Raw genomic sequence first — 115,343 nt, 5'->3', positions numbered from 1 at the left:
CCGTTACCAGAAAGGCTGCGGCAGGCGTGGACCACGCGGTGATGATCGGCGCACGACTCAGCCAGCTCAGCAGCAGCCCGCTGACCCCAACGCCAATCGACAGCGACCACACCCAGGACGCGGTCAGCTCGGGGCTGAGCCCGGCCACCTTGGCCGCCTGGAATACCAGGATGAAGGTGCCACCGTAGTTGACGATGACCGAGACCAGCCCGGCAACGATGGGATGGATCAGGTCAGCCGGGCGCGTGGCCCGGAAGGAAGCAGCGGCAGACGGCATGGTGAAGGTCGGACTCCTGGTGGACGCCGGTGGATGCCGGCGCGGCGGGTCCGTTTTTATAGGCCTAGAATGGCCTGATTGATCCCGCCACTTTATGCACATAGGCCAGACCAATTGTTCAGGCACGCACAACTTGAATCGGTGAAGGCCTGGGTCGTCGACCCGGCACAGCGGAGCCTGCCACTGCATGTCCGCATCCAGCGCGCGGTACGCCAGCTGATCCTCGACGGCGCCCTGGATGCGAGCAGACCGTTGCCGGCTTCGCGCGCCCTTGCTGCCTCGCTGGGCGTATCGCGCGACACGGTGGAAGCGGCTTATGGCCAGTTGCATGCCGAGGGTTTCATTGAACGCCGGGTTGGCAGCGGCAGCTTCGTCGCAGAGGGTGCGCGCCGCCTGGGTGGGCGCGGCACCGCACACCGCAGCAGCTCCATGCAACAACCATTGCGGCTGAGCCAGCGCGGCGCTGCCATGTACCGCAATGGCGGGGTGCGTGAGTTCCTTGCGCCGCGCGCATTCGTTCCCGGCGTGCCGGAAACCCGCAACTTCCCCTTGGCGATCTGGGAGCGACTACAACGCCAGGTGCTGAAGGAATGGGGCAGCGCTGCCCTGTTGCATAGCCCGCCACAAGGCATGGCGCCGCTGCGCAAGGCAATCGCCGACTACGTCAACCTGGAACGCGGCGCCCACGCCAGCCCGGAGCGGGTGCTGGTGGTGACCAGCTCACAGCAGGCATTGACCCTGTGTGCCAGCGTGCTGCTCGATCCCGGCGAGCAGATCTTCATCGAGGACCCCGCCTATCACGGTGCGCGCAAGGCGTTTGATGCTGCCGGGCTGGACTGCGCGCCCATACCCGTGGATGCCGATGGCATGCGTGTGGACCTGCTGCGCGACGCGCGACAGCGCGCGCGGGCGGTGTTCCTGACACCCTCGCACCAGTTCCCCAGCGGCGCGACGCTGGCGCTGGAACGACGCCTGCAGATCATCGAATGGGCCAGGCAACAGCAGGCCTGGATCATCGAAGACGACTACGACAGCGAGTTCCATTACGCAGGCAGACCAATGGCCTGCGTGCAGGGATTGGATGCGCACCAGCGCACCATCTATATCGGCACCTTCACCAAGTCGCTGTTCCCCGGCCTGCGCATCGGCTTCATGGTATTGCCGACCGAGCTGGTTGCGCCGATGACCATCGCGCGCACCTTGCTGGATGGGCATAGCGCACCAATTCCGCAGCTGACACTGGCGCGTTTCATGGAAGGCGGGCATTTCGGTGCACATGTGCGGGCCATGCGCGCGATTTATTGCGAACGCCGTGATGTGCTGGCGAAGCTGGTGGGCCGACATCTGAAGGATTTCGTGGAGCCGCGCGTACCCGATGGCGGCATGCAGATGCCCTGCGTCTTCATCCGCGATATACCCGAGCAGCAGGCCATCGATGCAGCGCGCCGCGCCGGGATCGATCTGCTTGGGCTGAGCGGACTGCACGCCTGCAGCGAACAAGCGACCGCAGGCTTCCTGATGGGATTCGCCGCGCATACGCCCGATGAACTCGAGGTGGCAGTCAAGAAGCTTGTACAGGTGTTGCGTGTAGTTGCCCGTTGAAAGCCTGAATCTGGGTCATCGAGCGCAGCCATGCTGCGCGGGGGCTTTGCCGGGAAAGCCTCAGCCGAGCATGGCTCGGCTCTACCGGGATCGCGTGGCGGGCCTGCTCGCTGCCATCAACGCAGGGCGTTGCGGACACGCTCGCTGAAGCCGGCAATCTCCGGCGTCGCCGGATCGATTTCACGCGCCTGCAGCAGTGCCTGTTGTGCAAAGGCGGTATCACCGCCTCCCAAGCGTTCGCTGCCCACCGCAATCCAGCGCTGCGCCAGACGACGCCGTGCCGGTGCCAATGCCGGATCGGTCGGGGCAAGTGCCTGCCAGGCATCCAGGCAGGTACGCGCAGCGCGCAGCCGATTGCCGCGCAGGTTGTCGTCCAGGCAGGTGCGCGCGGCCGGAAGTATCCTTGCCGCCGCGCGTTTGACCCGCGGGTCCTGCGGCGCCAGCGCCTGTGCCGCCTTGAAGCGGTCATAGGCGCTGCTGCCGGGCGGCAACAACCATTGCTGGCGGGCCTCGGCGTCGTCCAATTGTTTGAGCAGCGCCTTCAAGCGGCGCTCGCGCTCGGCGGCGCTGACCGGCACGTCCATCGATTGCCGGGCCTGTCGGGTGCGCTGCAATACCTGCTCGGCGGCACCCAGTTCGGCGCTGTCGGGCGCCAACTCGCGCGCATGCTGGAGGGCGCGCTCGGCCGACTCAAACTGGAAGTCCGCGGCCAAACGCAGCGCTTCCTGCACCTGCGCATGGGCAATGCGCTGCAGACCTTGCCGCGCGGCGGGGTCCTCGCCGGCCGCCAGCACTTGTTGGAAAGCGTCGGCTGCACGCTGCAGGCGACCGCGCGCCAGGTCACGCTCGCCCTGCTGGCGTCGTTGCTCCAACGCAGCATTCATCACTGCCTTGACCGCCGGCAGGTTGGCGTGGCCGGCGTCATAGCGCTCCACCCGCTGCAGCAAGGCCGCCGCTGCGGCCAGATCACCGCGATCAGCCGCCCGTGTAGCCTGGGTCAACAGATCGGACAGCACCTCATCACGCCCTTCCAGCGCCTGCATCTTGTCCGGCTGCAACGCCAGCACGCGCTGGTACAGCGGCAAGGCCGCGTCCGCCGCATCATCCAGGCGGCCCTGCGCCTGCGCGGCCTCGGCCTGCTGCAACAGCTGCTCGATGCCGTCATGCCCGCGCACCGCCTGCTGCAGCTTGGCGGCGAGCAGATCAATCTCGGCCGAAGGTGCCTGCAGTTGCCGCGCCAACGCCAGGCTGGCCGCAGCAGCCTCGCGATCCCCAGCCGCCAACTGTGCGCGCGCCTGTGCAAGCGCTGCCTGCGCGGTCTGCACCAGCGCGTTGCGCACGTCGCTGCGGTCCGGGTCCAGCGCGGCGGCAGCTTCAAACAGCTCACGTGCCCCGCGGCCGTCGGCTGCGCTCAAACGCCCCTCGCCCAGCGCCTGGCGACCGTCATCGAGCAGTTGCTGGATTTTGGTTTCCGGCCACAGCCAGTCGGCCAGCGGCTGCCGGAACAATGCCAACAGCAGCGCCAAGATGGCTACACCGATGGCTATCGAACGCCAGGCACGCGGGCTGTTCCAACCACGCGCCACCCACCAGCGCCCGTACAGCCGCAGCTTGTCGCCGAATGTCTCCAGTCCCTGTTGGCCGCGCTGACGCCAGTTCTCCATGCGCCAAGCTTACCTATCCCAGCCTTCGCGCATCGTCTACGCCAGGCAAGGCGTCGAGTTTTCCAAGCAGGGTGGACAGCTGGCCGTAGTCGTTTACCTTCAAGCGCAGGCGCAATTGAATGCGTCCGCTCTCGCGCAGGTTGTCGCTGTTGATCTCCAGCACATAGGCATCCTCCTGCGCGATCAGGTTGGTGATGTCCTTCAACAGCCAGCGGCGATCGACCGCGCGCACCATCACATCCACCTCATAGCCGGTGCCGGTACGCCCCCATTCCACCGGCAACACCCGTTCCGGATGCGCGGCCGACAAGCGTGCCAGCGACGCACAATCCATGCGGTGCACGGTGACGCCACGGGTGCGGGTGAGATAGCCGGTGATGGGCTCGCCCGCCACCGGCTGGCAGCAACGCGCCAACTGCACCAGCAGATTGCCGACGCCCTGCACGGTGAAATCGGACTTGCCGATGTTGCCGCGACGCGCGGTAGGCCTTGGCAGTACCGGCGCCGCTGGCTGCGAGGCAGCCTTTTCGGCCTCCAGCAGCGCGCGGCTGACCTGGTTGGGGCCGGTATCGCCCAGCGCAACCTGGATATACAGATCGTCGACACTGTCAGCGTGGAACTTGCGTGCCGCCACCATCAGGTCCGAATGCTGCAGGCCCAGTCGCTTCAGTTCGCGATCCAACAGCTCGCGGCCGGCCTGCACGTTGCGGGCGCGGTCAAGTTTGTGGAACCAGTTGCGTACCTTTTCGCGCGAACGCCCGCTGGCCAGGAAGCCATTGGACACCAGCAGCCAGTCGCGGCGTGGGTCAGCCTCCTTGCCGGTAAGTATCTCGACGCGGTCACCGCTGCGCAGGCGGTAGGTCAGCGGCACGATGCGGCCGTTGATCTTGGCCCCCCGGCAACGATGCCCGACCATGGTGTGCACGTGGTAGGCGAAATCCAGCGGAGTGGCGCCAGCCGGCAGGTCCATCACCTCGCCCTTGGGGCTCAGCGCATAGACCCTGTCCTCGATCAGCTCGGCATCCAGCGCGCCGGCCAGATCATCCGCGCTGCCCGGCTCCTGTGCCTGCTCCAGCAGTTGCCGCATCCAGGTGATCTTGCGGTCGAAGGCTTTCTCCGCGCCCTTGCCGCCTTCCTTGTACTTCCAGTGTGCGGCAACGCCCAGCTCGGCCTGCGCATGCATCTCGTGGGTGCGGATCTGCACTTCGATGGTGCGCCCTTCCGGGCCGATCACCGCCGTGTGCAGGGAGCGATAATCATTGGCCTTGGGGCGAGCAATGTAATCGTCGAATTCGCTGGGAATGGGCGTCCACAGTGCATGTACCACGCCCAGCGTGGCGTAGCAGGCACCGACGTCATCGACCATTACCCGCACCGCGCGCAGGTCGTACAGCTGCTCGAAAGCCAGCTGCTTTTTCTGCATTTTTCGCCAGATGCTGTAGATGTGCTTGGGCCGGCCGCTGACTTCAGCACGGATGCCCTGCTCGGCCAGTGCAGCCGACAGTTTCTTCTTCACCGCCTCCACATAGCGCTCACGGGCGATGCGGGTCTCGTCCACCTCGCGGGCGATATGGCGGTAGGTTTCCGGCTCGAGGAAGCGGAATGCCAGATCCTCCAGCTCCCACTTCAACTGCCAGATACCCAACCGGTTGGCCAGCGGTGCGTGGATGTCGCGGGTCAGCTGGGCCAGCGCGCGGCGCTCTTCGGCTGGCAGCTTGTCGGCCGCACGCATGCAGGCCAGCTGCCGCGACAGCAGGATGGGCACCACCCGCAGGTCATGGATGATCGACAACAGCAGCCGGCGCAGGCCTTCGCTGTTGCGGCCGGCTTCGCGCCCGGCATGCAGGGCCCAGACCTGGTCGGCAGCCTCCTGGCCGTCCAGCAACCCGCTCACCGCCGCGGCGACTGGCCCCAGCGGCAGCTCCGCCGCGCGCGCGCGCAGCCCAGGCAGATCAAACAGCAGGGCGGCAACGATCACACTTTCATCGGCGGACAGCAGCGCCAGCGAATCCAGGGTATCGGCAAGTACCGGCCAGGACAGGCGCGGCGACACATCCATGTCCGCTTGCTGCCAGCAGGCCAGCAAGGCCTGACGCAGCGGCTCGGACAGGGCACGGGTTGAGGCGCGCTGCAGCAGCGCTTCCAGACCGGGGGTGGGGGAACTGTTCACAGCATTCAATTACGGGCGGATGCCCCTACACTAGCGCCCACCCTCTCTGGGAACAATGTTCATGAAGCTGCCCCGCCTTGCCGTCCTGCTTGCCGCTACCGCTTTGTCGTCGTACCCATACACCAATGCACACGCCCAGCGCGTGGTGCAGGGGGATCTGCAGCAGCAGATGTCCGCTGCCGAATTCAATGCAGCCGGTTTGAACAAACTCAGTCCTGAAGAGCTGGTCACGCTCAACAACTGGCTGCAGGGCAAGGTGGCCCAGGCTGCCAATGTCGCCGTGGAACAGGCGCGCGAAGAAGGCCGCCAGGAAGTAATCGTCAAGAGCCGCGGCTTTTTTTCCTTCGGCTCCAACGAACCGATCGAAGCCAGCCTGGCAGGCGAGTTCCGTGGTTTCGGCAAGGGCCGCCAGTACACCCTGGACAACGGGCAGGTCTGGGAACAGACCGATGACACCAACGTCAGCGGTGTACGCAAGCAAGGCCCAACGGTGCGCATCACCCCCGGGGTGATGAACGTGTGGTATCTACAGATCGACGGCCTCAATACCCGCGCCAAGGTCCGCCGTACCAAGTAAACGCTCCTGCCCCGCCCCGGCCGCATCTGCCTGGGCAGGCATTTCCCATGTTCTTCCACCCTGTGAGCCTGCCTTCGCCATGCGTGTACTCGTTCTGACCCTGCTGTTGCTGCTACTGCCCGCCAGCGCGGCGGCACAGGTATACAAATGCAAAGGCAAGTCCGGCGAAACCGTGTATTCCGAGCATCCCTGCGATGCCCGCGCCGAACCGATGAAGCTGCGTGACACACCGGTTTCCGCCCCGGCACCGCAACAACCGGAAGCCAGCGAAGGCAGCAGCGGCAACGAGGGCGAGGCGCCCCCGCCGCCAATCGACGGCAGGGAGCTGGCAGAAGCGCGCGAGGCCGAGCGCAGCTGCATCAGCACAGCCACCGCATCCATCTATGGCTCGTCCAATGATCGTGTCGGCACCCTGCAGCAGCAGATGGGCATGCTCAACGAGCAGCTCGCTGCGGCCGAGGATGCACAACGCAGCAAGGCGTTGCGGGAACGGATGGCAACCTTCCGTCAGGCCATCAGCCGCGAACATGCCAGCGCCCACACGCAGATGAACACCGCCCGTCGCGCCTGCGTCCAGCAGCACCGTCCGGGAGCGGCAGCCGCGCGCTGAACGCAGCCCTGCGCTCAGCTGCGCAGCGCCGCTACCCGCTGCGCAAGCTTCTTGGCCGAGATGCCGGAACGGAAGCCCAGCTCCTGGGCGAACAGCGACACCCGCAGTTCCTCGATATCCCAACGCAGGGCTGCCCACTGCGGGCGCTGCGCCAGACCCTGCACACGCGCTTCCTGCAAGGCATCGACGAAGGGTTTGAGTTCCAGCATGCGCGCCTGGTCACGTGGCGGGTCACGCTTGGCGCGCTCGGCACGCAGGATCATCGCCTTCAGGTAACGCGGGAACTGCGCCAGCGCATCAGCGGGCGTCTCGCGCAGGAAGCCTGCATGCACCAGCCCGGCCAATTGCGCCTGCATGTCGTCCAGGTTGCCGCGTGCCCAGCCCATCAGCGGCGACTCCAGCTGCGGCTTCAACTCACCGGTCAGACCGAGGATGCTTTCGGCCAGCTTCAGCCGCTCCATCGCCTCGCCGAACAGACGCTTGCCGGCATCGGCACAGCGCTGCTGGAAGGCCTCGGGTGTGCGTATCACTTCCAATCCATCGGCCAACACCGCGTTCACCGCTGCATCGACCAGATCGCCACGCAGCCGTTCCTGTGACTCGATGGACGCATACAACAGGCCAGTCTTGGGCGACACCGGCAGCTGCTTGCGTGCCTGCTTGAGTTTGTCGGCCAAGGCGATCTCCAGCAGGCGGCGGACGCCTTGCGGATGTGCAAGCGCGGCTTCACTCTTGTCGGCGAAGATGCGCAGCGCAGCGGCATCGCCGGTATCGACCAGCGCCGGATAGGCCGGCACCCCGGCTTCACCCGGAACCTGCTCGGGAATAGCGGTCGCTGGAAACTCGCGCAGCCCCTCGGCAGCCAGGGCCGCGCCTGCACGTGCGGCAAACGCGCTGCCGGCGCGCTCGCCGAAACGGGCGCGCAGCGCATCGAGGTCACGCGACATGGCGAGTAGTTTCATACCGTCGTTTTCGCCGGAAGCAGCACCTTTCCCGCGTGTTGCGTTGCCAGATGTCACTTCAAACAACCGCAGATTCATACGCAGATGCGGATCCAGTGATTCCACATCAAAGTCCGTCGCAGCGACCATCGCCCCGGTAGCCTTGGACAGGAAGCGCGCCAACTCGCCACGGATGTCGTCCGCCGACGGCTGCGCCCAGGCTTCCGCAAACGCACGGCCAAAATCCGGCGCCGGCACATAGTTGCGGCGCATGGCCTTGGGCAAGCTGCGGATCAAGGCCGAGGCCTTGTCCGCGACGAAGCCGGGGGCAAGCCACGACAGCCGCGCCGGGTCCAGTGCATTGAGCAGGTGCAGCGGTACGTCGAGGGTGACGCCATCCTCCTCGCTGCCCGGCTCGAAGCGGTAATGCATCGCCAGCCGTGCATCGCCAAGCGGAAAGTACTTCGGGTAACGGTCCTGCTCACTGCCCTCGCCCGGCAACAGATCGGTCAGCGACCAGTGCAGGCTGCGGCGCTGCTCCGGTGGCAGGGCCTTGTACCAACCATCGAGCAGATTGGCCGAATGGATATGCGATGGCACCCGATCCAGATACCAGCGCGCCTGCCAATCCTCGTCGGCAACGATGCCGGCGCGGCGCAGCTTGGCTTCCTCTTCGCGCGCCTGCTCCAACAGCTTCATGTTGTCGGCGACAAAACCGGCGCGGGCATTGATCTCGCCGGTTACCAGCGCCTGCCGCACGAAGATGTCGTGGGCTTCGCCTGGGTTGATCCTGCCGTAATGCACCGGCTTTTTCGGTGCCAGCACCAGGCCGAACAGGCTGATCTGTTCCGAGGCCAGCACCTGGCCCTGGGCACGCGACCAATGCGGGTCGAAGTGCTTCCGCGCCAGCAGATGCGGCAACTCGGCAATCACCCAATCCGGCTCGATGGAAGCATTGGTCATGCCCCACACCCGCGCCGTATCCAACAGCGTGGCACTGAGCACCCACGGCGGTGGCCGCTTGGCCAGGGCAGACCCGGGGAACAGATGGAAACGACGCTGACGTGGCGCCTGGAAGTCGCCCTTGTCGGTGCGATGGCCAATCTGGGTCGGCAGGCCAGCCAGCACCGCACGGTGCAGCGTTTGGTAAGCAGCGATACGTACCTTGTCGGGGATGGAGTCAAAACCGGGGGCAGCGTCGGGTTTCCCCCGACTTTTCCCCGTGGCGGAAGCAACACTTGGGAAACCCGACGCTGACCCCGGTTTTGCTCCCTCACGCGCCAGACGTGCAGCCTTATGCTGCTCGCCCCGCGTCGCCTTGCGCTTCGCCTCTGCATCACCACCAGCGGGTATGGCCGGCGGCGCCGACAACAGCGCCTTGCCGAAAATCTCGTCCGCGCCCATCGCCCAGCCCAGCTCCTCGCACAACAGGCGCAGCTGGCGGTGGAGTTCACGCCATTCGCGCATGCGCAGGAAGCCGAGGAAATGACGCCCGCACCAGTCGCGCAACTTGGACTGGGTGAGGTCTTCGTGGGCATCGCGATAGGCATTCCACAGCCGCAGGATGCCGATGAATTCGGAGCGCGCGTCGGCAAACAAGGCATGTGCATTGTCGGCCGCCTCGCGTGCTTCCGGCGGCCGCTCACGTGGGTCCTGGATACCGAGGAAGGAAGCGATCACCAGCATCTCACGCAGGCAACCGCCCTTGTGCGCGGCCACCAACATGCGTGCCAGTTTCACATCCACCGGCAAGCGCGCCATCTGCCGCCCGATATCGGTGAGCTTGCGCGCCTCGTCGATGGCGCCAAGCTCGACCAGTTGTTGCCAACCGTCGGCCACCGCGCGCTCGTCCGGCGCTTCAAGGAAGGGGAATTCGTCGATCTTGCCCAGGCCGAGCTGCAACATGCGCAGGATCACACCGGACAACGAGGAACGGCGGATCTCAGGGTCGGTGAACTCCGATCGGCTCAGGAAATCAGCCTCCGAATACAGCCGGTAACACACGCCCTCGGAGATACGACCGCAGCGGCCCTTGCGCTGGTTGGCGCTGGCCTGCGATACCGCCTCGATATGCAGGCGATCAAGCTTCTGCCGTGGGCTATACCGTTTGACACGGGCAAAGCCAGGATCAACCACGTAGCGGATGCGCGGCACCGTCAACGAGGTTTCGGCGACGTTGGTGGTCAATACCACACGGCGCTTCGGGCCGGGATTGAATACCCGGTCCTGGTCCTTGGCCGAAAGCCGCGCGTACAACGGCAGCACTTCGGTTTCGCGGTATTTGCGACGTTCCAGGGCCTGGTGGGTATCGCGGATCTCGCGCTCGCCCGGCAGGAAGATCAGTACATCGCCGCGCGCATCGCTGCGGGTGATTTCATCGACGGCAGCCACAATGGCCGAGACCGGATCCATCGCTGAATCGCTGTCCGCCTCGGCGCGCTTGCCACGCGCTGGCGCCACAGCACTGTCAACGCTCTGCCCCATATCCTCCAATGGCCGATAGCGCACCTCCACCGGATAGGTGCGGCCTTCGACATTGACCACCGGCGCATTGTCGAAGTGGCGCGAGAAACGCTCGGTATCGATGGTGGCCGAGGTCACGATCAGCTTCAGGTCCGGGCGCTTGCGCAGCAGCTGCTTCAGGTAGCCCAGCAGGAAGTCGATGTTGAGGCTGCGTTCGTGCGCCTCGTCGATGATCAGGGTGTCGTAGCGCGACAGCCAGCGGTCCGAGGCGATCTCGGCCAGCAGGATGCCGTCGGTCATGAACTTGATGCGGCTGTCTTCACCAACCTTGTCGGTGAAGCGCACCTGGTAACCGACTACCGTGCCCAGCTCGGTCTGCAGTTCCTCGGCCACGCGCGCGGCCACCGCGCGGGCGGCGATACGGCGCGGCTGGGTGCAGCCGATCATGCCGGCCTCGCCACGACCTGCCGCCAGGCACAATTTTGGCAGCTGGGTGGTCTTGCCAGAGCCGGTTTCGCCAGCGATGACCACCACCTGGTGGGCCCGGATCAGGCTACTGATCTGCTCGGCCTCACGTGCGATTGGCAGGGCCTCGTCCATGGTGATGGCGATCGGCCGCGCGGCGCGCTGCTGGCGCTGCGTGTGCGAGCGCTGCAGCTGCTGCTGGAAAGCCTGCTCGGCCGCCATGTCCGTGGGTTTGCCCTGCCAACGCGAGAGCAGCCCCAACAGGCGCCCACGGTCACGGCTCATCGCCCCGTCAATGGCGGGGCGGGCGGCGCGCAGGCGCGCGGACAGGTCTTTTTCGATAGTGCTCATCAATCGTTCAACGTGAAAACTTGAAATACAGGTATGGTGCCCAGAGCGCTATTGTGAAGCCATTCAACCCGCCAAGGAGAAAAGCGTCATGGCCAAGGCCAAGAACAGCAGCAAACCAGAAGCCGGCAAGAAGAAGCAGGCCGCAGCAGCAGCCGTCACCAAGACGGAAATCGGCAAGAAAAAGCTGGCAGCCGCCGCGCCCTCGGCACCGGCTGTAGATATCGGGATCAAGGACGCGGATCGCAAGAAGGTCGCCGACGGCCTTTCACACTTCCTTGCCGATTCCTACACGCTGTACCTGAAGACCCACAATTTCCATTGGAACGTCACCGGGTCGATGTTCAACTCGCTGCACAACATGTTCATGGACCAGTACACCGAGCAGTGGAACGCCCTGGACGAGATCGCCGAGCGCATCCGCGCGCTGGGCTTCAATGCGCCGGGTTCTTACCGCGAATTCGCCGCACTGACCTCGATTGCCGAAGAGCCGGGCCTGAATGACAGCGCCGATTGGCGCGAGATGGTACGTCAGCTGGTGGTCGGCAATGAAGCGGTCTGCCGTACCGCGCGCAAGGTACTGGACCAGGCCGATGACGCCGACGACGCCCCCAGCGAGGACCTGCTGACCCAGCGCCTGCAGATCCACGAGAAGTATGCGTGGATGCTGCGATCCCTATTGCAGTAAAGGGTTCGGCGCAGTACCTGTAGTGCCGGGCCATGCTCGGCAGGGGCTTTATCGGTAAGGCCTCAGCCGAGCTCGGCCCGGAACCACAGGGTTTTATCGGCAATGCCCCTGCCGAGCATGGCTCGGCCCTACAGGGGCTTTGTCGAAGGCCTCTGCCGAGCATGGCTCGGCACTACAGGCAGGTCGCTTACTGCCTGACGCGCTGTATCGGTCATTCGGCGCGGGCCGCCAGCGGGTAAACTAGCGCAATGCCCCAGAGTCCCGCGCAACAGCTGCTCTCCAGCGTTTTCGGTTACGACAGTTTCCGCGGCGATCAGCAGGCCATCGTCGAGCACGTCGCCAATGGCAACGATGCCTTGGTATTGATGCCGACCGGTGGCGGCAAATCCCTGTGCTATCAGATCCCGGCGCTGCTGCGTGAGGGCTGCGGCATCGTCATCTCGCCGCTGATCGCCTTGATGCAGGACCAGGTGGAGGCGCTGCACCAGGTCGGCGTCCGTGCCGAGTTCCTCAACTCCACCCTCGATGCCGAAACAGCCGCGCGGGTCGAGCGCGAGCTGCTGGCTGGCGAGCTGAAGCTGCTCTACGTCGCCCCCGAGCGCCTGCTGACCGGGCGCTTCCTGTCGCTGCTGAGCCGCGCACACATCTCGCTGTTCGCCATCGATGAAGCCCATTGCGTATCGCAATGGGGCCATGATTTCCGCCCCGAATACCGGCAGCTGACGGTTCTGCATGAGCGCTGGCCGCAGGTGCCGCGGATCGCCCTGACCGCCACCGCCGACCCGCCGACCCAACGGGAGATCGCCGAGCGCCTGGACCTGTCCACCGCCCAGCATTTCGTCAGCTCCTTCGACCGCCCGAACATCCGCTACACCGTCGTGCAGAAGGACAACGCCAAGCGCCAGTTGCTGGGCTTCCTGCGCAACCATCGCGATGAAGCCGGCATCGTCTATTGCATGTCGCGGCGCAAGGTCGAGGAGACCGCGCAGTTCCTGTGTGGCGAAGGCATGCAGGCGCTGCCCTATCACGCTGGCATGCCGCCGGAGGTGCGCGCCGCCAACCAACGCCGCTTCCTGCGCGAGGATGGCATCGTGATGTGCGCCACCATCGCCTTCGGCATGGGCATCGACAAGCCCGACGTGCGCTTTGTCGCGCATACCGACCTGCCCAAATCGATGGAAGGCTATTACCAGGAAACTGGCCGTGCAGGTCGTGACGGCGAAGCCGCCGAAGCCTGGCTGTGTTACGGCCTGGGCGACGTGGTGCTGCTCAAGCAGATGATCGAGCAGTCCGAGGCCGGCGAGGAGCGCAAGCAGCTGGAGCGCGCCAAGCTCGACCACCTGCTCGGCTACTGCGAATCCATGCAATGCCGTCGTCAGGTGCTGCTGGCCGGCTTCGGCGAAACCTATCCCAAGCCCTGCGGCAACTGCGACAACTGCCTCACCCCGCCCGCCGCCTGGGATGCGACCATTCCGGCGCAGAAGGCGCTGAGCTGCGTCTACCGCAGCGGCCAGCGTTTTGGCGTCGGCCACTTGATCGACATCCTGCGTGGCAGCGACAACGAGCGCATCCGCCAGCTCGGCCACGAAAAACTCAGCACCTACGCCATCGGCAATGATCTGGACGCGCGCGCCTGGCGCGGCGTGTTCCGCCAGCTGGTCGCCGCCAGCCTGCTGGAAGTGGACCCGGAAAGCCACGGCGGCCTGCGCCTGACCGATGCCAGCCGCGATGTACTCACCGGCCGCCGGCAGATGATGATGCGCCGCGACGCTGCACCAACCCGCGAGCGCGAGCGCGGCGGCCCGCGCACCGGTTTGCCAGTGCAAGCCGGCGATCTGTCACTGTTCCAGGCCTTGCGTGGGCTGCGCGCGGAATTGGCGCGCGAGCAGAACGTGCCGGCATTCGTGATCTTCCACGACAGCACCCTGCGCAACATCGCCGAACAGCGCCCAACCAGCGTCGAAGCACTCGGCAAGGTGGGCGGTATTGGCGGCAGCAAGCTGGCCCGTTATGGCCAGCGACTGGTCGAGATCGTGCGCGAGCAGGGCTGACCGCCCTGCCCGCAGTGAGCATCACCAACGGGCGCTGATGCGGAAATCAGCACGAACGCTGTCCTGGTCCTTCAGCACCTTGTCCAGCGGATGGCCCAGATCCAGGCTGTAGCTGTAGCGTTTGAACAACTGCCCGTTCAAGCCCAGGCCCACGCTGCTCATGCTTGCCGAGGTTGGGAAATCGCCGCGCACCTCGCCGTGGTCGAAGAACACATACACGTCGTGTGCCTGACGATAGGGCCGGTGCAGTTCAACGCTGCCGTAGTAGCCCTTCACACCCGACAACGCACCGCGCACGTAACCACGTACGCTGCCGATGCCACCCACCTGGAACAGGTTGCCGGACGGCAGGAAGTCGCCACTGGTGAACTGCCAACCCAACTGCGCCCGGTACAGGAAGCCGGTGGCGCCAATGCGCTGGGTCCAGCCGGTGTTGCCGTTGGCCGTGGTGAAGCTGCTGCCCTTGCCCAGGGTTTCATCGGCCTTGATGCGCGACACGCCCTGGTAGAAGCTCCAGTCGTAGCCGTCATTGCGGTAGCCCGTGCTCAGGCCCACGGTGACGATGGTCGAGTTGCTTTCCGAAACCTGCTGGCCAGCGATATCCGAGGTAGAGTTGCTGCGCGACAGGCTGGCCATCGTGGACAGCAGCCAATGCTGGTTGGCGATCCACGGCTGGGTGTAGTCCAAACCGTAGTTGGTGGACTCACCGGTGATGTCCAGATCGCGGTAGGCACCGTCGATTATGTTGATCTGGTTGCGCGAAACGCTCACACCAACGCGGCCGTTGCGCTTGTTGACGATGCCCGAGTAGGAAACGCGCCCTTCAAGGCCGCCGCGCGAATATGCCACCGAGCCCGCCAGCAGGTCGTTGACACCGGCCAGCCCCCAGAATTGCCCCTGCACACCAAAGCGCTCGCGCCCGGTGCTTTCCACACCGGAGTTGTCAACGAAAGCGCCCCAAGTGCGACGATCCGGCGACTGAGCCATCAGCATGATGTCAGTCTGTCCTGCCGCCTCACCTGGCCGCAGCAAGGCACGCACCTGTACGTCACTGGTACGGTTCAGGTACACCAGATCATCGCGCAGCTGATCTGTCTGCACGATTTCTCCCGCCTGCTGATGCACACGCCGCAGCACGAAGCGCTCGGGAACCTTGCCTTCCCCTGTCACCTGCAATTTGCCCAGCCTACCCTCCATAAGCGTCACCACCACCGTGCCTCCGGCCAGATCCTGCTGCCGCAGCAAGGCCTTGGCCGTAGTGATGCCCTTGGCCTGATAGGCCGCGTTGATCTCTTCCACCAGCGCATCAAGGTCGGCCATGCCCACCTGACGGCCCACGTAGCGACTACGCACATCCGCCAGTGCGGCCGGGTCCAACAGCTCTGAAGTGGGCTCGAAGCGCACTTCGTGAAGCGTGAAGCGCACGCCGTCAGCACGCACTGTGGCAGCCGAGGCTTCCAACGGTGTTTCCTGCAATGGATCCACCACCGGCTTGCTCGGCTGCAACGGCTGGCGCTGCTCGTAGTAGCCATCAATACGCTGGGTGGTCTGGCCACCATCCGTCGTGGTCGACTGCGCGGCAGCCATGCAAGGCAGCAACGCGCTGCCGACCAGAAGCAGACCTCGATACATCATCTTATTCCCGTGTTTCATTAATTGGGTGCCCCAAGGTTGACCGCGCCGGCTTCGGACTTCACCAGGTCACCGCTCAGATCCAGCTCCAGGCGCAGTTCCGGCGACTGGTCTTCATAAGCCGGATCAAGCTGCAACAGGCGGCCCATGTAACGCACTGCGGCCTCGCCCAGATAGTTCATATCGCTAAGGGCATGCTGGTTGTTGTAGTTCGGGCTGGTGATGCGGTAGCCATCGTTGAAGCGCACCGCATAGGCATCGGTATTGATGTACACGCCATCTGCCGACAAGCGGAAGCTGCGGCCAGGCTGGGTCAGCTGTACGTCAGACGGGCGCAGCTGTGGGCTGGCGTTGTCCATCAACACATGCATCTGCGGCGTTTGCAGCTTCATGATGTGTTCGACGTAGCCACTACCGATATCGACCTTGCCTGCACTGGAAGCCAGTTCGGCATCCACTGCGCGGAGCTGGTCGATCAACCAGGCATCACGCGGATCCACTTCCAAGGTGATCTTGCGTGCCACACCGTTGTGATAACCGGTGAGCGTGGTGGTCAGCGGCCCAGTGCCCGTTGATGCCTGCGCTACGTTGGCATCAATCGTATCGGCAGCCAGGTTCAGACGGGTATCGATCATGCCTTGCGACAACACCAGGTGATCGCGCGCAGCCAGGCTGGCCGAAGCCGCTGTCAACGAACCACCGCTGAGCGAGCCACCCTTTGCATCCATGCTGGCTGTGGTACCGGCAGCGATGCGATCGAAGTGGATGCTGCCACCGGAAATAATGGACTGCATACCACCACTGCGGGCGTCGCCAATTGTCACATCGCCGCCGGCCACCAGTGCTGCGCCCTGCCCTGCCTGATAGCTGCCCCAGGTCTGCGTGGTGCCGCTGTTGCCGACGATATCTTTACCCGCGATTGCCTTGTCGATGTCGATTGCTTCCGCTGCGTTGACCTGCAACGTGCCGCCAGCGACAGCACTTTCGCCGATGACCTCGCTGCCACGCGAGGTGAGGCTCAGGTCGTTGTCCGCCTGCACGGCACTGAACGTCAGTGCGCCATCCGATGCGAGGCTGACATTACAACCGGCCAGCAGCGAGCCAATCGCGATCATGCCACCGGCGTCACCAGTGAAGTTGCAACCTGCGGTGATCTCCCTCGCCTTCAGGTCGGTGTCGGCCTGCCACATACCATCGGTACCGATGTGCGCAGTACCGACGTCAATCGCCTTGCCGGCGCGCAGGTTCATCGCGGTACCGGTGGAAGCCGTACCCAAGGTGATGTTGTTACCCGCCGTGGCCGACAGATCACCTTGACCGTCGAAGGTGGTCACCGTGGTGCTGCCACCACTGCTCAGGGTGCTGTTGCCGGTCACGGTCAGGGTGGTGGCGGTCAGGTCGGTGCCGGCATTCACTGCCAGCGCCTGACCCACCACTGCCGTGCCCAGCACCACGTTCGACCGGCCGTCCACCGTGGCATTGCCGTTGACGTTGGCATTGGCGATGGACAGCGTGTCCACCGCATCTACCACCAGATCGCCGCCTGCGTTGAGCTGCTGCACATCCAGCGTGCTGCCCGAGGACAGCGTCAGGGTGCTGCCACTGGTTAGCGTACGTGCGGCCAGCGCCGCACCCGAGGTCACGTCCAGCGTGCCCTGTGCCGACAAGCTGCCGATGCTACTGCCATCAGTACTGGTCAGCGTGGCGTTGCCGCCTACGGTGCCTTGGTTCAGTGCCAGCGCAGCACCCGCCGTCAGATCGGCGTTGCCGGTCACCTCCATCGTGGTGACGGTCATGTCGTTGCCGCTGCCCAGCACGGCATTGCCGCCCACATCCAGCGCATCCAGCGTCATCGTCGTGCCAGCGCTTGCAGCGGCATCGCCGATCACCGCCAGCGAACCGAGCGTACTGCTGCCGATACTGGCCAGCATGGCGTTGCCGCCCACGCTGCCGTCATCCAGTCGCAGATTGCCGCCGGCCGTGGCCGACAGATCAGCTTCACCGTCGAAGGTGGTCACCGTGGTGTTGCCACCACTGCTCAGGGTGCTGTTGCCGGTCACGGTCAGGGTGGTGGCGGTCAGGTCGGTGCCGGCATTTACTGCCAGCGCCTTGCCAATAGCCGCCGTGCCCAGCACCACGTTCGACCGGCCGTCCACCGTGGCATTGCCGTTGACGTTGGCATTGGCGATGGACAGCGTGTCCGCCGCATCTACCACCAGCTCACCGTCTGCGATGAGCTGCTGCACATCCAGCGTGCTGCCCGAGGACAGCACCATGCTGCTGCCACTGCTGAGCGTGCCTGCGGCCAGCGCCGCACCCGACGTCACGTCCAGCGTGCCCTGTGCCGACAGGCTGCCGATGCTGCTGCCATCAGTGCTGGCCAGCGTGGCGTTGCCGCCTACGCTGCCGTCATCCAGTCGCAGATTGCCGCCGGCCGTGGCCGACAGATCACCTTGACCATCGAAGGTGGTCACTGTGGTGTTGCCAGCACTGATCAATGTGCTGTTGCCGGTCACGGTCAGGGTGATGGCAGTCAGGTCGGTGCCGGCATTCACTGCCAGCGCCTGACCCACCACTGCCGTGCCCAGCACCACGTTCGACCGGCCGTCCACCGTGGCATTGCCACTGACGTTGGCATTGGCGATGGACAGCGTGTCCACCGCATCTGCCACCAGGTCGCCGCCCGCGGTGAGCTGCTGCACATCCAGCGTGCTGCCCGAGGACAGCACCATGCTGCTGCCACTGCTGACCGTGCCTGCGGCCAGCGCCGCACCCGAGGTCACGTCCAGCGTGCCCTGTGCCGACAGGCTGCCGATGCTGCTGCCATCGGTGCTGACCAGCGTGGCGTTGCCACCTACGGTGCCCTGGCTCAGTGCCAGCGCAGCACCCGCCGTCAGATCGGCATTGCCGGTCACCTCCATCGTGGTGACGGTCATGTCGTTGCCACTGCGCAGCACGGCATTGCCGCCCACCTCCAGCGCATCCAGCGTCATCGTCGTGCCAGCGCTTGCTGCGGCATCGCCGATCACCGCCAGCGAACCGAGCGTACTGCTGCCGGTACTGGCCAGCGTGGCGTTGCCACCTACGGTGCCCTGACTCAGTGCCAGCGCAGCACCCGCCGTCAGATCGGCATTGCCGGCCACCTCCATCGTGGTGACGGTCATGTCGTTGCCGCTGCCCAGCACGGCATTGCCGCCCACCTCCAGCGCATCCAGCGTCATCGTCGTGCCAGCGCTTGCTGCGGCATCGCCGATCACCGCCAGCGAACCGAGCGTGCTGCTGCCGGTACTGGCCAGCGTGGCGTTGCCGCCTACGGTGCCGTCATCCAGTCGCAGATTGCCGCCGGCCGTGGCCGACAGATCACCCTGACCATCGAAGGTGGTCACTGTGGTGTTGCCAGCACTGATCAATGTGCTGTTGCCGGTCACGGTCAGGGTGGTGGCGGTCAGGTCGGTGCCGGCATTTACTGCCAGCGCCTCGCCGATAGCCGCCGTGCCCAGCACCACGTCCGACTGGCCGTCCACCGTGGCATTGCCGTTGACGTTGGCATTGGCGATGGACAGCGTGTCCACCGCATCTACCACCAGGTCGCCGCCCGCGTTGAGCTGCTGCACATCCAGCGTGCTGCCCGAGGACAGCACCATGCTGCTGCCACTGCTGAGCGTACGTGCGGCCAGCGCCGCACCCGACGTCACGTCCAGCGTGCCCTGTGCCGACAGGCTGCCGATGCTGCTGCCATCAGTACTGGTCAGCGTGGCGTTGCCGCCTACGGTGCCGTCGTCCAGTCGCAGATTGCCGCCCGCTGTGGCCGACAGATCAGCTTCACCGTCGAAGGTGGTCACCGTGGTGTTGCCAGCACTGATCAATGTGCTGTTGCCGGTCACGGTCAGGGTGGTGGCGGTCAGGTCGGTGCCGGCATTTACTGCCAGCGCCTCGCCGATAGCCGCCGTGCCCAGCACCACGTCCGACTGGCCGTCCACCGTGGCATTGCCGTTGACGTTGGCATTGGCGATGGACAGCGTGTCCACCGCATCTACCACCAGGTCGCCGCCCGCGTTGAGCTGCTGCACATCCAGCGTGCTGCCTGAGGACAGCGTCAGGGTGCTGCCACTGCTGAGCGTACGTGCGGCCAGCGCCGCACCCGAGGTCACGTCCAGCGTGCCCTGTGCCGACAGACTGCCGATGCTACTGCCATCGGTACTGGCCAGCGTGGCGTTGCCGCCTACGGTGCCTTGGCTCAGTGCCAGCGCAGCACCCGCCGTCAGATCGGCATTGCCGGTCACCTCCATCGTGGTGACGGTCATGTCGTTGCCGCTGCCCAGCACGGCATTGCCGCCCACCTCCAGCGCATCCAGCGTCATCGTCGTGCCAGCGCTTGCTGCGGCATTGCCGATCACCGCCAGCGAACCGAGCGTGCTACTGCCGGTACTGGCCAGCGTGGCGTTGCCGCCTACGGTGCCCTCATCCAGTCGCAGATTGCCGCCGGCTGTGGCCGACAGATCAGCTTCACCGTCGAAGGTAGTCACCGTGGTGTTGCCACCAGTGATCAGGGTGCTGTTGCCGGTCACGGTCAGGGTGGTGGCGGTCAGGTCGGTGCCGGCATTTACTGCCAGCGCCTTGCCAATAGCCGCCGAGCCCAGCAGCACATCCGACTGGCTGTCCACCGTGGCATTGCCACTGACGCTGGCATTGGCGATGGACAGCGTGTCCACCGCATCTACCACCAGGTCGCCGCCCGCGTTGAGCTGCTGCACATCCAGCGTGCTGCCCGAGGACAGCGTCAGGGTGCTGCCACTGCTGAGCGTACCTGCGGCCAGCGCCGCACCCGAGGTCACGTCCAGCGTGCCCTGTGCCGACAGGCTGCCGATGCTGCTGCCATCAGTACTGGTCAGCGTAGCGTTGCCACCTACGGTGCCCTGGCTCAGTGCCAGCGCAGCACCCGCCGTCAGATCGGCGTTGCCGGTCACCTCCATCGTGGTGACGGTCATGTCGTTGCCGCTGGTGACGACTGCATTGTTGGCTGCGGTCAACTGGTTGAGAACCACTTGACCCACTCCGCTCACATTGACATTCGCAGCCTGGACCACACCACTGCCAGTGATGTCGGTGCCGCTGATCACCACGTCCTGTGCGGCGATGGCGTTGCCTAGCAACAGGCTGTCAGCTGCCTGCAACCTGATGCCGCCGGTCGCCGCATTGACCGCCGTCACCGTGCCGCCGTCCGGCAGCAACAGGTGGATATCACCGGTATGCGCGAGCGCCTCCAGCGTGCCGCCGGAGCTGCTCAGTGCCCGCGTATCCGTGCCGATTCCGGTACCCGCTGTGAGCGCCACGTTCACTGCCTTGCCTGCCAGCAGGTTGAGGACAGCATCGCCATTGCCGGTAATGCTACCGCCGGCGTCCAGCACCAACGTACCGCCTGCAGCACTGCCTGGAACGGCCAGGTGCCCAAGCACCATGTCACCGGTAACGGTGGCATTCAATGCCTGCTGCGCCTCGATGGCCGAACCGGCCCCCATTGCCATGCCAGCAGCATCCACCAACACCGAATCCGAACTCACCAGACCGCCATCGGTGATGCTGACCGTACCCAAGCGTGCGTACAGATTGGCTGCGCCCACCACATCAACATCCGTCAACGCCAAGCCGCGCCCGCTGGTGACAATCAGATCACCAGCGGAAGTGAGTCTGTCCGCAGCGAAGTCGTCCATGGACAGCAGGGTCATGTCATCGCCCGAGTCCGCGCCGCCAATCGACAGGCCGCCGCCAGCGCTGGCCGTCAGGCGGTTGCCTGCCGACAACACCGCTGCCGTCAGTTTCGATGCGGTGCTGATGAGCATGTCGCGGCCGCTGGTGAGCGTACCGATCGTCAGCGGGCTGTCCGGGCTGCCGATGGTGATATCGCCACCGGCCGAGCCATTCAACCGACCCGACGCACCGATGCGCATGTTCAGCGCTCCACCGGCCGGGCCACCGACGTCATCAAGGACGCTGAAGCTCAGGCTGTTGGCTTCCAACGAGATGCCCGGCAGCACACTGCGCAGGCTGCCATTGGGTACATCCAGCACCATGGTGCTGCCTGCGTACAGGTGGCCGAAGCGCAGGTCACCGGCCGTCTGGCGCAGCCCCATCTTGCCGCCGGCCGAAGCGGAGCTCACCTCGCCATCCACCTTCACGTCGAGCAGGTTCTGGCCGGTGCCACCGATGTTGCTGCCGATGTCACCGCTCACGGAAAGTACCAGGTCACCGCGCGTACTGATGGCCGGCCCGACCAGGCCAGCGGCCTCGCTCAGATTTCCATTCACAGCCAGCCGCAGGTTACCCAGGTTGTCGGCGCTGTTGCCAATGGTGATGCCTGCCACGCTGAGATCCTGCGTGGATTGCAGGTAGCTCGACCCATTGGCATTGATCGTCAGGTTGCCGGTCGCCGCCAAGTAGAGCGGCGACGTACGGCGGATCCGCACGGTATGGATGTCCGACGCGGTGTATTCGCCCGGCGCTGCGTTCTTCAGCAGATCGAACGGCACCACGTTACCGCTTGCATCCAACAGCTCCACGTCGCCCGGGGCACCGGCCAACAGCAGGGCCCGCACCGCCTCAAGGTTGTTGCCGATACTGCCATCCAGGAACGCAGCGAACGGCACGTCCAGATCCGGCGCAAGACGGCCCACACCATCACGTGCGATGAGGGAAACATTCACACCAGATACGGTGGGTACTACCTTGCCAACCGACGGACGCGAGGGCTCAAGCGTTGCGGCATTGAACGTGTAGCCCAGCTCGTTGTTGTTCCACACCGCGTTGGCACCGAAGTTGGCTGCCAGCGCCGAGGCCGGATCGAGCTTGAACGAATAGTGGTTCACCGCGCTGCCAAACTCCGGCCGCGCATTCCAACCGGTGCCATAGGCTTGATCGAACCGCGCCGAGATATCCGCGTACAGCTCGGTCAGGTAAGCACCCACATCCGCGCCGCGGCCGGCAGCGATTGCCTGTGCGGCAAATGCCTGCTCGGCAGCGCTATCCGGGACATAGCTCCCACTCACTACCTTGCCGTAACTGATCAGGGCCCAGTACTTGGTGTAGTCACTGGAAATCTGCTGCTCATATGCCGCGATGGATTCCGCAACGCCGGAGCCATCCAGCTTCAGACGCTTCTGGATCGCTTCCAGCTCTTCACCGCTCAGCCCTTCAAATGCCAAGCGGCCACTGGCGTCGACAATCGCACCATTGGGCGCCGACAGCCACACATTGCCGCTAGTCGAGTGTGCGCCGCTGATGGAGAAGTCGCCTGCATCATCACGCAGCACCACGTCGCCCTGCGCCTTGGCGTACACCAGCCCACCAGTGACGCTGTTGTTGCTACCCCGCGTTTCAACGGCATTGAGCACCAGCGGCGCCGCGCTGGTACCAATGCTGCCGTTGGTCGAGGTGCTTTCCAGCCAGATGTTGCGCCCGCCGATGGACGGGGCGTTGCCCAGCGCACCGGTGATGCTGCCGCCGGCCAGCAGCACTACGTCCGCACGCCCCGCAAGGTCGCCACCTGCCGAAATGTGTGCATTCACGTCCGAGTGCACATCCAGGCCAATTCCGCCCCTGTTGGTCAAGGCGCGCAGATTGCCACCGCCAGTCATGACGATATCGATCAGACCGCTGTCGCCGATCTGGCTGCCGAATGCCGATGGCACACGGCCGATGCTGTCTGTTGCTTTGAGCACCAGATCCTTGGAATAGAGCGTGGCCGTTGGGTCGATCTGAGTGATGCTGCCGTTGCGCGCAACCAGGTTGGTCGTACCCGCCTTGTTGTTGATGGTGCCGCCCAGCAGCAGGCTGTCGGCCACACTCACATCAACCTTGCCGCTGCTACCGGTGACGAAGTTGATGGCAATGGGATTGTCGGCACGCACGGTGCCGGTGACCCATACCTTGCCGAAGGTGGGAAATTCGTAGCCGTACCAGGTTTCGTAGCCGTTCTTGTCCTTGCCCTTGATACGGCCAGGATCGACATGCCAGCCGTTGGCAGGTGTTGGGAAGTCAAAGTTGCACTTGCCCTTCTCCACGAAATCACAGCCATAGCCGACCGTCGTCCTTCTCTTTCGGAGCACATCGCCATCCACCTTCCAGGTGAAATCCGTGCCCGTGGCAAGGCTGCCGTTACGGTACTCGCCGTTACTGGTCCAACGCTCGCTGGTCGGAACGCGGATATTCGGATCGTTGGACGACACATAGTCCCAATCACCGGCGATACCGGTACTGAGGTCGACATTGCGCCCGATGTAAGCCGTGCGCGTCCACTGGTATATCTGGTCTTTCTTCGGGCTGTAGGTGCTCGTGTTGCCAATCGTACTGCCGGCATTGAGCGCCGTTTCGTACGTCCAGGCAGTGCAATTGCTGAAGCACTTGCTGTTGTCCACGGCCACCTTGGTGCCATCCGGCCGGGAAACATACCAGGCCACGTATCCATCGGTGCCATTACCGGCGCGCTTGTTCTTGTCGGTTATCTCAACAAAACCATCCTCACCACTGGCCACATTCATGGAGCCAAGCTCCACGTCCACGCCTCCATACAGCGACTGCACCGACACGTTGCCGAAGCCGCTGGTTACCTGGATGGAACCACGGTTGGTGGTACTGACGATCTTTCCGTTCAGGTACACCTTGCCACCGCCTGACGCGTTGACATCATCAACCACGAAGCGACGCGAGCCCGGGTCGTAGAACACCTTGATCAGGTTGGACGCAGCGGACGTCGTTTCAAGATAGCTCGCATCAACCTCCACCCGCCGGCCTTCCGCATTGGCACGGGCAATCAGATCACCCAGTCTGGCGTCATTTTGAATGATGACCGACCAGTCCACGCCAGCACCTGCCTCAATACGGCCGTTGACGTCGATATAGTTGGCGTTGATGCGCACTTCGCGTGCTTTGATGTAGTTGTCCGGGTCCGCCACCGCCGCATCAATGCGGCTCTGGATCTCCGCATAGCTTGCCGAGCCGCCAAGGGTCAGCTTCGGCACCTTCGACACCCACTGCGTGTTGCCCGGGTTGTACGGGAACTTGATGTAGCCGTTGTCGCTGTCGCCAGACTGGTTGTCACCGCATCCCCGTACGTGCGGCAAGCAGGCGCCGAACATGATCACCGCAGTGCCGCCGTGGTCCCGGTCCCACGGAGCTTGCTTGAGCAGCCATTCGTTCAACTGTTCCGTACTGCCCGCGCTGCTGCCATATTCGGCGTTGGCCAGATAGGCCGCCAGCTCATTACCGGAGTAGTCCGAATAGCTGCTCGTACCGGTGGGGATCGGAAACCAAATTCCGCCAATGTTTAGGTACCGATAATCCGGCGCCCACTTCTTCAGCATGTATCCCTGCCACAGCGTCTCCGATGAGAAGTTCGCCATGTTTGCTTTGGGGTTGTTGAAGACATAGTTGCCCTGTGCAGCGTCAATCGTCACCTTGGCTGCGTAGATCGAATCGGAACTGAAAATGGACCCGGTTTTGCTGACCAGCTTGACATCCGCACCCAGCGCATCAATCCGGCCCATCTGGAATATGGACGAACCAAAGGCCATGCGGGAGTCGGTGGTGATGTTGATATGCGGGTTGACGCCAGCCGATGCGCTGCCCTGGGCGCCGGCAAAGCCGGTCTGCGTGCCGGTGAAGTGCACCTTGCCCCCCGCGTAATCCGGAATGGTGATCTTGCTGGTAACCAGGTGGAGGTCGCCGGTGTTGGTGATGTCGATGGACGGCGCCGTCCTGGCCGTCACCTTGCCACTGCCGGTGATGCTGCTGCCATTGAGGAACACGTCGCCACCGGCGACCTTCAGGTCGTCAAGCACCACGACCCGGTCGGAATCGCTCAGCTCAGCGCCCAGGCTCTCATCACCGGTGAGCTCGCGCAGTTCGCCCAGCGTCATGCAGCCATAGCTCACACCATTGACGCCGGTGCAGGTCAAGCTGCCATCTGCATCCTTGCCGAACACCAAATTGCTGAAATTGACGTTCACGTCATCCGCGGCACCGGCCAACGCCGTACCGTTGATCACCACGCTACCGGTCCATGCTCCGCTGGTGTCGGCGTCATTCACAGTGATCGGAATGAAGCCAAGCTGGTAGCCGGTGGCGCGGCCGCTGGCACGGCGTGCAATCTCGGCTCCGTAGGCGCCGATGTACACATCGCCCAATGCCTTCACCTCCGCGCCGGAGGCCAGCGTCGCCGTGTTCGCCACATCTGCGTTCACCCGCGACTTGGCAACCGGCACCGCAACCAGGCCACGTACATAGCCTTCGGCCACGGAGTTGAGCACCAATGCGCTTTCTTCCAGCGTCGCGCCTGCACGGCCTGCGGTGAGGAAGGTGCTCTTGCCGGAGCTGAGCTTGGCGCCCGAACCGATGCTGACATTCTCCCTCACGTCTGCATCGATGCTGGAGCTGGCGTTGCCTACTGCCGCCAGGCCCCAGGTATTGACGATCGCATCGTTGTACAGGTTGCCGTGCACATACGAGCCGACACTTACGTTGTCGGCGGCACTGATGACGGCGTTGGCACCGATGGAGCTGTTGTTGGTGAAGTTGGCATCCATCTTGGCTGACACAGTTGCAGCGCGGATCAAGCCACCGGTTGACAGCTCGGCCTTGTCACTTGCCAGCGCATCGGTTGCGGACAACACCCGCACATTGCCGTTGGACCCACCTCCGGCGCTCGTGCCGGAAATGAGGTTCACCCTGTCGCCAATCCACGCATTGCTGGCGCTGTTGAGCACCGTAGTAACACCACCGGCATCCATACCCAACGCGCCACCGGAGGCCGCGTTGATGGCCGCGCCATCCAGCAGGCTGGCGAAACTGTTGCGGGCCACCACATCGGTGCTGGTCATCGACTGCAGTTTGGAGTCAGCGCCGATGCTGGCATTCACCACACTGCTGTCGACCCGGTTATCCGCAACCGCGCCGCTGGCATTGACCAGGCCCGCACTGCGCGCATCGGACTGCGCCCCGTATTTACTCGTATGCGCCGCATTGACGGACAGCGAATTGGCAACCAGCTTCTTGCTCGTGCCAACCGAGCTGCCGATCAGCGCATCCACCTTCGATTTTCCAAAAGTGAGGGACTTGGAGCCGGCACCGGAGAGCAGACCACCGCTGCCCGCCACCGAATGGGCGAGGTTGGCATCCTCACCCACCGCCGATACCACCACGTCGCCCATCGGCACGTATGCATCTGCCTTGGTTCCGGCATGCGCGCCATTGATGCCGTTGCCCAAGGTAGCTGCGGTCGTGGTGTCCGAGGTGGCTTCCGAAAGCGCCAGGCCAACGGCCAAGCCGCCCACTGCCACGCCGGTAGCGTAGGCATTCTGCGAGGTAACGTGGTTGGCCAGTACCTTGAGGTCACCGCCCCCAACCACCGCGTTGTTGCCAATTCCTGCGGTCACCCTGCCGGTGTTCTTGGCTTGTGCGCTGGCCGCCGTGGCCGCGCCGTAGATGCCACCCGAGCCAGCCTTCGCCTCAGCATGCGCGGTGTCCTTGCCCTGCGCCACCGTGCGGTTGGCGCTGACCAGCACATCACCACTGCCGTTCAACTTGGCACCGGTGCCGATACGCGCACTCACATTGGTGTTGGCTTCCGCATTGGCTACCACCGCGCCCACGGCCACACCGCCTGAAACGGTGGCGCCGGTGCCCGTGGCTACGACCGACGAGGTGGACGATGCATTCACCTGGATACCAGTGGCTTTGCCGGTGACATCCTGGGCGACGGTACGCGCGTCCACGTTGTTGCCGAACTCCGCCACAACCACGCTCGAATCGTCGGCATCCACCACCACCGCCTGCAACGCGACGCCGAAACCAGCCACCGAGCCAAGCCCGGTGGCGACCGCGCCACCGCCGTGCAGGGCGTTGACCGTGATCGAATTGAAGTTGTTGAAAACCGTATTGGAGGCAACCTGTGCCGATACGATGGCATCACGGTTGGCCTTCGCCACCACCGCCCCTACTGCAGCCAAGCCACCCACGCCCGCACCGGTGGCATCGGCCTTGATGGTGTGCGTATCTTCGGCGGAAACAGAAATCCCACCCTTGCCGCTGACCTTCGAAGTCAAATTGCCGGCAAGCGATGCATTCGTCCCTTGACCGAGGTCCGCGATGGAAACTGCGGCACCAATGCCAACCGCGCCACCCGCACCGGCATAGGTGTCCACCACCACGCTGTTGGCGGCCGCGCCGAACGCACCCGAAGTTGCCTTCACGCTGATGTCATTGGCCTTGACGGTATTGGCCGCCAGCGTGGCCTCGGTAATGCCGGCCATGCCGGTGTAGGCCACCGCACCACCCACGCCCACACCCACACCCATGCCGGCAGCACCGGCACGGTTCACCGACACAAGTCGCGTATCGGCGGTCACGTCGATGGCATTGGACTGGATGTTGCCGCCGGTGATCTTCGCACTGACGGTATCGGCCTTGCTGCCGAACGCCGCCAGGCTGCGCTGGGTTGAACTATTGAGGTCTGCCGTCGTAGTGGGATCGAGTACGTCCTTCAGTGATGCATCGCCGGAGACGTCTCCACTCAACTTGCTCTTGCCACTTTCCCCCTGCAGCGCGGTGAACGTGCCGGACATGGAATCGGTCAGGTCCGAGCCAAGCGTGCCCTTGCCCGACAGCAGGATGCCTACCGCACCACCAATGCCCGCCGAACCACCGATACCGGCGGTAGCCGTGGTCATGGCGATATCGCGCTCGGAAAGCGCGTTCACGCCCACCTTGCCACTGCTGGCCAACTGACTGTCGGCAACACTGGCACTCACCTGGCTGCCCAGCAACGCCAGGTTGACGCCTGCACCCACACCTACACCCACGCCACCGACAGCGCCTGCACCGGCCAGCGCGTCCAGCTCCAGCGCTTCCTTGGCATTGACCGTCATGTTCCTGCCGGCCATGTCCGCGCCAACCACGGCTGCCGAGGTATTGCTGGTGATCTGGTGAAGCTGGGCCATACCGGCCACGCCCACACCACCGGCGCCTGCCGCGCTTACCACCAGGCCACTGGCCTTGCTGGCAGAGGCCGCATCCACGGTGATGTCATCTTCGCTGCGCACCTTGGTACTGCGCCCGATCGAACCGACACGCGCCTGTGTGTTGGTATCGACGATGTTGACCACTGCACCCAACGAGGCGGCAGCCCCACCTGCGCCTGCCAGTGCCTCAGCGCGCAAGGTCGCCTCGGCATCATTGTTGGCACGCACATTCACCGCACTGGCCGTGGTGCTTCCGCCCTCGATAACCGCGCCGGTGTTCGCGCCGAACACGTTGACCAGCACAGCGCCCGATGCCGCCGCCGCACCACCTGCCGCAAAGCCGGTGGTATCCAGCGTGACAGCCTGCTGTGCATCGGCAATGACATCCACTCGCTTCACTGCAAGCACGTTGGAGTCGCGGATGGTGGCGTTGGTCTGGGTCTTGAACACATTGGTGTTGACCGCCGCGCTACCACCCACGCCGGTCGCAAGGCCGGCACCCACGGTGATCGCGTTGACATCCACCTTGCTGCGGGCCTCCACGCCCACGCGCTGACTGGCATCACCAAACAGGTGGATATTGGCCACCGGATCGCTGGCCGAATCCTCTGAGCTCCCTGCACCAGTGCCCGCACCACCACCGCCCGCTGTTCCTTCTGCGACTCGATAGGACAGGTCATGGATATTGACGTCAGCGTTCGCGATCTCGGCATTGGTTTGCGAACCGAGCACGTTGGTGGCGCTCATCACGCCACCGGCGGCACTGACGATGTTGACGGCGACCGCAGCACTCACCCCCAGCGTACTGACAGCCTGGTCCGTATCCGCCTTCACGATCACACCGCCGCCGTTCTGGCCCAGCCCCAGTGCCGTGACCTTCGTGCGATCAGCACCGGCTGCAATGGCCGCCGAGCGGATCGCCGCTTCGGTCGTGCCCTGCATCATGTTGACGACCACGCCGATACCCACACCGGCGGTAGCACCGCCTGCCAGCGCACCGGCGAGCACGTCGATCTGCTGCCGCTGGCGCGCACTCACCTCGATGCTGCGCTCGGCGATCACGTCAGCTCCACCATCGACGATGGCCGAGACGGTGCCGCCCATTTTGTTGACGGCGACCGAGCCGGCGCCGCCTACCGAGCCGCCAACACCAACACCTGCAGCAATCGCGCGGATGCGGTTGCCTGTACCGCCGGCAGCGTCACCGGTGACTTCCAGGCTGCGCACATCCAGGTCCAGCAACTTGCCCGAAACCAGCGCCGACGTACTGCCGCCGATATCGTTGTAAGCCACGGCTGCGCCCACGCCGGCGGTGCCGCCCACCGCCGCGCCACCGGCAAGCGAGTCGATGGCGCGTTGGTCATCCGCGCGCACGATCACATCCGCCGCCGAGTTGTTGACCTTTGTATCCACCAGCGACGCCAAGGTGTCGGAGCGGATGATGTTGCCGGTCACACTGCCCGCCACACCTGCAGCACCACCACCCGCTCCGGCCACCGCCGCCGTACGGATCACGCTGCTGTTGTTGGCCAGAATGGCCAGGCGCTTGGCATCGTCCAACGACGCATCACTTACGGTAGCCGAGGTCTTTCCGCCCACGTCATTGATGCTGCTGGCCACGCCAACGCCCACCGAGGAACCCACTGCCAGTGCGCCGCCCAAGGAGTACGAAGCGCCACGCGTATCGGCACTCACCTCCACCTTGCCATCCACACCATTGCCATGGCTGTCGATGTGGTTGAGCGAAGCGGTGGTGGTGTTGCGGATGATGTTGGTCGCGTTGCTTGCCGCAATGGAGGCGGTACCGCCCAACGCACCGCCAATGGCCAGCGTCTTGGTAACGGCATCGGCATCGGCGCTGACCGCCAGCCGGTTGGAAACCGCCAACGCTGCGTTCTCGACCGCAGCCGTGGTGGTATCGGCAATGGTGGCCACGTTGATGGCCGCACCTACCGCCGCCGGCCCGCCGCTACCCGCTATCGCGCCAGAAAGGGTATAGATGCGCGAGTCGTTGTCTGCATCCAACTGCAGCTCCGCTGCCTGTGCCGTACCGCCCTTGATGGACGCCTCGGCGGTATTGCCGATTTCACTCCAGCCCACCGAGCCCTGCACCGAGACATTGCCGGCAAACCCTGCGGCAACCGCGCCGGACAGAATCTTGGCGTTATTGGCCGCAGCCAGCGTGACATCCTGCGTGGCCACCAGTGCCGCATCCTGCGAGGTGGCTTTGGTTTCGTTGCCGATATCGTTGATGGTCAGCGCAGCACCGATGCCAACCTTGGGCCCCAGCGTGGCTGCACCCGCGAACGAGCCGATGAAGGAATCATCACTGGCATCGAGGCGGATGTTCTGTGCGTCAAGCGTTGCGCTGGTGACGCCGGAGGTGTCGTGCCCCACCTGCACCGTGGTCTTGTTTGCGATGGCGTTGTAGGACACGCTGCCCACGCCAGCCACCTTGCCGGTACTGGCACCTATGCCTGCGCTGACCGCAATGATCTGTGCCTTGTCACTGGCCATCAGGCTGACGCCGTCTGCGCCTGCCGCCTTGATCGAGGCGTTGTCCACGCTGACGCCGTGGGTGTTCTTGATGGTGTTATACGCAAAGGCCACGCCGACGTTGTTGTCGCTGACCTGCATCATGCCGGCCACGGCAATGATCGAGCTCTTGGCCGTGCCGTCGCGCCCAATCGTGTCCACCTGCGTATCGCTGGAACTTTCGGTATCGGCATTGGCCTTTACGTCGCTTTCAGCAACCTGGTTACCGCAATAGTCCATGCCGCCGCCGGAGCTGACGCCACCGGCCTTGCAGTCGCCGCCGACACCGCTGACGTCGCTGTCATGGGCTGTGCCTGCGTAAACGTCAAGATTCCCGGCAATATCCACCGTCGCTCCGCCGTCGATACGCGCGGTGGTGGTGTTGGAAACCTGGTTGATCAACACCGAACCGGCAAGACCAATGCCGTTGCTGGCGGTCGATACCCCACCGGCGGCGGCGGCTGCGATGATGCGCGAGGCATCTGCCGCACGCACGCTGACGTTGTCCACCTGGCTGATGGTCCCACCGGTGATAGCCGCCGACGTTGCATCCTTGACCTCTGCATAGGTCACTGCAGCACCAACGCCCGCACGCCCGCCCACATAAAGGGCACCGCCACCGTTGGCAATCTTTGATTCGTTCACCGCCTTCAAGGAAACATCCGCACCGGCGCCCTGCTTGCCGGCAATGCTTCCGCCTTGGAGTACGGCCTCGGTCGTGTTCTCCGACATGCCAACCGTAGCCGAAACGGCAACGGCCGCCGCCTTGGTCTGGTCGCTGGAGGCATTGACTCCCACACCCAAGCCCACATTGACCTGTTCACTCTCATTGCGTGCGGTCACCACCACATCGTTGGCGTTCTCGACAGTGGAGTTGGTGATCCCCGCCCTCGTGGTGTTCTTGATGTCGCCATACGCCACGCCACCGGCGATGGAAGCACTGGACTGCTGCTGGCCCACCACTACCGACAATGCGCCGCTGATGCTTACCAGCAAGGTCTTGTTGAGGGCGAGCACATCCAGCTTCACGCCAGCGCCGGCGTTGTCCTTGATGTTTGCATTGCTGATATCGGCAACGGTCTTCTGGCGCGCACGGTTCACCGTTGCGCTGCCGGAGACAGCAACGCCGAACTTGGGCTGCTCCTCACCGCCAGCCTGGCCACCCTGTTCCGGCTTACCCGAGCCCAGTAGCGATTTGGCTTTGCCGAAGTACGCGGCCAGGCCACTGTCGCCTTCCATGCCGGCCTTGCCGGCCATCGTCTCCAGGCCTGTCACCTTGCTCGATGCCCGCGACTTGAGCCCATCAATGAAGCCCGGATTCTCAGCGCTGCGCTTCTTCGCTGCCTCTTCGCTGTCGCCTTGGTCGTACTTGTTGTCCTTGCTACTGACCACGCTGCCAGCTGCGGCAACGGCACCGGCCAGACCTTCGCTGCTGGCCTTCACCGACAACTCGCCGGTGTTCACCTCGCCCTGTGCACCGCCACTGGTGCCGGTGCTGAAGCCGGCGGGAATCGTACCGATGAATGCGTTGGTATCGGTATTCATATCCTGGTAGGCCACACTCAGGCCCACCGAGATGCTGTTGCTCATGGCCACCGCACCGGCCACCGACCACACGAACAGGTCTTCATCGGCGCCGATACCAACCGAGTTCGCCGTCAATTGCGCCTTGTCGCTCACGCCCGCCAAAGTGTGACTGTCCAGGTCCAGCGCGGACGCCGTACCACTGAGATTGAAACTCCCTCCGTTGCCGCTCTGCAGCGCCAGCGACACCACGGTTTCCTTGTTGGCGGCATTCACCGCAATGTCGCCACCGCCGGCATTGATCTGCACCCCATCGTTGACGATGGCAGCCGCCGTGTTCTCGTAGTCCATATAGCCAACGCTGCCACCCACCGCAGCACCGCCATCCCCAACGTTGCTGCTCTTGATGTTCTTCAGTGCCAGGTCACCGGCCGCGTGCAGCGCGGTTACATCAGTGGTGGCGGAGATATCGGTTGCTGCATCGAAACTTCGCGAACGCGCCCGCTCCGCGTCGGTCTTGTTCTCGCGGTGGTCAAGCCCGTCCAACGCTGCGGTCCACGCCGCGCCGCTGGCATCGCGCGTGGTCAGCTGGGCGCCCGAGGCGACATCGGTGCGGGCACTGTTGCTGGCCTTGAAATAGCTGACCGCACCGCCCAGCGCGAACTTATCAGCCGAGCCACGGGCCGCCGCGTAAGAGGTAAACAGATCCGACGGGTCGGTGATCAGATCCTTGGCGTTGGAAATGGCTTTCTTGAATTCATCGAAGCTGCTGAACATATCGGCCATGCCGGTGAGCTTGCTGAAGTCACGCGGCAGGCTCACATCCGAGGCAAGGCCAATGTGCTGACCGGAAAGCTGCGCACCACTGCCGATGAGCGTCTTCGCATCATGGTCCAGATCCGCAATGGTCACCGCACCGCTCAGGCCAAACTTGGATCCTTCAGCATCCTTGCCCTTGCCTGCGACATTGCTGATGGCATGGTTGCCGATCTGCGCAGCCACCACCTGGCTGTCCACCACCACGTTACCGGCACTGTTCACCACCACGTTGTCGCCAATGCTGGCCGTGGCCGAATGGCTACCACTGACGAAACTGATTGCACCGCCAAGGCGGAACGCCGCCGGCTTGGAGGGCTGTGTGGTGCCACCGCCGGTGCCGCCACCACTATCACCCGACAACGCGCCAAGCGCCGCGGAGAACCCGGAGCCGACCAGCGACTGGGCCATGCCCATGAATCCTTCACCGGCGTCCTCGCTGGCGCCGCCAATGGTCTTTACCTCCTCCTCGAACGGCAGCGGCGGGAGCTTGGGCGAGCCAACCAACGTATCCGTCCGGTTGAGCGAGGTGATGGTGGCGGCCTGCACCGTCACATCACCACTGCTGCCACTGGCGTTGTTGGTGGTTACATCGCGCTCCAGTTTTGCCTCGGCAGCGATGTCCTGCAGGCTGATCGCACCTGCAAGGCCCACGGCGTTGCTTCCATCACCGCGCGAAGTGGCCTTTGTTTCCAGCGACGCCTGATTCACCGCAGACACATTCACCGCGCCAGCGGTGATTACCGAACTGGCGGTAGTTCCCTCGATAACCGCGCGCGTGTTGACGTTGACGTTGCTGATTGCAGCGGTGAACCCGACCGTGGTGTTGTTGACCGCGATCGACTCAGCAGCAATTTTCACTGCCGTTTCTGCATCCGCCTTGACCGAAAGATCGCCACCGGCGCTCACTGCGGCACCCGAGCGGATAAGCGCCTCGGTGGTTGCGTTTATCTGCCCATAGGCCGCGCCAAGGCTGAACAACTGCCGCTTCTGCACCGGCTTGTTGGTAATGGGGTCCTTGATCTCCTGGCCGTTGGCATCAAGTGCCGGGTCGTTGGTTTCATGAACCTCCCCCGCCGCAGAGTTATCAATGATCTGGCGCGTGCTTGCATGCAGGTCGATGGCGTTGCTGGCCTTCAGCTCAGCGGTATTCTTCACTTCCACGCGCGAGGTGGTCGTGGCGTGCAACACCGAAATCTGCTCGCCCAGCACCTTGTCGACACCGAAGTTGAGCAGCGCATCGCCCAGCCCAATCAACGTATCCGTGTTCTTCACGCTGCCGACAAGATCCGCTTCCAACTCGGCCAGCGTGGCCTTGTCCTTGTCGTAGCTCGAATCCACCACAGCCAACGCGGTCAACTCGATATCATCGGCCTGCAACTTGCTGGGCCCACAGCCCGCCTTGACGTCGCAGCCAACCGTCACTGTTGCTTCGGCACTGCGGACACCAAGGCCGGTATCGGAGATCGCCGCGGCACGCAGCTGGATCTTGCCATTGCCATCATCCACCAGCACGATCTTGCTATCGTCACCGCCGGTATTTACTGCGGCGTCATCACGCTGCAGGTTGAACGCGCCATTCAAGGTCTCGTCGGCTGGCACTGCGACCAGGATGGTACCGGTCACATCGATCGCACGGGCCTGCACGCGCACACCGTTGCGGGCATTGACCGTACCCGCGACGCTGACCGCGCCATCAGTACTGATCTGTTCCGGAGTCAAGGTGCCCGCCATCAGGCGGTTCAAGGCACCGCCGCCGGCCAGGATGTCGCCCATGACACTCGCCCTTGGCGTGGCCACGGTCAACGAGCCGACGTTCAACACACCACTATTGCCGACCACCATGCCCATCGGGTCGACGAAGAACACGCGGCCTCCAACCTTGTTGGTGCTTTCCAACACGCTGTTCAAGGTGCCATCGATGTAGATCTTCGAATCCCAGACCAGGTTGACCAGGTTGTTCACCTGCTTGGACGCATCAACACCTGGCAGCACCAGGTTCACCACGTCGTTCTGGGCGACATTGAAATCCCTGAACGAGTTGAAGGCCACCCCGTTCTTTACCGTCGCCGTTGTCACCGTGATGGTGTTGCCGGAACTGCTTACCGTCGTGTCGGTTTTTTTGCCAGCGTCATCGTGTACGGTGATGACGGAATTCGCCGCCATGGTCGAGCCGCCGGGCATCGCCAGCCCCAGCACCGAGCTGATCGCCACCGCCAGGCCTGCCGGACGCAAGCGACTTTCCGTTGCCGACGTGGTCTTCAGGGTCGATGTGGGCTTGGACGGTACGTCAATACGATTCATGGCAGCTCCAGGGTGCGCCGCTGCCAGGCGGCAGCACTCAGATAGGCGGATGCGCGACCGCTGATGCGGCCGCGCATGGATCAACAGTTCGGGGTAACGCCAGTGTCAGTGCGTGGCTGCAGGCGGCGCCTGCTTGTCCAGCGCCCGGCTGAGCAGCTCGACATTGCCCAGCGACAGCAGGTGGGCATAGATCCAGCCCAGGTCACCGGACTTGGCCAGGTCCTGCAGCGCCTTGCCCTTGAGCTCGCGCAGCTTCTGCTCGTCGACCACGAAGAAGCCATCCAGCGAGAAGGTTTCACCGGCCGCCGTCTGCACGTTTACCTGCTTGGACACCAGCAAATCGTGCGCGACCAAAGCAGCTGTCAGGCTGCGGGTGCGGGCCAGGTGCCCCTGGTACTCCTGCAGGAACTCCAGCGCGTTGGACAACAAGGCACTGTCATTGCCCTCCTCGTCGAACAACGCCGCCCCCTCCTCGCCACCTTCGCGCAGGCCCTCGAATGCGGCATCAAGGCATACGGCAAATTCACTTCCCTGTGCTTCGTTCTCGGCCAGCACGAACGGATAGCGACGCAGGAACGCCGGCACATAAGCCCCTTCGGCCCAACGTCCTTCTATGTCCACCATCAGGTTGTGGCCGCTGCGCAGGCCCAGCAGTGCGGCAGGCACCACGCTGTCAGCGCTGTTGCCGGCAAATACGATCGGGTAGTCGCGTACGGCGCGGGCGAACTCCACGCAGGCCAGCGGCACGGAATTGAGGCCGGAGGCAAATCGGAAATCCCCGTCGTTGGCAACCACACGGTGGTTGCGGTGTGCAACGCGGTTCAACTGAACCGGACGGTCATAGATCAGCAGCTGCTTCATGGCGTTCCCCTGTAATGGAAAAAGTAACCCTCATAAGAAGAAACCGGGAAAAGCGCCCGCAACCAATCACGGATCCAAAAAAAGTGAGGAATCCGTCACTAGTGCCAATTTATCTTTGTATAGATTCCGTAAATCATGGCCCCGCCCGCCGGAATCCGTTCCGTGCCCCAGCCCGTCCATGACGGCCACAGGGGGTATACACCCCCGTACCCATCTCACCCCGGGCCAGCAGAAAGTGGTTTTCGGCGCGCACAACCACGGTGACGTCGACGCCCTTGCGTCAATCGAATCTGACCTACCCGGTTTCGGCTGCGCTGCCCGGGCAATACCGGCGCATCGGCGTGCAGCTCACCCCTTGCCGCTGGGGCGGGCTTCCGGTCTGCACATGGCGCGCAGACAACCCTATCCACGAGGAGTCGATCACCTCACCCCAAGCATGACGATTGCGCACGCGAAGGTGGTAGGCCCACCCAACGACGTGGCCAACGGTTAACGCTGGCTTAGATTCTGTTCGGCCAGCAGGAGCAGCCCATCCAGTTTGCGCCGATCCGGTGAGCCGGCAACCTGCAGGCGCCCTATAAGCAGCAACACGCCCTGCAGCTCTTCCTTGGCCAGGCGCGCATGCCCCAACTGCAGCAGGGATTCGGCCAGAGCCAGACTCGTCTCGACAACAGCAGCGCTGTCTTTGCCCTGCTTGCTGCCTGCAAACTCCACCGCAGCCCTGCGCAGAGCCAGCGCTTGCTCGCCCTCACCCTGCCGCACCGCCAGATCGGCGCGGATACCCAGCCACCGTAGCTGCAGTTCTTCCGCTACCGGTGAGCTCATTCGCTCCAGCAATTGCCGCGCCTGGGCCAACTGCCCACTGCGCACATGCCAGTCGATCCGGTTCAGATGGGCCTGCACGCGGCCGGGCGCATCGGCCGGCAAACTCTGGCTCAACCCCTTGTCGGCATGCATCAGCATCACGCCCGCCTCGCCCATCCGACCGTCGCGCATCAACAGACGCCCCAATTCGCTTTCTGCGCGAAGGCTGGTAGGCGAGTCTTCACCCAGTTTCTGTTTGCGGATCATCCAGGCCTGTCGATACAGCGCTTCGCCCGCCGTCAGTTCGCCGCGCAGCACCTTCAACGAACCGTAATTGAACAGACCCATCGAATACTCGACCGAGTCCTGCCCATCCAGACGTGCGCTCAAGGCATTCCGTTTCTGGTAATGCTGCTCAGCGGCCGCGTAATCGCCGGAATCCCGATACAGGTCAGCCAAGCCGTCGTACTGCATGCGGACAAAGCTGCTCTCTGCGCCGTACAACTCCAGCGCGTACTGCATCCCAGATTGCAGCAGCGGCAGCGCCTGTTCGTACTTGCCCTGTTCGCGCAGTATCTGCGCCAGCCGTGTTTCGGCAGCCAACGCCAGGCTGGTCCTGCGGCCATGCAGATTGTCCAGCATCCGCCGGAACTCGTGTTCTGCCGATGACTGCCGTCCCCAGCGCAGGTACATCAGGCCTTTGTTGTACAGCAACTCGCTGGTCTCGGCACCGACGTCCATGTCCTCCACATCCTGATACAGCGACGTTGCACTGTTGAAGGCCGCTTCGGCCAGATCAAAATGCTGCTGATTCAACAGCGCGAGTCCCTTTGCGCTGTACAGACGTGCCTGCACCACCGCAGGAGCCTTGCTTCCAATCAGATCCAGGCCCTGCACCGCCATCTGCAGACCGCGCTCACCATCGCCATCCAGCGTCTTCTGCACGGAAAGATCCGCCAGCACATTAGCCGCATCCAATGGACGCGCCACACGCGGATCCATGAAACCGGCGTAGGCTTGCTGCAACAGCGTGTCGGCCTGATGCGAAGCACCTGCGTTCTGATAGGCAACGCCCAGCACTGCGCGCATCCGTGCCAACTGTGCCGGGGCATCAGCCAGATCACGCGCGACCTGCAGCGTGGCCTTGTCCAGCAATTGCCGCGAACTCAACTCCTCGGCACCGCGCTCGGTGCGTAGAAACGGATCAGCGGTTTCAAACATGCCAACCATGAAGTTGCTGATCTGTTGCGCCACGGCCGCTTCTTCCTGCGCCTGCCGCCGGGTCTCCCACAGACCGTACACGAACACCGCAAGCAGCACACTCACACCGACACCGATCGCCGTACCCTGCCAGTTCCGGCGCAGCGCTTTGCCAAGGTGGTACAAGCGGCCACCGTTGCGCGCAAGTACCGGCTGCATCTCCAGATAGCGGCGCAGGTCAGCCATCAAGGCTTCAACCGAGCGATAGCGCAGTGCGATGTCACTGGCACAGGCACGCGCGACGATGGCATCCAGATCGCCACGCAGGCGTCGACGCCAGGGCAGATCAGCCGGTGTATTCGCACTGGGAGCGATCAATGCCTCGCCGGTATTCTGCGCCTCCCGCATCGATGGTTGCGTGGACAGCAACTCCAGCAACATCACACCAAGACTGTAGACATCGCTGGCTGCACCGACGGTATGTCCATCGATCAACTCCGGGCTGGCATAGCCCGGGGTGCAGTACCCGGAGTCGCGTTTGTCGCGCGCCTCGTTGAGCAGACGCGCCAGACCAAAATCCAACAGCACCGGCTGGCCATTGGCCTGCACCAGCACGTTGGGAGGTTTGAGATCGCAATGCAGCACCAGCTGTTCGTGTGCGGACTGCACGATGCTGCAGATCTCCAGAAACAGCGTAAGCCGTTGCTGCAGGCCCAAGGACTGCTCGGAACACCAACAATCCAGCGGCACGCCGTCGATGTACTCCATCACCAGATAGGGATGCCCATCCGGTGTCGTACCGCCATCGTAAAGACGCGCCACGTTGGACAACTGCAGGCCTGCCAGCACCTGCCGTTCGGCGCCAAGCAGCTCCACCTCGGTGGCGCCCGGCATGCCATGCAACAGCTTGATGGCAACCGTACGCTGGTAGAGACCATCGGCACGTTCGGCCTTGAACACGGTACCCATGCCGCCATGTGCGATGCGCTCGGTCAACCGCCATGGACCAAGCCTCTCCCCCACCCCCAATTCTGGCGCCAACGCGCGCGCCAATGCAGTGTCCAGACGATTGCTGACCCGGCTAAGACCTACAGTCTGCGAGCGCAGCAGCTGCAGCACTTCCTCGCGCACCGCAGGGTCGTCGCTACCATCGCCGAGTGCTTGCTGCCATTGCTCGCGCGGCAGCTCGCAGATGGCATCAAACAGTTCGCGAACCTGCCGCCAACGCTCGTTCGCCATTACCGCGCCCCCGTCATCGCTGCTCAGCGCAGCTGCCGGTTCAACCAGGCCCGCGCAAAGCGCAGGTCGCGGTCAACCGTGGGCGCGGACACATCCAGCACCAGTGCTATCTCATCGCGGCTCATGCCGCCGAAGTAGGTCAACTCGATGGTGCTCGCCGCGCGCGGCTCAAGTTCGGCCAGTTGATTCAACGCCTGATGCAAAGCCAGCACGTCGTAGCCGATGGCCGCATCATCCGGCACCTGGTCAGCGTGGGACAGCGTCAACTGCTCGGCATTGCCACCACGCTTGTCTGCTGCCCGCGCACGCAGATGATCGACCAGTACCGAGCGCATCTTCAGCGCGGCGATGGCGACGAAGTGGGCGCGGTCCTTGTAGTCTGCGTCGGTGCCGAGCAGGCGCATCAGCGATTCGTTGACCAGCGCAGCTGGCTGCAAGGTGCCGCCAGTCTGCTGCGACAAGCGGTTGCGGGCAATCAGCATCAAATCGGAGTACAAGGCTTCGAACAGATGCTCGCGCGCATCCATGTCGCCTTGTTGCCATCGGTGCAGTAATAGCGTGATCTGCTTGCTCAACCCTGTCCCCAGTGCATGGACGCCCACCAGGGCAACCAACGATCCATCCTGCATATTAGGACCAGACCCCGCGACTTCCAACCACAGCGGCTTGCACTGCTCGTTCGTGTTGCATGCCGGGCGCCTCGCACCTCCCCCATATCAGCCCGCAAACGGCGAACACGGTCACAAGCCACACAGGCTGCCGGGACGTTCGCCCGCCTTTCTTCGCTGATCCATTTCGGCAGCGACGAAGCCTCACACCCGATTCCGCAAACCTGACTGAGCGTTGACAAAGCCTCAGCGGAGACGGAATCTGCGTCACTTCGCGCCTATCAAGCGCTCAATCGGCAGGTTCTATGCAGCAGGGTGTGATGCAGGGCGTGTGGGGACGAGGCGTATTGATCTGCGCACTGTTGGCGGCAGGGACTCAGGCAGAAGCCGGGCAGGCACAGCCCTTTGCTCCGGGCGCACACAAGGGGCCCCGACATGGAACTCAGAACGAAGTCGCGGTCCTCGGTACTGCGCATCTGGCAGGTTTGCCGAAAACCTTTGATCCATCGACGCTCACCCCGCTGATCGAACGCCTGGCGGCGTGGCAACCGCAGGCAATCGCCGTCGAGACAGTCTCGGGACAGCAGTGCGACATGTTGCGCCGCTACCCTGCCCGCTACGCATTGACGGTGAACGATTACTGCCCCGACCTGTCAGCGGCGGCAAAGGCGACCGGACTGGACGTGGCAGCAGCGACTGCGGCCGCCGAAGCAATGCTGGTGAACTGGCCAGCGCAACCAACTGCCGCCCAGCGTCGCGAACTGGCGGCCACGTTCCTGGCCGCCGGAGAGCACGATTCCGCGCTTGTCCAATGGCTGCACCTGCCTGCGCCAGAGCGGCGTGCAGAGGGCAGCTTGAACCAAGAGCTGGTGGAGGCGCTGGAAGCACTGCGCGACAGTCGCAATGAGAACACGCTGATTGCTGCACAGCTGGCGGTGCGACTGGGCCATCAACGGCTCTGGCCGATGGACGATCACAGTGCCGACCGCTATGGCCCGGACCCCAAGGCCTACGTGAAGGCCATCCGCAAGGCGTGGGACAACCCTGCCAGCAAGCAACGTGCAGCGCAGCACAGCGACCTGGAAACCCAACTCGACACGCCGCAGAACGCACTGGCGATGTATCGGCGTGACAACGGCCCGGACGTCGCCCCCGCTGCCTTCGAAAGCGACTACGGTGCGGCGCTGGAAGAACCCTCCCCGCAGGGTTACGGGCGCATGTATGTCACGTCCTGGGAAACCCGCAACCTGCGCATGGCCGCCAACATCCGCGACCTGATGGGGCCAAGCCCGGGAATGCGCACCCTGGTGCTGGTTGGCGCCTCGCACAAGGCGTATCTGGATGCGTACCTCGAGCAGATGCACGATGTACGCATCATCGATGTCCAGCAGACCCTGCTGAAGTAGCGCACAAAGGACGCGGTTCTAGCCGCGGCCGTGCTGACGCCACCGTAGCCCGGCAAACGCAGCGCCCCCCGGGCTTCTCATCGACAGCCTCCAAGATCACAGGCTTCCCATCTCCCAGGTGCGCTGCGCTTGCCCGGGCTACGCTCGAACTGCCAGTCCTGGCCGATTGCAGAGCGGTCGACATTCCTGGAGCAACAAAAAAGGCTTCGGATCGCTCCGAAGCCTTGGCAATGCTGGTGGGCCGTGAAGGATTCGAACCTTCGACCAAAAGATTAAAAGTCTTCTGCTCTACCGACTGAGCTAACGGCCCAAACAAAGACCCGGCCGCAGCCGGGGCGCGTATTCTAACGCAATAAACGCAAAAACAACATCATGCGTAATGGGTTGGATCCGTCATGCCGGCGGCAGTGAAGCCATCGGCGCGCAACTGGCAGGCATCGCAGTGGCCGCAGGCCTTGCCGTCCATGTCGGCCTGGTAGCAGGACACAGTCAGACCGAAGTCCACGCCCAGGCGCTGCCCTTCCAATGCGATCTGCGCCTTGCTCAGGTACTGCAATGGCGCGTGCACGCGGATGCCTGCACCTTCCACACCCGCCTTGGTGGCCAGATTGGCCAATGCCTGGAAGGCGGCGATGAATTCCGGGCGGCAATCCGGGTAACCGGAGTAGTCCACCGCATTGACGCCGCAGAAGATATCGTTGGCACCCAGCACTTCGGCCCAGCCCAGCGCCAGTGAAAGCATGATGGTGTTGCGGGCCGGCACATAGGTGACCGGAATGCCACCACCTTCGCCTGCCTCGGGCACGTTGATGTCATCGGTCAGGGCCGAGCCGCCGATGCTGCGCAGATCGACCGCGACCACTTTGTGCCCGGCCACGCCCAAGGCGGCGGCCACGCGTGCGGCGGCTTCCAGTTCAGAGGTGTGGCGTTGGCCGTAGCGCACGCTCATGGCGTGTACTTCGAAGCCCTGTTCCTGGGCGATGGCGACGACGGCGGCTGAGTCCATGCCGCCGGAAAGAAGCACGACTGCTTTCTTCTTCATGGTGTTGATCCGGTTGGGGGAGGAAAGCCAGCACGCTGTCCCGCGCCGGGGTAAACAATTGACGGGGGCAACGCCGGCTCAATAGCCCGGGGCGTCGTCCCACAACAACTTGTGCAACTGCATCTGGAAGCGCACCGGCAGACGATCAGCGACGATCCAGTCGGCCAGTTCGCGCGGACTGACCTGCGACTTGCTCGGTGAGAACAACACCATGCAGCGCTCCGGCAGGCGGTGCTCGCTGAGCATGGATTTGGCCCACTCGTAGTCGCCACGGCTGCAGATCACGAACTTGAGCTGGTCACGGGCGGTAAGCAGCGGAATGTTCTCCAGCCGGTTGCGCGCCATTTCCGCCGAATCCGGCGTCTTCAGGTCGACAACGCGTGATACGCGAGGATCAACCTCGGCGATGTCCAGTGCGCCGGAGGTCTCCAGCGACACGTCCAAACCGGCTTCGCAGAGCTTGTGCAGCAGGATCAGGCAGCGTTTCTGCGCCAGCGGCTCACCACCGGTTACACAGACATGGCGTACGCCCTGTTTGAGCACTTCGGCGACGATATCGTCGATGTCCCACCAGTCGCCACCGTGGAACGCATAGGCGGTATCGCAGTACTGGCAACGCAGCGGGCAGCCGGTCAGGCGCACGAATACGGTCGGCCAGCCGACGCTATCGGCCTCGCCTTGCAGGGACAGGAAAATTTCGGTGATCTTCAGCCGCGGCAACGGCGACTGCACGATCTCGCTGGGAACAGCGGCGCTCGGAGAGTTCATAGTCATCAGCCGCACCATCGGTGCGGCACCACATCAACGCAGTTGCTGGCCGAGCCGGATCGACTGCAGTCGGTCCTGGGCGGTACGGGCCGCATCACTGCCGGGAAAACGGGAAATTACCTGCTCCAGGGTTTGCTGCGCCTGGGCGTTGTTGCCTTCACCAAACTGCGACAGGCCAAGCTTCAGCAAACCGCCGGCAGCCTTGTCGTGGGTGGGATAGCGGGCAACCAGATCGCTGAACTGTGCCTCAGCCATCTTGAAATTACGCGTTGCGTAAAAGCTCTCACCCAGCCAATACAAGGCATTGGGGGTGTAGGCAGCATTCGGGTACAACTCAAGGAAGCTCTGGAACAACTGCGCCGAGTCGGCATAGTTGCCAGCCTTCAACGCATCGAACGCGACATTGTAGGCAGCGCGCTCATCACCGGCCGAGGCCAGCGTACCGGCGTCGCCACGTACCGTCGGCGGACGTTCGGCAGCAGCCGCTGTCGGCTTTGTGGCCGCAGCGGCGGGCGTCACCGCGCCAGTCGCAGGAGCTACCGGAGCGCCAGCACCGCCTTCAAGGCGATTGAGGCGACCGTCCAGGTCCAGATACTGATCGCGATTGCGCTGCTTCAGCTGTTCGTTCTCGTGCTGAAGCTGCTCGATCGTGCCCTGCAGCGCCTGCATTTCAGTGCGCAGCTGCTGCAGCTGATTGAGCATGTCGGTATTGGCCTGGCTGTTGTTGACCTGCGTTTCCAACACGCCAACACGGTCCGCCAGACTTGCGCGCTGTGCATACGCGGGCGCGGCAGCCACCAGGGCTGCCGCGACCACGAGCATCAGTTTGAGACTGATGCGCATCGATTACTGCGCGGTGTAGACGATTTCGACGCGACGGTTCTGCGACCAGCAGGACTCGTTCGAATCGGTGCAGACCGGACGCTCTTCGCCGTAGGACACGACGGTCAGCTGCGAAGCCGAACCACCGTTGGCCTGCAGAGCCGAGTTCACGCCGTTACCACGACGCTCGCCCAGGGCCTGGTTGTAAGCGCGGCTGCCGCGTTCGTCGGTGTTGCCCTGCAGGGTGATGCGCGAGGACGGACGGTCACGCAGGTACTTGGCGTGGCAAGCCATGATGGCCTGGAATTCCGGCTTGACCGAATCCTGGTCCAGATCGAAGTAGACAACGCGCTGACGCAGGCAGGCGTCGGTATCCAGATCGCCCGGGCCGTACAGGCCAGAGGTCGACGGACCGGTCGGCTGGGTGGTCGAACCGGTATCAACCGGCGGCTGTGCCGGCTGTTCCTTGACCTTCTTCGTGCAACCGGCCAGTGCAACTACCGACAGCAGCGAGACGAGCAAAACACGAGTTGACTTGTTCATGGCTATACCTAGTGGCTCCTGGCCAAAGTTGGGATTAATGCCTGCAGAGATTAACATTTTATCAACGCGCAGTGCGGTACGGGCCCCAAGCCGGTTCGCGCACATCGCCATCAGCCAGCACCAGACGCTGACGCACGCGTCCATCGGCCGACACTTCATACAACACCCCACGCCCACCTTCACGAGCGGCGTACAGAATCATGCTCGCATTGGGCGCAAAACTCGGCGATTCGTCCAGCGAACCCGGCGACAGCGTGCTCCAGCGCGCCGAACCCAGACTGCTGTCCATCATCGCGATCTTGTAGCTGCTGCCAGCCCCTTGGGCAACGGCGATCTTCTTGCCGTCGAAGGATACGCTGGCCTTGGCGTTGTAGTTGCCCTGGAAGGTCACCCGGCTGGCGCTGCCGCCGCTGGACGGGACCTGGTAGATCTGCGGGCGACCGCCGCGATCCGAGGTGAAGTAGACCGAGCTGCCGTCGGCGGCCCAGGTCGGCTCGGTGTCGATGCCGAAGTGATTGGTCAGCTGGGTCAGCTGTTTGCTGCCCAGGTCCATCACGTAAATCTCCGGGTTGCCGCTGCGCGACAAGGCCAGCGCCAGACGACGGCCATCCGGCGAGAACGACGGCGCGCTGTTGATGCCGCGGAAGCTGGTCAGCAGCTCACGACCACCGGTGGCGATGTCCTGCACATAGATGGACGAGTTGCCGCGCTCGAAGCTGACATAGGCGAGCTTGCGGCCGTCCGGGCTCCAGCTCGGCGACAGCAGCGGCTCAGCCGAGCGCACGATGGTCTGCGGGCTGTAGCCATCGGAATCGGCCACCATCAGCGCATAGCGCATATTGGCGCCGCTGCCGCTGGCGGTGATGTAGGCGATGCGGGTCCAGAACGCGCCACGCACACCGGTGATCTTCTCGTAGATCGCGTCGGCCATCTGATGGGCGACATCACGCATGGCACTGGAACGTGCGGTCATCGCCAGGCCAAGCATGCGCTCACCCTTGGCCACGTCGAACAATTCGTACTCCACGCGGTAGGCACCGGCACCGGCGTCCTGCACCCGCCCGACTACCAGGTAGTCCTGCTTCAGCGCGCGCCAGGTCGGGTATTGCACCTCGCTGCCACGGCTGGGGCGCTCGGCGATCTGCGCTTCGGGCAGGTTGCGGAACTGGCCGGAACGGTCCAGGTCGGCACGCACCACGGCGGCCACGTCGGTCTGCGGCGCACCGGCCGAGCCCTGATAGGCCATCGGCACAACGGTGATCGGGGTTGCCGATGCGTTGCCACCAATGATGTCGATTTCCAGTCCCTTCTGCTGCGCCATCGCCGCAAGCGGCAACAACAGGGCAGTGAGGGCAAGCAGCCAGCGTGGCATTTTCTTCATGGGGCGCTCAACAGTACGGGCGAAGATAAAAAGGGATAGCAGCAGCAAGATGAATACTTTCGCAATCATGAACGAACTATTGCGTGAAATTTCTTCATCCGCCGTAAAACCACCCCGGTTGAAAAGGTTTCCACTGAAAACAAAACGCCGGAAGGAACCCGGTTGATCAGCGGTCCTGCGCCTCGAAATTGAAGTTCAAGTTGCGCTGGAACACGGTTTCATAGCCGCGGTAAGGCAGCGGCTGCGCACGCAGCACGGCGGCCTCCACCGAGCGCTTGCCAGCCTCGTCATACGGGCAGCCGGGCGCGAATTCGACACTGACCACTTCACCGCCAGGCAACTGACGGATGGTCAGCCGGCAACGCTGGCCGCGCGGGATCGAGTCCGGACGTATCCACTGATTGAGCACGGCCTGCTGGATCGCTGCAGCATACTTGGCGGTCAGATCGTTGCTGGTGCCACCCTGCCCCGGCGACGGCGTGCTCGGCCCGCTGGTGCCGCTGCTGGTGGACGCCGCCTGCGCACGGGCGCGGGCATCGGCCACCTGGCGCAGGCGCTGCTCGGCCAGCTTGGCCTCGCGCTCGGCCTGCTCATGCTTGCGGCGGATCTCGGCGATCTTCTGCTGGCGCTCCTGCTCGGCCTGGTTCTCGTTGGCCTGGCGCTGCTGGTCGGCGATCTTCTTGCGATCCGCCTCTTCCTGCTGCTTGGCCAGACGCAGTTTCTGCTCGGCCTCTTCCACGCGCTTGCGCTCGGTCAGGTCGATCTGCTCCTGGCGGCGCTTGGCTTCCTGCTCCTGCCTGGCCTTCTCCTGCGAGATGGCCAGCGCGCTCACCCGCTCCTGGTCCACATTGTCCGGCTGGGCAATGCGCTCCTGGGCGTTGTGCTGCTGCGGGGTGGGTGCGTCCTGCGGCTTGGGCTCAGGGATGGGCTGCGGCGGCGGCACGGTGTTTTCCGGCACGGGCTCGGGCTGGGCTTCTTCGACCGGCTCGGGCAGATCCGGCAGTTTCTCCGAGGCACGTAGGGCCTGCCGCGCGGCCGAGGCTTCGGCGGCGGACAGCTGCATGTTGGCCTCAAGCGCCGGATCACCAGCAGCAGCCTCGGTGCTGCGCGAAGGCGACCACACCCAGGCAATGATGAAGATAGCCGCCACCAACAGATGCACCAGCAGGGCCAATACGACCGGCAGGCCCCACTCGTTGCGGTTGTCGTGCGGCGGTGGCAGTGCGTCAGCGTGCATCGGTCGCCAGACCCACCTTTTCGATCTTCGCGGCCTTGATCACGTCCATGGCGTCCATGACCTTTTCATAGGCCACGCTCTTGTCGGCAGCCACGATCACGCGAAGTTCCTTGTCCTGCGAGGCCAAGGCGCTCAACTGCGCCTGCAGCGCGGCAGCGTCCATGGCTTGCGGGTCCTTGGCTTCGGGCAGTTTCAGGCTCATCTGGCCGTCGGCACGGACCGAGACCACGATCGGGTCCTGCTTGCTTTCCAGCGCCTTGGCGGTGGAACTGGGCAGGTCGACCTCGAAACTGAGGGTCAGCAGCGGCGCGGTCACCATGAAGATGATCAGCAGCACGAGCATGACGTCGATATACGGCACGACGTTGATCTCGGACTTGAGCTTGCGGCGCTTGCGGCGGGGTATGGCGGCGGTCATAGGTGGGCTCCTGCGGTCAGAGGAAGGCGCGGGCGCACTTACTCGTCGCTGCCGCTCTGCTGGCGCTGCAGGATGGAGCTGAACTCCTCGGCGAAGGTTTCATAGCGCACCGACAGCCGCTCGACGCGAGTGGTGAAGCGGTTGTAGGCCCACACCGCCGGGATGGCCACGAACAGACCGATCGCGGTGGCGAACAGGGCTTCGGAAATACCCGGTGCAACCGAGGCGATACCGGCCTGCTCACCGCTGCTGATCATGTCGTGCATGGTCACCATGATGCCGAACACGGTGCCGACCAGGCCCACGTAAGGGGCGGTGGAACCGATATTGGCCAGCAATTCCAGATTGCGCTCCAACCCGTCCACTTCGCGGGCATAGGTGGTGCGCATGGCGCGCTGCGCGCCTTCCAGCTGGGTGCGGCCATCAAAGGCGCGGCGGCCCTGCAGGCGCGAATACTCGCGGAAACCGGCTTCGAAGATGGCTTCCAGGCCATCAACCTGACGGTTGCGGTCGGTGGCCGAGGAATACAGCTTGCCGAGATCAGCACCGGACCAGAAGCGGTTCTCGAACTCGCTGGCCTCGTTGTCGGCGGCCTTGAACACACGGGCCTTGCGGAAAATGATCACCCAGCTGATGAACGAGCCGGCCAACAGCAGCAGCACGATCAGCTTGACCGGGATACTGGCCTTGATCATCAGGTCCAGATAGTTGATGCCGCCGCCATGGCTGGCCTGCGCCACGGTCTGCGCGGCGGCGGCGCTGACGTCGGCCGGCAGGACCTCGGTCACGGTGGCCTGCAGGGCCAGAAGCAAAGCGATCATCCGATCTTCCTCAGTGTTGCTTAAGCGGGTTGTGTTTGAAGGGGTTTCAGTACTGCGTACAGCGTGTCATCGAGCGCCTGCGGACGGAAGTCGCGGGCACCGACAGCGGCAAGGCGGACCTGCGCTGTCGCCAGCACCTGGTCATCACGCATCACCGCCTGCGCCATCAGCAGGCTGGCCCGCCGGCATTGCAGCAGTTCCACCGTGGTGGTCAGCGCATCGTCCAGCTTGGCCGGTTTCAGGAAATCCAGGTTCATGGCACGGACCACGAATACCTGGCCGTCACCGCAACGCATGGTTTCCTGTCCGTAGCCCAGGGCGCGCATCCATTCGGTCCTTGCCCTCTCCATGAAGGCCACGTAGCGGGCGTGGTACACCACGCCGCCAGCGTCGGTATCTTCCCAGTAAATGCGTGTCGGCCAACTGAACCGAGACTCATTCGTCATCGCGTTGCTCCGCGAACAGGTCCACCGGAGCCGGCGCAGCCTTTGGTTTGAGGCCCAGATGGCGGTAGGCCTTGCTGGTGGCCATGCGCCCGCGGGCGGTGCGCACCAGGAAGCCCTGCTGGATCAGGAAGGGCTCAACCACGTCTTCCAGGGTGCCGCGCTCCTCGGAAAGCGCCGCCGCCATCGACTCGACCCCGACCGGCCCGCCATCGAAATACTCCACCAGAGTGCGCAACATGCGTCGGTCCAGCTCATCGAAGCCCTCCGGATCGACCTTGAGCATCTGCATCGCGGCCTGTGCCACATCCTGGTCGATATGCCCGCCAGCCTTGACCTGGGCGTAATCGCGCACGCGCCGCAGCAACCGGTTGGCGATACGCGGGGTGCCACGCGAACGGCGGGCGATCTCGCCGGCCCCTTCGGCGCTGCAATCAATGCCAAGGATGCCCGCCGAACGCCGCACGATGCGGGTCAGCTCCTCGGCCGAATAGAACTCCAGCCGCTGCACGATGCCGAAGCGGTCGCGCAGCGGCGCGGTCAGCAGGCCAGCGCGGGTGGTGGCGCCAATCAGGGTGAACGGCGGCAGATCGAGCTTGATCGAGCGCGCGGCCGGGCCGTCGCCGATCATGATGTCGATCTGGAAATCTTCCATCGCCGGGTACAGCACTTCCTCGACCACGGGCGAGAGGCGGTGGATTTCGTCGATGAACAAGACGTCATGCGGCTGCAGATTGGTCAGCAGCGCGGCCAGATCACCGGCTTTTTCGATCACCGGACCGGAGGTGACGCGCAGTGCCACACCCAGCTCATTGGCGATGACGTGGCTCAGCGTGGTCTTGCCCAACCCGGGCGGGCCGAAGATCAGCACATGGTCCAGCGCCTCGCGGCGGGCCTTGGCGGCCTGGATATAGATATCCATCTGCTCGCGCACCGGTGCCTGGCCGAGATAATCGGCCAGGCTGCGCGGGCGGATGCTGGCGTCGGCGGCGTCGTCCTCGCGGGTGGCGCCGGCGCCGATGATGCGGTCGTCAGTCATTTCGCAATTATGCGCCAAGCAGGTCGCATCCGATCAGATTTCCACCTGCGCGCCCAATTCCACCAACCGGTTGCCCGGTATGCGGAAGAAGCCGGTGGCAGGCGCTGCATTGCGGTGCATGAAGGCGAACAGCTTGTCGCGCCAGATCGGCATGCCACGGTTGGCGCTGGCCACGATGGTCTCGCGGCTGGCGAAGAAGGTGGTATCCATCGGATCGAAATAGATGCCGCCGTGGTCGCAGGAGCGCATCAGCGCCAGCGGGATATCCGGCGTTTCCATGAAACCATAGCGCACGTAGACGCGGTAGAACTCGTCGCCCACCGAATCGATGCGCAGCCGCTGGCCCTCGGCCGCATACGGCATCGGCAGGGTTTCCACGTGCAGGAACACATTGCGCTCGTGCAGCACCTTGTTGTGCTTGAGGTTGTGCATCAGCGCATGCGGGACCACGGTCGGGTCGGCAGTCAGGAACACCGCCGTGCCCGGTACCCGCACTGGCGGTGCCAGCATCAGGCCAGGCAAGAATGTGTCCAGACGGATACCGTCCTTGCGGATCTCGTCACGCAACAGCTCACGGCCACGCCGCCAGGTGCGCATCATCGTGAACAGCACCAGGCCCAGCACCAGCGGGAACCAGGCGCCCTGCAGCAGCTTGGCGCCATTGGCGATCACAAAGCCCAGGTCGATGAAAAGGAAGACCACGCACAAAGCGACGATGGCGTGGCGCGCACGCGGCCACAGCACCCGTGCTACCAGCGCCAGCAACATGGTATCGATCAGCATCGTGCCCGACACCGAAATACCGTAAGCCACGGCCAGATTGCTGGAACTGCGGAAGGCAAGCACCAGCCCGAACACCATCACCGCCAGGCCCCAGTTGATGCCGGGGATATAAATCTGGCCGATGGTGTCGTGCGAGGTATGCAGGATGCGCATGCGCGGGATGTAACCCAGCTGCATGGCCTGCCGCGATACCGAGAATGCACCGGTGATCACCGACTGGCTGGCAATCACCGCCGCCATCGTTGCCAGGATGATCATCGGGATCAGCGCCCAGCCCGGCACCGCCTCGAAGAACGGATTGGCCACCGCGTCCGGGCGCTGCAGCACCAGTGCGCCCTGCCCCAGATAGTTGAGCACCAGACACGGCAACACGAAGAAATACCAGGCATGGCGAATCGGCGGCGCACCGAAGTGGCCCATGTCCGCGTACAGCGCCTCGCCACCGGTCACCGCCAGCACCACCGCGCCGAGGATGAAGACACCGTGCCAGCCATGCTCCATGAAGAAGCGTGCCGCCCACATCGGGTTGAAGGCCTTGAGCACTTCCGGTGCGGCAATCACGTTCCAGATGCCGATCGCAGCCAGCGACAGGAACCAGATGGTCATCACCGGACCGAATACCTTTCCCACCTTCTCGGTACCAAAGCGCTGCGCCGCGAACACCGCCGCCAGCACCACCAGGGTGATCGGTACCACGAAATGGCCCAGCCCCGGCGCCGCGACTTCCAGGCCCTCGACCGCACCCAGCACCGAGATTGCAGGGGTGATCACGCCGTCGCCGAAGAACAGCGAGGCGCCGAAAATACCGAGGATGCCGACCACATAGGCCGAGCGTGAGCCATTGCGCAGGGTGCGCTGGGCCAAAGCCATCAAGGCCATGATTCCGCCCTCGCCGTCGTTGTCGGCGCGCATGATGATGGTCACGTACTTGAGCGTGACCACCATGTTCAAGGCCCAGAACGCCAGCGACAGCACGCCCAGCACGGTGTCGTGGTCGCTGTTGAGCCCGTAATGCGGCGAGAACGCCTCCTTCAAGGTGTACAGCGGGCTGGTGCCGATATCGCCGAACACCACGCCAATGGCGCCGACGACCAGCGCCATGCCGCCGGCAGCGCCGCCACCGTGACCGTGGCCATGGCCTTGAGTAGAAGAATCAGACGTGGAAGGAGCGTGGGACATGGCGATCTCAGGTTGGCGTCATGCTGCCGAAAGGGTTAACGCAGCGCCGCTTGCAGCGCTTTACGGATGACCGTGGCGACATCATCGCCCTCGGCACCGGCATCGCGCGCCATCTTGGCCGCCTCTGCCGGTTTATAGCCCAGTTGCTGCAACGCCACTGTCGCCTCGGACACCGCATCGGTGCCCAGCTGGCCGGCAATGGGTGCGCCGCCACCGGTGAAATTGGCTGCGCGGTCACGCAGTTCGACCACCATGCGCTCGGCGGTCTTCTTGCCTATACCGGGAATACGGGTCAACGCAGTGACATCACCAGTCTGGATCAGCCGCGCGAACTCGTCGACGCTGGCCCCGGACAGCACCGCCAGCGCGATCTTGGCGCCGATCCCCGTCACCTTCTGCACGTCGCGGAACAGCCGCCGCTCGCCCTCGCGCAGGAAGCCGTACAGCGAGACGCTGTCTTCCTTCTGTGCGTAATGGGTGAACAGGATGATCTCGCGACCGACGTCGGGCAGGTCATAGAAGGTGCTCATCGGCGCCTCCAGCTCATAACCGACACCATTGACGTCGATCACCAGCCACGGCGGGGCCTTATGGGCAAGGATGCCGCGCAGGCGACCAATCATGCGAAAAACCTCATTTGCGACTCCAAGCCTGGCGCACATCCACCCCCAGCCGATTGGCCGTGGCGCGGACATGCGCATGCGTGATGGCCACCGCCAATGCATCGGCGGCGTCTGCCTGTAATTTGCCCTGCAGGTTCAGCATCAAACCCACCATGTGCTGCACCTGCTGCTTTTCCGCACCGCCGCGGCCGACCACGGCCAGCTTGATCTCGGTGGCCGCGTATTCGCTGACCGGCAGGTCGCGCATCACCACCGCGCACACCGCCGCGCCACGCGCCTGGCCCAGCTTCAAGGCCGAATCGGCATTTTTGGCCATGAATACCTTCTCGATCGCCACTTCCTGCGGCTGGAATTCCTCGATCAAGGCATGCAGCCCGTGCGCCAGCAAGCGCAACCGCTGCGGGAAATCCGCCGCCCCCAACAGCACCAGCGGCGCGTGGTGGACGTGACGGGCACGGCCATTGGCGTCGATGTCGATGATGCCGACGCCGGTGCGCTGCGAGCCGGGATCAATGCCAAGGATGCGGGTCATGCTGCCTCCATCAGTAAAAAACGGCGCCCAGCATGGCCGGACGCCGTCTCACCCGGTGGGACCGGGCGGGTCGTCAGACCCGCTCCAGGCCTGCCTGGTCGACGTTGGAATACACGTCCTGCACATCGTCCAGGTCTTCGAGCATGTCCAGCAGCTTCTTCACCTGCACGGCGGTGTCGGCATCGACGGCGACGTCGTTGTCGGCACGGAAGGTGATCTCGCTGTGGTCCGGCACCAACTTGGCGGCCGCCATCGCGTCCTTCACCGACTGGAAGGCTTCCGGCGCGGTGATGACGTCGATCGAGCCGTCTTCTGGATAGACCGCGATATCGTCGGCACCGGCCTCGATCGCTGCCTCGGTGATGGTTTCCTCATCCGCACCGGGGGCGAAGCTCAGCACGCCCAGCCGCTTGAACATGAACGACACCGAGCCCTCGGTGCCCATGTTGCCGCCGCATTTGCTGAAAGCATGGCGGACGTCGGCCACGGTGCGCACACGGTTGTCGGTCAGGCAGTCGACGATCACGGCGATGCCGCCCGGGGCATAGCCCTCGTAGCGCACTTCTTCGTACTCGACGCCTTCCAGCTCACCGGTGGCCTTCTTGATCGCGCGCTCGATGACATCCTTGGTCATGTTCGCGCTCAAAGCCTTGTCCATCGCGGTGCGCAGACGTGGGTTGTTGTTTGGGTCGCCTCCGCCACCACGGGCAGCAACGCTGATCTCCCGGATGATTTTGGTGAAAATCTTGCCGCGCTTCGCGTCATTCGCGTTTTTGCGGCCTTCGATGGAAGGACCTCGACCCATGGGAATACCGTACATCTGTCAGGAACAGGGCGGTAATTCTACCTGATCCCCCGCCCAGCCCCCGTCATCAGCCGGTTACGGCGGCAACCGTCGGAAAGCGCCCCTGGCGCAGGAAGCCAGCGGTCAGCGTGGCCACCTCCGGCGACAGCACCAAACCACTATGGCTGACCGGCACCACGCAATGGTCGGCCAGGCCCGGCAGACGGGTCTCGGCCAGGCCCACGGTGCCATCGGATTCGCCCTCCAGCGCGCCCATCATCGCCCCCAGCCCATGCGCCACCGAGCCGGCGATCAGACCGACCTCGGCCTGCCCCTGCCAATCCGGCAGACCGTGCAGCAACAGGTCGCTGCTGCGCCCCAGCGCCGCCGCCCAGCCGTGCTCGGCCATGGAGCGGGCGGTGCCGCTGCCACATAGCGGTGAGCCCAGGCAGACCACCCGCGGCACTTCCAGCCCAGGTGCCTGTCGCAGTGCCTCCAGCGCGACCAAACCACCGAGGCTGTGCCCGACCAGCGACACCGGCCCTCCCATGCGCAACCGTTGCACCAGTTGCGGCACCGCCTGTTCGGGCCCGCCGAACACGCTGGCATAGCCAAACGTGTCCACCGCAAAGCCCTGCGTGCGCAGCCGCCACGCCAGCGGCAACAGCCATGAGCGGGTGTTCCAGATGCCGTGCAGGATCAGCACACGGGGACGCGGGGAGTTCTGCCATGACATGCGCGCAGTTTCCGTCATCGGCCTTGCCCACCACAACGGGCAGCGACACGCTCTTTAGTCGAAGTTGTAATCCAGCTGCAGCGCCCACTGCCGCCCTACCGCGCTGTAGACCTCGTCGTAGTAGTACGGAAATTCGACATTGCTGCTGTCACGCGGCGGCGCTGTATTGAACAGATTGTTGATGAACAAGGTCACCGTGGCGCGCTCGCTGATCTGCTTGCCAACAGTGGCGTTCCACAGGTACAGGGGCTTTACCCAGCCTTCGCCATCAACACGTGGCAAACGACCATAGCGGATGCCGAACAGGTTGGCAGACCAACCACCCTGCCCTTGCCACCCCAGACTGGCACGCAGGTTGCTGCGGAATGCCAGGTTTTCGCCAGAGTCCCACGAGGCTTCGCGCCATTGCTCATACAGGGTGCCCGGCGAGCGCACACGTCGCTTTGCCCAGAAAGTTTGCGACCAGGCCGTATGCAGGCTGAAATCACCGATTGCACTGCTGAACTGCCAATCCAGCACCGCGTCGGCACCGCGGATGCGTTGTTCGGACTGGTTGGCTGCCGTCGACTCGACCATGATGATGCGGCCGTCGCCCAGCTCACCACCACGCACGACCCTTGAGCGCGCCCTGCGGCATTCCCACGAGCGCAGATCCACCGGACTAGGGCTGCCATCCAGACGCAGACCGGTGGTGCACTCGGCCTCATCACGCAGCAGCAGTGCTGGCGAAATCCGGCCAATGCCACCTTTATTACTCACATCCCAATAGTCCACGCTGATCGACAATGCATCACTGGCATCCCAGACGAAACCCGCCGTGGTCGAGGCGCCGGTCTCCGCGCCCAGTTCCGGATTGCGGTAGGTCCGGGTCAGAAACTCCGTTTCATAACCAGCGCAGCCGGGATTGGCACCAGCAACGATGCAGCGCTTTGCGTCGAGCGCCGTGCCAAAGCTGCCACCACCATCAGTGAATACCCAATGCATGTCCGGCATCTTGAAACTGGTGGCGTGGCTGGCACGCAACAGCAGGCTGCGCGTCGGCCGCCACTCCAGACCCGCACTCCAGGTGCGCGCGGTGGCGACGGCGACAGCATCGTCGTACCTGTCCACACGACCGGCCGCACTGGCCTTGATGGCCTTGGTCAGCGGAACGCTCAGCTCCGCTCCCACCGCGTAGCGATCACGCGCGCCTGCACCCACGCTGCCGGTGAGGTTGTAGGTGTCCATCTGCAAGGGCAGCACCGATGGCGTGTTGCGTAGCCGGTAGCGCTGTCGACTGACCTCCGCCACCAGCGCCATCGCCAGGGCGCCGGCGGGAAGATCGGCGATGCCGCCGGAGACAACATAGGACGCCTCATCCACCTGGGTCAGCGCGTCGTAGTGCACATTGCTCGACATGGCCAGGTATTCGCCAGGCGTGATCGGGCGATACCAATGCTGCAGATTCAAGGGCTGGATGATGACGCCGTCATCGGTCACTCCGGTTGCTGGACCAAAGAAGAAGGCATTGACCTTGTCGCCGAGCAAACGACGCCGATCGCGCTGCACCCGATAGTCCGAACGGCTGGCAGTCAGACTCCAGTCCAGGCGCTGCCCGTAACGCCCTTGCAGGCCCAATGCCAGATCCCACATCCGCTCGCGGTAGTGATCATTCATCGCATCCAGCCCGCCGACTTCCTGCGGGGTAAGCACGCGCAGTGGCGCGAGGTAGCCGAAACGCGGATCGTAGATCTGGTTGACCTTGCCGGTAGTGGCCGAGTGCGGCCCGGTGATGGTCTCAAAGCCGCTGGCCAGTTCGCTGCGCGCGCTCCACAACTGCAGACTCGCCCATGCCTGCGTGCGGGGTGACAGGGTCCACTGTCCGTGCAGCTGGCCAGATATCTCCTGCACGCCATCCATCAACGACGTATAGCCGGCGTTGCGCCAGGTTCCGCAGCCATGCCCCTGCAGCGCTGATGACGCGCTTGCAGGCGCGACGAAATCCCAGTCGACAAACTCGCCCTGCCAGCGCGCACAGACATCGCGCGGCAGCGCCACCAGCGTTTGAGCTGCGCCACCAGCGCGCACAAAACCAAGCCCGAGCTCGGGATTCAACGGCGCGCCTGTATTGACGCCTCCGTGACGTTGCAGATCACGCTGCGCGCCGCGCAGCATCTCGGCAGCCGAATACTGCACGGCGTAACTCAGCCCCCAGTTCTCGCCGCCATGCCCGGCTGACCACTGCAGATCAAAGCGGTCGCCGCCACCTTGACTGCTGGTACCGGTGCGCAACCGCACCTGCGAACCGCTGCGCGGTTGTTTCAGCACGATATTGACCACCCCGGCAATCGCATCGGCACCGTAGATCGCAGAGGCACCACCGGTCATCACTTCGACCCGCTCAACGCTGGCCAAGGGAATGCTGCCCAGACTCTGGAAATTGCTGCGGCCGTTCGAGGGAAACGGGTAATCCGGCAAACGCCGGCCATCAATCAGAATCAGCGCCCTGCCCGGGCCCAGACCGCGCAGGTTCAAGGGCTGCGCATTGGCCGAAAAGCGCCCACCGCCGCCCTGCGATTCGGCGCCATAGTCGCTCAGGCCATTCACAGCCAGCGCGTCGGTCAAACTGAAATACCCATCGCGCTGCATCTGCTCGGCGCTGATGACGGTCACCGGTGCAGCGCCTTCAAACTCGCTGCGACGTATCCGTGAACCGGTGACCTGCAGCGAGGCCAGCGAGCTTGCCACTGCCGGCATCGCCACCGGCTGCGCTGGCGTGGGCGCCGCGGCGGCAGGAACCGTCGCTGCCGGAACAATGGTGATGACCCCGCTGCTGGTCAGCCGATAGCTCAGGCCGCTGCCGGCGAGCAGCTGCTGCAGGGCGTGGGCAACGCTGTAGCGTCCGTTCAAAGCAGGCGCGATCTTGCCACCCAGCATCCGCGGCTCCATCAGTATCTGCAGACCCGTGCTGGACGCCAGCTGGGTCAATGCCTGCTGCAAGGGCTGCCGTGGCTGGCTGTAACTGCGCGTCACGGTAGTGATCTGTGCCCAAGCAGGCGCGGTCGCCAAAACCAGGCACAGCATCAGCCAACGCAGCACGCCACGCCCGCCGCCCCACCCCCGCTGATTTCCGCGACCTGCGCTGGCAATCATCCCTTCTCCCAGTGACAGCCGGACTGACACCGAGCCGCCCCCCTGTACAGACGCAACAAGTGCCAAACCCCTCATCTGGCAGAATCACTGGCACTAGCCCAAGCTGCGCGTGTCGCCTCAGACTGTCAACGCCTGCCAATGACTGCCGTCCTGCCGCCCGTTCAGCCTCCACCCGACAACCTCCGGGACGCGGGCGCCATGGCGCAACAGTACCGCCCGCGCCTGATGCGTTACTTCAGGAACCACCTGGGTACGGTTGAAGACGCGGAAGACCTTACCCAGGAAACTCTGGTGCGGATGATGCGCGACCCCCAGGCCGACAAGGTCAACAACGTCGAAGCCTATTTGATGACGATTGCCGGCAACCTGCTGCGCGACCGCTACCGTCGCGACCGTACCCGTCATGCTGGACAACATGTACCCATCGATGAGAACACCGAAGGCTGGCCTACCGAAACGGTATGTGGTGAACGCGTCTACCAGGACCGTGAACGCCTGCAGACGTTTTTGAAGGTACTTGATGATCTACCGCCACGTTGCCAGCAGGTATTTTTGCTGCATCGCTATGAAGGCCTGACCTATGGCGCCATCGCCAGTCAATTGGGCATCAGCGTCAGTGCTGTCGAAAAACAAATGATGCGTGCCCTGCTCCACTTCGGCACGCGTTTGGAGCAACCATGAAAGAAAGCAGACTTGAAGTCGTTGCAGACGCCGATCCGATCCGCACCCAGGCGGCGGCGTGGTTTGCGCGCCTGCACGCCGATGAATTGAGCGAGCAGGAAGAGACCGAGCACCAGATCTGGCTGGATGCCGATCCAGCACATCGGCTTGCCTACGAGCAGGTCGAGCGCATGTGGACGATGCTGAGCGATTTTTCAGCCACGCCCGACATCAGCCAGCGCCTGGCGACGATTCCCACAGCAGCTGTTGAGCAAACCAGACCGCAACGGCAGCGCAGACCGCGCCGTCTGCAATGGCTGGTGGCCTGCGCAGCGGCGCTGACCGCGGTGGTCATTGGTTGGCAGGTGTTTGCCCCGGCGCCAACAAGCGAACAGCGCTATGCCAGCGCGATAGGCGAGCAGCGCAGCATCACCCTCGACGATGGCACGCAGGTTGATCTGGATACCGGCACCACGCTGCGCGTGCGCTACAGCAGACAGCAACGTCGCATTGAACTGGACCAGGGCCGCGCCTTCTTCAAGGTCGCAGCTGACAGCGCGCGTCCGCTGACCGTGGATACAGCGCAGGGCAGCGTGCGTGCGGTCGGCACCCAGTTCGAGGTGTATCGCTTGGAAAATGGCCTCGATGTAACCCTGTTCGAAGGCAAGGTACAGCTGCGCGCCGCCGCAGCCGATGACAGCACCGCCGCCGTGGCCACACTCAGCCCCGGGCAGCGCGCGCGCATGACCACCGGCAAGGCACCACAGGTACAGAACTTCCAGGGCGGCACCGCACCGGCCTGGATCGACGGCCAGCTGGTATTTGAAAACCTGCCATTGCGGGCGGCGGTGGACGAGTTCAATCGCTATGGTGGCAGCCCGTTGCGGGTCAAGGATGCAGCGCTGGGCGAACTGCGTGTATCCGGGGTGTTCCGCAGCAATGACAGCACCGGCTTCGTTGAAGCCTTGAACGCCCTGCACAAGGTTTCGGCACATACCAACGCCGCAGGCGAGACCGAGCTCAGTCGCTGACAAGCACGCGCCGCAGACCGCCTGCGGCGCGCGTTGGCAACTCAGAGCGGCTGCAACAAAGCCTGTCTGATCCGCTCGCGCTCCAGCAGTTGCATATCAAGCAAGGTCTTGAGCCGGTGGTTTTCCTTCTCCAGACGACGCAACTGGCGTGCCTGCAGCGCGCGCGTGCCGCCACGGGCACGCCGCAGCACGACATACGAGGCCTCACTGAAACCATGCTTCCTGCAAAGCGCCTGCAGGGAAACTGCGGTACCGGTTTCAAGCAGGAAGTCGATCACCTGCGCTTCGTCAAAACGTTTCCTCATGCCTGCCTAGACGCAGCAGCATGGAAGAACCACAGCAACGCAGCCATGGCATTGTTTGTGGGAGCGGCGTCAGCCGCGAAGCAGACGTCGCCATCAGGGCCCAGAAGACTTCATCACTAGAGCCCCTCCATTCCACCTGCAGACCAACCCAAACCAGCTCAATCAGCCAGCAAGCCGCCGCAGGATGAACTCATTGTCGCGCACGCTGCCGACCGGGAATTCATAGGCCCCGACGTGCTCGAAGCCATGCCGTGCATAGAAGCGTTGCGCGCCGAAATTCTCCGACCACACGCCTATCCACAACGTGCGCCCCGGGGTCTGCAGCCACTGCAGGGCCGCATCGAACAACAGGCCACCGCGACCGCCGCCCTGGTACTGGCCCAGCACGTACAGGCGTTTCAGCTCGCCGTCGGTTGCGCTGGCATCCGCGTGCGGTAAACCGCAGGGACCGGCAAAGGCGAAGCCAACGGCCTCGCCTGCCACGTCCAGCAACCAGGCCGCGTAATCTCCGGACTGCAGCTGTTGCCGCTGCAGCTCGACCGGGTACGCCGTGGCCAGGTAATCGGCCAGGTCCTGCGCTGGGTACAGGTGGCCGAACGTCTCCACGAAGGTACGTTCGGCCAGCGCACACAGCACGCCAGCATCATCGGGCGTAGCACGACGGATGCTGGCGTCAGTTGCCAAGGCTCAGGCCTTGTCGGCGCGCGGACGCACCTGCACGTGCACTTCGGCCAGCTGCGCGTCGGCGATCGGCGACGGCGCATCGGTCATCAGGCACTGTGCGCCGGTGGTCTTCGGGAACGGGATCACGTCGCGGATCGACTCGGTACCGGCCATCAGCGCGGCGATACGGTCGATGCCGAAGGCGATGCCACCGTGCGGCGGTGCGCCGAAGTTCAAGGCGTCCAGCAGGAAGCCGAACTTGGCGCGCGCTTCCTCGGCACCGATGCCGAGCAGCTCGAACACCGCGCTCTGCATTTCCGGGCGATGGATACGGATCGAACCACCGCCGATCTCGTTACCGTTGAGCACCATGTCGTAACCGCGCGACACCGCGGTCTTGGCATGCGCGCGCAGCTCGGCCACATCGTCCACTGCCGGTGCGGTGAAGGGGTGATGCAGGGCGACGTAGCGCTGCTCTTCCTCGTCCCACTCGAACATCGGGAAGTCGGTGACCCACAGCGGTGCCCAGCCGTCGGCGACCAGACCGAAGTCCTTGCCGGCCTTCAGGCGCAGGGCGCCCATGAAGTCGGAGACCTTGTTGTAGCCGCCGGCACCAAAGAACACGATGTCGCCATTGCCGGCACCAATGTGCTTGAGCAGCACAGCGAAGGCATCTTCGGCGAAGAACTTCTGGATCGGCGAGCTGACCTCGCCGTTCTCGGCAATCTTGATGTAGGCCAGACCCTTGGCGCCGTACTTGGCGGCGTGGGCGGCGTACTCGTCGATCTGCTTGCGGCTGAGGCTGGCACCGCCGGGAATGCGCAGCGCGGCCACGCGACCATCGGCGTCGTTGGCAGCAGCGGTGAACACCGGGAACTCGCTGGTCTTGACCAGCTCGGCCACGTCCACCAGCTCCAGCGCGATGCGCAGGTCCGGCTTGTCAGAACCGTAGCGACGCATCGCCTCGGCCCAGGTCATGCGCGGGAAGCTGGCGTCCAGGTCGACGTCGACCACTTCCTTGAAGATCGAGCGGATCATGTCCTCGACGAAATCCTGCACGTCGCGCTCGCGCACGAAGGCAAACTCCATGTCCAGCTGGGTGAATTCCAGCTGACGGTCGGCACGCAGGGCCTCGTCGCGGAAGCAGCGGGCAATCTGGTAGTAGCGGTCGAAGCCGGCCACCATCAGGATCTGCTTGAACAGCTGCGGGCTCTGCGGCAGGGCGTAGAACTCGCCCGGGTGCATGCGCGCCGGCACCAGGAAGTCGCGCGCGCCTTCCGGGGTGGCCTTGGTCAGGATCGGGGTTTCGATGTCCTGGAAATTGCGCGCGTCCAGATGACGGCGCAGCGCCTGCACCAGCTTGATGCGGGTCCGCTGCATGCGCTGCATTTCCGGGCGACGCAGGTCCAGGTAACGGTACTTCAGGCGGGTTTCTTCGCCCGGGTTCTCGTGCGCATGGAACGGCAGCGGCGCAGCCTTGTTGAGGATGCTGATGCGGGTGGCGATCACTTCCACCTTGCCGCTGCGGATCTTGTCGTTGACCGCATGACGCGCGCGCACCACGCCTTCGACCTGCAGCACATCCTCGTAACCGAGGCTGGCGGCGACAGCGAACACTTCGGCGTTGTCGGGTTCGACGGTGACCTGGACGATGCCTTCGTGGTCGCGCAGATCGATGAAGCAGACACCGCCGAGGTTACGGGCAACGTCGGTCCAGCCGGCGAGGGTCACGGTTTGGCCGATCAGGGTCTCGTCGACCAGGCCGCAGAAATGGGTACGCATGGAAAGCTCCGCAGGGGGCCCGGTACGAAACGGTGCCGGGTAGCCCCGTATTTTGGCGCTCAGCGGGTGCAGGAGCAAATCCGGCAATCAGTCACGCGGCCTTAAGTGGGACTGCGCCTATAGTTCGGCCACCCAACCTGAACAGGGAAGCCGCCATGAACCGTCCCCTCCTGCTCGCCGGCCTGGCTGCCCTGTTTGGGCTGGCGATGAGCCCGTCCCCCGCTTCGGCCCAATCCGGCTATCCGGGCGGCCAGGGCAACACCATCCGCTGTGACAGCAACAGCAATCGCCAACAGGTCTGCAACACCGGCTGGCGCAACGCGGTACTTGTCCGCCAGGTCTCCGATACGCGCTGCATCGAAGGTCGCAACTGGGGCAGCAACAACGGCAGCGTCTGGGTCAACGGCGGCTGCCGCGCCGAGTTCGCCGAACGCCTCGGCGGTGGCTGGGGTGGCGGCCCCGGCAACAACAACGGCCGCACCATCCGCTGCGACAGCAACAACAACCGCCAGCAGGTCTGCAACACCGGCTGGCGCAGCGCAGTGCTGGTCCGCCAGGTCTCCGACACCCGCTGCACCGAAGGCCGCAACTGGGGTAGCAACAACGGCAGCGTCTGGGTCAGCGGCGGCTGCCGCGCCGAGTTCGCCGAGGGTCGCGGTGGCGGCTGGGGCGGTGGCCCGGGCCACGGAAACGGCAACCAGACCATCCGCTGCGACAGCAACAGCAACCGGCATGTGGTCTGCAATACCGGCTGGCGCAGCGCGGTGCTGGTCCGCCAGGTCTCCGACACGCGCTGCGTGGAAGGCCGCAACTGGGGCAGCAGCAATGGCACGGTCTGGGTCAACGGCGGCTGCCGTGGTGAATTCGCCGAAGGCCGTGGCGGCAATGGCGGCGGCTGGGGCAATGGCGGCGGCTGGGGTGGCAACAACTACTTCGTGGATTGCCATAGCAATAGCAACCGCTTGAACACCTGCGCCTGGGATCGCCGCCAGGGCCGACCGGTCATCGTCCAGCAGGCCTCCGACACGCGCTGCGTGGAAGGCCGCAACTGGGGCTTCAACGGCGACAGCATCTGGGTCAACGGTGGCTGCCGCGCCCGTTTCGGCCGACGCTGAGTCTCCGCCATGTGGATCAGAGGGCGCCGGCAACGGCGCCCTCTGCGTTTCAAGCCTCGCTGCCCCATGGCGCTGGCGGCAGCGCTACCGGCACGCTCAGATCGAACTCCACCTGGAACAGACGTCCATCCGGACGCGCCAGCTCGTAGACGAAACGCTTGCCCGGCACCAGCTCCATCGCCCAGGTATTGCGCAGCGAGGCAGTCATGCCATTTGCAGTGAACATCGCCACCGATTCGGCATCGACCGGAAACTCCTGCCGCCCTGCACTGCCGGCCTGCGCGGTATCGCCGCCGTACATGGTCACTGCATCAGGGCTGCCGTCGGCATGGCGGTGGTCATGCTTCAGGCGCAGACCGCTGTCCGTGCGGCTGATCACCCAGGTCCGCGAATGGTCGTCACCCACATGGAACGGCACCCGCAACTCCTGCTGCGGGCTGTCGCAGCCGCGCACATGCATCACCAGGGTCTTGCCATCGAACGGATCCGGCGCGCTGGACGCTGGTTGATTGGCGATGATGCGACCGGCAAAGGCCTGCCCGCAGTAGTGCGCCAGATCGGCCAGGAACCGGTCAGCCGGTGCAACTGCCGCCTTTGCTGCCGGCGCGGTACTGGCGGCAATGGCCGAGACGGGAAGGACAGCGCTGCCAGCCAAGGCCAGAACGCAGATCAGATTCGAGAAGGATGAGGTTTTCATCCCCCGATCCTCGCCTACGCGCCAGTTCAAGGCAACGCGCCGCTGCCTTGAACATGATCTCGCGCCGCCTGCAAGGCACCGCGCCACTGCAAGGTCACCGCCGATGCCTTGCCGTACAAGGGCTCGGCAGCGGCGACGGCGGCCTGCCAATACCGCACGGCATCGCCGTGATTGCCGCGATGCTCGGCCAAACGCGCGCGCAGTACCTGCTGGCGTACCACCGCATAAGGCCCATCGAGCAGCAGCGGCTGCACGGCATCCAACGTCTGCGCGGCCTCGTCCAGTCGCTGCTTGGCGATCAGCCATTCGGCCCAGCCCTGCTGCAGGCGAATACCATTCGCGCTGCCAGCTGGAATACGCGGCAGCCACAGATCATGCGCCCGCTGCACCATTGCATCGCCTTCAGCATTGCCCTGGGCGGCAAGCAACAAGCCGAGCTGCAGCTCCAGATCCAGGCTGTCTGGATGATCGCTGCCAATTGCCGCCATGCGTACCGCCAACGCCTCGCGGTAACTGGTTTCGGCGGCGGCGGACTCACCTTGCGCCTGCGCAAGCTGCGCGGCGGTCTCGGTGACGACTGAATAGTTGTAACTGTCCTTGCCCAGCACCTCCGCCGACAGCTGCAGCGCGGTTTCAACATAAGGCCGTGCGCGCGCGTATTCGCCCTTGCGTATCAGTGCCAACGCCAATCGGTTGTTCTCGCTGACCACATAGACGCTGCGCTGACCGAAGATCTTTGGCGCACGCGCCAGGTTGGCCTCGAACGCGGCGATGGCCGCATCCAGATCACCGCGGTCCATCACCATCAAGCTGCGCTCGGTATTGCTGGCCCAGTAGTCATAGGACATTTCCCCCAGACTGCGCAGGAACATCGGCGTGGATTGGTCGAACGCTGCAGCCGACGCGACCAGGTCGCCCTTGCGCCGGTACATCATGCCCAGGTTGTCCAATGTCACGCCGATGTACTGCTCGCGCTTGCCGGCCTGGTGGCGCTGCAGCGCCTGCTTGAACGCAGCCTCGGCATCGTCATAGCGCTGCTCGGACAACAACGACAGCCCCAATGAGTTGTAGGACTGGGCAACGCGGAAGCTGTCCGCCGGCTGCTTGCCCAGCAGCGCCAGCGCCCGTCGCGCCATTTTCGCGCCTTCCACGCCGTTGCGGTTGTTGGAATAGGTACCTGCCAACAGGTTGAACAGGCGCGCGGCCTCGTCCAGGTTCTTTTTGCCACCAGCGGCAGCCAGCGCTTCAGCAGCCTGCAACATCAGCGGATCAGACCGTCGCAGATCGCCGGCATTGCGGTAGGCCAGGCCAATCACGCCTTTCAAGCGCGCCTGTACTTCCGGCGATGCATCCAGCTCCTCGTCGATACGCGACGCGGCCCGGTCCAGCACCTCGCGGGCACTGATGTCCTCACCGCCCCGCATGCCTTTCTCGCGCGGGTCGGCCGCCTGGAACATTTCCACCAGGAAGCCACTGACCTGCTCGGCGATCTTGGCCTCGCGCTCCGCGGCTGCGCGTTCGGCCGCCAGACGCCACACAAACCAGGCTGCAAGCAGCAGCGCCAGCAACAGCAGCGCCGCCCCCTTCCAATTGCGCCGCAGCCAGCGTCCACTGCGATAGAGCCGGCCACCGTTGCGTGCCTGCACAGGCCGATGCTGCAGATAACGCTGCAGGTCGGCCGCCATCGCCTCCACCGACGGATAGCGCTGCTCAGCTGGCAATGCACCGGCGCGTAACACGATCACATCCAGATCGCCGCGCAGCGCACGCAGCCAACGGCAGTCGGCCTGGGCGACCCGACTGGGAGCAGCCACCGCACTCCCACTGTCGTTTGCACCGCGCCTGGCGCCCCTACCCGCCAGCAGCTCGCTCAATACCGCAGCCAGACTGAAGACATCACTACTCACCCCCACCGCCAGTCCTGACTGCAGCTCTGGCGCGGCGTAGGCTGGGGTGAAGAACTGCGCGCCCGGATCATTGGCCTCGTCACCCAACAGCCGCGACACGCCGAAGTCGAGCAGCACCGGCTCACCCTCCTCGCGCACCAGTATGTTGGAGGGCTTCAGGTCGCAATGCAGTACCAGCCGCGCATGTGCGGCCTGCACCGCGCTGCACACCTTCAGGAACAGCTGCAGGCGCTGGCGCAGGTCAAGCTGGCGGCGCGCGCAGTAAACGTCCAGCGGCTCGCCACGTACGTACTCCATCACCAGATACGGATGCCCGCCCGGCGTGGTGCCGCCGTCGTAGAGGCGCGCGATATTGGGATGCTGCAGGCTGGCCAGGATGCGCCGCTCTGCGGCCAGACGCTCAGCCACGCGTGCACTGGGCTTGCCCTGCAGGACTTTGATCGCCACCTCCTGCGCGTACAGACCATCAGCGCGCTCGGCGCGGAACACAATGCCCATGCCGCCACTGGCCAGCCGTTCGTATAGCCGCCAAGGCCCGATGACATCACCTTCGCTCAGTTCGGAAGGAATCGCAGCGACGATCAACTGCTGCATTGGATCGAGGGCACGACCGAGCTCGCTGGTCTGCGCTTCGAGCAGCTCCAGTGTTTCGGCGATGACGGCTGGATCAGCGCTCAGGCGCGCAAGCTCACTCCGCCATTGCGACGGATGCAGTTCACACACTGCGTCAAACAGCTCGCGCACCTGTTGCCAACTATCCCGATCCACCGACACCCCCTGTAGCAGCCGCCCGCCACATTAGCGAAGCCAGCTTTGCCTCGGGGATGATAAGCGCCGCTCAACGCTCCGGTACGTAAGAGCCGGGTGTGGATGACGAATCCGGAATCGCATCACCCGCATCAACCACATCTTCTCTTACGACATTGGGATCGGCGGCTTCAGCACTCTCGTTGCTGAGCGGATCCACATCCATCGGCCGCCGGAAAACCAGCGATGGCAACAGTGTTGTCAGCGCCGCATACAACAGCAGTGCACCGAACAGCACCGGCGAGATAGCGAAGCGTTCGCGCATGATCGCCGCCAGCACCAGGGTGAAGATCAAGGTTGGCGACAAGGCAAGCGCTACCCGCAGGCTGGTACGGAAGCTCTCGCCGAACATCACACGCCGCTGCAGCCAGATCACCGCGATGCGCAACGGCAGCACCACCAGGGTGATCAGCAAGCCCAAGCCCAGTGCTTCGAAGCTCAAGGCTTCCGCTGGCACCTTGGTACCCGAGTTGAAGAAATAGAAAGGTACGAAGAACGATGCAAACAGGCGCAGCGCATGCAGGTTTTCATGCGAGGCCAGCGATGGCATGCGCTGCTGCAACAGGCGCGCGACCAGACCAGCGATGAACGCACCTACCAGGTAGTACACGCCCAGCGCATAGGTGATGTAGGCGGCCAGCATGCCGACCATCACCAGCAGCGAGAATTCCGAGCCGGGTGCATGCGGCGCCACCCAGCGGCCCAGTCCGATGAACAACAACGGCAGGCCCACCATCATCGCCAGCAAGGCCATGCTCGACAGTGCCATATGCACCGGATCGCCTGCCTGCAGCACCACGAACAAGGCAGCCAGCGCCAACAACTCGCCGGCAATGGCCTTGCTGCTGACCCAGAACCGCTCGGCATCATCCAGTCCAAGCTGGGATAGCGAATCCATGATGAAGCCGGTGGAGGGCGTCAGCAGTGCCAGCGCCAGCAAGGCTGCCGCCTGCCAGGGCAGCCCGGCGTAGTGCCATGCCAACCAGGCGACACCGGTGAGTGTGGCGCTACGGATCACCAGATGGGTCAGCAGCGGCCACATGCCCCTGCGCAAATCGGCCAGGTCCACTTCCAGGCCGGCAAACAGGAACAGCGAGGAGATGCCCAGGGTTGCCAGCAGGTTGACCACCGGATCGTGCGATCCGTCCCCCAGCCACAGCATCGCGCTGATACCAAACACCAGGCAGGTCAATGGCGCGGGGATATTGAAACGTTGCAACGCGCGCGGAATGACCAGCAACGCGAAAATCAACAACAGATAGATTACTTCCTTGCTCATGACGCCTGGTTCCTGTGGACCGGTTACGCGGGGTCACGCCCACCGGTCACCGCTGCGCCAACAGTGGAGCCGTCAGCGCAGGCGAGCGCCTGCCAGCTCCCCTACCTGACGCAGGATGCCATTCCTGCCGTCATCATCCAGTGCAGAACCCTGCAGGTAGCTGACCAGCAACCATGGCGTACCAGAGGCCAGCGGCCACAGCGCGGCGATATCGTTGCTGGTGTCGCTGCCGTTGCTGCCGGTCTTGTCGCCCACCCGCCAGCCACGTGGCAGGCCAGCGCGCAGGCGCGCGTCGCCGGTCTGGTTGTCGATCAGCCAGTCGGCCAGCTGCTGTCGCGATGCTTCGTTGAGCACGTCGCCCAGCAGGAAACGCTGCAGATTGCCGGCCATCGCCGCCGGGCTGGTGGTATCGCGCGGGTCACCGGCGGCAAAACGGTTGAGCTCGGGCTCGTTGCGCGCACTCACGGTGACCCGGTCACCGTGCGCACGCAGGAAGGCGGTAAGCCCGGCCGGACCGCCAACCAGCGGCAGCAACAGGTTCGCCGCCGCGTTGTCGCTGACGATCATCGTCGCCCGGCACAGGTCACGCACGGTCATGCTCTTGCCGACGTGGCGTTCGGTGAACGGCGAGTGGTCGATGATATCCGCCTGCTGCACCGGCACACGCTGGTCCAGCGACACCTGGCCTGCATCGACACAGTGCAGAACCGCTGCAGACAGCGGAAATTTGACCGTGCTGCACATCGGAAAACGCTCGTCCATGCGATGCCCATGGCGGGCCCCGCTGGCCGGGTTCCAGAGGCAGACTCCCAGGCGACCGCCGCTGGCTTTCTCAAGTGCGGCGAAGTCGGCGTCACTGACTGCCGCCGGAGTTGGCGCCGCATCGGCGCTACCAGCACGTGCCCATGCGGCAGGGATCAATGCACTGGCCAAGGCGGCACCGCCAAGGGTGAGGAACTGACGACGGGCAAGCATTGGGACTCTCCTTGGGGCTGATAGGGCTGATCTTGCCAACCACTGTCGCCTTGGACCATCGCGAATAATCATCGCCTGCCATTAGTTAAATTTGCACCTCTTACGGAAATTCGACCACTAGACACGGAATAATGCCGCCGACCATCAAGTTTCGTCATGACTCCGCCATGATCCGACCCCAGCTGCCGCTCAACGCCCTGCGCGCCTTCGAAGCCGCCGCACGCCATCTGAACTTCACTCGCGCCGCGTTGGAGCTTTGCGTCAGCCAGGCCGCGCTGAGTCACCAGATCCGTGGATTGGAGGACCGCCTGCAGGTCAGCCTGTTCCATCGGCTGCCGCGCGGTGTGGCCCTGACCGACGAGGGTGCGGCGCTGTATCCGGTGCTGACCGAGAGCTTCGACCGCATCGCGATCGCACTGGACCGCTTCACCGGCGGGCGCTTCCGCGAAGTGCTGACCGTGGGCGTGGTCGGCACGTTTGCGACCGGTTGGCTGCTGCCGCGCCTGCCCGAGTTCGAGGCCGCACATCCGGATATCGAGCTGCGTGTGCAGACCCACAACAACCGTATCGATCTGGCCGGTGAAGGATTGGATCTGGCGATCCGTTTTGGTGATGGTGACTGGCAGGGGCAGGACTGCACGCCAATCGTCGATACCCCGTTCGCGCCACTGTGCGCGCCGGCGGTGGCGCGAAAACTGCGGAAGCCGCGTGATCTTGGCAACGTGCCGCTGCTGCGTTCCTACCGCAACGACGAATGGCCGCGCTGGCTGCAGCTGGCCGGCGTCAGCGGTGTGGAAGCGCGTGGTGCGGTGTTCGATTCGTCGCTGACCTTGGCCAGTGCGGCGGCCGCAGGTGCTGGCGTGGCGCTGCTGCCGCTGCGCATGTTCGAGCAGGACCTGGCCGAGGGCCGGTTGTTGCAGCCATTCGCGCAGACCTTGTCGTTGGGCAGGTATTGGCTGACGCGATTGCGCTCCCGGCAGGAGCGCGAACCGCTGCGACGCTTCCGGCAGTGGCTGCAGGCGCAGGGACAATTGGACCTGTAGTGCCGAGCCATGCTCGGCAAGCGCATCACCTGTAGTGCCGAGCCATGCTCGGCAAAGGCATCACCTGTAGTGCCGAGCCATGCTCGGCAAAGGCATCACCTGTAGTGCCGGGCCATGCTCGGCAGGGGCGTCATCTGTAGTGCCGAGCCATGCTCGGCAGGAGCGTCACCGGTAAAGCCCCCGCCCGAGCATGGCTCGGCTCTACAGTGGCATCGCTTCGCGGCCTGCGACGCTCAGTCCTCCAGCATCTCCATCCACGTCGCTTCAGCCTGCTCCAGCTGCTGCGCCAGCACTTCACGCTCGCTGCCCAACTTGGCCATCTTCGCGGCATCGGCATAATTGGCCGAATCGGCGAGCTGCGCATCCACCTCAGCCAGCGATGCACCCAACTGCTCGACCTTCTTCTCGGCCGCTTCCAGCTTGTGCGGGTTGACCGGCTTCTTGTTCGAGGCCGGCTTGGCTGGAGCCACCTGTGCAACCGGTGCGGCGGCGGCAGGCTTTTCCTGGCGGTCACTCTTGGTGCGTGCACCCTGCGCGCTGGCACGGGTACGCAGCCACTGCGCGTACTCGTCCAGATCGCCGGCAAACGGCTCGACCACACCGTCGGCCACACGCCAGAACGTATCGCAGACCAGACCGATCAGATGACGGTCATGCGAGACCATCACGATCGCGCCTTCAAACAGCGACAACGCTTCGGCCAGGGCCTCACGCATTTCCAGATCAAGGTGATTGGTCGGTTCGTCGAGCAGCAGCACGTTCGGCTGCTGCCAAGCGATCAGGGCCAGCGCCAGACGCGCACGCTCGCCACCGGAGAAACCATCCACTGTCTCGAACGCGCGATCACCGGGGAAGTTCCACTTGCCCAGGAAGTCGCGGAACGACTGGTTGACGCCATCCGGTGCGATCTCGCGGAAGTGGTCCATCGGCGTCATGCCGGCGTGCAGCGACTCCACCGTGTGCTGCGCGAAGTAACCAATCTGCAGGTCCGGATGGGCCATGCGGTCACCGGCCAGCAACTCCAGGTCACCGACCAGCGATTTCACCAGCGTGGTCTTACCGGCACCGTTCGGGCCGAGCAGACCGACACGCTGGCCGGCTTCCAGACCGAAGCCGACGTTGTCCAGGATCACCGCATCCGGGCCGTAGCCCGCAGTGACGTCGTTGAGGCGGATCAGCGAGAACGGCAGCTTGGCCGGCGGCGAGAATTCGATGCGGAACTCGCGCTCGGCGCGCACCGCTTCGGTGCCGGCCATCTTGGCCAGGCGCTTCATCCGGCTCTGCGCCTGGGTGGCCTTGCTGGCCTGTGCCTTGAAGCGATCGATGAAGCTCTGCAGGTGCGCGCGCTCGGCCTGTTCCTTCTCATGCGTGATCTGCTGCTGGCGCAGGTGCTCGGCACGCTGACGCTCGAAGTCGGTGTAACCACCCGGGTAGAGCTTGGCAGTGCCGCTGTGCAGATGCAGCGTGTGGGTGGCGACGTTGTCCAGGAACTCGCGGTCATGCGAGATCAGCAGCAGCGTGCCCGGGTACTTCAGCAACCACTGTTCCAGCCAGTACACGGCGTCCAGATCCAAGTGGTTGGTCGGTTCGTCGAGCAGCAGCAGATCGCTTGGCATCATCAGCGCGCGGGCAAGGTTCAAGCGCGCACGCCAACCACCGGAGAATGCAGACACCGGGCGCTCATGCGTATCGGCCGGGAACCCCAGGCCGTGCAGCAGCTTGCCAGCGCGCGCTTCGGCGTCATAGGCATTGAGCTCGGCCATCTTCTGGTGCGCGTTGGCTACGGCTTCCCAGTCCTCGCGCGCAGCGGCAGCGGCTTCTTCGGCCAGCACCGCGGCGACCACATCGTCACCACCGAGCACGTAGTCAATGGCGCGGTCGGGCAGCGCCGGGGTTTCCTGGGCGACGTCGGCGATGCGGATCTTGCCAGGCAGCGACACATCGCCCTTGTCGGCTTCCAGTTCACCGCGCACGGCGGCAAACAGGCTGGATTTACCTGCGCCATTACGGCCCACCACGCCTACGCGATAGCCGGCATGCAGGGTGAGGTCTACGTTGGACAACAGCAGGCGCTCGCCCCGGCGAAGGGCGAAATTACGAAGGGAAATCATGAATGGGTCCGTTATAACGAAAAGGAATGAGCATGTGAGCAGCATTCCTGCGACGTAATTCTAACGTTAACCAATACTTGACTCACGCCCTGTTATCGCACGCGCCTGAACGGCGTTGCCTGACAAGAGCCAAGTACTCGCATAGCCAAATCGCCCTTGCTGAACTGAAAAAGCTTTCAAAAGCAACAATTTAGCTGAACCGTCCGGTTTGACACGAGGTAAAAATTCCATTAATTCGTTGATGGCGCACCGCAACAGCCGCGAACCCCACGCACCGCCGATGCCGCCACTCAATACCGGAGCTGCAACCTGATGAACCGCAAGTCCAGCACCCTCGCCGTCGCCATTGCCATCGCGCTTGGCGCGCCGGCCCTCCCCGCTTTCGCCCAGACCGCCGCCAATACCCTGGATACAGTGATCGTCACCGGTACCCGCGTCGCCGACCGCACCGTGGCCGAATCGCAGTCGCCAATCGACATCATCACCCCGGAAGCCCTGCAGTCCACCGGCACCGGCGAGTTGGCCACCGCGCTGTCGCGCGCCCTGCCCTCGCTGAACTTCCCGCGCCCGGCCCTGACCGACGGCACCAGCGGCATCCGCCCGGCGCAGCTGCGCGGGCTCTCGCCTGATCAGGTGCTGGTGCTGGTCAACGGCAAGCGCCGCCACACTTCGGCGATGATCAACGTCAACGGCAGCATCGGCCGCGGTTCTTCGGCGGTGGACATCAATGCCATTCCGATCGCCGCCATCGAGCGCGTGGAAGTGCTGCGTGACGGCGCTTCGGCGCAGTACGGCTCAGACGCCATCGCCGGCGTGGTCAACATCGTGCTCAAGGGCAGCGGCAAGGGCGGCAGCCTGGCCGTGGATTACGGCCAGTACTCGGCCGGTGACGGCAACAAGTACCAGCTCTCCGGCGATACCGGCATCAGCTTCGCCGATGGCCGTGGCAGCGTGCATTTCGCCGGCCAGGTCAGCCAGCAGGACGAGAGCAACCGTGCCGGCCCCTACCAGGGCACCACCCCGAACACCGGCAACTTCCCGTCCATCGGTGAAAAGACCTTCGTGGTCGGCGATCCGCGCGTGGATGCCACTGCTGCCTCGGCCAACGCCAGCTTCAACTTCAGCGACAACGTCAGCGCCTACGCCAGCGCCCTGCTGAGCAACCGCGACATCACCTCGTTCGCGTTCTACCGCTCGCCCAACCACAGCGGCCAGACCGCGCTGCTGGCGCAGACCTACCCGGACGGCTTCGTGCCGCAGATCAACCAGTACTCCAAGGACCGCTCGCTGGTAGCCGGCGTCAAGGGCAACACCGAGAGCGGCTGGACCTGGGACGTGAGCGTCAACCACGGTGAAAACACCCTGGATTTCCACACCCGCAACAGCATCAACTACAGCCTGGGCGTGAACAGCCCGACCTCGTTCTACGACGGTACGCTGAAGTACCAACAGGACATCTTCAACGCCGACATCACCAAGTCGCTGGATTGGGGCCTGGCCTACCCGGTCACGCTGTCCTTCGGTGGTGAGTACCGCCGTGAGAAGTGGGAGCAGAACGCTGGTGAGCTGAACTCCTATACCGGCAGCGGCGCGCAGGGCTTCGGTGGTTTCACCCCGACCAACGAAGTGCACAACGACCGCCACAACTACGCTGTCTATGCCGGGCTCGAAGCCGACCTGACCGACAAGTTCTCCGCCGGCCTGACCGGTCGCTACGAGGACTACTCGGACTTCGGCGACAAGTTCTCCGGCAAGTTGTCGGCGCGCTACGCCTTCACCGACAAGGTTGCGCTGCGCGCTACCGCATCCAGTGGTTTCCGCGCACCGTCGCTGGCCCAGCAGAGCTACCAGGCAGTCACCAGCACCATCATCAACGGCAGCTTCGTCGACCGCGGCACCTTCCCGACCACCAGCGCTGCCGCACAGGCGCTGGGTGCAGCACCGCTGAAGGCGGAAAGCTCCACCTCCTACAGCGTCGGCCTGGTACTGCAGCCGGTCGAGCGTCTGTATTTGACCGTCGATGCCTACCAGATCGACATCGATGACCGCATCGTGCTGTCCACCAACATCACCACCAATGCCGCCGCCAACGCGCTGTTGGCCGGTCTGGGGTTGCCGCAGGTCACCGCGTTCTCCTACTTCACCAATGGCGTGGACACCCGCACCCGCGGTGTCGATGCGGTGTCCAGCTACACCATCCCGTTTGCTGCCAGCAGCCTGGAACTGACCGCTGCCTACAGCTACAACGAGACCGAGGTGAAGAAGTTCATCGCTTCGCCAGCGGTGTTCGGCAGCCTGGGCATCACCCAGTCGCTGATTGGTCGTGACGAAATCGGCCGCATCGAGGACAGCTTCCCGCGTGACAAGGCCATCGTCAGCGGCACTTGGCGCTCGGACCGCTGGGAACTGGGCCTGTCGGCCACCCGTTACGGCAGCTTCACCGTGCGCAACTCGGCCACCGCTGCCCGCGACCAGACCTACGATGCCAGCTGGGTGGTGGATGCGTCGGCCAGCTTCAAGCCCAGCGAAAACTGGAAGCTGACCCTGGGTGCGGACAACCTGCTGGACCAGTACCCGGACCGCACCGCCGATCTGCAGAACTCGACCTGGGGCATGCTGCCGTACAGCAACTACTCCCCGTATGGCTTCAACGGCGCCTACGTCTACGGCCGTATCAGCTACACCTGGTAAAACCGGTTCGACGTCGTGAAAGGAAGATGCCCTGGGAAACTGGGGCATTTTTCTTTGCACTGGATTGCCGTTGCCCGGCCACGATGCAGCGCAAGCACTGCCTCAGGCAGCTTCCGGAAACACCTTCGCGCAGAGGAAATCCACCAGTGCCCGCACCTTCGGCGACGGGTACTTGCTGGCCGGCCACAACACATTGAAAACACCGGCTCCACCCACCTGATCGACCAGGATCGGCTGCAGCAAGCCAGCAGCCAGCGGTTCGCGGATGGCGAAGTCCGGCAGATAGGCAATCCCCAGCCCGCGCAGCGCGAAGCACACGCGCGTCTCGATGTTGTTGCAGATCATCGAGGTCGGCAGTTGCAGCTCGGCCTCGCCCGGCTCGCGCCGCAGCGCCCAGGTTTCCAGCTTGCCGCTGTTGGGAAAGCGATAGTGCAGGCAGCTGTGCTGCTCGAGATCGGCTGGCGTCTGCGGCTCGCCGCAGCGCGCCAGATAGTCCGGCGAAGCCACCAGCCGCATATGGAAGCTGCCCAGACGACGCGCCGACAACCGAGAGTCGGCCGGTTCACCGGTACGCACCACCGCATCGAAGCCCTCCTCGATGACATCGACCATGCGGTCGGTGAAGTCCAGGTCCAGCTCGATCTGCGGATAGGCGCGCATGAACTCCCCGAGCACCGGTAGCACCAGCGAACTGACCAAGGGCAGGCTCACCCGCAGGCGTCCGCGTGGCGCCGCGCTGGCCTGCGACAGTTCCAGCTCGGCGGCGTCAATCTCGGCCAGGATGCGGCGGCTGCGTTCCAGAAACAGCGTGCCTTCGGCGGTGAGGGTCACGCTGCGGGTGCTGCGGTGGAACAGGCGCACACCAAGCTTCTCTTCCAGCCGCGCCACACTCTTGCCGATCGCCGAGGCCGACACCCCGAGCTCACGCCCGGCCGCGACGAAGCTGCGCGTTTCAGCCACCTGCACAAACACCACGAAGCCGTTGAGGCTGTCCATGATCCGCCTTCCGCTTGATTGCGGACATTTTATTCCGCGCATCACGGAACTGCAGCCTACTTTTTCTTCAATCAACGGATTTCTATCGTCACGGCCTGCCCATTCAAGCGAGCCAGCTGCCATGACGATCGCCGCATTTCCCCAACCCTCAACTGTCACGCCTGACCCGGTTCTGGCCCCCATCCAGACCGTCGTGCAGCAGGCACTGGACGAACAGCGCCTGGTCGGCGCGGTGGTGCTGGTCGCCCGAGACGGCAAATTGATCCACCGCCAGGCCAGCGGCCTCGCCGACCGCGCAAGCGCGCGCCCGATGAGTGTGAATACCTTGTTCCGGCTGGCGTCGGTCAGCAAGCCCATCGTCTCCACCGCGGCCATGGTGTTGGTGGCACAGGGCAAGCTCGACCTGGACGCAGGCATCGAACACTGGCTGCCGGAGTTCCAGCCACGCTTGGCCGACGGTCGCCCAGCACGGATCAGCGCACGGCAACTGCTCAGCCACACCGCCGGCCTGGGATACCGCTTTTTCGAAGCGGACGCGGACGGTCCGTATGCCCGGGCCGGCGTCTCCGACGGCATGGATGCCTCCGCCATCAGCCTGCAGGAAAACCTGTGTCGCATCGCCAGAGTGCCGCTGCTCTACCAACCCGGCAGCGCCTGGGGCTATTCGCTGGCGACCGATGTGCTGGGTGCCTTGATCGAACGCATCCACGGCACGCCGCTGCAGCAGGCTGTGCAGCAACTGCTGACCGATCCGTTGGGAATGAGCGATACCGGCTTCGTCGCCCGCGATCCCCAGCGCGTGGCGAGCGCCTATGTAAGCGATGCTCCGCAGCCCCACCTGCTCAGCGAGGGCGAGATTGTGTCGCCTTTCGATGGCGCCATCGCCATCCGCTACAGCCCGGCGCGCATCTTCGATGCGCAGGCGTTTCCCTCGGCTGGCGCGGGCATGGCCGGCAGCGCCGGCGATCTGCTGCGTCTGCTGGAAACGCTGCGCGTCGGCGGCAATGGCCTGCTGCCCGCCGAGCTGATCGCTGAGATGGGGCGTGACCAGACCAACGGTCTGGAACTGCCCAGCGCACCGGGCTTCGGTTTCGGCCTGGGTTTTTCTGTGTTGCGCGATCCAGTGCTTGCCGCCACACCGGAATCGCCGGGCACCTGGCGCTGGGGCGGTGCCTACGGCCATTCCTGGTTCGTGGACCGGGCACAGGGCCTCAGCGTGGTCGCCTTCACCAATACGCTGTACGAAGGCATGTCCGGTCGCTTCGTCACCGACCTGCGCGATGCGGTTTACGCTGCAGTGGAGCTGCACTGATGCGCGCCGCAGCCTCTGAACGTTTGCCCCTTGGTGCACTGCTCGCATTGGCCATGGCTGGCTTCATCACCATCCTCACCGAAGCCTTGCCAGCTGGCTTGCTCCCGCAGATGGCGCATGGCCTCGGTGTGTCCGAAGCATGGATAGGACAGACCGTGACGATCTACGCGATCGGCTCGCTGCTGGCGGCGATTCCACTGACCAGCGCCACCCAAGGTGTACGCCGTCGCCCGCTGCTGCTGCCGGCAATAGCTGGCTTCGCCATTGCCAATACGGTCACCACCTTCTCCAGCAGCTACACGCTGACGATGCTGGCCCGCTTTCTCGCCGGTGTTTCCGCCGGTCTGCTGTGGGCCTTGCTGGCAGGCTATGCAGCGCGCATGGTTCCGGCGTATCAACAAGGCAAGGCAATCGCCATCGCGATGGTGGGCACGCCACTGGCCCTGTCGCTGGGCGTACCGGCCGGCACCTTGTTCGGCAATCTACTGGGCTGGCGCATCTGCTTTGGCACGATGAGCCTGTTGGCGTTGGCGCTGATGCTGTGGGTGCGGTTCAAGGTGCCGGACTTCGCAGGTCAGTCCGCAAGCCGGCAGCTGCCGCTGCGGCAGGTGTTCTCGATTGCCGGTGTGCGCCCAGTGCTGTTCGTGGTGCTGGGCTTCGTGCTGGCCCACAACATTCTTTACACCTACATCGCGCCATTCCTGAGCGCGGCCGGCATGGGCGAGCGCACCGACCTGGTGCTGCTGGTATTCGGCATGACCTCGCTGCTGGGCATCTGGATCGTCGGCATGTTGGTCGACCAGCACCTGCGCGCGTTGACGCTTGCCAGCACCGTACTGTTCGGCGCAGCAGCACTCGCACTCGGGCTGGCCAGTGAGGCGCCGTTTGTGGTCTATGCCGCAGTGGCGGTCTGGGGTGTTGCCTTCGGCGGCGCCGCAACCCTGTTCCAGACAGCGCTGGCAAAGACTGCCGGCGACGCCGCCGATGTCGCTCAATCCATGCTGGTCACGGCCTGGAACGCGGCAATCGCCGGCGGCGGCATCATCGGCGGCGCGGTGCTCGGCCGCTGGGGCGTTGCTGCCTTCGCCCCGGTCCTGCTGGTGCTGTTGCTGGCAACGCTGGTGGTGGTCTGGCTCGCCAGACGCCATGGGTTTGCAGCCACCGATGCTTCGGCCGGTGCTGCCAAGGCGACGCTGGGCGGCCGCAGCGGGGCGCAGCCATGAACAGGTCCAGCGCGCTGTTCTTCATCGCCTTGGGGCTGTTCGGGCTGTATGCCGTCGAGTTCAGCGTGGTCGGCATCCTGCCTGCCATCGTCCAGCGCCATGGCATCAGCGTCGCCCAGGCCGGTTGGCTGGTCGCGCTGTTCGCAGCGGTGGTTGCATTGTGCGGGCCTGCGCTGGTGCTGTGGTTTGGTCGCTTCGACCGCCGCAAGGTGCTGGTGGCGTCCTTGCTGGTCTTCAGCCTGTGCAGCCTGCTGTCAGCCTGGGCACCCAGCTTCGCGGTACTGATGGCCCTGCGCGTGCCCTCTGCCCTGCTGCACCCGGTGTTTTTCTCGATGGCCTTTGCCTCTGCTATCGCGCTCTACCCGCCACAACGGGCGGCGCATGCCACTGCGCTGGCCTTCTCCGGCACCACATTGGGCTTGGTGCTGGGCGTGCCGGTGGCAAGTTGGGTCGGAGCAACCTTGTCCTATGAGGCCCCGTTCCTGTTCTGCGCGGCAGTGAATCTGGCCGCCGCCATCGGCCTGTGGATCACGCTGCCTGACGGGCGTGGAGCTACGCGGACGACGACCGGCAATCCGCTGGCCATGCTGCGGCGGAGCAAGGTGTGGCTGTCGATCGCGACCGCGGTATGCGTGTTCGCCGCGATGTTCTCGGTCTACAGCTATGCGGCCGAATACCTTGCCCGCCAAGCCCAGCTGGACGGCGAGGCGATCAGCCTGCTGCTCGGCGTCTTCGGTGTGGGCGGCGTACTCGGCAATCTGCTGGCAGGCCGCGCCCTGGACCGCCAGCTCGGCTGGACCGTGCTGGCCTACCCGCTGCTGCTGGCGGCGGCCTATGCGCTACTGCTGCGCTTCGCCTCACCGGCGCTGGCCGGCATGCTGCCGATCTGCCTGCTGTGGGGTGCAGCCCACGCCAGCGGATTGATCGTCAGCCAGATGTGGATGAGCTCGGCCGCGCCCGAGGCACCCGAGTTCGCAACAAGCCTGTATGTTTCCGCCGCCAATCTCGGTGTGGTGCTGGGCGCCGCGCTGGGCGGCAGCCTCATCGGCGCCCTGGGGATAAGCGGAATCATCTGGAGCGGCTGGCTGTTCGCCGCGTTGGCGGCCGTGACGGTGCTGGCCAGGAAGCCATGGCAGGCCACTCGTGCGGCATGAAAGGCACAGCGCGAGCGGCCTTCATGGGGGCCATCGCAACCCTCAATTCCAAAAAAATATCGGATATTTCCGGCATTTAGCCGCATGTACACCGGTAGCACCTTTAGAATCGAGGCATCCCCCACCCGACCCAGCGAGCCCTGATGCACCATGACACCGCCCTGATCAACATGATTGCCATCGGTTTGGGCCTGGCCTTCGTGCTTGGCGCCCTGGCCAACAAACTGCGGCTGTCGCCGCTGGTGGGCTATCTCGTTGCCGGTGTCATCGTAGGGCCGTTCACCCCGGGCTTTGTCGCCGACCAGGCGCTGGCCAACCAGTTGGCCGAGATCGGCGTGATGCTGCTGATGTTCGGCGTCGGCCTGCACTTCTCGCTGAAGGACCTGATGGCGGTCAAGGCCATCGCCATCCCCGGCGCGATCGGCCAGATCCTGGTCGCCACCCTGCTCGGCTGGGGCGTGGCCACGCTGATGGGCTGGCCGGTGCTGCACGGCGTGATCTTCGGCTTCTCGCTGGCCACTGCGTCCACCGTGGTGCTGCTGCGGGCAATGGAAGAACGTCGCCTGCTGGAAACCAAGCGCGGCAAGATCGCGGTCGGCTGGTTGATCGTCGAAGACCTGGCCTGTGTGCTGGCACTGGTGATGATGCCGGTGATCGCCGACGTATTCGGCCCTGACGCAACAGGCAAGGAGTTGTCCATCGGCGGGCTGCTGGCCTCGATTGGCTGGACCTTCGTGCAGCTGGGCCTGTTCGTGGCGGTGATGCTGGTGGTCGGCCGCCGGGTGATCCCGTGGGTGCTGGAGAAAGTGGCCGGCACCGGCTCGCGCGAACTGTTCACCCTGTGCGTGCTGGCCATTGCCCTGGGCGTGGCGTTCGGCGCGGCCGCCTTGTTCGGCGTGTCGTTCGCGCTGGGGGCGTTCTTCGCCGGCATGATGCTCAACGAATCCGAGCTCAGCCATAAGGCGGCACACGATTCGCTGCCGCTGCGCGATGCGTTCGCGGTGCTGTTCTTCGTCTCGGTCGGCATGCTGTTCAACCCGATGATCATCGTCGAGCACCCCTGGCAGGTGCTGGCGACGGTGTTGATCATCATGTTCGGCAAGTCGGCTGCGGCCTTCTTCATCGTGCGCGCCTTCGGCCATTCCAAGAGCACCGCGCTGACCATTTCCGCCTCGCTGGCGCAGATCGGCGAGTTCGCTTTCATCATCGCCGGCCTCGGCGTGGCGCTGAAGATCTTGCCGCCAACCGGGCAATCGCTGGTACTGGCCGGTGCACTGGTGTCGATCATGCTCAACCCGGTGGTATTCGGCCTGCTCGACCGCTGGCAGGCACGCCACAAGGAAACCACGCCGGTACCGGAAGCACCGGAAATCCCGCCGGGCCCGTCGCTGGACCTGCAGGACCACGCCATCGTGGTTGGCTATGGCCGGGTTGGCAGCGAGCTGGCGCAGGTACTCCGCGACCGCGGTGTGCCGGTGCTGGTGATCGATGACAACCGCGAGCACGTGGAACGCGCACACGCCGCAGGCATTCCCGGCATTCGTGGCAGTGCTGCCTCGGACAAGGTGTTGGCCGAAGCGCATCCAGAGCGCGCGACGATTGCAGTGCTGGCGATCCCACAGCCACTGGAGTCAGGCGAAGTGCTGGCCAAGCTGCGCGCGATCAACCCCAACCTGACCCTGCTCGCCCGCGCCCACAGCGATGCCGAGGTCAAGCATCTGCTCGACCACGGCGCCGATGGCACGGTAATGGCCGAGCGCGAGCTGGCCTATTCGCTGGCGGAGATGATCATGTCCACCCCGCCCTACCGCAGCCTGCGCCCGGGCATGCCTCAGCCTGCGGTCAGCGGCACGTAAATATCGGCGCGCAGGATGGCCTCGGGTACCTCTTCGGGGTCGTCCAGGAAGTGGTAATGCAGCGGTGCATCGCGTAGGGCGTGGCCGCTGCCTGGCAACCAATCACACAGCAGTTGATCGGTGGCGTCTTCCAGCAGCGCGTAACTGCCGACGTGGCGCAGCCGCGCCATGCGGCCGCCGCCAAGAACCACGCACTGCAGTGATGCCGGCAGCGCCGGCAGCTCCGCATCGAATGCCAGTGCGCAGTCGAACAACAGTTCCACGGCCGGCAGTTCGCGGTGATCGCCCAGCGGCAAGCCGATCAGCCGTTGCAACTGCTCGATCAGGCCCTCCTCCGCGGCCCAGCCGAACAGCTCGCCAAACACCTGATCCAGATCATCGAAGGCACCCCGCGCACGCAATGCCACCACTTCGAAGGGCTCGAGGGTGATGACTTCCACGCTCAGCTGCGCGGTCTTTTCAGCCAATGGCAGCGGCCGTGACAAGTGTTCAATGTTTGCCGCCAACCGCTGTGGATCAGCGCGCAACTCGCTGGCACTAGCATCCACGGTCTCGCGCAGCACCCGCGCCAAGGCCTGCGGCGTGTCGTAGCCGGCCAGCAAGGCGATCTCGGTAACACTGGCATCGCTGCGCGCCAAGCGCTGCAAGGCCTTGACCACGCGCAGCCGCTGCACGGTGCGGCCGATGGTTTCGCCGGTCAGCGCGCGATACACACGATGGAAGTGGAACGGCGAGTAATGGGCAATGGCAGCCAGCGCATCCAGATCCGGCAACGGCCCGCCAACATCGATGCTTTGCTGCAGGCAGGCGATGACCCGGTCCAGGCGTGGCAACTGCGCGGCATTGGCTTTCATTGCGATGTCTCCATGGAAGGTGATGCCATTGCAACGCCGCCGCTCAGCTCGCGCGGTTCCGATCTTGCGCAGTCGCTGCCGGCTCGCCCGGCACGCGCGCCAGGTAATCCTGCAGCAGGTCGATGGCCTGGCGCACCTTGGCGGGCTGGGTCTGCCGATGCGGAGTAACCGCCCAGGCCGGCAGTGGCGGCACCTCCCATTCCGGCAGCAAGCGCTGCAGGCTGCCTGCTTCCAATAGCGGCGAGGCATCCAGGCAGGTCAGCACCGCCACGCCCAGTCCCGCCTCGCACAGGCGCAGCACCGCTGGTTGGTTCTGGCTGGCGATGCGCGGGTGCGCGGGCACCAGCCGCTCCTCGCTGTTTTCGCGGCGCCGCCAGACCAAGCCCGGTACCTGTGGCATCCCCAGCCATTCGGCCGCCGGTATCTGCAGCGGATCGTCAGGCAATCCATGCCGCTGCAGCCATGCCGGTGCCGCGCACGGCCAGCGTTGCAGGCTGCCCAGGCGCTGCGCCATCCAGTCGCTGTCCGGCAACTGGCCGAAGCGCAGCGCCACATCGATGCGTGCCTGCAACAGGTCGGTCCAGCCATCGTCGAAGAACAGGTGCAGACGCAGCTGCGGGTTGTCCTGCAACCAAACACCCAGGGCCGGCCCGATATGCGCTGCCATGCCCAACGGCGCTGACAGCCGCAGCTCACCGCTGGGTGCCTGCCGGGCCGCCGAGAGCTCTGCCTCGGCCTCGCCTGCTGCATCCAGCAGGCGCGCGCAGGCGGCGTAGTAGCGACTGCCTACATCGGTCAGTGCCAAGCGCCGCGTCGAACGGTGCAGCAAGGCCACTCCCGCGTCCTGCTCCAAGGCGCGCACCTGCTGACTCACCGCCGATGTACTCATGCCCAGCGCCCGCGCCGCCGCACTCATCGAACCGTGCCGCACCACCTGGGCAAACAAGGCCATCCGTTTGACGCTATCCATGGGACACCTCCGTCCCTCCATTGTGAAGCACAGCTTCAAGGTGGTTGTGATTTTTTGCGACTGCCACTGCCCCGGCTATCGGCGGACACTGGCCTCATTCCCCACCCCAAGGACGTTCCCATGAAAGTTGCCCTGATCGGTGCCACCGGCTTTGTCGGCAAGGCCGTACTCGACGAACTGCTGGCCCGCGGCCATGACGTGACCGCGCTGGTCCGCGACCCGGCCAAGCTGGAAGCCCGACCGCAGCTGCAGGTGATCAAGGCTGATGTGCTCAATGCCGATGAAGTGCAGGCTGCCGTTACCGGTACCGATGCGGTGATCAGCGCCTATAACGCCGGCTGGGCCAACCCGGATCTGTACAACGAGTTCCTGCGCGGCACCCGCGCGATCGTCGCCGGCACCAAGGCCGCAGGCGTGAAGCGTTACATCGTGATCGGCGGCGCCGGCAGCCTGTATGCGCCGGATGGCACCCAGCTGGTGGATTCACCGAACTTCCCGGCTGCGATCTATCCCGGCGCCAGCGCGGCCCGTGATGCGCTGACCGAGCTGCGCAATGAGACGTCGTTGGAGTGGACCCAGCTGAGCCCGCCGGTTGCATTCCATCCGGGCAGCGCGACCGAGCGCACCGGTAAGTACCGGGTCGGCGGCGAGACACCGCTGAGCACCGGCGATGGCCCGGGCACGATCAGTGCTGCGGATCTGGCGGTGGCGGTGGTGGATGAGCTGGACGCGCCGAAGCATGTTGGTGAGCGGTTTACGGTTGCCTGGTAAAAGCTGAAAGCTGCCCTCACCCCAACCCCTCTCCCGCAGGCGGGAGAGGGGCTAATGCACTACGAGCGCCAGCAATGCCAGCCCCTCTCCCGCATGCGGGAGCGGGCCGGTGCACTAGCAGCCGGCGCGATCCGAGCCCCTCTCCCGCCTGCGGGAGAGGGGTTGGGGTGAGGGCAGCTCTTGATCTGCCTTCAAAGCTCTTGATCTGCCTATCAAGCCCCAGCCAAAGCCTGCTCCAGATCCGCCAGCAGGTCATCGATATGTTCGATGCCCACCGACAGACGCACGGTATCCAGCGTCACCCCTGCCTTCTCCAACTCCGCCGCATCCAACTGCCGATGCGTGGTGGACGCCGGATGCGTAGCCAGCGACTTGGCATCCCCAAGATTGACCAGACGCGTGAACAGCTGCAGCGCATCCAGGAAGCGCGCCCCAGCCTCCCGCCCACCCGGCAAACCGAAGGTCAGCACACCCGACCCATGCCCGCGCAGATACTTCTGTACCAACGCATGCTCCGGATGGTCCGGCAGCGCGGCGTAATTCACCCACGCCACTTTCGCGTGCTTCTGCAGGTAGTTGGCCACCGCCAGCGTGTTGCTGTTGATCCGGTCCATACGCAGCGCCAGCGTCTCGATACCCTGCAGGATCTGGAACGCGTTGAACGGTGAAATCGCTGCGCCCATGTTGCGCAACGGCACCACCCGCGCACGGCCAATGAACGCCGCCGGGCCAAGTGCCTCGGTATAGACCACGCCGTGGTAACTCACGTCCGGCGCATTGAGGCGCGGGAAGCGCTCCTTGTGCTCGGCCCACGGGAAACGACCGGAATCGACGATGGCGCCGCCAAGGCTGGTGCCATGGCCGCCGAGATACTTGGTCAAGGAGTGCACCACGATATCCGCGCCGAAATCGAAGGAACGCTGCAGGTACGGCGTGGCGACGGTGTTGTCGACGATCACCGGCACGCCGTGGGCGTGGGCGATCCTGGCGATGGCTTCGATGTCGGTGATGTTGCCGCGCGGGTTACCGATGGATTCGACGAACACCGCCTTGGTGCGTTCGTCGATCAAGGCAGCAAACGCCTGCGGATCGCGGTAGTCGGCAAAGCGGGTCTGGATACCGAACTGCGGCAGCGTATGCGCGAACAGGTTGTAGGTGCCGCCATACAACGCGCTGGAAGCGAGGATGTTGTCGCCGGCCTCGGCAATGGTCTGGATGGCGTAGGTGATGGCGGCCTGGCCCGAGGCCAGCGCCAACGCACCGATGCCGCCTTCCAATGCAGCGATGCGCTTCTCCAGCACATCGGTGGTCGGGTTCATGATGCGGGTATAGATGTTGCCCTGCACCTTGAGGTCGAACAGATCGGCGCCGTGCTGGGTGTCGTCGAAGGCGTAGGCAACGGTCTGGTAGATCGGCACCGCGACGGCGCGCGTGGTCGGATCGGGGGAATAGCCGCCGTGCACGGCGATGGTTTCAGGCTTCCACTGCGGATCAGTCATCGGGGTGCTCGCCAAGGAGTGACCGCTGACGATAGCCGAGGATGGATGGCAACCGGTGGACGGTTGCAGGGGTTACTTGTGAGGGGGCGTTATGAGGTGATGCTCTTTGAAAGCTTGCATCTCTAGCTAGAAGCTTCCCCTCACCCCAACCCCTCTCCCGTAAACGGGAGAGGGGCTCAGTGCACTACGAGCCGCCGCATCCCTAGCCCCTCTCCCGCCTGCGGGAGAGGGGTTGGGGTGAGGGCAGCTCTTAAAGCTTTTGAAGCGTTGGCTCCGGCTTTCAGCCCTTGCCAAACTGCAACTGCCCGCCACCACCAGCTTCCACCTTGATGGTGTCGCCGCTGACGAACTCGCCGGCCAGGATCTTCTGCGCCAGCGGGTTTTCCAACTGGGCCTGGATCGCACGCTTCAACGGGCGTGCGCCATAGATCGGGTCGAAACCAACATTGCCCAGCACATCGAAGGCCGAATCCGACACCTCCAGACGCAGGCCACGCTCACCCAGCCGCTTCTCCAGCCCACGCATCTGGATGCGTGCGATCTGCTTGATCTGCTGCTTGTCCAGCGGGTGGAATACGACGATGTCGTCCAGGCGGTTGATGAACTCCGGACGGAAGTGCGCCTGCACCACGCCCATCACCGCCGCCTTCATCTGCGTATAGGCTTCCGGGCTGTCGTCGCCGCTCATGTCCTGGATCTGATGCGAGCCCAGGTTCGAGGTCATCACGATGACGGTGTTGCGGAAGTCCACCGTGCGGCCTTGGCCGTCGGTCAAGCGACCGTCGTCCAGCACCTGTAGCAGGATGTTGAACACATCCGGATGCGCCTTCTCCACTTCGTCCAGCAGGATCACGCTGTACGGGCGACGACGCACCGCTTCGGTCAGATAGCCACCTTCTTCGTAGCCCACATAACCCGGGGGCGCACCGATCAGGCGCGACACGCTGTGCTTCTCCATGAACTCACTCATGTCGATGCGCACCATCGCGTCCGGCGAATCGAACAGGAAGTCGGCCAGCGCCTTGGTCAGCTCGGTCTTGCCCACGCCGGTCGGGCCCAGGAACAGGAACGAGCCACTGGGACGGTTCGGGTCCGACAGGCCTGCGCGCGAACGCCGCACCGCGTCGGAGACCACGCGGATCGCTTCTTCCTGCCCAACCACACGGTTGTGCAGCATGTCTTCCATGCGCAGCAGCTTGTCGCGCTCGCCTTCGAGCATCTTGCTGACCGGAATACCGGTCCAGCGCGAGACGACCTCGGCGATTTCCTCGTCGGTCACCTTGTCCTGCACCAGCCGGAAGTCCTTGCGGTCCACTTCCTGCGCGGCAGCGAGCTGCTTCTCAAGATTTGGCAGCAGACCGTACTGGATCTCGCTCATCTTGGCGAAGTCCTGGCGACGCTGTGCGGCTTCCAGATCCAGCTTGGCCTTCTCGACCTGCTCCTTGATCTTGGTCGCGCCCTGCAGCGCTGCCTTCTCCGACTTCCAGATTTCGTTGAGGTCGGAGAACTCGCGCTCCAGCGTGTCAATGTCGGCTTCCAGATCGGCCAGGCGCTTGCGCGAGGCGTCGTCCTTTTCCTTCTTCAGCATTTCGCGCTGGATCTTGAGCTGGATCAAACGACGCTCAAGACGATCAAGTTCCTCCGGCTTGGAGTCGATCTCCATGCGGATGCGCGAAGCGGCCTCGTCCATCAGGTCGATGGCCTTGTCCGGCAGCTGGCGATCAGTGATGTAGCGGTTCGACAGTGTCGCCGCTGCAACCACGGCCGGATCAGTGATCTCCACGCCGTGGTGCACCGCGTAGCGTTCCTTCAGGCCACGCAGGATGGCAATGGTGTCCTCGACCGTGGGCTCACCGACAAACACCTTCTGGAAGCGGCGCTCCAGCGCAGCGTCCTTCTCGATGTACTGGCGGTACTCGTCCAGGGTGGTGGCGCCGATGCAATGCAGCTCGCCACGCGCAAGCGCCGGCTTGAGCATATTGCCCGCATCCATCGCGCCCTCGCCCTTGCCGGCGCCGACCATGGTGTGCAACTCGTCGATGAACAGGATGATCTGACCTTCGTTCTTGGACAGGTCATTGAGCACGGCCTTCAGCCGCTCTTCGAACTCGCCGCGGAACTTGGCACCGGCGATCAGCGCGCCCATGTCCAGCGACAGCACGCGCTTGCCGCGTAGGCCCTCGGGCACTTCGTCGTTGATGATGCGCTGGGCCAGGCCTTCGACAATCGCGGTCTTGCCCACGCCGGGTTCACCGATCAGCACCGGGTTGTTCTTGGTACGGCGCTGCAGCACCTGGATGGTACGGCGGATTTCCTCGTCGCGGCCAATCACCGGGTCGAGCTTGCCGCTTTCGGCACGCGCGGTCAGGTCGATGGTGTATTTTTCCAGCGCCTGGCGCTGCTCTTCAGCGTTTTCGCTTTGCACGGTTTCTCCGCCGCGCAGCTTGTCGATCGCGGCCTTTACTTTGTTCTTGTCAGCGCCAGCAGCACGCAGGGCCATGCCGGCCGGGCCGCCATCGTCCACCGCCGCCAGCAGGAACCACTCGCTGGCAATGAACTGGTCGTTGTGCTGCTGGGCCAGCTTGTCGGTGTTGTTGAGTAGGCGATTGAGATCGTTGCCCATCGACAGGCTGCCGGCCTGGCCGGACACCTTGGGCAATGCATCCAGCGCCTCGGTCAGCCGCTCGCGAAGCACCGGCACGTTGACGCCGGCCTGGGCCAGCAAGGGCCGGCTGCTGCCACCGGGCTGATCAAGCAGCGAGCTGAGCACATGTACCGGTTCGATGATGTTGTTGTCGCGACCGACCGCCAGGGACTGCGCGTCGGACAGCGCCTTCTGGAAGTTGGAGGTGAGCTTGTCCATCCGCATGGGTCTTCTTCCTCAAAGTTGGGAGGCCAGCATTGCTGGCGATACTGATTCAGATGCGGTTGCAACGGCGTGATTCAAGGGTGAATGTGGCCCTTGTTCAGCTGCAATCGCAATCCCGCTCCAGTATCACCAGCTGCCGTCACCGCAACCTTGATCCAACGCAAGCGGCAGCGCGGCTCAGCCGCGCGTGATCGCCGCGCGCAGTGCCCGCAGCTGCTGCTTCACCGCCTGTTGCTGGCCGGCATCCATGCGCAGCAAGGCTTTCTGCCCGATCGACAGCGACTGCAGCGCCGGGTCGACGAAGCGATAACGGCCCTTGCCGTCAGGCTCCACTGCCAGCGGACGGGCGGGCTCCTGGGTCTGCAGCAGGTGGTCGATCACCGCCACCAGCCTGTCGTTGAAATGACCATCGGGGTGGCCGATATCGCGGTAGGCCTGCTGCAGCAAGGGATAGAAGCGCTTGTAGGCAGCCGCTACGGCGCCCACGTCGGCACGGGTAAAGGCCTCCACGTAGGGCGCGTAGCGCGTGGTATTGGCGGCTGCCAACTGCTCACCACCAGCACTGCCCTGCTCCACCTGCAACGCGCCCGGCAACGGCCGCACGGCCATCGCCGCACCTGGCAGGCTGGGCTGGGTCAGGTTGTCCACGTGAACCACCACGCGTTGGATCAGCTGCTCGCGCAGCAGCACGGCCAAGGCATCTGCGGGGAACAAGCCGCTCAACGCCTGCCAACTGGAAGCATCGCTGTCGGCCAATGCCGGCAAGGCCGGGTCAGCAGCCACGTCGAGCGGGTATTTCGGCTCGGCCGCTGGTTCGGGCGTAGCCGGCGCTTGGATCGCCGGTGTAGCCGGGCTATCCACCAGCGGAGCAACGGTTGCCGTTGCCTGCCGCAGCTGCGCCACATCATCACGGAACAACCACCAGCCAGCGCCGCCAACCGCGACGACGCCAACCACGGCCCAGGGCCACACTGCTTTGCGCTTCTGCATCACTTGCACCTTTATTGCATGTGATGGTGTGACCCTGTTTATCCCGTCGGGTTCCCCGGCGGTTCAAGCCTCGTGCATCAACGCTGTTTCTGCAGCGACATCAGGCCGATGACGCCCGCCAGCACCGCATAGGCAGCCGTCACCTGCAAGGTGATGGCCTGGCGCAGGCCTTCCAGCTGCCACGGCAGGTAGATGCCGCCGCGCGGATCGGTGGAATGGATCACGCCGAACGCACTCAACGCGGCAGCCACGAACAGCAGGCTTACCGCCACGCCAGCGCGACGCTCGATCAAGGCCACCAGCGCAGCCGCCCAGATCATCGCCGAGATGATGAAACCATTGCCCAACAGCTGCAGCGTGGCCACATCCGACAGGCCATGGCCATCGACCGCCGCATACAGCGCTGCGGCCGCATCGGGCGCCACCCAGGTGCCGAACTTGATGTTGATCAGGTAGGCAATCGCCGGCAGGAAGGCCAGCGCGACCGCGATCGCGTGCTCACGCTTGGTCTGCTGGAATGCCTGCACGGTGATGTCCAGGCCGACGAAGACGATGATCGGTGCCAGCACCGCCACCGGCAGCCACTGCACCAGCCCGGCGACTACGCCGAGCATGCCGCCGATGCCAATGAACAGGCCGGTCAGCAGCGTATAGCCGGTACGTGCACCCAAACGCTTGTAAGCAGGCTGGCCGATATACGGCGTGGTCTGTGCGACACCGCCGCAGACGCCAGCGATCAGCGTGGCGATGGCCTCGACCAGCAGGATGTCGCGGGTGCGGTAGTCGTCACCGGCAGCGCGTGCGCTCTCCGCCACGTTGATGCCGCCCACCACCATCAGCAGGCCGAACGGCAGCAGCAACGACAGATACGGCACGGTCAGCGGCAGGCCCTCGACAAAGCCCAGCGAAGGTAGCGGCAAGGCTGCGGCAAAGGAGATTGCCGGCGGCCATTGGAAGCCGGTCAGCACACCTGCTGCACCCAGCCCGTAATACAAGGCCACGCCAACCAGCAGCGCAAACAGCACGCCCGGCAAGCGCAGCGGCACCACGCCGCGCGCGACCAGCACGTACAGCAGCACACCCAGCGTGACCAAACCAACCAGCGGCTGGCGCATGCTCTCGATCAGCGGCAGGAAGCCGAGCAGGGTCAGCGCCGCGCCGCCGATGGAGCCGAGCAGCGCCGCACGTGGCACATGGCGGGTGACCGCATCGCCGACGAAGGACAGCACCAGCTTGAGCAGGCCCATCACCACCAGCGAGGCCATGCCCAGCTTCCAGGTCGCCATCGCCGCCGCCTGCGGGTCCATGCCCAGCTGCTTGAAGCCGACGAAGGCCGGGCCCAGCACCAGCAGCGCCATGCCGATGCTGGTTGGCGCATCCAGCCCCAGCGGCATCGCGGTGACGTCATCACGGCCAGTGCGTGCAGCCAGGCGCCGCGCCATCACCGTGTACATCAGGTTGCCGATCAGCACACCGAAAGCAGTGCCGGGGAACATGCGGCCAAACACCACATCGGCCGGGAACTGGAAGATCCCGACCAGCGCCATCGCGATGAAGCCGAGGATCGACAGGTTGTCGACCACCAGGCCGAAGAAGCCGTTGAGATCGCCTGCGACGAACCAACGCGGACGGAATGTTGAAGCGGAAGAATTCATGGGGGATATCGTCAGGAAAGCGGAGCGATGGTAACGCCGGAAAATTACGTGCGGATGCTACAGATCATTCGTTCGTGGGCAGTTTCACCCAGCCAAGCACCGGACCGCGGCTGGGGTTGCGGTAACGCAGTTGCAGCCAGCCGTCGGCTTCATCGAGCAGTTCGACGCGGTCGCCCTTGAGCAGGTAACGCTTGGTGGCGGTGTCGCCGGCCTTGCCGTACAGCAGCAGCTTGTCCGGCACCACCGACGCGCTGCGGCCTGGCATCGGGGCGTCTTTCAGCGGCGGATCGAAGGCATTCCAGATGGCGGTTTCGAGCCGCTTGCCTGCGGCATCCCAGGTGCTCCAGACCGTGAGGACCTCCGCATCTTCCACTTCAGCCAGCGTCAACACCTGCGCGAGCGCTTCGGTGTCGAGGAAGGCGTTGCGCATCGATCGGTACAGGTAGACCCTGTCGCCCTCAAAGCGGTAGATATCGCTGTACCACATCGGCCCACTGCGACAGCTGCTGCTCAACGTGCGTGTGGCCGGGTCCGGGGTCAGCGACCAGAAGCCTTCGCAGCTGATCTCCGGGCCCTCAGGTGCGGCCAATGCGCGGAACTGGCCACTGGCCGGCTCGTACAGGTAAACCGTGACCGATTCGTTGACCTGGCCCAGCGTGGCACTGGAATCCAGGTCCTGGTAACCGTCGAAGTTGTAGTCGGCGTGGCCCAGGCGCGTGCCGCCGCCTTCCTCGTTCGTGGACGCAGGCAGCACCTGCCGGGCCGGTGAACGATTGGTGCCTACCTCCACGCTGCCATCGCCGAGCAAGCGCGCATGCGCGCTCGCGCCGGCTGCGACCTCGAAGCGGATCTCGCTGTCATCTGCCGCGAATGCTGGCGCTGCCAGCAGCGAAAAAGCTGCAAGCAGCAGACCATGGGTGGCAAAGCGGCAGCGGGACGTGGATATCAGGGGCGTCATCGAGAAGCTCATCTGCAGTTGGCGGCTGCCCGCAGGCTAGCCGATCCAGTGCTGATCAGAACGAAACCTCGACCGGCTGCCGCGACCACAGCACCGACTGGTGCTTGGTGGCCTGTTTCCATGCCAGGCGGATGGCTTCGATGTCGTTGCGGCGCTGCGGGCTGTCCTCGTGCAGGATCACCAGCACCTTGGTGCGCAGTCGGTTCGGCTCGGGTGCGCCGCGGAACAGCCACTGGCCGTAGGCATCGAACACGGTCAAGCCATCGGGGAAGCGCGGGGTGACTTCCTTGTCGAGGAAGGCGCGCCACTGCGCATCGCTGATCACATCGGTCTGCTCACGTGCCGACGGCCCGGTTTCCTCGCCAACGCCGAAATACAGCTCGCTGCGCACCCAGCCGCCGGCTTCGGCCGGTCGCGCGGCATCGCCGTGCAACTGGGCACTCGGCGCGGGTTCGGCAACAGGCGGCGCGGCGTGGGCACTTGCGGCAACGGCAAACAACAGGGGCAACAGGACAGCGTGCAACTTCATGGAAAACCTCCGGACAGGAACAACACGGTGGCATCCAAGGCACCGCAGGGGATATCGCGTTTGGCTATCAGCCCATTGCCAGCAGGACTTGCATCCCGGGCGCTGTTAACGCGAAGATAATATATCGCTTCATCCGGATGGATGTAAGTGTTAACTGAAATCTTTCCGCCATCCACGCCTCCCCCACGTCCCGCCTTCCCCACAGTTTCTGGAGTCCCCATGTCCCGCCTCACCTCGGCCCCGCTCGGCCTGGCCATCGCGCTGGCGCTGTCTTCCCCCGCTTTTGCCCAAAATGCCCAGCAGGCCACCAACCTGGATACGGTGATCGTCACCGGCACCCGTGCGGTCGACCGCACCGTGCTGGAATCCACCTCGCCAGTGGACGTGCTCAGCGCCGAGGACATCCGCAAGGCCGGCGTGGTCAACGGTGAGCTGGGCAGCGCGCTGCAGGCGCTGCTGCCCTCGTTCAATTTCCCGCGTCAGTCCAATTCCGGCGGTGCCGACCACATCCGCGCCGCACAGCTGCGCGGCCTGTCGCCCGACCATGTGCTGGTGCTGATCAACGGCAAGCGCCGCCATAACAGCGCCCTGGTCAACACCGACAGCAAGATCGGCAAGGGCACCACGCCAGTCGACTTCAATGCCATCCCGGTCAGCGCAATCAAGCGCATCGAGGTGCTGCGTGACGGTGCCGGCGCGCTGTATGGCTCCGATGCGGTGGCCGGCGTGATCAACGTGATCCTCGACGACGCGCCGGAAGGCGGCGCCATTGAGGCCAGCTTCGGCGCGCACCACACCGACCTCAAGCCGATCGACCGCACCCTGACCGATGGCCAGACCAGCTACTTCAGCGCCAAGGTCGGCACCGCGCTGACGGACGACGGCGGCTTCCTGCGCGTCGGCCTGGAACTGAAAAACCGCGAAGCCACCAACCGTGCCGGCTTCGACCAGATCCCGCCATGGGAAGCGCAGACCCCGGACAACCTGGCCCTGGCCGGCAAGCGCAATTACTCATTGGGCGATGGCGCCAGCAAGGACCTCAACGCCTGGTTCAATACCGAAATCCCGTTCGGCACCGCCTCCAAGGCCTATGCCTTCGGCACCTACAACCAGCGCGATACCGAAGGCGCCAACTACTTCCGCTACCCGGACGGCGAAGCCAACTGGAAAGAGCTGTATCCGAACGGCTACCGCCCGATCTCCGAAGGCGAGAACCTGGACGTGCAGCTGGTGGCCGGTGCCCGTGGCGAACTGGGCGACTGGAACTACGACGCCAGCCTCGACCACGGCCGCAACGAGTTCACCTACCGCCTGCGCAACTCGCTCAACGCCTCGCTCGGCCCGACCAGCCCGACGCGCTTCAAGACCGCCGATTTCAGCTTCGCCCAGACCGTGGCCAACCTCGATTTCGGCCGCATCTTCGTGCGTACCAATGACACCCACAGCCTCGGCTTCGGCATCGAAGGCCGCCACGAACGCTACGAAACCGGAGCCGGCGACCCGGCCAGCTATGCAGCCGGCCCCTACACCAACCGCCCGACCGGTTCGCAGGCCGGCGGTGGCCTGACCCCGCAGGATGAAGCCGATCTGTCGCGCGACGTGATCAGCGCCTACACCAGCCTGTCCTCCACCTTCGGCGAGAAGTTCTCCACCGATATCGCCGCCCGCTATGAGCATTACGAAGATTTCGGCGGCGAGCTGACCGGCAAGATCGGTGCGCGCTACGCGTTTGCACCGGCCTTCGCCCTGCGTGGCTCGGTCTCCAACAACTTCCACGCACCGTCGCTGAGCCAGATCGGTTACGAATCCACCTCGACCGGTTACACCGCCGGTGGCCAGTTGGTGCAGGGCCGTCTGCTATCGGTCAACAATCCGATCGCGCGGGCCTTGGGCGCCACCGACCTGAAGCCTGAGAAGTCGGTCAACTACAGCCTGGGCTTCACCAGCCAGATCGGCAGCCATTTCGACCTGTCGCTGGACCTGTTCCAGATCGACATCGATGACCGCATCGCCTTGTCGGAAAACATCACCGGCGATGCACTGACCGATTTCGTGCAGCAGCAGTTCGGCATCGGCGGGCTGGAAAGCGCGCATTACTTCGTCAACGCTGCCGATACGCGCACCCGCGGCGCCGAGTTCGTCGGCAACTGGCGGCAATCGCTGGGTGACGGCGAGCTGCTGTTGACCGGTACCTGGAGCTACGCCAAGACCGAGCTGAAGAACGTCGTCGCCACACCGTCGCAGCTGCTGGCACTGAACCCGAACTATGTGCTGTTCGGCGTGGAAGAGAGCAATACGCTGACCGACGCCGCCCCGCGCACACGCGCGCAGCTGGCAGCCAGCTGGGCCAATGACAAGTGGTCGTTGAGCAGCCGCGTGAGCCGATACGGCAGCGCGACGCGTGTGTTCGACTTTGGCGGCGGCTACATCCCGACCCAGACCTACCAGGCCGAATGGCAGCTGGATGCGGAAGTGGAATACCGCATCACTCCGCAGTGGAGCGTGGCGGTCGGCGGACAGAACCTGACCGACAACTACCCGGACAAGTCGAACGAAGACATCTACTACTTCGGCAACCTGCCGTACGACGTGTTGTCGCCAATCGGCAGCAATGGCGCGTATTGGTATGGGCGGGTGCGGTTTACGTTCTGATTGGGTGTGCGGGGTGAGAGATTGCTTGTTAAAAGCCTGTCCTCACCCCAACCCCTCTCCCGCAGGCGGGAGGGCTCGGATCGCGTCAGCTGCTAGTCACTAGCCCCTCTCCCGCGCGCGGGAGAGGGGTTGGGGTGAGGGGCAGCTTCTAGCTAAAGAACCAAAAACCCCGAATTCATCCAGCTTTAACAGCGCTGGGCGCTCCTTACGCCTGCCGGCTCATTCCAGCCCGGTTCATCCCTTGCGGAGGCGTATATGTTCGAGTCGTTGATTCGCGAAGCGGCAAGCCGCTTTCACCTCGGCGACAATGCAGGGCGCCTCGTGCGCCAGCTTGTCGATGTCATTTTCGATCCTGCCAACGGCGGCTTTGTCGGCCTGCAGAAACGTTTCACCGATGCCGGCCTGGATGGTCTGCTCTCTTCGTGGATTGGCACCACGCCTGGCGACAACGTACTGCAACCAGATCAGTTCAGTGCCGGCTTCGGCCAGAACCTGGCCAGCGGCATTGCCAGCAAGCTCGGCATTCCAGCAGCAGCGGTGAACATGGCTGGTGCGTGGTTGCTACCAAAGATAGTCGGCCAGCTTACCCAGGGCGGAACAATCCCCACTTCGCGTCCTGCGGACTACGAGCGCTGGTTTGGAACCGCAACGCCAACGGCAGGCTATAGCGGCGGCGGCACCGTACCGGCCAAGACTTCAGGCGGCTTCTGGAAATGGTTGATCCCGCTGATTCTCCTGCTTGCTGCTTTCCTGCTGTTCCGCAGCTGCAAGAAGGAAGAAGTGGTTGCGCCAGCGCCGGTCGAACCGGTTGCAAGCACACAGCCCGCAGCCCCCGTGGTCCAGGCCAACCCACGCTTTGGCTTCGACAACACCGACGGCAAGGTCACGGTCAGTGGCCAGGTCGCCAGCGAGGCCGACAAGACCCGCTTGTGGGACGCGCTGAAAGCCAACTTCGGTGAGGGCAATCTTGCCGGCAACATCACCGTCGATCCGGCAACCTTGCCAGCCGGTTGGCTGGACAAGCTGATCGCCGCGCTGCCGGAGCTGAAAGCCAAGGGCCTGAAGTTCGGCTTCGATGGTGACAAGCTCAACATCGACACCAGCGGACTGTCCGAAGCGGATCGCTTCACTGTCAGTGACAAGCTGCGCAGCCTGTTCGGCGGCTTCGAGATCAGTGGTCTGTGGGATCGTGCGGCGGCGGCATTGTCTGGACTCAAGGCCGGCTTCAGCGGCGATGATCTGGTCAAGGCCTTGAACCTGATGAACATCTATTTCGACACAGGTTCGGCCACCATCACCCGCGACAGCCTGGAAACGCTGACCAGCGCCGCCAATGCGATCAAGCAGGCACCTGCTGGCACGAAGATCGAGGTGGGTGGGCACACCGACAACACCGGTGATGCAGCTGCCAACGTCACCTTGAGCCAACAGCGCGCAGATGCGGTGGTTGCCAAGTTGGCCGAGCTCGGTGTTGCTGCCGATACGCTCACCGCCAAGGGCTATGGCCAGGAAAAGCCGCGTGCCAGCAATGACACCGACGACGGCCGTGCGCAGAACCGCCGGATTGAGTTTGCGGTTAGCAAGTGATGTTTTGTTTTGGGTGAAGAGCAGCAGCTTGCCCTCACCCCAACCCCTCTCCCGCAGGCGGGAGAGGGGCTAGTGCACTACGAGCGCAAGCTATGCGAGCCCCTCTCCCGCCTGCGGGAGAGGGGTTGGGGTGAGGGCGCTCTTGAAGCACCTGGAGCAAAACCCATTCACCCCAAATGACTTTCCTGTAACAACCCCTGCGGCATAGTCACCGCATGCTTGATGACCTACAGCGACCGCCCCCTCCGGCGCTGGCAGACGACGACGCACTGTTTCTCGACGTAGATGGCACCCTGCTCGCCTTTGCCGACCATCCGGACAAGGTAGCGCCCGACCCGTCCCTGCTCGCGCTGCTGGCCAGCGTGCAGCAACGTCTGGGGGGCGCGCTGGCGCTGCTCAGTGGCCGCCCCGTCAGCCAACTGCAGGCGATGTTCGCGCCATTGCGCCTGCCCATGGCTGGCCTGCACGGCGCGCAATTGCTCACTTCCGTCGATGCAGAGCTCGCCCAGACAGACACCGCAACTTGGTTGCACACACTGCACCAGCGCGCGATGCAACTGGCACACGCCCATCCCGGCGTCATGATCGAAAACAAGGGCCAAGCGCTGGCCCTGCACTGGCGCAATGCGCCGGATGCTGGCGCGGCCGTGATTGCATTCGCCAACGCACAACTGCCGGAGTTACGCGACGTGCGCCTGCAACCAGGCAACCACGTCATCGAGTTCGTCGGCAGCAGCCACGACAAGGGCCGCGCCCTGCAGCAACTGATGCAATCTCCGCCTTTCCAAGGCCGGCGCCCGGTCTTCATCGGCGACGATCTCACCGACGAACACGGCTTCCAGGCCGCTCAGCAACTCAAAGGCATTGGCGTACTTGTCGGCCAACGACGCGACAGCCATGCCTTGACTGCGCTACCCGACATCACGTCCGTACACGCTTGGCTGCGCGCAGCCATTACCTGACTCACCCGGAGGAAACAGCGGCGCCAGCGGCGTTCGCGCAACAAGGAGAATGCAATGCAAGACGCCACCCTCGATCTTGGCGTAGTTGGCAACGGCAGTTTTGGTGCACTGATAGACAAGCAGGCGCGCGTGGTCTGGAGCTGTCTGCCCAGCTTCGATGGCGACCCGGCCTTCTGCGCCCTGCTCAACCCCAACCAGCACCCCGGCGGTGACTTCGGCATCGAGCTGGAAGACTTTCTCGACAGCGAGCAGTCCTATCTCACAAACACCGCGATCCTGCGCACCGTGCTGCGCGACACGCATGGCGGCGCGGTGGAGATCATCGATTTTGCCCCGCGCTGGCGCCAGAACGATCGCTTCTACCGGCCGGTAAGCCTGATCCGCCAGGTCACGCCGCTTTCCGGCAACCCGCGCATCACGGTGCGCGCACGGCCGCTGGCCGATTGGGGTGCGCGTCAGCCGGAGACCACCTGGGGCAGCAATCACATTCGTTGGCTGTTGCCGGATCTGGTACTGCGGCTGACCACCGATGTACCGGTGCGCTTCGTCCGCGACGCCCTGCCCTTCGTGCTCAATCACCGCGTGCATCTGGTGCTCGGCGTGGACGAATCGCTGAACCGCTCGCTCAACGGCTATGTTCAGGAAGCCATGCAGCGTACCCGCGCCTACTGGCGCGAATGGGTCCGCTACCTGTCGGTGCCGCTGGAGTGGCAGGACGCGGTGATACGCAGCGCCATCACCTTGAAGCTATGCCAATACGAGGACAGCGGCGCGATCATCGCGGCCATGACCACCTCCATCCCGGAAGCCCCCGGAAGCAGCCGCAACTGGGACTACCGCTACTGCTGGCTGCGTGATGCCGCCTTTGTGGTACGCGCGCTCAACCGGCTCGGCGCAACCCGCACCATGGAGCAGTTCCTCGGCTACATCTTCAACCTGGCCAGCACCGACGGCAGCCTGCAGCCGCTGTATGGCATCGGCTTCGAGGCCAAGCTCGACGAGGAAGAAGTCGCCTCACTGTCCGGCTATTGCGGCATGGGCCCGGTGCGCCGTGGCAATCTGGCCTGGGTGCAGCGCCAGCACGATGTCTACGGCAGCGTGGTGCTGGCCTCCACCCAGTTGTTCTTCGACCAGCGTCTGCAGGACCCGGGGGACGCGCACACCTTCGCGCGGCTGGAACCCCTGGGCGAGCAGGCCTTCGCACTGCACGACGTACCGGATGCCGGTCTATGGGAATTCCGCGGCCGCACCGAAGTGCACACCTACACCAGCGCGATGTGCTGGGCGGCGTGCGACCGGCTATCCAAGATCGCCACCCGCCTGAAACTCGATGGCCGCGCCGTCTACTGGCGTGAACGGGCCAACCAGATCCACGCGCGGATCATGCACGAAAGCTGGAGTGAGCAGCTTGGTCACTTCACCGACACCTACGGTGGTCATCGACTGGATGCATCCTTGCTGCTGTTGGCCGACATCGGCTTCATCGATGCCAACGACGCGCGCTTCGTCGCCACGGTCGAGGCCATCGGCCGCGACCTGAAGCATGGCAATGCCCTGTACCGCTACACCGCACCGGATGATTTCGGCACACCGGAAACCAGCTTCACGATCTGCACGTTCTGGTACATCGACGCATTGGCGGCGATCGGACGGATGGACGAAGCGCGCGAGATGTTCGAGATCCTGCTGCAGCAGCGCAATCATCTGGGCCTGCTATCCGAAGACCTCGGCTTCGATGGCAAGGCGTGGGGCAATTTCCCGCAGACCTACTCGCATGTGGGCTTGGTGATCGCCGCGATGCGCTTGTCGCGCAGCTGGCAGGAGGCGTCGTGAGCAGATTGGTCGTGGTCTCCAACCGGGTGGCGCTACCGGGCGAGAACCGCGCCGGCGGACTGGCGACCGGCCTGCTGGCGGCGCTCAGCGAACGGGGTGGGCTATGGTTTGGCTGGAGTGGGCGCAGCGTCAATGTCGATAGCGGCGCCTTGCATGAAGCGCAGGATGGGCCGATCCGCTATTTGACGATGGACCTGTCCAAGAGCGATCTGGACAGCTACTACAACGGCTTTTCCAACCGCGCCCTGTGGCCGCTGCTGCATTTCCGCCTGGACCTGGTCGACTACGACCGGCGCAAGCGCGAGGGCTACTGGAAGGTCAATCGATTGTTCGCCGATACGCTGGCTCCACTGCTGCGCGACGACGATACGGTGTGGATCCACGACTACCACCTGATCCCATTGGCGGCGTTGCTACGCGAGCGCGGCATCGGCTGCCGGATTGGCTTCTTCCTGCATGTGCCGGTTCCCTCGGCCGACCTCATCCAGGCCCTGCCCGACCACCGCTCGCTGTTCTCAGCGCTGTATTCGTACGACCTGCTCGGCTTCCAGACACGACGCGATGTCGACCGCTTCCAATCCTATGTGCGCCTGTTCGGTGGCGGCACGCTGATCGACAACGAGTGGATCAAGGCACCAGACGGTCGCCGCGTGCGGACCTCGGCGTTCCCGATCGGAATTGATACCGAGCACATCGCAAGGCAGGCCCGCAGCGCGGCCAGCAACAAGCCGGTGCGCGACCTGCGGCAGAGCCTGCAGCACCGCAAGCTGGCAATCGGCGTCGACCGGCTGGATTACTCCAAGGGCCTGCCGGAGCGCTTCCACGGTTTCGAGCGCTACCTGCAGCGCTATCCGCAACAGAAAGGCGATATGACCTTCCTGCAGATCGCACCAGTGTCGCGCGGCAGCGTCAACGAGTACCGCAAGCTGCGTAGCGATCTGGAGCGTCTGGCCGGGCATATCAACGGCGGCCATGCCGAAGCCGATTGGACACCGCTGCGCTACGTCAACCAGAACTACGCACACAGCACGCTGACCGGGTTTTACCGGCAGGCGGCGGTGGGTCTGGTTACGCCGTTGCGGGACGGCATGAACCTGGTGGCCAAGGAGTACATCGCCGCGCAGGACCCTGAAAATCCGGGTGTACTGGTGCTGTCACTGCTGGCCGGTGCGGCGGATGAATTGAAACAGGCGCTGCTGGTCAATCCGCACGATCTGGACGGTGTGGCCGATGCGATTGCGACGGCGGCGAACATGCATCGCAGCGAGCGCATAGAGCGTTGGCGGGCAATGATGGAGCACCTGCGCGCGCATGATATCCATGGTTGGCGACGGGATTATCTGTTGGCGTTGGAGGGGGTTTAGGGCTGAAGCGGAGGCAAGAGCTTGCCCTCACCCCAACCCCTCTCCCGTAAACGGGAGAGGGGCTAGGATCGCGTCGGCTGCACGTGCATTAGCCCCTCTCCCGCCTGCGGGAGAGGGGTTGGGGTGAGGGGAAGCTCCTAGCAAGCAGAACCCAACCCACTCAATCCAAAAACCGCCCGCGCTGCTCCGCCGTAGGCAGAAAACAGTTGTCATGCCGCCCAAACCATCGATACCGGTTCCGTGCCAACCAGCGGTACGCCGGATCGCGTACGGCAGCCGGCAACACCCGCGCAAGCCCAGCCACGCGCCAAGCCCCGCCCAATCCGGTCACCACCCGCAGAATCGCATCGGTGTCGGTATACGCCACACCATCGGCGACCAACAGGAACGACAAGGGATCATCCGGATCCAGCCCATGCGCAGCCAACAAAGCACGCCCCTGCCCGCCCTGCATCGCCGCGAACCGGTAGCGGCCGGCCCGGTCAAAACGCAGCAGGAAGCGCACCCAGCGGCTGCACAGCGCGCAGACGCCATCAAACACGATCACCGCAGGCTCAGCCATGCGCGCCCTCCGGCAACAACCAGCCTTCGTAACGGATCAGCCGGCCGATCAGCGGCATCGACACATCCACCAGGAATTCATAGCGCCCAGCATGCTCACCCTCGCGGCAGTGCACCTGCGCGAACCAGCGCGTCGGCAACGGCAATACACCGAAGGCCCAGACACGCTCGGCCCGCCACAGGATCTGGCCAGCCTCTTCGCGCAATCCAAATCGGAAACGCACCGCGCCAAGCTGCTCGAACAGCTGTCCATCACGCTGCCACAAGCGCGATGCCATGCGCGCGGGGCCGAATTGCCGGTTCCAGCGTTCTCCACTGGCATCAACCACGAACGCCACCGTCACCGGCACGCTGGAGGTTGGCGGCAGCCGCGCCAGCCAGGCGCAGGGCGCGACCAGCCAATGGCTACCGCGCAGGACTTCACCCTGCCCGCTCCAGCGCTGATGCTCGGGGATCGAATGCAGCGCACGCACCTGCGGGGCCAGCTGCTCGAACACAGGGCCCAGCACCTGCGCAAACAGCGGCAAGCTCATGCTTCCATCCACACCAGGGTGGCGATGCGGCCACTACGACGGTCGCGGCGGTGCGAGAACCAGCGCTGCGGGTCGGCCATGGTGCACAGGTCGCCGCCATGGATCGCGGCTGGCTGCATGCCTGCGGCCACCAGCCGCTGTCGCGCCAGCCCCGGCAGGTCCACCAGCCAGTGACCGGGCCGGGTGGCGACGAAATGGCGCTCAGCGGCGCTGGAATGCGCCAGGAAGGCCTCGCGCACGTCCACACCGACCTCGTACAGGGCTGGACCGGCCGCAGGGCCTATCCACGCTACCAGCGCCTCAGCGGGCGTGTACATGGCGGCCAGGGTGTTTTCCAGCATGCCGCGCGCCAATCCGCCCCAGCCGGCATGGGCTGCCGCCACTTCACTGCCATCGCGGGCGGCGAACACCACCGGCAGGCAGTCCGCAGTGAGGATGGCCAGCACAACGCCGGGCACCGAGGTCACCGAAGCATCGGCGGTTGGCTCGGCGTCCATCCCCTGCGCCTGCGGTGGTGCGTCGAACCGCAGGGCCACGCTGCTGTGTACCTGGCGTAGCCAGTGCGCAGCCGATGGCAGCTTCGCCAGCTGCTGCAGTTCGTCACGGTTGCGCTGCACCTGGGCCGGATCGTCGCCATCGGCGGCGGTCCGGTTGCCCAGGTTGAAACTGTCAAACGGAGGCTGCGAGCCGCCGGCGCCATGGCGCATCGTGGTGAAGGCCCGCACCCGCGGGGGCGCAGGCCAGTCAGCCAGCCACAGCGGACTCGCCTCAGCCATTACCAGCGGCCCCGCTCGCGCTCGGCGAAGGCCTTGGAGTCCTCGCGCAGCGCCTTCATCAGCGCCAGCAGATCGGCCGGAACCGGTGCAGTGTTGCTGATCGTCTCGCCGGTGATCGGGTGCTGGAACTCCAGCGTCTCGGCGTGCAGGGCCTGGCGTTTGAAGCCGCGCAGCGCGGCGACCAGCTCGTCGGTGGCGCCCTTGGGCAGCTTCAGCGAGCCGCCGTACAGCGGATCACCAACGATGGCGTGCTTCAGGTGCGCCATATGCACGCGGATCTGGTGGGTACGGCCGGTTTCCAGGCGGCATTCCAGCGCGGTGTGGGCACGGAAGCGCTCGCGCAGGCGGTAATGGGTTACTGCTTCCTTGCCGTCCTCGCGCACGCCCATTTTCAGGCGGTCACGCGCGTGGCGGTCGATCGGGGCGTCAGCGGTGCCGCCGGAGACCAGCGCACCGACCACCACCGCCAGGTACTGGCGATGCACTTCGCGCGCGGACAGCTGCTCGACCAGCGCGGTCTGCGCCTGCACGGTACGGGCCACCACCATGACGCCACTGGTGTCCTTGTCGAGACGGTGGACCACACCGGCGCGCGGCACCTTGGCGATCTCAGGGTCACGGAACAGCAGCGCATTGAGCAGGGTGCCGGTCGGGTTGCCAGCGCCCGGGTGGACCACCAGCCCGGCCGGCTTGTCGATCACGAACACGTGTTCGTCCTCGTACAGCACCGACAAGGGGATGTCCTCTGGGAGGGCATGGACTTCGACTTCCAACACCGCATTCAGGGTGGCGATTTCGCCGCCGCGGACCGGGTCGCGCGGGCGGACGGGCTCGCCATCGAGCAGAACTGCGCCGGATTTGATCCATTCGGTCAGGCGCGAACGGGAGAATTCGGGGAACAATTCGGCCAGGACGGCGTCGAAGCGACGGCCGGCGGCGGAATCGGGAACCTGCGCGTGGCGCGGGCTGGAAGCGGTGTTCTCGGACATGGGTAAAGACCGGCTGTAGACGAAATTATGGGGTCCTGACGACAACAGTCAGTCGCAGGACAGGCCACTAGGCTATCATCGCCCCTTCGTATTCCTGCCGCGTCCTGCCCTGAACCCATGATCCGACGCTCTTCGCTGCTGTCCGCGCCCGTCCGCCTCACCGCCCTGCTGCTGGTTTTGGTCTTCGTCGCCACTGGTTGCCACCGCGGCGCCAAGAAGGACGCCGACGAAGGCGCGCCGGTCGAGCAACTGTTCGAAAAGAGCCACAAGCTGATGGAGGGCGGCAACTGGTCTGGCGCCGAAACCAGCTTCAAGCGCCTGATTGCGCAGTATCCGTACGGCCCGTACACCGAGCAGGCGATGATCGAAAGCGCCTATGCCCAGTACAAGGCCGGCAAGAACGATGACGCCGTGTCGAGCATCGACCGCTTCATCCGCACCTACCCGACCCACCGCAACATCGCGTACCTGTACTACCTGCGCGGTCTTGCCAACGGCAACCGCGATACGGTTTTCCTGCGCCGCGTATGGTCGCTGGACCCGAGCCGCCGCGATCTGTCGACCCCGCGCCAGGCCTATGCCGATTTCAACATCGTCACCGAGCGCTACCCGAACAGCCGCTACGCCGCCGATGCGCGCCAGCGAATGATCGAACTGCGCGACGTGTTCGCCCAGCATGAGCTGGACGATGCGCTGTACTACGCCCGCCGTGGCGCCTGGGTGTCCGTGGTTGGCCGTGCCAACTACCTGCTGGAGACCTACCCGCAGAGCGCCTTCCAGTACGACGCAGTCGCGCTGCTGGGCGAGGCCTACACCAACCTGGGCAACAAGACCCTGGCCGACGACGCCCGCCGCGTGCTGCAGCTGAACCAGCCGGAACACCCGTGGCTGGCCGGCAACTGGCCGAAGTACCCGTGGATGATCCGCAAGCTGAACCCGTTCGCGGGTGAGCGCTCGGTGGCCACCGGCCAGAGCAATGCCACGATGAACCGCGGCAAGTAAGCTGCTTCGGTAGTGGTATCAGAAAGGGGCCCTAGGGCCCCTTTCTTGTTTCCGGGGTTCGGTAGCAGGGAGTTGGAGGCTTTGGCTTTGGCTTTGGCTTGGGCTTGGGCTTGGGCTTGGGCTGTGGCTTTGGCTGTGGCTGTGGCTGTGGCTGTGGCTCCTGCTCCTGCTCCTGCTCCTGTCCCTTCTCCCGCAAGCGGGAGAAGGTGCCCCGAAGGGGCGGATGAGGGGGCTCTTGGCTTCTAAATCGTTCATTGCATGCACGAAATAAACCAAAACTGCACGGCGCTTCGCGCCGCCCCCTCACCCCAACCCCTCTCCCGCAAGCGGGAGAGGGGCTTAAAAAAGCGAAGCCTCAAGCAAGCACCAAGCAAAGCAACAAGCAAAGCAACAAGCAAAGCAACAAGCAAAGCAACAAGCAAAGCAACAAGCAAAGCTTCGCGCGAGCATGCCTCGGCTTACCTCTTGAACAACAACACCAACACACTCGGCCGCAGCGCCAGCTTCATCATCTGCCGAAACTCTGCCGGCGTCAGACTGGTCTTGCACGGCAACATGCCGGCCACACCATCCATCACCAGCAGGCCGTCTTCAGCCTTCACGTCATTGATACGCACATCCAGCTTCATCGCAGGGGTGGCAACCTTCATGCTCAGCCCTCCCAGTTGCCAAGGCCAACGACCTCACGACCTGCAGCACGCCCAGAAATCATTGCCTCGGTCAGGTACGAACCGTTCTGATAAAGATCGGAGAACATCGACCCCATCTCACCGGCTTCATACAGACGCGGGATGTGCTTGCCATCATGGTCCAGCACCTCGGACTTGATGTTGCGGCGCGCGCCACCACCCGTGCACACGATTACCGGATCAATCCGCATGGCATAGAACGGCGCCTGCGCGATCGGGAACAAGGTCTCCGGGTTACGCCCGAAATCGGCATCATTCCTCGCTGCACAGGCCGCGTTGTAACGCTCAACTTCCGCCCGCAACTTGGCCGGATCGCGGTTGATCTGCGCTGCCAACTCTTCCAGCGTATCGGCCTTCTGGATCCACCCCTTCTCCACTTCCACCGAATTGTCATCTGACCACTTGTAACCGCGCACCACCGGGTTCCAGCTCATCACTTCAACCACCAGCTTGTTGTACTGGCAGGTGATGGCATCAAAGATCATATGCACCGGCTGCGCACGGTAATGCGGGGTGTCCACCCAATGACCATGCTTCTTTTCCTTGTAATGCGTGAGCTGCAGCTCCGCGGTTTCGTTGTAGAAGCGCTCGGTGTTGGCGTCCACCTCAATCCAGCTGAAGCTCTGCCAGAAGAAGTTGCGCAGGAAGCCATTGACGAAGCCTTCCGGCTTGAAGCCCGGCCAGATGCCCCCCGACTGGCCCTGGTTGCGCATATGCCATAGATCTGCGCCGGCTTTTTGCAGGATCTTGATGCCGTCGCCAGTGTTGTGCGGTGTACCCAGTGGCGCCGGGTTGGCCAGACCGAAGTAATTGCGCTGCATATCCAGGTTGGCCTCAAAACCACCGGTCGCCATCACCACGCCCTTGTTGGCACGGATGGCCACGCGCTGGCCGTTCCGCTCGGCGATGACGCCGAATACTTCCAGCGTATCCGGGTCCTGCACCAGATCCTTGAGCGGCGACTCGTATGCGATCTGGATACGCGGGCGCAGACGGATGTTCTCGCGGAACGCCAGATACACGCCGGACGGGATCGGCAGGATGGTGGCGGTGCAATGCACGGCCTCACGCGCACCAAACTCCGGGAACTCCAGCACCGCGTCGCGCTCGGAGAAGCCGGTGCCGTGGATGAACTGTGCACCGGCCTGGGCCGCACGCTCCTGGATCCACGGTTCCAGTGCTTCCATCGCCTCCGACCACGGCACCAGCATGTCTTCCGGGATCGGGTTGGCCACACTCATCTTGCGCTGGTACTCGGCCAGCACCTTGGCGTTCCTGGTGATCAGCAACGACTGCCCGGCAACGCGGCTGTTGCCACCGGTCTCAGCCTCATTGGCCTTTTCCAAGATGAGGATGGACAGATTGGGGTCCAGATCGTGCGCCTCGATGGCGGCGCACATGGCCGCCAGGCCGAAGCCGGCGATGACGAGGTCGTACTGCTGGTCCCACTGGTTGACGGCGTTGCGACTGGCCATGGTTCCCCTCCGGGAGATTGCGATGACCCGACTATCGATGCCCTACCCCGATTACCGCCAACCAATTCGAGTACGATCCACAACCATTGGTTGTTATCGCGCATCGCCATGGACCTCCGCCAGCTCCGCTACTTCCTGTCCGTGGTCGAACACGGCAGCTTCACCCGCGCCGCCGCGGCTACCGGGCGCACCCAGCAGGCCTTGAGCAAGGGCATCCAGGCGCTGGAGCAACAACTGGGCGCACGCCTGTTCGAACGCGGCAGCCGTGAGGCCCGGCTCACCGACGTCGGTCGCCTGCTGATGGAACACGCCCAGCCTGCCCACGACGCGGTGCGCCGCTTCGAGGACCGCCTGCAGGAGCTGCAGACCGGCGCCGAAGGGCAGGTTCGCATCGGCACCGGCCCCAGCACTGCCGGCTCGCTGGTCGCCCCTGCGGTGCTTGCCCTGCGCCGCCACTGGCCGAAGATCGGCATCCACGTCAGCGGCGGCATCCTGCCCGAGCTGCTGCCCAACCTGCTCGCACGCGAGCTGGACGCGGTGGTCACCCTGCACACCTTTGGCGATGGCGACCCCGACCCACGCATCAATAGCGAAGTGTTGATGCACGACGAATACCGCGTGCTCGCCAGCGTGCGTCACCCACTGGCAAGGCAACGCGACATCACCCCGGCACAGCTGCTGGAGCAGGCATGGATATTCGGCCGCCGCCTCGGCGCAGTGGAGAGTGCGTTCCGCCAGCGCTTCCACGAAGCAGGCCTGGAGCCGCCTCTCAACACTATGGAAAGCGGCTCACCGGAATTCATGCGCGCGATGATCCGCGATGGCGGTTACCTCACCTTGCTACCCAGCCGTTTGGCGCAGGCCGAGCTGCTTGCCGGACAGTGGGTGAAGCTGGACGCACCAGGGTTTGCGTGGCAGCGGCCGGTAATGGTTTACACGCGCGACGGCGAGCCGCAAAGCGCACCACTGGCGAGGTTTCTGCAGGCGCTGCGGAATGCGGCGGAATTGGCGCGGGTGCGGGAAGTGGAGTGAAAGTGCGAACAAGTATGTCGAAGCGTTTGATCAACTCCAAATTCTTCAGGCGAACTGGATGGACCGATGGAAGAATCATCGCGATCACGGCATTCCAAACGCCAATACGCCCGCCGGGAGAGGGGTGTATTCGATATCACCGTGAAGAAACGGCGCTAAACAGGGAGGGATAAGGTGATCGCCTTCCACGCCAAAGATCGCAAGTCTTTGCTTGCACGAAAAATAATTTCCGTTTAAAAGTGAATTTAGAGTTGGCATACTCGGGTTTACACCGCTTTTAGGCGGTCTACTAAGAGTTAGGCGCGCAACAGACTATGACGCAACTCGTTTGGGAACCTGTTGACTTACTCAGCATGCTGGGCGTTGCTCCCGCTGTAGGAGAGCATGAGACTTCTCACCAGTACGTGGTAGAGCAGGGCCCTGCCCGACTTCAGCTCACCATTTGGCAATACGACTCTGATGTAGAAGTTCTGCTCTCGGTGGCACCTCTGCCCGACCCGGTGCTCAGGTACTCCATGCTTGGCTGCCCTGGGATACGCGCTATAAATGACAAGCGCGGCAATTTCCTTGAGTTTGCCGCTGCCAACACCTTTACTGGACGTTACGATGGGTACTCGGTTGTTCCCTATGGGTTGCGGCTGTGGATTGAGCCACAGATCGTGCTTGAGCCGTTCTCGCACCGCGCCTAACAATTCATTCAAGCCGACGCCGCTTCGCGGCGCGGCTTAATTCTGGTGTTAGGCCGCAATCAAGGAACACACGTGTCAAAGACCTTTCAATGGCTGGTAGTTCGCGGCCGCGTTGGCATTCGGAGCGAAGATTCGCGAGTTATTCTTGAATTGGATCCCGAGGGCTCCGCCTATTGCGTGCTTTCTGCGCAGGACACTCAAGAAATCTCTGCGATCATCACTGATCAAGCAAGGACGATTTGGGAAGCATCTGATGTCGCTCAGGAACCTCCCGCGGAGATTGATGGTAACGCCTACCAGGCGTGCTCACTCCGTACGGAATCTGGAACGCTTCAACTGATCGTCCACGACTCAATGCCGCTCTTGGCCCTCTCGCTTCAATCCGGTACTTCCTGCAGCATGAACATCACTCAAGCGGTAGCCCTTGTGCAGATATTGCAGCACATGGGTAAAACCCTTCGGAGCTGCGAGAATGCTGGGGCGGCCTAACAATTCATTCAAGCCGACGCCGCTTCGCGGCGCGGCTTAATTCCAGAGTTAGGCGGCGGTGCGTTGGGTTGGCTGGCCCCGCTCCTTTCAGCAGCAACATCGGCAAGTCAGCGGTCGGCTCCGGATAACAGTTCCAACTATTCCTGGCAGCGGCTAGCCCGCCACTTCGTCTTACGCCTCACTGCTCTGCCGCAATCATTTCATCGCACTTCGGCAGCAACGCTCGGCAAGGTTTCCGGGGCAAGCTCCATTCCGCAAGCTGTGGCATGATCGGTTCGCATTGGCTTGCACAAGCAAGGCAGCATTGGCCTGGGGAGCGGCAAGGGCCACCGCCGCCTAACAGTTCATTCAAGCCGACGCCGCTTCGCGGCGCGGCTTAATTCCGGAGTTAGGTGCTATGGAGAGTTCCCAGACGTTCCCAACAAAGAGCACGGCTGTTTTATGCAGCTTGGCGGCGCTCCCGGATGGCTCGTTGAGGGTGGTGCTCGATGACGCTCGTAAGGGACAAGAACCGGGTGTTTGGGCATATCAAAGCTTGGTTACCTTCAAGGACTATTCACCCGGCACCCTTGAGGACTTGGCTGCACTACCCGAGGAAGAGTTGGCAAACTTCGGTCATTACGTGCTGGCACGTCTGCTCGCTAGCAATGGGCTAAGCACCTAACAGTTCATTCAAGCCGAACCCGCTTCGCGGGTCGGCTTAATTCCAGAGTTAGGTGCCTTGGGAAAGACTGCCCGCAGCTGGATCGAACACACCGCGGACTGGCGCGATGAGCCGATGGCCTACTGGGTTCACTTTGAGCTTGGCGGTGCCGCGTGGCGCGCGGCCGAGTCGTACAGCCCGCCAGCCCCAAGAGCCGAGGGTCGCAACGGCTATCCGGTACTTTGTGTCGAGTCGCAGGGTTTTGTCTTCCGCTTCTCTTCCGCAGCACAGATTGCGGAGTGTGTAGATATCCTTGGGCGTAAGCCCCTCCCGACATCGCGCCGGCTATCCGCCATTCGTGGTGGTGGGCATGGCCCCAATAGTCACTGGCTTAGTCGGTTGCCCGGCCACATCAAGTCCCCCAAGATTCGACAACATGCCGTGGAGGATCTCCGCTCAGTGATCTCTGCCATGGCACCTAACAGTTCATTCAAGCCGAACCCGCTTCGCGGGCCGGCTTAATTCCAAAGTTAGGGCTCATGAAAGCTATACCTCATGGCGTTTGGCTATTTCGTGATAGACCTATCTTCGACGACAGACGTACTTGGCTTGAGCAGAGAAATGGATCTTGGGCGCAGACTCCGTTCAACCGCGCCGTAGGTTTGAAGCAGGACGAGTTCGGATGCCTCAACTATCGCGGCATGCTCGCCGAGCTAAAGGGACCGGCACAATCTATTTCACAGGTATTGGCTCGTTTCTACGGCCATCGACTCATGTCAATCCGGTCAGTTTCAGCAGTACCACTAGATCGCGCCAAAGGCATTGCTGTGCTATCCGCCCCGGGGCTACGTCTTCGTTCGGTCCCCGGCATCGCCAAGCTGGTTGCCATCGTTGGCATTCAAGCTGATGATGAGCCCTAACAGTTCATTCAAGCCGAACTCGCTTCGCGAGTCGGCTTAATTCCAGAGTTAGGCATCAGATCATGCGCATCGAGAACGTCGAGATCTACTCAGACCAATCGAGTATGCCCGTTGTCCGGCATCCTGGTCGCAAGTTCCCGGGATTGCTTGTGCAAGGCGACACTCTTCATGCGCTATGCGTCCAGACTGCCGTGGCGCTCTCAGATAGTCCTGACGCAGTAGATGAGCTTCGTGATCTACACGGCACCCTGCTCGCCATGCTTGAGCACTATAAGTCCGTACTCGATGAGCATCAGATCAGCCTCCCTTTCGTGGAGACGCCTGATGCCTAACAGTTCATTCAAGCCGAACCCGCTTCGCGGGTCGGCTTAATTCCGGAGTTAGGCGTCATGGACACATTCCGGCGGTTGTTCGAAAAGCCAGCTTCAGCCTCTCTGCACTCTGCACTACAAGAATGCGGTGACGTGATTTCCGTGTTAATGAAGGGCACCGCCTCGACTAAGCCCTACTTTGAAGGAGCCGACTTTCCGCTAGAGGAACTGTCTCAAACAAGTGAGTTTGAGGTCGCACTCTCCAAGCTCGGCCAGGTCTGTGCCTCACGGCGCGCCGCATCAGCACTGGATCGCTTGGAGTTCGAGGGGTCACTTACATCTGTGCTTGTTCAGGGCGGGTGCCATGGCCAGGGGAGCCTGCCAAAGCAAGAAGGCAGGCATCTCGTGGAAAATGGAGTGGCCGCGCTCTTCCCGGAGCCATTTGATGAACTTCTGGTCCTCCGCATGGATGATCCAGAATGGTCAGTACTTACCAGCCAAGCTACGATTTCCAAGTCGTACTTTTGTTGGCAGGGCGCCAGAGGTTTATGGTGGTTTCTTTGCGTCACCGACTTCGATTGACGCCTAACAATTCATTCAAGCCGAACTCGCTTCGCGGGTCGGCTTAATTCAGGTGTTAGGGGGCTTGGATGTCGCGAGGTGTACGAAGTCTTCTCAACATCCTCATTGCTGCTCAGGCGGCAGTGCTTCTGGCACCAACCTCCATCATCTGCGCTGTAGGTTTGCTTTTTTCCGCAATTCTACTCGCGCGCAGCCCAACCAATGTCGCCTTGTGGATGCTAGTGGGCTGTGTCGTATTAATGACCTACTCGCTGTTTTCTCTGTGGTGGCTATTATTCAAGTACCGCTCCATTCATATTTCAAGAATTCCCCGTTCAATCTGGTCCGGACTAGCTTTTGGTGTGGTCGCAGCACTGACGCTTAGCTCTCCTCATCTGATCGCAGTAGCTTCCGGGAAAAACTCAATTGGATACAGTGTCAAATACATCCTCGGCTTTGGCATTGGCCCCGTCATTTTCTTGGTGACCGTGCTTGTCACCGTCTGGTACCGTGGCAAACATACCCCCTAACAGTCCATTCAAGCCGAACCCGCTGCGCGGGTCGGCTTAATTCCAGAGTTAGGCCGCTATCAGGAGGACTCGCAAGATGGAATGGACACAGACAGACGCAATCGCACAAGCCATTCTGGCACCGGATCTAAAACGTCAAGAAGAGACTCGGCAGAAGCGAGCAATTGAGGCAGCGCACCTTTCGCGCAAGCGCAAGGTAGCTTGGTTTGCTCTGGTTGGCTCAGCCATCGGCGCCGCTGCGGCATACCTCAGCGGCACGAGCTTTTCGGTCGGAGTGATTTGGGCTGGGCTTGCCAGCTCCGCATTAGGCTGGCTTCTCACGCACCGGGCTGCGGCCTAACAGTTCATTCAAGCCGACGCCGCTACGCGGCGCGGCTTAACTCAGGCGTTAGGCGCCAATAGAGGGATCAAGATGTCTTGCTGGATAGCTCAACGAGATCTCGAATACTCTCCCAAAGGCAGCAGTGATCGCTTCAAGCTGTCCATTTGCATATCTGCACCGTTTGAGCTGGCGGAGGCATCGGTTAATTTTTCCTTCCAACCCGGGGCCGCTGGGTGCACAGTGCAAACGTTTGGACTTCCCAAAGACGTTACAGAGACAATTTATGGTGCCGACAGCATTCAAGCACTTGAACTGGCTTGTAACGTCGATGGTCTGTTGCGCCGTTTCCGTAGAGACTTTGATCTCTATTTTCCTGACGGAGAACCGTACTTTGAGGATTAGGCAGCCGAGTGTCCACGCTTTGGCGCCTAACAGTTCATTCAACCCGCCCCCGCTTCGCGGGTCGGCTCAACTCCAGGGTTAGGCCTTATGAGTAGCATTGCATCACCTCAAGCTTTAGTTCTGTCACTGGTCCGGGGCTTATGGGGCGAGGTCCATCCGCAGCTACGCCAAGCTTCCATTGAGGCGGATGAAACCACGTGCATTGTTCGGCTGCGCTTCGAGTACGACGGAGAAGCCAAAGGCCAAGCGCAAGAGAGTTGCTCATGTGCTGCGGCGGAAGTCATCAGTGACTTTCCTGATTCTTGGGACTTGGACGAGGAGCATGTGGCTGCACCCTTTCCCTCTTCACTCGCGCCATTGGAGCATCTTGTTTATCGCCGCTGGGAGCCTGATGATGCAGCCTAACAATTCATTCAAGCCGACGCCGCTTCGCGGCGCGGCTTAATTCAGGCGTTAGGCCTCATGTCAGATGACCAGCAAATCGATCTAGAGAAGCGCCTTCTAGCTGTTGCCTTGTTCAACCTGCGGGTTCTTCTTGCAAGTCACATCGACCCCGAGGAGAAAAGCCCAGCGAGTGATGCCGCATGGCTTGCTTACTCTCTTCACAATCAAGCGCTCTCGGTGCTTGATGGGCAAGCATTCGATGTAACGCAGGCACTACAAGCAGTAGAGCGACTCGAACCAAGGATTGGGACCGCCTATGTGCAGCAATTTCGGCAAGCCGTTCTCAATGAGGCCTAACAGTTCATTCAAGCCGAACTCGCTTCGCGAGTCGGCTTAATTCCAGAGTTAGGCCTCATGAGAAAGTGTCACTTCCATATTGAGATCTTCGCCCCTTGCGGCCTTGCTGGCATCGAACCCTACCTTGCCTCGTGCAGGATGTTGCTCGAGCCGTGGACATCGGGCTTCAATGGGCAAATTATTCTGAGATACGTAGGCTCGGATGAGACAGACTTCGCCATGGATCCTTCCACAGAGAAGACCCTGAACGCCTCTGGTTTCTTCTACTGTGGAGCCCAAGAGGCGTGGATGGATTTGGAATCATTGAGTGGCGCCTTGCGCCATGCAGGCTTTCCGCATTGGATTGGCCTGGACGACGATGAAGCTCAGAGAAGCTTCTCGATCCAGTACAAGGTAAAGCCAGGGCCTCTCTCGCGAATCGAGTATGAGGCCTAACAATTCATTCAAGCCGAACCCGCTTCGCGGGTCGGCTTAATTCCAGAGTTAGACACCACTCCATGCACCCCAAGACTCTCTCCATTCTTCTTCTGGCCATTTCTTCTGTTACGGCCTGCTCGCGGGCTCCCGCACAGGAAGCTGTCGTTATGGATCCAAACGATATCCAGATCGCACCGTATCAGCATGACGACCTCCCGCCGCAAATGCTTGCTCGCATTCGGGCCACAACGGACACGTTTGAGAGCATTGATGGGATGAGCTACGAAAAGGCTGTGAACCTGTACAAGCGTGACCTCAATCCCGAGGAGAACCTAGTCCTGTGGGAGGAGATGGTAAAGGCCTACAAGTCATTCTGTCAGGGCAGATGCAGCACTCCGGATGAGCGTATGGACGTTTATCGCACCCTCTTACTCCGCTCCATGTTCTCAAACGAGGAAGCATTGGCCAGGTCCAACTTAAAGGTCCTTAGCCCTTCTGAGGCCAATACAGTCATGCAGCACTATCGGCTATCACCAAAGCCAATCGGCGTTGTGCAAAGCAAATAGGTGATGTCTAACAATTCATTCAAGCCGACGCCGCTTCGCGGCGCGGCTTAATTCAGGCGTTAGGCGCGAAAAATGCATATCCGCATCTTGCAGGTTTTCTTTCTGGCGACACTGACTTCATACTCAAGTTCTGCAGTGAGCTCGCCCCTTCTAAGATCTCTAGCGACAGAGCTTCGCGCAATGCGTGCGCTTCCGATGGCCACACCGACCAATGCGAGGTGTCCCAGTGACACTGCGCCGCTCATAGGCTTGAGCCAGAACCAACTGCAAGTCGCGCTAGGCAAGCCCGACTTCATCAGCGAGTCGGACCGCAGCTGGACCTACTTCTTCACCAGTCCGGTCCCACCCCACCAGTTTGGCGGAGGCCACCCGGAGTTAAGCTTTGCATTCGGGACAACTAAGCGGGTGGAGTTCCCAGGATTTCCTAGACAGAGCTAGCCTCTGTTGGGGGTAGCATTGGGAGACAGTCATGTCTGCAGGCAAGATCACCAGCAAGACCCGGCAAGCCTACAAATTC

The 115,343-nt window shown here is 63.8% G+C and carries 80 protein-coding genes and 1 tRNA gene (1 of these 81 running past the window's edge); 32 read left to right on the top strand and 49 right to left on the bottom strand.

Features of this window, described 5'->3' with window-relative positions:
* Positions 1-277, bottom strand: partial view of a benzoate/H(+) symporter BenE family transporter gene (locus ACVOLS_RS01395; protein ID WP_481544147.1) — the start only. The gene continues 968 nt to the left of window position 1, outside the view; 277 of the gene's 1,245 nt are visible here — the first part of the coding sequence; it begins with the start codon at positions 275-277; the stop codon falls past the left edge of the window.
* A gap of 114 nt (positions 278-391) precedes the next feature.
* Here ACVOLS_RS01395 and pdxR point away from each other — a divergent pair, with 114 nt between their 5' ends.
* The gene (gene pdxR, locus ACVOLS_RS01390) at positions 392-1,879 is read left to right on the top strand and encodes a MocR-like pyridoxine biosynthesis transcription factor PdxR (protein ID WP_481544146.1); all 1,488 of its coding nucleotides are present in this window, start codon (positions 392-394) and stop codon (positions 1,877-1,879) included.
* 116 nt (positions 1,880-1,995) lie between these two features.
* On the opposite strand, the gene ACVOLS_RS01385 is transcribed toward pdxR, so the two are convergent.
* Both ACVOLS_RS01385 and ACVOLS_RS01380 read right to left on the bottom strand, forming a co-directional pair.
* Complete coding sequence (locus ACVOLS_RS01385; protein WP_481544145.1) at positions 1,996-3,543, bottom strand: hypothetical protein; 1,548 nt, start codon at positions 3,541-3,543, stop codon at positions 1,996-1,998.
* 13 nt (positions 3,544-3,556) lie between these two features.
* A complete protein-coding gene (locus ACVOLS_RS01380; RefSeq protein ID WP_481544144.1) occupies positions 3,557-5,713 on the bottom strand; it encodes a RelA/SpoT family protein in 2,157 nt (718 codons plus the stop codon).
* A 61-nt stretch (positions 5,714-5,774) separates the two neighbouring features.
* Between ACVOLS_RS01380 and ACVOLS_RS01375 the strand changes: the two genes are divergently transcribed.
* Complete coding sequence (locus ACVOLS_RS01375; protein ID WP_481544143.1) at positions 5,775-6,290, top strand: hypothetical protein; 516 nt, start codon at positions 5,775-5,777, stop codon at positions 6,288-6,290.
* Between the two features lie 79 nt (positions 6,291-6,369).
* Entirely contained in the window at positions 6,370-6,900 is a 531-nt protein-coding gene (locus ACVOLS_RS01370; protein ID WP_481544142.1) for a DUF4124 domain-containing protein, read from the top strand.
* A gap of 14 nt (positions 6,901-6,914) precedes the next feature.
* On the opposite strand, the gene hrpA is transcribed toward ACVOLS_RS01370, so the two are convergent.
* Positions 6,915-11,120, bottom strand: a complete 4,206-nt coding sequence (gene hrpA, locus ACVOLS_RS01365; RefSeq protein WP_481544141.1) for an ATP-dependent RNA helicase HrpA — start codon at positions 11,118-11,120, stop codon at positions 6,915-6,917.
* 88 nt (positions 11,121-11,208) lie between these two features.
* On the opposite strand from hrpA, the gene ACVOLS_RS01360 reads away from it, so the two are divergent.
* Positions 11,209-11,805, top strand: a complete 597-nt coding sequence (locus ACVOLS_RS01360) for a Dps family protein (RefSeq protein ID WP_481510990.1) — start codon at positions 11,209-11,211, stop codon at positions 11,803-11,805.
* A 248-nt stretch (positions 11,806-12,053) separates the two neighbouring features.
* Complete coding sequence (recQ, locus tag ACVOLS_RS01355; protein ID WP_481544140.1) at positions 12,054-13,856, top strand: DNA helicase RecQ; 1,803 nt, start codon at positions 12,054-12,056, stop codon at positions 13,854-13,856.
* 21 nt (positions 13,857-13,877) lie between these two features.
* Here the strand turns inward: recQ and ACVOLS_RS01350 are convergent, their stop codons facing one another.
* The 5 genes from ACVOLS_RS01350 to ACVOLS_RS01330 form a co-directional block, all read right to left on the bottom strand.
* The gene (locus tag ACVOLS_RS01350) at positions 13,878-15,488 is read right to left on the bottom strand and encodes a ShlB/FhaC/HecB family hemolysin secretion/activation protein (protein WP_481544139.1); all 1,611 of its coding nucleotides are present in this window, start codon (positions 15,486-15,488) and stop codon (positions 13,878-13,880) included.
* A gap of 20 nt (positions 15,489-15,508) precedes the next feature.
* On the bottom strand, positions 15,509-35,677 hold the full coding sequence (locus tag ACVOLS_RS01345; protein WP_481544138.1) for a leukotoxin LktA family filamentous adhesin: 20,169 nt from the start codon (positions 35,675-35,677) through the stop codon (positions 15,509-15,511).
* Between the two features lie 105 nt (positions 35,678-35,782).
* Complete coding sequence (locus ACVOLS_RS01340; protein WP_481544137.1) at positions 35,783-36,538, bottom strand: SapC family protein; 756 nt, start codon at positions 36,536-36,538, stop codon at positions 35,783-35,785.
* Between the two features lie 489 nt (positions 36,539-37,027).
* Positions 37,028-39,781, bottom strand: a complete 2,754-nt coding sequence (locus ACVOLS_RS01335) for a protein kinase domain-containing protein (RefSeq protein ID WP_481544136.1) — start codon at positions 39,779-39,781, stop codon at positions 37,028-37,030.
* Positions 39,782-39,804: 23 nt separating this feature from the next.
* Entirely contained in the window at positions 39,805-40,356 is a 552-nt protein-coding gene (locus tag ACVOLS_RS01330; protein ID WP_481544135.1) for an ECF-type sigma factor, read from the bottom strand.
* 626 nt (positions 40,357-40,982) lie between these two features.
* Here ACVOLS_RS01330 and ACVOLS_RS01325 point away from each other — a divergent pair.
* Positions 40,983-41,795, top strand: coding sequence for a DUF5694 domain-containing protein (locus tag ACVOLS_RS01325; RefSeq protein ID WP_481544134.1), 813 nt, complete (start codon positions 40,983-40,985; stop codon positions 41,793-41,795).
* 234 nt (positions 41,796-42,029) lie between these two features.
* Here the strand turns inward: ACVOLS_RS01325 and ACVOLS_RS01320 are convergent.
* The 17 genes from ACVOLS_RS01320 to ACVOLS_RS01240 form a co-directional block, all read right to left on the bottom strand.
* Positions 42,030-42,105, bottom strand: a tRNA-Lys gene (locus tag ACVOLS_RS01320).
* A 60-nt stretch (positions 42,106-42,165) separates the two neighbouring features.
* Complete coding sequence (gene queC / locus ACVOLS_RS01315) at positions 42,166-42,837, bottom strand: 7-cyano-7-deazaguanine synthase QueC (protein ID WP_481544133.1); 672 nt, start codon at positions 42,835-42,837, stop codon at positions 42,166-42,168.
* 78 nt (positions 42,838-42,915) lie between these two features.
* Entirely contained in the window at positions 42,916-43,611 is a 696-nt protein-coding gene (queE, locus tag ACVOLS_RS01310; RefSeq protein WP_481535900.1) for a 7-carboxy-7-deazaguanine synthase QueE, read from the bottom strand.
* 27 nt (positions 43,612-43,638) lie between these two features.
* On the bottom strand, positions 43,639-44,448 hold the full coding sequence (gene ybgF, locus ACVOLS_RS01305) for a tol-pal system protein YbgF (protein WP_481535901.1): 810 nt from the start codon (positions 44,446-44,448) through the stop codon (positions 43,639-43,641).
* Positions 44,449-44,451: 3 nt separating this feature from the next.
* Complete coding sequence (gene pal, locus ACVOLS_RS01300; protein ID WP_481544132.1) at positions 44,452-44,970, bottom strand: peptidoglycan-associated lipoprotein Pal; 519 nt, start codon at positions 44,968-44,970, stop codon at positions 44,452-44,454.
* A 61-nt stretch (positions 44,971-45,031) separates the two neighbouring features.
* Positions 45,032-46,351 (bottom strand): Tol-Pal system beta propeller repeat protein TolB, encoded by a 1,320-nt coding sequence (tolB, locus tag ACVOLS_RS01295; RefSeq protein ID WP_481544131.1) that lies wholly within the window; start codon positions 46,349-46,351, stop codon positions 45,032-45,034.
* 166 nt (positions 46,352-46,517) lie between these two features.
* The gene (gene tolA, locus ACVOLS_RS01290; protein ID WP_481544130.1) at positions 46,518-47,588 is read right to left on the bottom strand and encodes a cell envelope integrity protein TolA; all 1,071 of its coding nucleotides are present in this window, start codon (positions 47,586-47,588) and stop codon (positions 46,518-46,520) included.
* Positions 47,578-48,006, bottom strand: coding sequence for a protein TolR (gene tolR / locus ACVOLS_RS01285; protein WP_303747165.1), 429 nt, complete (start codon positions 48,004-48,006; stop codon positions 47,578-47,580). The genes tolA and tolR overlap by 11 nt, the downstream gene beginning before the upstream one ends.
* A gap of 38 nt (positions 48,007-48,044) precedes the next feature.
* Positions 48,045-48,827, bottom strand: coding sequence for a protein TolQ (gene tolQ / locus ACVOLS_RS01280; protein ID WP_481544129.1), 783 nt, complete (start codon positions 48,825-48,827; stop codon positions 48,045-48,047).
* Between the two features lie 20 nt (positions 48,828-48,847).
* Entirely contained in the window at positions 48,848-49,273 is a 426-nt protein-coding gene (gene ybgC, locus ACVOLS_RS01275) for a tol-pal system-associated acyl-CoA thioesterase (protein ID WP_282269154.1), read from the bottom strand.
* Positions 49,263-50,309: a Holliday junction branch migration DNA helicase RuvB gene (gene ruvB, locus ACVOLS_RS01270; protein ID WP_481544128.1), complete on the bottom strand. Its 1,047-nt coding sequence runs from the start codon at positions 50,307-50,309 to the stop codon at positions 49,263-49,265. The genes ybgC and ruvB overlap by 11 nt, the downstream gene beginning before the upstream one ends.
* 33 nt (positions 50,310-50,342) lie before the next feature.
* Complete coding sequence (locus ACVOLS_RS01265) at positions 50,343-52,271, bottom strand: potassium transporter Kup (RefSeq protein WP_481544127.1); 1,929 nt, start codon at positions 52,269-52,271, stop codon at positions 50,343-50,345.
* A 35-nt stretch (positions 52,272-52,306) separates the two neighbouring features.
* Positions 52,307-52,894 (bottom strand): Holliday junction branch migration protein RuvA, encoded by a 588-nt coding sequence (gene ruvA, locus ACVOLS_RS01260; protein ID WP_481544126.1) that lies wholly within the window; start codon positions 52,892-52,894, stop codon positions 52,307-52,309.
* A 10-nt stretch (positions 52,895-52,904) separates the two neighbouring features.
* A complete protein-coding gene (gene ruvC / locus ACVOLS_RS01255; RefSeq protein ID WP_282269162.1) occupies positions 52,905-53,426 on the bottom strand; it encodes a crossover junction endodeoxyribonuclease RuvC in 522 nt (173 codons plus the stop codon).
* Positions 53,427-53,499: 73 nt separating this feature from the next.
* Positions 53,500-54,231 (bottom strand): YebC/PmpR family DNA-binding transcriptional regulator, encoded by a 732-nt coding sequence (locus ACVOLS_RS01250; protein WP_481511646.1) that lies wholly within the window; start codon positions 54,229-54,231, stop codon positions 53,500-53,502.
* A gap of 67 nt (positions 54,232-54,298) precedes the next feature.
* Complete coding sequence (locus ACVOLS_RS01245) at positions 54,299-54,946, bottom strand: esterase/lipase family protein (RefSeq protein ID WP_481544125.1); 648 nt, start codon at positions 54,944-54,946, stop codon at positions 54,299-54,301.
* Between the two features lie 54 nt (positions 54,947-55,000).
* The gene (locus ACVOLS_RS01240) at positions 55,001-58,078 is read right to left on the bottom strand and encodes a TonB-dependent receptor domain-containing protein (RefSeq protein WP_481544124.1); all 3,078 of its coding nucleotides are present in this window, start codon (positions 58,076-58,078) and stop codon (positions 55,001-55,003) included.
* Positions 58,079-58,216: 138 nt separating this feature from the next.
* Between ACVOLS_RS01240 and ACVOLS_RS01235 the strand changes: the two genes are divergently transcribed.
* The gene (locus tag ACVOLS_RS01235; RefSeq protein WP_481544123.1) at positions 58,217-58,759 is read left to right on the top strand and encodes an RNA polymerase sigma factor; all 543 of its coding nucleotides are present in this window, start codon (positions 58,217-58,219) and stop codon (positions 58,757-58,759) included.
* Positions 58,756-59,769: a FecR family protein gene (locus ACVOLS_RS01230; RefSeq protein ID WP_481544122.1), complete on the top strand. Its 1,014-nt coding sequence runs from the start codon at positions 58,756-58,758 to the stop codon at positions 59,767-59,769. Before ACVOLS_RS01235 ends, ACVOLS_RS01230 begins: the two co-directional genes overlap by 4 nt.
* A 41-nt stretch (positions 59,770-59,810) precedes the next feature.
* On the opposite strand, the gene ACVOLS_RS01225 is transcribed toward ACVOLS_RS01230, so the two are convergent.
* From ACVOLS_RS01225 to aspS, 3 genes are all read right to left on the bottom strand, one after another.
* Complete coding sequence (locus tag ACVOLS_RS01225; RefSeq protein WP_481544121.1) at positions 59,811-60,074, bottom strand: transposase; 264 nt, start codon at positions 60,072-60,074, stop codon at positions 59,811-59,813.
* Positions 60,075-60,236: 162 nt separating this feature from the next.
* A complete protein-coding gene (locus ACVOLS_RS01220; protein WP_481544120.1) occupies positions 60,237-60,758 on the bottom strand; it encodes a GNAT family N-acetyltransferase in 522 nt (173 codons plus the stop codon).
* 3 nt (positions 60,759-60,761) lie between these two features.
* Positions 60,762-62,519, bottom strand: coding sequence for an aspartate--tRNA ligase (aspS, locus tag ACVOLS_RS01215; RefSeq protein WP_481544119.1), 1,758 nt, complete (start codon positions 62,517-62,519; stop codon positions 60,762-60,764).
* A 155-nt stretch (positions 62,520-62,674) separates the two neighbouring features.
* Here aspS and ACVOLS_RS01210 point away from each other — a divergent pair, with 155 nt between their 5' ends.
* Entirely contained in the window at positions 62,675-63,634 is a 960-nt protein-coding gene (locus tag ACVOLS_RS01210; protein WP_481544118.1) for a DUF3011 domain-containing protein, read from the top strand.
* Between the two features lie 49 nt (positions 63,635-63,683).
* On the opposite strand, the gene ACVOLS_RS01205 is transcribed toward ACVOLS_RS01210, so the two are convergent.
* The 4 genes from ACVOLS_RS01205 to blaCESS form a co-directional block, all read right to left on the bottom strand.
* Entirely contained in the window at positions 63,684-64,331 is a 648-nt protein-coding gene (locus ACVOLS_RS01205) for a hypothetical protein (protein WP_481544117.1), read from the bottom strand.
* A 26-nt stretch (positions 64,332-64,357) separates the two neighbouring features.
* Complete coding sequence (locus tag ACVOLS_RS01200) at positions 64,358-67,006, bottom strand: serine/threonine-protein kinase (RefSeq protein ID WP_481544116.1); 2,649 nt, start codon at positions 67,004-67,006, stop codon at positions 64,358-64,360.
* A gap of 70 nt (positions 67,007-67,076) precedes the next feature.
* Entirely contained in the window at positions 67,077-68,324 is a 1,248-nt protein-coding gene (locus ACVOLS_RS01195) for a cation:proton antiporter (RefSeq protein ID WP_481544115.1), read from the bottom strand.
* Positions 68,325-68,396: 72 nt separating this feature from the next.
* The gene (gene blaCESS, locus ACVOLS_RS01190) at positions 68,397-69,299 is read right to left on the bottom strand and encodes a CESS family extended-spectrum class A beta-lactamase (protein WP_481544114.1); all 903 of its coding nucleotides are present in this window, start codon (positions 69,297-69,299) and stop codon (positions 68,397-68,399) included.
* Between the two features lie 167 nt (positions 69,300-69,466).
* On the opposite strand from blaCESS, the gene ACVOLS_RS01185 reads away from it, so the two are divergent.
* Positions 69,467-70,342, top strand: a complete 876-nt coding sequence (locus ACVOLS_RS01185; RefSeq protein ID WP_481544113.1) for a LysR family transcriptional regulator — start codon at positions 69,467-69,469, stop codon at positions 70,340-70,342.
* 233 nt (positions 70,343-70,575) lie between these two features.
* Here the strand turns inward: ACVOLS_RS01185 and ACVOLS_RS01180 are convergent, their stop codons facing one another.
* Entirely contained in the window at positions 70,576-72,453 is a 1,878-nt protein-coding gene (locus ACVOLS_RS01180; RefSeq protein ID WP_481544112.1) for an ABC-F family ATP-binding cassette domain-containing protein, read from the bottom strand.
* Between the two features lie 312 nt (positions 72,454-72,765).
* Between ACVOLS_RS01180 and ACVOLS_RS01175 the strand changes: the two genes are divergently transcribed.
* Positions 72,766-75,144, top strand: coding sequence for a TonB-dependent receptor plug domain-containing protein (locus tag ACVOLS_RS01175; protein WP_481544111.1), 2,379 nt, complete (start codon positions 72,766-72,768; stop codon positions 75,142-75,144).
* A gap of 102 nt (positions 75,145-75,246) precedes the next feature.
* Here ACVOLS_RS01175 and ACVOLS_RS01170 read toward each other — a convergent pair whose 3' ends face one another.
* A complete protein-coding gene (locus ACVOLS_RS01170) occupies positions 75,247-76,140 on the bottom strand; it encodes a LysR family transcriptional regulator (protein ID WP_481544110.1) in 894 nt (297 codons plus the stop codon).
* 121 nt (positions 76,141-76,261) lie between these two features.
* On the opposite strand from ACVOLS_RS01170, the gene ACVOLS_RS01165 reads away from it, so the two are divergent.
* The 4 genes from ACVOLS_RS01165 (at position 76,262) to ybaL (ending at position 81,685) form a co-directional block, all read left to right on the top strand.
* A complete protein-coding gene (locus ACVOLS_RS01165) occupies positions 76,262-77,452 on the top strand; it encodes a serine hydrolase domain-containing protein (protein WP_481544109.1) in 1,191 nt (396 codons plus the stop codon).
* Positions 77,452-78,675, top strand: a complete 1,224-nt coding sequence (locus ACVOLS_RS01160; protein ID WP_481544108.1) for an MFS transporter — start codon at positions 77,452-77,454, stop codon at positions 78,673-78,675. The genes ACVOLS_RS01165 and ACVOLS_RS01160 overlap by 1 nt, the downstream gene beginning before the upstream one ends.
* Positions 78,672-79,829, top strand: a complete 1,158-nt coding sequence (locus tag ACVOLS_RS01155) for an MFS transporter (protein WP_481544107.1) — start codon at positions 78,672-78,674, stop codon at positions 79,827-79,829. Before ACVOLS_RS01160 ends, ACVOLS_RS01155 begins: the two co-directional genes overlap by 4 nt.
* Positions 79,830-79,972: 143 nt before the next feature.
* Positions 79,973-81,685 (top strand): YbaL family putative K(+) efflux transporter, encoded by a 1,713-nt coding sequence (gene ybaL, locus ACVOLS_RS01150; protein ID WP_481544106.1) that lies wholly within the window; start codon positions 79,973-79,975, stop codon positions 81,683-81,685.
* On the opposite strand, the gene ACVOLS_RS01145 is transcribed toward ybaL, so the two are convergent.
* Entirely contained in the window at positions 81,661-82,539 is an 879-nt protein-coding gene (locus tag ACVOLS_RS01145) for an AraC family transcriptional regulator (protein ID WP_481544105.1), read from the bottom strand. The two genes, ybaL and ACVOLS_RS01145, sit on opposite strands and share 25 nt — an antisense overlap.
* Before the next feature lie 43 nt (positions 82,540-82,582).
* Positions 82,583-83,509, bottom strand: a complete 927-nt coding sequence (locus ACVOLS_RS01140; RefSeq protein ID WP_481544104.1) for a LysR family transcriptional regulator — start codon at positions 83,507-83,509, stop codon at positions 82,583-82,585.
* 120 nt (positions 83,510-83,629) lie between these two features.
* Here ACVOLS_RS01140 and ACVOLS_RS01135 point away from each other — a divergent pair, with 120 nt between their 5' ends.
* On the top strand, positions 83,630-84,280 hold the full coding sequence (locus ACVOLS_RS01135; protein ID WP_481544103.1) for an NAD(P)-dependent oxidoreductase: 651 nt from the start codon (positions 83,630-83,632) through the stop codon (positions 84,278-84,280).
* A 212-nt stretch (positions 84,281-84,492) separates the two neighbouring features.
* On the opposite strand, the gene ACVOLS_RS01130 is transcribed toward ACVOLS_RS01135, so the two are convergent.
* The 6 genes from ACVOLS_RS01130 to ACVOLS_RS01105 form a co-directional block, all read right to left on the bottom strand.
* Positions 84,493-85,779 (bottom strand): O-acetylhomoserine aminocarboxypropyltransferase/cysteine synthase family protein, encoded by a 1,287-nt coding sequence (locus tag ACVOLS_RS01130; RefSeq protein WP_481544102.1) that lies wholly within the window; start codon positions 85,777-85,779, stop codon positions 84,493-84,495.
* Positions 85,780-86,059: 280 nt separating this feature from the next.
* Entirely contained in the window at positions 86,060-88,648 is a 2,589-nt protein-coding gene (clpB, locus tag ACVOLS_RS01125) for an ATP-dependent chaperone ClpB (protein WP_481544101.1), read from the bottom strand.
* Positions 88,649-88,825: 177 nt separating this feature from the next.
* Positions 88,826-89,638: a DUF3014 domain-containing protein gene (locus tag ACVOLS_RS01120; RefSeq protein ID WP_481544100.1), complete on the bottom strand. Its 813-nt coding sequence runs from the start codon at positions 89,636-89,638 to the stop codon at positions 88,826-88,828.
* A 77-nt stretch (positions 89,639-89,715) separates the two neighbouring features.
* Positions 89,716-91,293: a hypothetical protein gene (locus tag ACVOLS_RS01115; RefSeq protein WP_481544099.1), complete on the bottom strand. Its 1,578-nt coding sequence runs from the start codon at positions 91,291-91,293 to the stop codon at positions 89,716-89,718.
* Positions 91,294-91,357: 64 nt separating this feature from the next.
* The gene (locus tag ACVOLS_RS01110; protein WP_481544098.1) at positions 91,358-92,251 is read right to left on the bottom strand and encodes an XAC2610-related protein; all 894 of its coding nucleotides are present in this window, start codon (positions 92,249-92,251) and stop codon (positions 91,358-91,360) included.
* A gap of 55 nt (positions 92,252-92,306) precedes the next feature.
* On the bottom strand, positions 92,307-92,780 hold the full coding sequence (locus ACVOLS_RS01105; protein ID WP_481544097.1) for a DUF3574 domain-containing protein: 474 nt from the start codon (positions 92,778-92,780) through the stop codon (positions 92,307-92,309).
* A gap of 219 nt (positions 92,781-92,999) precedes the next feature.
* Between ACVOLS_RS01105 and ACVOLS_RS01100 the strand changes: the two genes are divergently transcribed.
* The 5 genes from ACVOLS_RS01100 (at position 93,000) to otsA (ending at position 101,178) form a co-directional block, all read left to right on the top strand.
* On the top strand, positions 93,000-95,432 hold the full coding sequence (locus tag ACVOLS_RS01100) for a TonB-dependent receptor plug domain-containing protein (protein ID WP_481544096.1): 2,433 nt from the start codon (positions 93,000-93,002) through the stop codon (positions 95,430-95,432).
* 255 nt (positions 95,433-95,687) lie between these two features.
* On the top strand, positions 95,688-97,019 hold the full coding sequence (locus tag ACVOLS_RS01095) for an OmpA family protein (protein WP_481544095.1): 1,332 nt from the start codon (positions 95,688-95,690) through the stop codon (positions 97,017-97,019).
* A 215-nt stretch (positions 97,020-97,234) separates the two neighbouring features.
* Positions 97,235-97,981: a trehalose-phosphatase gene (otsB, locus tag ACVOLS_RS01090; RefSeq protein ID WP_481544094.1), complete on the top strand. Its 747-nt coding sequence runs from the start codon at positions 97,235-97,237 to the stop codon at positions 97,979-97,981.
* Positions 97,982-98,035: 54 nt separating this feature from the next.
* A complete protein-coding gene (locus tag ACVOLS_RS01085) occupies positions 98,036-99,814 on the top strand; it encodes a glycoside hydrolase family 15 protein (RefSeq protein ID WP_481544093.1) in 1,779 nt (592 codons plus the stop codon).
* The gene (gene otsA, locus ACVOLS_RS01080) at positions 99,811-101,178 is read left to right on the top strand and encodes an alpha,alpha-trehalose-phosphate synthase (UDP-forming) (RefSeq protein ID WP_481544092.1); all 1,368 of its coding nucleotides are present in this window, start codon (positions 99,811-99,813) and stop codon (positions 101,176-101,178) included. The genes ACVOLS_RS01085 and otsA overlap by 4 nt, the downstream gene beginning before the upstream one ends.
* 160 nt (positions 101,179-101,338) lie before the next feature.
* On the opposite strand, the gene ACVOLS_RS01075 is transcribed toward otsA, so the two are convergent.
* Genes ACVOLS_RS01075 through rluD form a run of 4 tightly spaced genes read right to left on the bottom strand, consistent with a single transcriptional unit; the run spans position 101,339 to position 104,037 of the window.
* The gene (locus ACVOLS_RS01075; protein WP_481544091.1) at positions 101,339-101,740 is read right to left on the bottom strand and encodes a thiol-disulfide oxidoreductase DCC family protein; all 402 of its coding nucleotides are present in this window, start codon (positions 101,738-101,740) and stop codon (positions 101,339-101,341) included.
* The gene (locus ACVOLS_RS01070; RefSeq protein WP_481544191.1) at positions 101,733-102,266 is read right to left on the bottom strand and encodes a DUF4166 domain-containing protein; all 534 of its coding nucleotides are present in this window, start codon (positions 102,264-102,266) and stop codon (positions 101,733-101,735) included. The genes ACVOLS_RS01075 and ACVOLS_RS01070 overlap by 8 nt, the downstream gene beginning before the upstream one ends.
* Positions 102,267-102,268: 2 nt before the next feature.
* Positions 102,269-103,048, bottom strand: a complete 780-nt coding sequence (gene pgeF / locus ACVOLS_RS01065) for a peptidoglycan editing factor PgeF (protein ID WP_481544090.1) — start codon at positions 103,046-103,048, stop codon at positions 102,269-102,271.
* Positions 103,048-104,037 (bottom strand): 23S rRNA pseudouridine(1911/1915/1917) synthase RluD, encoded by a 990-nt coding sequence (rluD, locus tag ACVOLS_RS01060; RefSeq protein ID WP_481544089.1) that lies wholly within the window; start codon positions 104,035-104,037, stop codon positions 103,048-103,050. Before rluD ends, pgeF begins: the two co-directional genes overlap by 1 nt.
* Before the next feature lie 117 nt (positions 104,038-104,154).
* Between rluD and ACVOLS_RS01055 the strand changes: the two genes are divergently transcribed.
* Entirely contained in the window at positions 104,155-105,039 is an 885-nt protein-coding gene (locus tag ACVOLS_RS01055) for an outer membrane protein assembly factor BamD (RefSeq protein ID WP_282267258.1), read from the top strand.
* A gap of 458 nt (positions 105,040-105,497) precedes the next feature.
* On the opposite strand, the gene ACVOLS_RS01050 is transcribed toward ACVOLS_RS01055, so the two are convergent.
* Together ACVOLS_RS01050 and ACVOLS_RS01045 are read right to left on the bottom strand one after the other, a co-directional pair.
* Positions 105,498-105,689 carry a hypothetical protein gene (locus ACVOLS_RS01050; protein ID WP_481544088.1) on the bottom strand — a complete coding sequence of 64 codons (192 nt, stop codon included), beginning with the start codon at positions 105,687-105,689 and terminating at the stop codon, positions 105,498-105,500.
* A gap of 2 nt (positions 105,690-105,691) precedes the next feature.
* Complete coding sequence (locus tag ACVOLS_RS01045; RefSeq protein ID WP_481544087.1) at positions 105,692-107,203, bottom strand: FAD-dependent oxidoreductase; 1,512 nt, start codon at positions 107,201-107,203, stop codon at positions 105,692-105,694.
* A 108-nt stretch (positions 107,204-107,311) separates the two neighbouring features.
* Here ACVOLS_RS01045 and ACVOLS_RS01040 point away from each other — a divergent pair, with 108 nt between their 5' ends.
* From ACVOLS_RS01040 to ACVOLS_RS00995, 10 genes are all read left to right on the top strand, one after another.
* Positions 107,312-108,235, top strand: a complete 924-nt coding sequence (locus ACVOLS_RS01040; RefSeq protein WP_481544086.1) for a LysR family transcriptional regulator — start codon at positions 107,312-107,314, stop codon at positions 108,233-108,235.
* A gap of 314 nt (positions 108,236-108,549) precedes the next feature.
* Positions 108,550-108,924 (top strand): hypothetical protein, encoded by a 375-nt coding sequence (locus tag ACVOLS_RS01035; protein ID WP_481544085.1) that lies wholly within the window; start codon positions 108,550-108,552, stop codon positions 108,922-108,924.
* A 72-nt stretch (positions 108,925-108,996) separates the two neighbouring features.
* Entirely contained in the window at positions 108,997-109,413 is a 417-nt protein-coding gene (locus tag ACVOLS_RS01030; protein ID WP_481544084.1) for a hypothetical protein, read from the top strand.
* Positions 109,414-110,595: 1,182 nt separating this feature from the next.
* Complete coding sequence (locus tag ACVOLS_RS01025; protein WP_481544083.1) at positions 110,596-110,976, top strand: hypothetical protein; 381 nt, start codon at positions 110,596-110,598, stop codon at positions 110,974-110,976.
* Positions 110,977-111,038: 62 nt separating this feature from the next.
* A complete protein-coding gene (locus ACVOLS_RS01020; protein WP_481544082.1) occupies positions 111,039-111,308 on the top strand; it encodes a DUF6959 family protein in 270 nt (89 codons plus the stop codon).
* Between the two features lie 57 nt (positions 111,309-111,365).
* Positions 111,366-111,869, top strand: a complete 504-nt coding sequence (locus tag ACVOLS_RS01015) for a hypothetical protein (protein ID WP_481544081.1) — start codon at positions 111,366-111,368, stop codon at positions 111,867-111,869.
* A 68-nt stretch (positions 111,870-111,937) separates the two neighbouring features.
* A complete protein-coding gene (locus tag ACVOLS_RS01010; RefSeq protein WP_481544080.1) occupies positions 111,938-112,378 on the top strand; it encodes a hypothetical protein in 441 nt (146 codons plus the stop codon).
* An 811-nt stretch (positions 112,379-113,189) separates the two neighbouring features.
* Positions 113,190-113,507, top strand: coding sequence for a MafI2 family immunity protein (locus tag ACVOLS_RS01005; RefSeq protein ID WP_481544079.1), 318 nt, complete (start codon positions 113,190-113,192; stop codon positions 113,505-113,507).
* A 57-nt stretch (positions 113,508-113,564) separates the two neighbouring features.
* Positions 113,565-113,843 carry a hypothetical protein gene (locus tag ACVOLS_RS01000; protein ID WP_481544078.1) on the top strand — a complete coding sequence of 93 codons (279 nt, stop codon included), beginning with the start codon at positions 113,565-113,567 and terminating at the stop codon, positions 113,841-113,843.
* Between the two features lie 497 nt (positions 113,844-114,340).
* Positions 114,341-114,826 carry a hypothetical protein gene (locus tag ACVOLS_RS00995; RefSeq protein ID WP_481544077.1) on the top strand — a complete coding sequence of 162 codons (486 nt, stop codon included), beginning with the start codon at positions 114,341-114,343 and terminating at the stop codon, positions 114,824-114,826.
* Positions 114,827-115,343 lie beyond the last annotated feature (517 nt).

This window comes from Stenotrophomonas sp. STEN038 (assembly GCF_056759895.1).
The sequence above is the reverse complement of the archived record's forward strand: the minus strand, read 5'-3'. Positions and strand labels throughout refer to the sequence as shown.

Coding starts and splice junctions, on each gene's coding strand:
- ACVOLS_RS01385 (WP_481544145.1), bottom strand. CDS start 3,543: ATGGAGAACTGGCGTCAGCGCGGCCAACAGGGACTGGAGACATTCGGC.
- ACVOLS_RS01375 (WP_481544143.1), top strand. CDS start 5,775: ATGAAGCTGCCCCGCCTTGCCGTCCTGCTTGCCGCTACCGCTTTGTCG.
- ACVOLS_RS01370 (WP_481544142.1), top strand. CDS start 6,370: ATGCGTGTACTCGTTCTGACCCTGCTGTTGCTGCTACTGCCCGCCAGC.
- hrpA (WP_481544141.1), bottom strand. CDS start 11,120: ATGAGCACTATCGAAAAAGACCTGTCCGCGCGCCTGCGCGCCGCCCGC.
- ACVOLS_RS01360 (WP_481510990.1), top strand. CDS start 11,209: ATGGCCAAGGCCAAGAACAGCAGCAAACCAGAAGCCGGCAAGAAGAAG.
- recQ (WP_481544140.1), top strand. CDS start 12,054: ATGCCCCAGAGTCCCGCGCAACAGCTGCTCTCCAGCGTTTTCGGTTAC.
- ACVOLS_RS01350 (WP_481544139.1), bottom strand. CDS start 15,488: ATGTATCGAGGTCTGCTTCTGGTCGGCAGCGCGTTGCTGCCTTGCATG.
- ACVOLS_RS01345 (WP_481544138.1), bottom strand. CDS start 35,677: ATGAATCGTATTGACGTACCGTCCAAGCCCACATCGACCCTGAAGACC.
- ACVOLS_RS01340 (WP_481544137.1), bottom strand. CDS start 36,538: ATGAAGCAGCTGCTGATCTATGACCGTCCGGTTCAGTTGAACCGCGTT.
- ACVOLS_RS01335 (WP_481544136.1), bottom strand. CDS start 39,781: ATGGCGAACGAGCGTTGGCGGCAGGTTCGCGAACTGTTTGATGCCATC.
- ACVOLS_RS01325 (WP_481544134.1), top strand. CDS start 40,983: ATGTTGCGCCGCTACCCTGCCCGCTACGCATTGACGGTGAACGATTAC.
- queC (WP_481544133.1), bottom strand. CDS start 42,837: ATGAAGAAGAAAGCAGTCGTGCTTCTTTCCGGCGGCATGGACTCAGCC.
- queE (WP_481535900.1), bottom strand. CDS start 43,611: ATGACTATGAACTCTCCGAGCGCCGCTGTTCCCAGCGAGATCGTGCAG.
- ybgF (WP_481535901.1), bottom strand. CDS start 44,448: ATGCGCATCAGTCTCAAACTGATGCTCGTGGTCGCGGCAGCCCTGGTG.
- pal (WP_481544132.1), bottom strand. CDS start 44,970: ATGAACAAGTCAACTCGTGTTTTGCTCGTCTCGCTGCTGTCGGTAGTT.
- tolB (WP_481544131.1), bottom strand. CDS start 46,351: ATGAAGAAAATGCCACGCTGGCTGCTTGCCCTCACTGCCCTGTTGTTG.
- tolA (WP_481544130.1), bottom strand. CDS start 47,588: ATGCACGCTGACGCACTGCCACCGCCGCACGACAACCGCAACGAGTGG.
- tolR (WP_303747165.1), bottom strand. CDS start 48,006: ATGACCGCCGCCATACCCCGCCGCAAGCGCCGCAAGCTCAAGTCCGAG.
- tolQ (WP_481544129.1), bottom strand. CDS start 48,827: ATGATCGCTTTGCTTCTGGCCCTGCAGGCCACCGTGACCGAGGTCCTG.
- ybgC (WP_282269154.1), bottom strand. CDS start 49,273: ATGACGAATGAGTCTCGGTTCAGTTGGCCGACACGCATTTACTGGGAA.
- ruvB (WP_481544128.1), bottom strand. CDS start 50,309: ATGACTGACGACCGCATCATCGGCGCCGGCGCCACCCGCGAGGACGAC.
- ACVOLS_RS01265 (WP_481544127.1), bottom strand. CDS start 52,271: ATGTCCCACGCTCCTTCCACGTCTGATTCTTCTACTCAAGGCCATGGC.
- ruvA (WP_481544126.1), bottom strand. CDS start 52,894: ATGATTGGTCGCCTGCGCGGCATCCTTGCCCATAAGGCCCCGCCGTGG.
- ruvC (WP_282269162.1), bottom strand. CDS start 53,426: ATGACCCGCATCCTTGGCATTGATCCCGGCTCGCAGCGCACCGGCGTC.
- ACVOLS_RS01250 (WP_481511646.1), bottom strand. CDS start 54,231: ATGGGTCGAGGTCCTTCCATCGAAGGCCGCAAAAACGCGAATGACGCG.
- ACVOLS_RS01245 (WP_481544125.1), bottom strand. CDS start 54,946: ATGTCATGGCAGAACTCCCCGCGTCCCCGTGTGCTGATCCTGCACGGC.
- ACVOLS_RS01240 (WP_481544124.1), bottom strand. CDS start 58,078: ATGATTGCCAGCGCAGGTCGCGGAAATCAGCGGGGGTGGGGCGGCGGG.
- ACVOLS_RS01235 (WP_481544123.1), top strand. CDS start 58,217: ATGACTGCCGTCCTGCCGCCCGTTCAGCCTCCACCCGACAACCTCCGG.
- ACVOLS_RS01230 (WP_481544122.1), top strand. CDS start 58,756: ATGAAAGAAAGCAGACTTGAAGTCGTTGCAGACGCCGATCCGATCCGC.
- ACVOLS_RS01225 (WP_481544121.1), bottom strand. CDS start 60,074: ATGAGGAAACGTTTTGACGAAGCGCAGGTGATCGACTTCCTGCTTGAA.
- aspS (WP_481544119.1), bottom strand. CDS start 62,519: ATGCGTACCCATTTCTGCGGCCTGGTCGACGAGACCCTGATCGGCCAA.
- ACVOLS_RS01210 (WP_481544118.1), top strand. CDS start 62,675: ATGAACCGTCCCCTCCTGCTCGCCGGCCTGGCTGCCCTGTTTGGGCTG.
- ACVOLS_RS01205 (WP_481544117.1), bottom strand. CDS start 64,331: ATGAAAACCTCATCCTTCTCGAATCTGATCTGCGTTCTGGCCTTGGCT.
- ACVOLS_RS01195 (WP_481544115.1), bottom strand. CDS start 68,324: ATGAGCAAGGAAGTAATCTATCTGTTGTTGATTTTCGCGTTGCTGGTC.
- blaCESS (WP_481544114.1), bottom strand. CDS start 69,299: ATGCTTGCCCGTCGTCAGTTCCTCACCCTTGGCGGTGCCGCCTTGGCC.
- ACVOLS_RS01185 (WP_481544113.1), top strand. CDS start 69,467: ATGATCCGACCCCAGCTGCCGCTCAACGCCCTGCGCGCCTTCGAAGCC.
- ACVOLS_RS01180 (WP_481544112.1), bottom strand. CDS start 72,453: ATGATTTCCCTTCGTAATTTCGCCCTTCGCCGGGGCGAGCGCCTGCTG.
- ACVOLS_RS01175 (WP_481544111.1), top strand. CDS start 72,766: ATGAACCGCAAGTCCAGCACCCTCGCCGTCGCCATTGCCATCGCGCTT.
- ACVOLS_RS01170 (WP_481544110.1), bottom strand. CDS start 76,140: ATGGACAGCCTCAACGGCTTCGTGGTGTTTGTGCAGGTGGCTGAAACG.
- ACVOLS_RS01165 (WP_481544109.1), top strand. CDS start 76,262: ATGACGATCGCCGCATTTCCCCAACCCTCAACTGTCACGCCTGACCCG.
- ACVOLS_RS01160 (WP_481544108.1), top strand. CDS start 77,452: ATGCGCGCCGCAGCCTCTGAACGTTTGCCCCTTGGTGCACTGCTCGCA.
- ACVOLS_RS01155 (WP_481544107.1), top strand. CDS start 78,672: ATGAACAGGTCCAGCGCGCTGTTCTTCATCGCCTTGGGGCTGTTCGGG.
- ybaL (WP_481544106.1), top strand. CDS start 79,973: ATGCACCATGACACCGCCCTGATCAACATGATTGCCATCGGTTTGGGC.
- ACVOLS_RS01145 (WP_481544105.1), bottom strand. CDS start 82,539: ATGAAAGCCAATGCCGCGCAGTTGCCACGCCTGGACCGGGTCATCGCC.
- ACVOLS_RS01140 (WP_481544104.1), bottom strand. CDS start 83,509: ATGGATAGCGTCAAACGGATGGCCTTGTTTGCCCAGGTGGTGCGGCAC.
- ACVOLS_RS01135 (WP_481544103.1), top strand. CDS start 83,630: ATGAAAGTTGCCCTGATCGGTGCCACCGGCTTTGTCGGCAAGGCCGTA.
- ACVOLS_RS01130 (WP_481544102.1), bottom strand. CDS start 85,779: ATGACTGATCCGCAGTGGAAGCCTGAAACCATCGCCGTGCACGGCGGC.
- clpB (WP_481544101.1), bottom strand. CDS start 88,648: ATGCGGATGGACAAGCTCACCTCCAACTTCCAGAAGGCGCTGTCCGAC.
- ACVOLS_RS01120 (WP_481544100.1), bottom strand. CDS start 89,638: ATGCAGAAGCGCAAAGCAGTGTGGCCCTGGGCCGTGGTTGGCGTCGTC.
- ACVOLS_RS01115 (WP_481544099.1), bottom strand. CDS start 91,293: ATGAATTCTTCCGCTTCAACATTCCGTCCGCGTTGGTTCGTCGCAGGC.
- ACVOLS_RS01110 (WP_481544098.1), bottom strand. CDS start 92,251: ATGACGCCCCTGATATCCACGTCCCGCTGCCGCTTTGCCACCCATGGT.
- ACVOLS_RS01105 (WP_481544097.1), bottom strand. CDS start 92,780: ATGAAGTTGCACGCTGTCCTGTTGCCCCTGTTGTTTGCCGTTGCCGCA.
- ACVOLS_RS01100 (WP_481544096.1), top strand. CDS start 93,000: ATGTCCCGCCTCACCTCGGCCCCGCTCGGCCTGGCCATCGCGCTGGCG.
- ACVOLS_RS01095 (WP_481544095.1), top strand. CDS start 95,688: ATGTTCGAGTCGTTGATTCGCGAAGCGGCAAGCCGCTTTCACCTCGGC.
- otsB (WP_481544094.1), top strand. CDS start 97,235: ATGCTTGATGACCTACAGCGACCGCCCCCTCCGGCGCTGGCAGACGAC.
- ACVOLS_RS01085 (WP_481544093.1), top strand. CDS start 98,036: ATGCAAGACGCCACCCTCGATCTTGGCGTAGTTGGCAACGGCAGTTTT.
- ACVOLS_RS01075 (WP_481544091.1), bottom strand. CDS start 101,740: ATGGCTGAGCCTGCGGTGATCGTGTTTGATGGCGTCTGCGCGCTGTGC.
- pgeF (WP_481544090.1), bottom strand. CDS start 103,048: ATGGCTGAGGCGAGTCCGCTGTGGCTGGCTGACTGGCCTGCGCCCCCG.
- rluD (WP_481544089.1), bottom strand. CDS start 104,037: ATGTCCGAGAACACCGCTTCCAGCCCGCGCCACGCGCAGGTTCCCGAT.
- ACVOLS_RS01055 (WP_282267258.1), top strand. CDS start 104,155: ATGATCCGACGCTCTTCGCTGCTGTCCGCGCCCGTCCGCCTCACCGCC.
- ACVOLS_RS01050 (WP_481544088.1), bottom strand. CDS start 105,689: ATGAAGGTTGCCACCCCTGCGATGAAGCTGGATGTGCGTATCAATGAC.
- ACVOLS_RS01045 (WP_481544087.1), bottom strand. CDS start 107,203: ATGGCCAGTCGCAACGCCGTCAACCAGTGGGACCAGCAGTACGACCTC.
- ACVOLS_RS01040 (WP_481544086.1), top strand. CDS start 107,312: ATGGACCTCCGCCAGCTCCGCTACTTCCTGTCCGTGGTCGAACACGGC.
- ACVOLS_RS01035 (WP_481544085.1), top strand. CDS start 108,550: ATGACGCAACTCGTTTGGGAACCTGTTGACTTACTCAGCATGCTGGGC.
- ACVOLS_RS01025 (WP_481544083.1), top strand. CDS start 110,596: ATGAAAGCTATACCTCATGGCGTTTGGCTATTTCGTGATAGACCTATC.
- ACVOLS_RS01020 (WP_481544082.1), top strand. CDS start 111,039: ATGCGCATCGAGAACGTCGAGATCTACTCAGACCAATCGAGTATGCCC.
- ACVOLS_RS01015 (WP_481544081.1), top strand. CDS start 111,366: ATGGACACATTCCGGCGGTTGTTCGAAAAGCCAGCTTCAGCCTCTCTG.
- ACVOLS_RS01010 (WP_481544080.1), top strand. CDS start 111,938: ATGTCGCGAGGTGTACGAAGTCTTCTCAACATCCTCATTGCTGCTCAG.
- ACVOLS_RS01005 (WP_481544079.1), top strand. CDS start 113,190: ATGAGTAGCATTGCATCACCTCAAGCTTTAGTTCTGTCACTGGTCCGG.
- ACVOLS_RS01000 (WP_481544078.1), top strand. CDS start 113,565: ATGTCAGATGACCAGCAAATCGATCTAGAGAAGCGCCTTCTAGCTGTT.
- ACVOLS_RS00995 (WP_481544077.1), top strand. CDS start 114,341: ATGCACCCCAAGACTCTCTCCATTCTTCTTCTGGCCATTTCTTCTGTT.